The sequence below is a fragment of the Roseomonas mucosa ATCC BAA-692 genome, assembly GCF_000622225.1.
Lineage (GTDB): Bacteria > Pseudomonadota > Alphaproteobacteria > Acetobacterales > Acetobacteraceae > Roseomonas > Roseomonas mucosa.
Genome location: NZ_JHWD01000002.1, coordinates 113,429 through 224,282, shown reverse-complemented (window position 1 = coordinate 224,282; position 110,854 = coordinate 113,429). Strand labels below are relative to the sequence as shown.

Below are 110,854 nucleotides of genomic sequence, written 5' to 3'. Positions count from 1 at the left end.
CGGGGCCTGGGCCGGAGCGGAACCGGATCGGGGAAACCTCGCACGACGACGCCCTCCGCACAGGCTGGGGATGGCAACTCGCCATCCAGGCCGCGGCGCGGCAATCCCCTATCACGCGCCGGCTGTTAACGATCCCGTGGGGCGGCCGCCTTCCCCACGGAACCCGCGCGGGGCCGCCCCAGCCAGGCGAAGACCAGTGTGCAGAGCAGCACCACCAGCGCCAGGAAGAGCAGCGCCGCGCCCGTGCCCGCTCGGCTGGCTACCACGCCGGAGCCGGGCTGCAGCACGGCGGCGCCGAGGAAGAAGGACAGGTTCACCGCGGACAGCGCCTTGCCGGTCTGTTCCGGCGGCACGAGGGCTCGGGTGGCGGCGAAGATCAGCGGCTGCACTCCGATGCTCAGGCCGAAGAGGGTGAGCATGGCGAGGTCCCAGCCCACCGGCAGGGGTCCGAGCAGCCCGTCCGGCCCTCCGGCGACCAGCAGCCCGATGGCGGCGGCGGCGGCGAGGTGCCCGCCGATCAGCAACCGCCGGCGCCAGCCTTCGTGCCGGCGGTCCACCACCCCCCAGCCGACGGTGCCGAGGATGAGGGCCAGGGTCGCCAGCAACAGGACATGGCCCGTCTCCAGCCGGTCCAGGCCCTTTTCCAGCATCAGCCAGGGACCGCCCCAGAGGCCGCGCAGGCAGGCCACGATGGCGAAGGAGCAGAAGGCCAGCACCACCGCCCCGCGCAGGCGGCGCGAGACGACGAGGCGCAGCACCTCGGCCGCGTCGCCCAGCAGGGAGCGGCGGCTTTCGCTGCCGGGCACCGGCCGGTCCCGCACCAGCAGGGCGGTGCAGGCCAGGGCGAAGACACCGAAGCCCAGCGCCGCCCAGAAGCCGGCACGCCAGCCCTCCCGTTCCACCAGCCAGGCGAGGGGAGAGGCGGAGAGCAGCATGCCCGTGTTGCCGATGGCCTGGATCAGCCCGCTCCAGAGGCCGAAGCGGGCCGGGCTCATGCGCTTGGCGGCCAGGGTCATCGGGGCGATCAGCGCCCCGGCGCAGCCAAGGCCGAGGACGAGCTGGGCGACAAGGAACCCGGCCGGGCCGCCCGCCAGGGCGGCGAGCAGCGTGCCGATGCAGACGATGGTGAGCAGCGCCAGCGAGACCGGCCGCACGCCGAAGCGGTCCAGCGCCACGCCGACGGGGATCTGACCCAGGGCGAAGGCGATGTGATAGGAGCCGGTCAGGCTGGACAGGCCCTCCGCCGTCAGGCCGAGATCGAGCTGGATGCGGTCGGCGGCGATGGCCGGCAGGGTGCGCAGCCCGTTGGACAGCATGTGGCCGAGCGCCAGGGCCAGGACCGGCAGCACAAAGCCGGCGCTGGCCTCGGCAGGGGCGGCGGGCCGGGCGGTGTGGTCCCCGCCGGTCTGCGGGGCGGCCTGGGAGATTCCCCGAGGCTGCGGCTGGAGCCGTGACATGGCGAGCGTCTTCCTTCCCGTGATCGGCCCGGGGGCTTGTGCCGCCCCTCGGGCCCTCCGGCGCGCCGTGGATCGCGCCGGGCGGGACCGGCGCCCGCGGCAAGGGGCTGCCGGTCCGTTCTGGTCCTGTCGCGAAGCCTCCCCGGCGCGTCCTGGCACTCCGCGGAGGGAAGGGGCCTCAGTTCCGGAAGATCTTGCCCGGGTTCAGGATGCCCCTGGGGTCCAGCGCCGTCTTGACCGAACGCATCACCGCCAGGGCCTCGGGGCCGTGCTCGGCCTCCAGGAACTCGCGCTTGCCCAGGCCCACGCCATGCTCTCCGGAGCAGGTGCCGCCGAGGGAAAGGCCGCGGGCGACGATCTTCTTGTCCAGCTCCCAGGCCCGGTCCTGCGCCGTGGGGTCGTCCTGGTCCACCAGGATCGTCGTGTGGAAGTTGCCGTCGCCGACATGGCCGACGATGGGGGCGGTCATGCCGGAGGCCAGGATGTCCTCCTTCGCGCCGACGATGGCCTCGGCGAGACGGGAGATGGGCACGCAGACATCGGTGGCCATGCCGCGGCAGCCCGGCCTGAGGGCCACGCAGGCCCAGTAGGCGTCGTGCCGGGCCTTCCAGAGCCGGTTGCGCGTTTCCGCATCCGTGGCCCAGGCGAAGCCGCTGCCGCCGAAGCTGTCGGCCAGCTCCTGCACCGTCTCCGCCTGTTCCCGCACCCCGGCGGGGGAGCCATGGAATTCCAGGAAGAGGGTGGGCAGGGCCTGGTAGCCTTCCAGCTTCGAGTAGCGGATGCAGGCATCCATCTGGATCTCGTCCGCCAGCTCGATGCGGGCGACGGGGATGCCGGCCTGCATGGTGGCGATGACGCATTCCACCGCGCCGCGCAGCGTCCCGAACTGGCAGACCGCCGCCGAGGTGGCCTCGGGGATGCCGTGCAGGCGCAGGCGGATCTTCGTGATGATGCCGAGCGTGCCCTCGGAGCCGATCAGGAGGCGGGTCAGGTCGTAGCCGTTGGCCGCCTTGCGGGTGCGGGAGCCGGTGTTGATGACGCGGCCATCGGCGAGGACGAGCTCCAGCCCCATGACGTTCTCGCGGATCGTGCCGTAGCGCACCGCGTTGGTGCCGGAGGCGCGGGTCGCGCACATGCCGCCGATGGTGCAGTGGCTGCCAGGATCGACCGGGAAGAACAGGCCCTGGTCGCGCAGGTGGTCGTTGAGCTGGTGGCGGGTGACGCCCGGCTCGATCAGGCAGTCCATGTCCTCCTGGCTCACCTCCAGGATGCGGTCCATGCGCGACAGGTCGAGGCTGATGCCGGCGCGGACGGGATTGGCATGGCCCTCCAGCGAGGTGCCGGCGCCGAAGGCGGTGACCGGGACCTCGTGCCGATGGCAGAGGGCGAGGAGGCGCGAGACCTCCTCGGTGGTCAGGGGATAGGCGACGGCGTCGGGCAGGGTGGGGGTGGTGGTGTCCTCGCCCCGGCCGTGCTGCTCCCGCACCGCCTGGTTGGTGGAAAGCCGGTCGCCCAGGAATTCCCGGGCCTCGGCGATCACCTGCTCCACGGGCCTCGACGGGATGTTCATGGACGTTTCACTCCGCTTCGCGCGACAGGCGACAGAACGTCACGCTCCGCGTGACAGGTGATCAGGGCGTCACGCTTCGCGTGACAAGGGACAGGTCAGGCAGTGAGGGCCGCCGCCGCCGAGGGTGAAGAGTGTGATCTCCGGATCGAGCACCGTCAGCCCCTCCGCCCGCAGGGCAGCGTTGAGCGCGGTGCTGGCCCGGGCCGAGACCACCTGGCCGTCGCCCAGGGCGAGGATGTTGCAGCCGAGCGCCATGGCATCCCGGTAGGGAACGGGAATGCAGCGGATGCCGTGCCCCGCCAGCCAGTCCACGAAGCCTGGGTCCAGCACGTCGAGGCAGGCGACGGCGAGGCCGGGGGCGGCCATGCAGAAGATCACGTCGAGATGCAGGAAATGCTCGTCGAAGAGCTCGACCCGCACCTCCCAGCCCTCGGCGCGGAGCCATTCCGCGAGCTGCTCCGCCCCCGCCTCGTCGGTGCGGCCGCCGCTGGCGCCGATGCAGGCGAGGCCGGGGCGGATGATGTGGATGTCGCCGCCCTCCAGCGTGCCGGCGCTGGACTTGCGCCAGAAGGTGGAGCCATGGGCGGCGTGGAAGTCGGTCAGCGGCGCGTACTCGCCCCGGCGCTGCGGGCGTTCGAGCTGGCAGAGCACCGGGCCGGCATGGGTCACGACCACGCTGTCGCGGGTATAGACCATGTAGGGGAGGTGCGGCTCCGGCACCAGCCGGTGCACCCGCGCGCCGCCCTGCGCCAGGGCATGGCAGAGCTCGGCATGCTGCTGCCGCAGGTGATCGGCCGCCGGGCGCTGCCGCGTCTCGCTCAGCGTGCGGCGGACGATGCTGTTCAGCGGCATCCAGCGGTAGTGGTCTGGCGGGCAGACCAGCACGTCGTTCAGGCGGCCGGTCTCGTTGCTGACGCGCCAGGGCGCGCCGGGATGGGGGAGGGCGGACATGCGGAACAGCCTAGAGGGGCGGAGCCCAGGCCGGAAGCGAGCAGCCGCGTGCCATGATTGCCAGGGGCGCTGCTGCCGGGAGCACGGATGCCCGGACCCGGGGCGTCAGGATGCCGCGGGGCTGTCCGGCCATTCCTGCAGCTCCACGCCGCGCTGCGCGGCGAAGCCCGCGCCGCCCGTGGCCAGGCAGCGGAATTCCAGGCCGAAGGTCATCTCGCCCAGCACGAAGTCGAGCGAGGGGGCCTCGTCGCCGGCGCGGATCTCGCAGCGGGCCAGGGGTGCCTCCGTCTCCCGGGCCACCACCTCGCAGACGGCGATCACGCCGTCGGCCTGTTGCGGCAGGCGCAGCCGCCAGGAAACCCTGTAGCGCCCGGCACGCAGGGGCATGTAGGGACCGTAGAGCACGGCGCCCTGGCTGCCCGGCGCGGCGGTCACCCATTCGCCTTCCGCATCGGCCTCGACGGCATGGCCCGGCGCCGCCAGGAGGCGCTGCACACGTTCCGGCCAGTGCTGTCGGAAAAGATCCGACATCAGGGCCCGGACCGCCGGCGCATCGGGCGCCCGGTCGCTGCGGACCGCCTCGACCCACCAGATGAAGGAATCCTCTGGCCGGTCATGCGCGGCGATCAGGCGCTCGGGCACGGACCAGCCGGGATGGGGGGCGTTGGGGTCGAAGGGAAGGACTTCCCCGCTACGCGAATCGCGGCAGAGCCAGATCCCGCGTGTCACCGTCACGTCGAAGCCGGCGAGCCGGGCGAGTTCCTGCGCCTCGGTTTCGGTCAGCTCGATGGTGTGCTCCGAATGACTCCAGTTCAGCAGCCTGGTCACGTGACGGTTCGGGCTGTCCATCACGAGGTGGCCGCCCGGCTTCAGCACCCTGGCCGCTTCCAGCACGAAGCCCGCGACCTCCTCCGGCCAAAGGTGTTCCAGGTTCTGGCCCGAGAAGACGAGGTCGCAACTCGCATCCGGCACGTCGGACATGTCGGAGGCGGTGTTGGCGATCCAGGTGACATTGTCCGGCAACCCCTCCGGCCGGGGCGAATAGTACTCGATGCCGAGATGCTCGGGCACGCGGCCATAGGTCTGCTCGATCCACTCGAAGTACCAGAGGCCGGCGCAGCCCGCGCTGAGAAGGCGCTGGGCACCGGGCGGCATGGCGCGGAGGAAGGCGCCGCGCGACTGGTGCAGGAGGAGGTTCACGTTCAACGGGGCGGGGCGTTCCGCCGGCGGGGCGGGGGAAGGGGCGGGAAGCGGCGCGGTCCCGGCCGAAGGCGCCGCGGAGAAGGCGCCGTTCGGGCGGGACTGCGTGAGCAGGGCACCCTCCAGCACCGCGAGGCGGTCCGACAGGCCATTGGTGCCGATGATGGAGCGCACGGCGCGTGTCGCAGGCCGCAGGATATCTCGAATCAAGTCCATTCCCCCCGAGCCACCTGAAGGCTGGTTCCATCATCCTGCCGGTGGAACGGACCGCGGGGAATGACCTATTTCGTGCCGGGGCTGGCGGAAAGGCGCGCAAAAGGAAAGCGCCCCGGACGACTGGCCCAGGGCGCTTCGAAGCGGATGCCGAAGAGGGTGGCGGGGGAGGGGCCCGCCGGGCCGGGGCTCAGGCCCGGCCGTAATTGTCCTCGTAGCGGACGATGTCATCCTCGCCGAGATAGGAGCCCGACTGCACCTCGATCAGGGTCAGCGGGATCATGCCCGGGTTCTCCATGCGGTGGACGCAGCCCAGCGGCAGATAGACGCTCTCGTTCTCGCGGACGAGCAGGCGCTCGGAATCCCGCTCCACGATGGCGGTGCCGTTCACCACGACCCAGTGCTCGGCGCGGTGGTGGTGCTTCTGCAGGCTGAGCTTCTGGCCCGGGCGGACCTGGATCTTCTTCACCTGGAAGCGGTTGCCGAGGATCAGGCCCTCGTAGTGACCCCAGGGGCGATAGGCGCGGCGGTGCTCGGTCGCCTCCTTGATCCCGGCGGCCCTGAGCTTCTCCACCAGCTTCTTCACGTCCTGCGCCCTGTCGCGGGACATGGCGAGCACGGCGTCCTCGGTGACGACGATCACCGCGTCCTTGAGGCCGACCACGCCGGTCAGCATGCCCTCGGAACGGACGAGGCAGCCCTCGGCCTCCACCAGATGGACGGGACCGTGGGTGGCGTTGTCCTTCTCGTCCTTGGGCGAGACGGCCCAGAGGGCATCCCAGGAGCCGACATCGGACCAGCCGAGCGATGCGGGCACGACCACGGCATGCGGGGTCTTCTCCATCACCGCGTAGTCGATGGAGATGGAGGGCGCCTTGCAGAAGGCCTTGGCGTCGAGGCGCACGAAGTCGAGGTCGCGCTTGGCACCCTCCACCGAGGCGCGCACGGCCTCCATCAGCTCGGGCGCCAGGCGCTCCAGCTCCGCCAGCCAGGTCGCGGCGGAGGCCACGAACATGCCGGAATTCCAGAGATGGCGGCCGCCCTCCAGGAAGTGGCGGGCGGTGGCGGCGTCCGGCTTCTCGACGAAGCTCTTGATCTTGAAGAGCCCCTCTGCCCCTGGCAGCGGGTCGCCGGATTCGATGTAGCCGTAGCCGGTCTCGGGCGCCGTCGGCTTCATGCCAAAGGCCACGATGGAGCCTGCCTCGGCGGCCGCGGCGGCCAGCTTCACCGCTTCCAGCAGGGCGTCCTTGTCCTGGATCACGGCGTCGGCGGCCATGATCCAGAGGATGGCGCGCGGGTCCTGCTCGGCGGCGATCAGGGCAGCGGCGGCGATGGCGGGGGCGGAGTTACGGCCCTCCGGCTCCAGGACGATGCGCGCGCCCTCGATGCCGTCCTCGCGCAGCTGCTCGGCCACCAGGAAGCGGTGCGGTTCCGAGGCCACCAGGACGGGCGGCGCGAAGCCAGGGCCCTGGGCACGGCTCGCCGTGGCCTGGAGCATGGTCTTCTCGCCGACCAAGGGCCAGAACTGCTTCGGATAACCCTCGCGCGACAGGGGCCAGAGCCGGGTGCCGGTCCCTCCGCAGAGGACGACGGGAATGAGAGACGCAGCGGCAGCTGTCATCGATCGCGCGGGTCCTTACACTCGGTAGCCTCACGACCTAGCGGAGCGCTGCCTAAAAGGGAAGCGGGCCATAGGCCCGCTTCTAATTTAGAAACTTGTTACTTTTACAAGATCATTCCGCGATGGCCTCATCCTTCTTGCGACGCAGCGCGGGAAGCATCATCGAGCCGAGGACCAGGGCGCAGATCACCAGCAGGCAGGCGCTGATGGGGCGGTTGGCGAAGTCGATGAAGACATAGGCGTCGCCGCGCGAAAGCAGCATGGCGCGGCGCAGGTGCTCCTCCATCATCGGGCCGAGCACGAAACCGATCAGCAGCGGGGCGGCCGAGAGGTTCAGCTTGGTGAAGACATAGCCCAGGATGCCGAAGGCCAGCGTCTGGTAGACGTCGAAGACGCTGTTGTTGAGCGAGTACACGCCGATCATGCAGAACATGAGGATGGCGGGGTACATGTACTTGTAGGGCACGCTGAGCAGCTTCACCCACATGCCGATCAGCGGCAGGTTGATGACCAGCAGCATCAGGTTGCCGATCCACATGGAGCAGATCAGGCCCCAGAACAGGTCGGGCTGGGCCTCGACCATGCGCGGGCCGGGCTGGATGCCCTGGATGATCAGGGCACCCACCATCAGCGCCATCACGGCATTGGCCGGGATGCCCAGCGTGAGCAAGGGGATGAAGGAGGTCTGGGCGGCGGCGTTGTTGGCGCTCTCGGGGCCGGCCACGCCCTCGATGGCGCCATTACCGAACTCGTGGCGGTACTTGGAGACCTTGCGCTCCAGCATGTAGGAGCCGAAGGCCGACAGCGCCGCGCCGCCGCCGGGCAGGATGCCCAGCACCGAGCCCAGCACCGTGCCGCGCAGCACCGAGGGGGTGGCGCGGCGGAACTCCTCCCTGGTCAGCCAGAGGCTGCCGATCTTGGTCTTGAGCACCTCGCGCGCCTCGGGGCGCTCCAGGTTCAGGATGATCTCGGAGATGCCGAACATGCCCATGGCGATGGAGGCGAAGCCCAGGCCGTCGGAAAGCTCGGGGATGCCGAAGGTGAAGCGCTGCTGGCCGGTCTGCACGTCGGTGCCGACCAGGCCGAGGGCCACGCCCAGCACCACCATGGAGATGGACTTGAGCACCGAGCCCTGGGCCAGCACGGCCGAGATGATCAGGCCGAGCAGCATCAGCGAGAAGTAGTCCGCCGGGCCGAAGGAGAGCGCCACCTGGGTCAGCAGCGGGCCGGAGGCTGCCACCACCAGGGTCGCCACCGTGCCGGCGAAGAAGGAGCCCAGCGCGGCGATGGTCAGCGCCGCCCCCGCCCGCCCGTTGCGGGCCATCTTGTAGCCTTCGAGCGTGGTCACCACCGAGGAGACCTCGCCCGGCAGGTTCAGCAGGATGGCGGTGGTCGAGCCGCCATACTGCGCGCCGTAGTAGATGCCGGCGAGCATGATGATGGCGGTGGTGGCGGGCTGGCCGAAGGTGATGGGCAGCAGCAGGGAGATGGTGGCCACCGGGCCGATGCCCGGCAGCACGCCGATGGCGGTGCCGATCAGGGCGCCGAGCAGCGCGAAGAGGAGGTTGTCGAGGGAGAGCGCGACGCCGAAGCCGTGCGCGAGGTTCGCGAAGAGGTCCATGGTGCGTCCGCTCTCAGAAGGCCGTCGGCCAGACCGGCACCCGGATGTCGAGCTGCCAGATGAAGATGACCCAGGCCATCACGACCAGCGCCACGAGCATGCCCAGCACGCCCCGGGCCGTGTGGCTGCTGTCGGCGAAGACGCTGACGGTCAGGCTCAGCACCAAGGCCACCACCAGCCCGAGCGGCTCCAGTGCCAGGGCGAAGATCGCCATGCAGACGCTGACCAGCGCCAGCGGCCGCCAGCCCGGCGAGGCCGCCATGATGCCCAGCCCGACCACGAAGGCAAAGCCGACCTGGCGCCAGTTGCCCTCGCCCACTCCCATGCGCTCCAGCACCTGCCAGACCACCAGCCCCGCCGCGGTGCCGAGCAGCACCGTGGTCAGGTCCGTGTTCGTCCAGCGCTCCAGCGCGTCGGGGCCGCTGCGCAGGCTCACCAGCACAACCAGCGCCCCCAGGATCAGCAGCAGTACGAATACCAGCATGGGCATGTAGCCCGGCCCCATCCGCCGGGCATCGCCCAGCGTATGGTCCGTGTTAAGCCAGAGCCCGACCAGGGCCAGCAGTACCAGCAGCCCCCCCGAGATCAGGTCCTTCGTGTTGATCTTCACGCGTCTTGTCTCCGAATCGCGCTACGCGGCCGGTTCGGGCCGGGCATGGCCTCATCCTCAGCCACCCCGGATGGGGGAGAGGCAGTGTCCAGCAAAGGCATGGGGCGGGGGTGGCGGGCCGGCCGCGCCGGATATCCTGGCATCCGGCACCCGGCGCGCTGGCCGGTGGCGCCCTGGGCGAGCGGCATCCCATTATCCTCCCATGACTTTGAAGTTGACCAAGCGTAATGCGGGGAAACACACCGTCGCAAGGGATCGCCCTTGTGGGATGCCCCACCTTTTTTCATGCTGCTCTGCAGCAGGGGGCGGCTGCCCCTCCACTTTCCCATCCCGCGCGACCCTCCGGGCGATTTCCACCCGCCAGGGCACGCGTCCCGCGCCCTCCGGAGGCCCCCCGTGACGGAACCACGCCCCAATGACCCCACCGGCCGAATCGCCGGCATCGCCGAGGCCGCCGAGGCGCGGCTGATCGGCCTGCGCCGCGACATCCATGCGCATCCGGAGCTGGGCTTCGAGGAGGTGCGCACCGCCGGGATCGTGGCGGCGGAGCTGGCGCGGCTGGGCATCGCGCACCGGACCGGGGTGGGGCGGACCGGTGTGCTGGGGGTGATCGAGGGCGGCCGGCCGGGGCCGACCCTGGCGATCCGCGCCGACATGGACGCGCTGCCGATCCACGAGGAGACGGGACAGGGTTTCGCCAGCACCGTGCCGGGCAAGATGCATGCCTGCGGCCATGACATCCACACGGTGACGCTGCTCGGCGTGGCGGAGGTGCTGCGGGAGATCGCCCCGATGCTGGCGGGTCGCGTCGCGCTGGTCTTCCAGCCGGCGGAGGAGATCCTGGAGGGCGCCGCCGCCATGATCGCCGACGGGGCGGCGGAGGGCGTGGACATGGCGCTCGGCTTCCACAACGTGCCGGACAGGCCGGTCGGCAGCTTCGGCTATGTGCGGGGGACGGGACTGGCGGCCTCGGACCTGTTCGACCTCACCATCCGGGGGAAGTCGGGCCATGCGGCGCACCCTTACGCGGCGGTGGACCCGATCGTGGCGGCGGCGCAGTTCGTGTCGCAGGTGCAGACGGTGGTGAGCCGCGAGGTGCGGCCGCTGCACCCCGCCGTGGTGACGGTGGGCATGTTCCAGGGCGGCACGACCTACAACATCATCCCCGAGCGCGTGGCGCTGAAGGGCACGGTTCGGACGCTGCACCCGGAGGCGCGCGACACCGCCGAGGCCGCCATCCGCCGCCTGGTCGCCGGGCTGGAGCTGGGGATGCGCGTGACCTGCGAGCTGAACTATGCCCGCCGCGTGCCGCCGCTGGTGAATGACGACCGGGTGCTCGACCCCTCGGTGGCGGCGATCCGGGCGCAGCTCGGCGTCGAGCCGGAGGCGGGGGAGCCGAGCATGGGGTCGGAGGATTTCTCCGCCTTCTCCGAGCGGATGCCCGCCTTCCAGATGCTGATCGGCTCCGGCGCGCCGGGGCGGGACGACCGGCTGCACAATGCCTTCTACCAGCCCGACGAGCGCTGCATCGCGCTGGGCGTGCAGGCGCTGTCCCGCGCGGCACTCGAATTGCTGTCCTGAGCGTGACGGGTCCGACAGGGGACGAGATCGGCATGAAAGTCTGCGTTTTCGGCGCCGGGGCGATCGGCGGCCATCTGGCGATGCGCCTGGCGAAAGGCGGGGCGGAAGTGTCCGTGGTCGCGCGGGGCACGCAGCTCGCCGCCATCCGTGCACGCGGCCTGACGGTGCGGGCCTATGACGGCGAGCACCACGCACGCCTCGCCGCGTCGGAGGACCCGGCGGAGTTCGGGCCGCAGGACGTGGTGGTCGTCACCACCAAGTCGCCCGCCCTGCCACAGGTGGCCCGGGCGATCGGGCCTCTGCTGGGGCCGGAGACCGCCGTCGTCTTCGCGCTGAACGGCATTCCCTGGTGGTATCTCGACGGGGCCGGCGGGGTGCTGAAGGGGCAGCACATGCCGGAGCTCGATCCGGGCGGGGTGCTGCACGGCGCCATCGGCATCGGGCGCACGATCGGCGGGGTGGTCTATTCCTCCTGCACCGTGGTCGAGCCCGGCATGATCTCGGTGGAGGGCAAGGGCAGCCGCCTGATCCTGGGCGAGCCGGACGGGCGGGTGACGCCGCGCATCGAGGCGCTGGCCGGGCTGCTACGGGCCGGCGGGCTCACCGAGGTGCCGGTGACCACGGAGATCCGCAAGGAGGTCTGGGCCAAGCTGATGGGCAACATCTCCTATGGGCCGCTCTGCATCCTGACGCGGCGGAACCTGCGCGAGACCTATGCCGACCCCGCGATTGCCGCGGCCGCGGAGCGGATGATCCGCGAGGCGCAGACCATCGCCGCCGCGCTCGGCATCACGCTCGACACCGATCCGGTACAGCAACTCGCCGGTGTCGGGCGCAGCGCGCACAAGCCGTCGATCCTGCAGGACCTGGAGCTCGGCCGGCAGATGGAGGTGGAGTCGATCCTGCTGGCACCGCTGCGCATCGCCCGCATGGCCGGGGTGGCGACGCCGACCCTCGACCTCGTCGTGGCGCTGGCAAGGAGTGTCGCCGAGGGTGCTGGCCTCTACACGCCAGCGGGATAGGGCGGCGCGGCGGGCAGGCTGGTCTGGCCCAGCACCCAGCCTTCCCAGTGCCGCACCCAGGGATCGTCCGGCACGAAATCCGGCCGGATGCCGTCCAGCACCCCGATGAGGCCGAGCAGGCCGAGCAGGCTGTCGAAGCGGTCCTCCCCGGCGGCATCGGCGCCGAAGCCATCCGCCATGGCCTCCGCCAGAGGCGCGTCAGGCCGGACGCCCAGCCGGGCCATGGCCTCCCGCAGTTCCGGCAGCACCCGGAGGCGCACGGTGCGGTCGCGCTTGCTGCCGGACAGGCGCAGGCCGAGATGGCGCAGGCATTCGGCCGGATAGACCTCGGCCAGCACGGCCCGGCCCGGCGCCAGCAGGCCGTGCAGCCCGCCCTCGAAGGGCCAGAGGCGGTAGGGGGCGCCGGCGGAAAGGGCCGGGACCAGCCAGTCCCTCCAGGCGGAGATCGCCGCCTTGCCGGTCTGGTTCGCCCCCAGCGTCCAGAAGAGCGGCGCCCCGGCGGGGCGTTCCGCGGTGGCGAGGTCGCAGAGCCGGCACAGGCCCGACGCATCCGCCATGCCCAGCGCCAGGGCATGTTCCAGCCGGGTCATGCCGCGCATCCCGCGCGCCGGGTAGAAGGGACTGCCGGCCGAGACCTCGGCCACCGTCTCCGCGACGCGCCAGAAGCCGGGCTGCCGCGCGAGGCCGCGCAGGAAGGCGGGGAAGTCCGGTTCGGGGCGCGCCCGGGCATAGGCGCGCGGCAGGCCGAGCGGCAGGTCGAGCCCCAGCGCCACGGTGGGCCCCTCCGCCAGCAGGGCGGCGGCCCAGGCAGCGGGCTCGCCGACCGGGCGCGGGGCGGTGGCAAGCCAGCCACCCGGTCCCGTGCGCCGGGCGCCGGTGAACCAGCGCTTGCCCGGGTTCACCGACCAATCGGCATGGGCCGCGATCATCGCCCGCACCTTGCCGGGGCCGGTGCCGGGCTTCAGCCGATCGGCTTGTTGGCCTTTTCCATCAGCTTGCTGAAGAAGGCGCGCGCCTTGCCCGGCGGCTTGGGCGCCTCGGTCGCCGCGGCTTTCGCCGTCTCGCGCTCCCGCTCGCGGGATGCGAGCCACTTCTCCAGGCTCATGCCCGCCTTGGCCGCGCGCTTGGCCTCATAGGCGCGCTGGCCCTCCGTCAAACGGCGCTCCGGTGCAGCCATCTTTTCCCTGATCCCCTATGCCCTGTCGGCGGCGGGTGTTTCGCGCGGCGGCGCGGCGTCGGCAAGAGGCTGCGGCGGGGCTTGCGCCGCAGGCGCGGCGACGGCACCTCCAGAAGCATGGAAGCGCGCGTGAAAGCCGGTATCTGGGCCTCGATGGCCCTTCGCCTCGGGGACCAGGCCGGCCGCCCCGGCATGGTGCTGCGCAAGGGGGACCCCGACAGCGGCGGCATCCTCTGCGTCCTGCACGGACGGGAGGGCATGGTCGTGCTGTCCCAGGTGCGCGACGCCGAGGGCCGGCAGGCCTGGATGCGTGGCACCGGCACGGTGGCGGTGGACCAGGAGGCGGCCGATGCCTATGTCGCCCGGCAGGTGAAACGCGACCCGGACCTCTGGGTGCTGGAATTCGAGGCTCCGGACCTCCTGCCGCCCTTCGAGGCGAAGATCATCTGATCCGGCCCCCGGCCTGGGGCGTTGCTCTGCGTGGCCAGCCCCGGGCGGGGGCGGGGGAAAGGCAGCGCCTTGCCGCCAAGGAACGGGTTGCCGGACCAGGGGGCTGGCCGGCCTCAGCGGTCGGTCAGCCGCAGTTCGATGCGCCGGTTCCGCGCCAGGGCCTCGGGGCTGTCGCCCGGGTCGATCGGCTGGTTGTCGCCAAAGGCGGCGGCTGCCACCCGGTTGGCGGGCAGGCCCTCGCTGATCAGCAACTGCGCCACGGCGATGGCACGGGCGGCGCTGAGCTCCCAGTTCGAGGCGAAGCGTCCGCCGCCACGGAAGGGCGTGCGGTCGGCATGGCCATCGACGCGCAGGATCCAGGGCGTGCCGGGCGGGATACGGCCGGAGATCTCCTTGAGCACCCCGGCGATCTGGCGGATCTGCGCCTTGCCGCTGTCGGACAGGTCGGCGCTGCCCACGGGGAAGAGCACCTCGGACTGGAAGACGAAGCGGTCGCCGACGATGCGGATGTCGGGGCGGTCGCCCAGCACCTGGCGCAGCCGGCCGAAGAAGTCGCTGCGGTAGCGCTGCAGTTCCTCGACCTTGGCGGCGAGGGCGGCGTTCAGGCGGCTGCCGAGATCGGCGATCTGCGCGTCCTTCTCCTGCCCGGACTTCTGCTGCACGTCGAGCGCGGCGGCGAGGCGCTGGAGCTGTGCCTTCAGATCGTCGATCTGCCGGGCCAGCAGGGCGGCCTGGGCCTGGGCGCTTTCCGACAGGCGCACCGCCTCGCCATGGGCGCGCTGCTCCTCGCCGAGCTTCGCCTGGGCCTCCTGCGCCTGCTTCTCCAGCTGGTCGCGCAGCGCGGTCAGGGCGCGCACCTGGTCGGCGAGCTTCGCGGCCTCGGCCTGGAGCGAGGCGATCTGTGCCTGGGACTGGGCCTGGGCCTGGGCCAGCGACTGTTCCGCCTGCTGCCGCCCGGCCTGGGCGGCGCTCAGGGCGCGGGCGGCCTCGGCACGCTGGCGCACCGCCTCGGCGGTCTGGCCGCCCACCGCCTCGGCCCGGCCCAGCGCCTCGGTCAGGCGCGATTCCAGCGAGGCGATACGCTCGCCCGTGCCGCGCGCGGCGAGTTCGGCATCCGAAAGGCGGGCGGCGAGCTGGTCGCGGGCCTCGCGCAGGGTGTCGCGTTCGTCATGGAGCTGGTCGCGTTCCGTGCGCAGCCCGGTCAGCTCGCCCTGGGCCGCGTCGCGGGCGGCGGCGGCCCGGCGCGCCTCGTCCTGGGCACGGCCGAGGCTGGCGCGGAGTTCGTCTGTCTGGCTGCGTTCCAGGGAAAGCAGGTCGGCCAGTTCCGCCACCTGCCGGTTCAGCCGGTCCAGCGCCCGGTCGCGCGAGCTGAGCGTGACGGACAGGAAGCCCTGCGCCAGCACGAAAACCAGCAGCACGAAGATGATGACCATCAGCAGGGTGGACAGGGCGTCCACATAGCCGGGCCAGGCGTTGAGCCCCTCGCGCTGGGAACGCCGGATGCCGCGCGCCATGGGTCAGCGCCCTGCCTGCATGGCCGCCATCAGGGCGATTCCGCCAGGGCGGCGATGGTGCGGGCGAGCAGCTTGATCTCGCTGCGGATCTCCTGGGTGGACTGCGCGCGGCCCTGGCTCACCTCCTCGACGAGGCGGGCGAGGTAGAGCTCGATGTTGCGCAGATGGGCGTAGGAGGCCTCGCCATGCCCCTGCGCCTCGCCCAGCCGGTGGAGGACCGGGTTCAGCGATGCCTGCCCCTCGGCCATGCGCTGCATCAGCACCTGGCTGGCGCGCATCTGGTCGGTCAGCACGGACAGGCGCTCGGTCAGCGTGTTCAGCGCCTGCCCGGCATGGGCGGAGCGTTCCTCGCCGCGCGCCATGATGCGCTGGAGGCCTTCCAGGTTCTCGGCGGTCTGTTCCAGCAGGGCCTGCACATAGGCGGGGACGGAGCCGCCCTCGCCCTCGGCGCCCAGCACGCCGGAGGAGAGGCGGGTGGCGGAGGCGAGCCATTCCTCCAGCTCGTTGTAGAAGCGGTTCTGTGCCTGCCCGGCGGTCAGGTCGAGGAAGCCCAGCACCAGCGAGCCGCCGAGGCCCAGCATGGAGGAGGAGAAGGCGATCGACATGCCGCCGAGCGGCTGGGCGAGGCCCGACTTGAGCTGGTTGAACAGCGTGTTCAGGTCGCCGGAGCCGACCGACATGCTGTTGATCACCTCGCCCACCGCGCCGATGGTCTGGATCAGGCCCCAGAAGGTGCCGAGCAGGCCGAGGAAGATCAGCAGCCCGGTCATGTAGCGGGAGAGTTCCCGGCTCTCGTCGAGCCGCGCGGCGATGCCGTCCAGCACCGAGCGCATCGCCGGACCGGACAGGGAGAAGCCCTCGCCGCGCCGGCTGCCCAGCATGGAAGCCATGGGGGCGAGCAGGCTCGGCGGCGCCTGCGCCGTCTGGCCGGGGCCTTGGCGGCGGAACTCCTCCAGCCAGTCGGCCTCGCGCCGGATGGTGAGCACCTGGCGGAAGGTCCAGACGATGCCCAGCAGCAGCACGCCGAGGATCACCCCGTTCAGCACCGGGTTGGCCATGAAAGCCACCAGGAGCTGCGCCGAGAGCAGGGCCGCGATGGCCAGCACCACGGCCAGGAAGACCACCATCCGCAGCAGGTAGCGGGTGGGGCGGGTCATGGGATGGTTCATCCTCTGCGTGGGGCGGGCGCGGCCGCCGGTGGGGGGGAGGGTGAAGGGGCGGCGGGGGCCATGGCGCCGCGCAGCGGGGCGGGCGGGATCAGGTCGATGCTGTCGGTCGCCTCGATGGTCAGGCCGAGCGGGCGCAGGTCGATGCGCGTGCCGGGCAGGCCGCCGGATTCGAGGGTGCGCTTGATCTCCTGCGCCCGGGAAAGGCTGTCGCGGCGGGCGGTGGAAAGGTCGTCCGCCGGGCCGGAAACGCGGGCCAGCACGGTGACGCGGCCCCGGCTGCGCTCCGCCATGGCCTTGGCGAGCCTTTGCAGCGCCGCCTGTTGCGGCGGGGTGATGTCGCCCTGCAGGCGCCAGCCGCCCTCGGGCAGGACGGCGATGCCGTCGGCCAGCGGGATGTCGGCATAGGCGGCGGTGACGGGCGGCGCGGGCGGGCGCGGCATGGGGCCTGGGGCCAGCACGGCGGGCGGCGGCGGCGCCGGGGGTGGGGGCGGCGGCAGGGGCAGGTCGGATTGCGCCCACCCCGGACCGGGGAGGACGTCAAGCAGGCACGCCAGGATCAGGGCGGGCCGGAGAAATTTTGGGACCGGAGGCATCGGCCGCGCAGGCTAGAGCAGATCGGCGGGGGCCGGAACAGCCCCCTGTCGCGCTTTGCCGGGCCCCGGGGCCCGGTGGGGCGCATCACGCGGGCGGCGGAAGGGAGGCGGAAACGGCCGCGGCGATGCAACCCGGCCCGCCCCCGGGAGGCGTGCCGCTCAGCCCGCCGTGCCGCGGCTGGTGGCGACGCGGGCGATGCCCTCGGCCACCGCCTCGCGCAGCGGGCCGTGCAGGTTCGGGTTGCCGGCGACGATGTTGCCGTGCGGCCAGGGGTCGTTGCCGTCCGGATCGGTGACGTAGCCGCCGGCCTCCTTGATCAGCACGATCCCGGCGGCGCAGTCCCAGGGCTTCAGCCCCAGCTCCCAGAAGCCCTCGTAGCGGCCCGCCGCCACCCAGGCGAGATCGAGCGCCGCGGCGCCGAATCGCCGCACGCCGGCCACCTGCGGCATCAGCTTGGCCAGGGTGGCGGAGAACTCGGCTCGCTTCGGCGCGCTGGCGAAGGGGATGCCGGTGGCGAAGAGCGCCTCCTGCATGTTGCGGCGGCCGGACACGCGCAGGCGGCGGTCGTTGAGGAAGGCGCCCATGCCCTTCTCGGCCCAGAACAGCTCGTCCATCGCCGGGTTGTAGATGACGCCGGCCATGAGTTCGGAGCTGTTCTCGCCGGTGCGCTTCTCGATGCCGACGGAGACGCACCACTGCGGGATGCCGTGCAGGAAGTTGCTGGTGCCGTCGAGCGGGTCCACCACCCAGCGCCATTCCCAGTCCTTCTCGCCGCTCTCGCCGCTTTCCTCCATCAGGAAGGCGAAGCCCGGGCGGGCCTTGGAAAGATCGGCGCGCAGGCTTTCCTCGGCGCGCAGGTCGGCCTGGGACACGAAGTCGCCGGGTCCCTTCACGCTGACCTGGAGGTTCTCGACCTCGCCGAAGTCGCGCAGCAGGCGCTTGCCGGCCTTCTGCGCGGCCTGGATGACGACATTAAGCGCGGGGGAGAGTCGGGGGCTCGGGCGCATCGCGTGGATCCTCGCTGCGCCCGGGGCGTGGGGCCGGCCGGCTGCCCCCGGGGACGCTGGCGGGGGCCGCTGGCGGGATCCGGGGGGCGCGGCCCGGTCGGAAGCGCGCCGGGCGGGGAATGACGGGAAAGGGCAGGCCGCAGCCTGCCCGGATCGGGGCGCCCGGGGAAGGGCGCCGCCGGCTTCGGAAGAACCACCGCCACGGCGGCGGGGAGGGGCCGGGCCGGCGGGGCCCGGCGCGGGCCTCAGCCCTTGGCGCGCTCCACGTAGGAGGCGTCCTCGGTGCGGACCACGATCTTCTCGCCGGTGGCGATGAAGGGGGGCACCTGGGTCTTCACGCCGTTGGAGAGCATGGCGGGCTTGTAGGAGGAGGTCGCGGTCTGGTTCTTGATCACCGGATCGGCCTCGGTCACCTCCAGCACCACCGTGTCCGGCAGGTCCATGGAGACCGGGTCGCCCTCGATCAGGCGGACGTTGACGACCATGTTCTCGACCAGGAAGGGCAGGCGGTCGCCCAGGATCTCCTTGGGCACGCTATGCTGCTCGAAGGTCTCCGGGTCCATGAGGATCAGGCTCTCACCATCGGCGTAGGAGTAGGTGTACTCCTTGTCCTCGGTGGTCAGGCGCTCCACCGTGTCCTGGGTGCGCCAGCGCTGGTCCTTCTTGGTGCCGCTCTTCACGTCGCGCATCTCGACCTGGATCACGGCGGCGCCCTTGCCGGGGGTCATGATGTTGATCTTGAGCACGGACCAGCGGCGGCCCTCGAACTCGATCACCTGGCCAGGGCGCATCTGGTTGGCCTGCTGCTTCGCCATGGGGGCGGCTCGTCCTCGGTCTTTTGAAAAGGAGCGGGCGGGCGGCGGGCGCCCGCGCTGAAGGGCGGCGTTTAGCCCCGTAGGCGCTTTCGGGCAACCGGGACCGGCATGGGGCGGGCCGTGGGGCTGGGGCGCGGCGGACGCGGGTAGGGGCGGCGGTGCCCCGCCACGGGCCGGGAAGCGGAAGGAGACAGGGGTGCGCGTCGCCGTCTTCGGGGTTTCGGGGTCGGGCAAGTCCACCCTGGCGGGGCGCCTCGCCGCCGCACTGGGGGTGCCGCATGTCGAGCTGGACGCGATCAACTGGCAGGCGGGCTGGCGCGACCTGAACACTCATGACCTGCCGGAGTTCCGGCGGCGCGTGGCGTTGGCCGTGGCGGGGGAGGGATGGGTCAGCGACGGCAACTACGGCCGGGTGCAGGATCTTGTGCTGGACCGCGCGACGCATGTGGTCTGGCTCGACTATCCGCGCGGCCTGGTGATGCGGCGGGTCGCCTGGCGCTCCCTGCAGCGGGCGCTGACACGGCGGGAGATCTGGCCGGGCACCGGGAACCGGGAGGCGTTCCGGCAATGGCTCGACGCGGATCACCCGATCCGCTGGGCATGGCGCACCTATGCGGAGCAGCGCCGGGCCCATGCGGCGCTGCTGGCGGACCCGGCGCTGGCGCATCTGGAATGGCACCGGCTGCGGCGTCCGGGCGAGGTGGAGCCGCTGCTCCGGCGCCTGCGGGCGGAAAATGGCGGCGGGTCGGCCGGGATGTGACCATGGCCGCGTGCGGAGAGGGGCGATCCCTTTCCCAGGCCGTCCCGCTCTGGAACCGTCAAGGCAAGGGCCGGCCTGGGTCGCGTTCCGGCACGGCGTGGCGGTAGGGCACGCCGTCCAGCGGCCGTTCCACCACCCAGTCCATGCCTTCCGGCGTGGCGAATTCCGGCCCGATCGGCGCCTTGCCGCCACCGCCCGGCGTGTCGAGCGCATAGACCGGCCAGGCCAGGCCGGTGAGGCGGCCGCGCAGGGTGCGGAGCAGGCGGCGGCCTTCGGCGATCGGCACCTCGAAGCGGGCGGTGCCGGGCGCGCGGTCGAGCTGGTGCAGGTAGTAGGGCTTCACCCGGCTGGCCAGCATGGCGCGGAAGAGGTCCTCCAGCGCGGCCTCGCTGTCGTTCACTCCGCGCAGCAGCACCGACTGGCCGAGCAGGGCCACCCCGCCCCGCGCCAGGAGGCGCAGGGCGGAACGGGCCGGGGGGGAGAATTCGCGGGCATGGTTGGCATGCACGCAGAGGAAAAGCGCCTTCTCCGTGTCCAGCGCTCCGGCCAGCGCCTCCGTGACGCGGGCGGGATCGGCCACCGGCACGCGGGAATGGAGGCGGATGACCTCGATATGCGGGATGGCGGACAGGCGGGCGACAATGGTGCCGAGGCGGCGGGGCGAGAGCATCAGCGGGTCGCCGCCGGTCAGGATCGCCTCGCGCAGTTGCGGCATGCGGGCGAAGTAGTCCAGGGCCGCGTTCAGCTCCGCCTCCGACAGCAGCCCGCCGTCCGGGCCGACCTGTTCCCGCCGGAAGCAGAAGCGGCAATAGACCGGGCAGGCCAGCAGCGGCTTCAGCAGGGCACGGTCGGGATAGCGATGGACCACGCCCTTCACCGGGGAATGTGGATGGTCGGCGGTCGGGTCTTCCAGCTCCTGCGGGGAGGCGAGGAGTTCCGCCGCCTGCGGGATGTACTGCGCCGCGATAGGATCGGCCGGGTCGGCGCGGTCGATCAGCACCTCCACGGCGGGCGTGACGGAGATGGCATAGCGTTCCGACACGGCCCGCAGGCCGGGCAGGGCCGCCGCGGGAACGAGGCCAGCCTCCGCCAGCGCCTCCGGGCTGCGGAGGGTGCGGGCGGGGCTCGGCATGGCGGGGCGGGAAAGGCCATCGGGCATGGCGGCCAGCAGCTAGACCAGGATGCGCGGTGGTGGAAGCGGCAGGGCCGGGGGGACTGGGCCGCGCCTGCGGGGCAACTGGATGGCGCCCCGGGTGGGCGTGGCAAGGGGGCGAGATGGCGGAGGCCACAACGAAACAGGGGCATCCCGGCCGGGATGCCCCTGTTTCGTGGTCCAGCCGGGGGGGCCGGCCGCAAGGTCAGTTGTTGTTGCTGACGTCCAGCGGGGTGGAGCCCGTGGTGAAGTGGCTGGCCACCATGCTGCCGGTCGGGGCGCCGGTCACGGCCGAGGAACCCGCGTTGCTGCTGTTCCGCACGACGCTGCCCGGGGTGGCGTAGCTCCAGGCCATGTCGAAGCTGGGCGTGCCGCGGGTAGCGGAGGAGCCGGCGCTGCTGGTGTCACGGGGCGTGGAGCCGATGCTGTAGTGGCTGTAGCCACCGCCTTCCGCCGCATGGCTCACCACGGGGGCAGCCATCAGGGTGGTGGCCATCAGGGCGGCGAGGCCGATCTTCGAGAAGGTGCGCATGGTGTTCTCCGAACTCTTCTTGAGCGGGGCTTCATCGTCCCGTTCTCATGGTCATTAGATAGGACGCTAATCTAACCGGAAAATCACCGATGTTCAGGAATGTTTGTCACAGGAAACCGGACAATTCCTGTCCCCAATCCCATGGTTCTTGGTCCAGGGCGGGAAGCCTGCCTTCCGTAATCCGCCGTTCACGGCCGGCCCATGGGAGGGCTTCGGTGGGGCGTGGGCCCGGGCTCCCCAAAGCTTTCCGGTATGTGGGTTGAGGCGGAACAATGCACGCGGTCGTCATCGCCGTCGCGCCAGGATGGGGTGGAGGCGCTATAAGCCCGATGACATGCCGTCTCCCCGATCCCCCCTGTCCCGGCCGGACTGGCTTCCCGAACGCCTCGCGGCCCGGCTGCCGGCGCTGCGCCGCCGTGCCCTGCTCCTGGCGGATACCAGGGCCTTCTTCACCGCCCGTGGCTATACGGAGGTGGAAACCCCCGCGCTGGTGCCGGTTCCGGGCATGGAGGTACACCTGCAGGGCTTCCGCTCCCGCTTCCGCCCGCATCTGGGACCGGGGGAAGCGCGGGACCTCTGGCTGCGGACCTCGCCCGAACTGGCACTGAAGCGGCTGCTGGTCGCCGGAGCCGGGCCGGTCTTCGAGCTGGCGCGGGTCTGGCGGAACGGCGAGGTCTCGCCCCGCCACGCACCGGAGTTCACCATGCTGGAATGGTACGCGCCGGGCCTGCCGCTGGACGGGATGATGGACGAGGCCGAAGCGCTGCTGCGCGCCGTCCTGCCACCCCGCGTGGCGCAGCGCGGCGTTGAGACGGATCTCCGCCAACCTTTCGAGCGCATCCCGGTGGCGGAGGCCTTCCGGCGCTGGTGCGGCGGGCTGGACATCCTCGCCACGCTGGGGCCCGACGGGGAGGGGGACGGCGCGGCGCTGCGTGCCGCGGCGCGGGCGGCGGGGCTGGAGGCGCCGGAGGGCGAGGGCTGGGAGGAACTGTTCTTTCGCCTGATGCTGGACCATGTGGAGCCGCATCTCGGGCGCGAACGGGCGAGCTTCCTGACCCATTGGCCGGCCCCCCAGGCGGCGCTGGCCCGGCGCGACCCGTCGGCCCCCCGGGCGGCGCTGCGCTTCGAGCTTTTCGTGGCCGGGATCGAGCTGGCCAACGCCTTCGACGAACTGACCGACCCGGCGGAACAGCGCGGCCGCTTCGAGCGTGACGTGGCCGAGCGGCGGCGCCTCTATGGCGAGGAAGGCTGGGAGGTGGACGAGGATTTCCTGCGCGCGCTGGAGCACGGCATGCCCGGCGGCAGCGGGATCGCGCTGGGCTTCGACCGGCTGGCCATGCTCGCGGCGGGGGTGGAGGACATCGCCCTCACGCGATGGCTGGGGAACTGGCCCTATGGGTGAGGCGGCTGTCCTGGGAAGGAAGTGCGCTTCCGTGGGCTTTTGTCAGGGCACCCAGGCGCGCCAGGCCGGCCAGGCTTCGACGGCGGCGGCCAGAGCGGCATAGCCGCCTTGATTCGGGTGTGCCCCATCGCCGGAGCGGACTTCCGCCGCCCAGTCAGGGCAGTCCCGCACCACTGGATGTAAGGGCAGGAAGGGAATGCCAAGCCCGGCGCAGAGGGGCGCCAGGGCTTGGGCGAGGGTCTCCACCCCGGAATCCGCCAGGGAATCGCCGGCCGGAATGGGGCCCAGCATGAGCGTCGGGCGAGCGGTACCCTTCAGGATGGCGGCGGCGTTCTCCAGGCTGCGTGGCAGCGGCACGCGCGGTGCGCCATCCTCGATCACACAGTCGTTGGCACCAAAGGCGAAGAGCAGTCGGCCATCCTGTTCCGCCGGCAGGCGGCGGGCCGCTTCCTCCTGCCAGCGGCCGGCGATGTCGGTGCTGGTGTCACGGCGGATGCCAAGATTGTAGAGGGTGACGTCATGGCCGCGTTGCCGCGCGGTGGCGCAGACACGGCCCGCCCAGCCCAGCATCGTGTCATCGCCGGTGCCGTTGCTGAAGCTGTCGCCGAAAACACAGAGACGGAAACGGATCATCGGCCACGCCCCATCAGACCGCCTCGCGCGGCGCGGCCCTGCGGGTGACGAGGAGCTGGTTCACGCGGAAGCCCTCGACATCGACCACCTCGAAGGTGAAGCCGGCGATCTCCATCTTGTCGGCCTTGCGCGGCACACGGCGGAGGTGGTGCATGACGAAGCCGCCGGCGGTCTCGTAGGGGCCGGAATCCGGCGAGATCGGGATGCCCAGGACCTGCACCACGTCGGCCATGGGGGCGATGCCGTCCACCAGCCAGGAATTCTCGTCGCGCTGGACGATGACGCTTTCCTCGAAGGGATCGGCGAGGCCGCCGACCAGCACCGCCAGCACGTCCTTGTAGGTGATGACGCCGACCACCATGGCGTATTCGCTGACCACCACGGCGAAGCCGGCCTTCTGCGCCTCGAACTGGGACAGCACCTCCCAGAGGTCGAGCGTGTCCGGCACCACCGGGGCGTCGCGGCGCAGCCGGGCCGGGTCGATGCCGCCCGGTCCCTCGTTCAGCACGGCGGCCAGGACATCCTCGGCGCGGGTGAGGCCGAGCACGCGGTCCAGGCTGCCATCGCAGACCGGGTAGCGGGAATAGGGGTGACGGCGGACCTTCTCCTGCCAGATCTCGGGGGATTCCTTGATGTCCAGGTACACGATCTCGTCGCGCGAGGTCATGGCCGAGGCGGCGGTGCGCTCGCGCAGCGCCAGGACGTTCTCGATCAGCCGGTGCTCGCCCGCCTCCAGCGCGCCGGAGGTCACGCCGGCGGCCAGGGTGGCGCGGAGCTCCTCGGCCGTGACCAGCTCCGCCGCCGAGGTGGTGGGCATGCCCAGCATCCGCAGGACGGCGTCCGCCAGCCGGCTGAAGACGAAGACCAGCGGGCGCAGCAGGCGCACCGCCAGCGCGGGGAACCAGCCGACCGAGAGGGCCACCTTCTCCGGCGCCTGCATGGCGATGCGCTTGGGCACCAGGTCCGCCAGCAGCACGAAAAGCATCGTGACCAGCAGGAAGGAGAGGACCGAGCCGGCGGTGGCGGCGGTGGTGGGGCTCAGCCCCGCCTCCAGCAGTGCCGCGGAGAAGGGCGGGGAAAGCAGGCCCTCGCCGATCACGCCGCCGAGCACGCCGACGGCATTCAGGCAGATCTGGATGGCGGTGACGACGCTGGCCGTGTCGCGACGCAGCGCCAGGAAGCGGCTGGCGCGCAGGTCGCCTTCCTGCGCCAGGATGCGCAGGCGCGTCTCGCGCGCGGCGGCAAAGGAGATTTCCGCCAGGGAGATGACCACGCTGGCCACGACCAGCAGAAAGGTCAGGAAAAGTCCCAGGGCGATGTCCAAGCGGCGCTTCCTTTGTTGCGGCCCGGCCGGACCCGTTCAGCCTGCGGCTTGGGCGATGGCGGCGTTCATGGCCCGGACGCCCGCGGCCGGCCCTTCGGGGTGCTTCCATACCGCCCCGACGACGGCCAGGAAATCCGCCCCGGCCCGCACCAGGGGTGCGCAGTTCGTGGCGTCGATACCGCCGATGGCGACGGAGGGAACCTCCATCACCTCCGCCCACCAGGAAAGCAGCTCGGGTTCCGCCCGGTGGACCGTCTCCTTGGTGGCGGTCGGAAAGAAGGCGCCGAAGGCGACATAGTCGGCGCCGGTCTCCCCCGCCTGCATGGCGAGGTGGCGGGAGGCATGGCAGGTGATGCCCAGGATGCCGTCGCCCAGCAGCTCCCGCGCGGCCGCCTGGTCGCCGTCCTCCTGGCCCAGATGCGCGCCGTCGCAGCCGGTCTGCACGGCGAGGTCGGCACGGTCGTTCAGCAGGAAGGCGACGTCGCGCGCCTGCGCCACGGGGCGCAGCGCGTCGACGGCGCGGCGGATGGCGTCGTCATCCGCCTCCTTGAGCCGGAGCTGGACGCAGGCGACGTCGCCCGCATCCAGCGCCCGGGCGAGCTCCTCCGCGAAGCGGGCCGGCTCCAGCGCCGGCGGCGTCACCAGGTAGAGTCGGCAGCCGGGGGCCTCCCCGGACGCCTGCTTCGCGGAGGCGGCCATCAGAGCGGCGACTTGTACACGTCGATGATGGCGGAGAGCAGCTTCAGCGCCTCGGGCTTGGAGCGCTGGAAGCTGTTGCGGCCCACGATCGAGCCGTTGCCGCCGCCGGCATGGATGCCCCTGGCCATTTCCACCATCGCGTCATGGGTGCCGGCCTCGCCGCCGGAGAAGACCACGAGGCGGCGACCGCCGAAGCAGGCCTGCACCACGTGCCGGATGCGCCCGGCCAGGGTGGCGATGTCGGGGACCGGGAACTTCTCGTAGGTCTTCTTCGCGGCATCCAGCGAGATCGCCTCGGTCGGCGGCTTCACCTTGATGATATGGGCGCCGGTGAGCGCAGCCATGTGCGCGGCATAGGCGCAGATGTCGAGCGCGGTCTCGCCCACCTTGTCCAGCATCGGGCCGCGCGGATAGGACCAGACCACCACGGCGAGGCCGGCGGCCTTGGCTTCCTCGGCCAGCTCGCGCAGTTCCTCCATCATCTCGAACTGGTATTCCGAGCCCGGGTAGATGGTGAAGCCGATCGCCGAGCAGCCGAGGCGCAGCGCATCCGCCACCGTGCCCGTCACCGCCTGGTCCTTTGTGGTGGAAAGGGAGTTGGAGGAGTTGACCTTCAGGATGGTCGGCACCGTGCCGGCGAAGCTGGCGGCGCCCGCCTCGATCATGCCAAGCGGCGCGGCATAGGCGTTCAGCCCTGCCTCGATCGCCAGCTCGAAGTGGTAGCGCGGGTCATAGGCCGCCGGGTTGGGCGCGAAGGAGCGGGCCGGGCCGTGCTCGAAGCCCTGGTCCACCGGCAGGATCACCATCTTGCCGGTGCCGGCCAGCTTCCCGCTGTTCAGGATGCGGGCGATGTTGGTCTTGGTGCCGGGATTGTCGCTCTCGTACCAGGAGAGGATCTCCCGGACCTGCGGGGTGAGCTGCATCGCGTTTCCCTTTCCTTCTTGCGGCCCCGTGGGGCCCCCGTGGATGTTCCCCGACGCCGTGCCGCGTCGCATTTTCGGGAACGGGTGATAGATTCCCGGAAAGTGCCGCCCTGGAAAGTGCCGCCTGTCTAGCCGCCTCCGGCCTTCCCTGTCATCTCGCCGCCGGTTGGCGATGTCGTGAGCCAGCGGCGCAGGATCGCCATCCCGCCGGGGCGGCGCAGGTCGATGCCATCCAGCGACAGCGCCTCTGGCGCCCGTCCATGCAGCACCGCCCCCACCGCCTGGCCCGCCCCCGCCACCTGGGCGAAGGCGGGACAGGTTTCCGCCAGGATCAGCTCCCGCCAGCCCTCGCGCAGCGCCCGCAATGCCAGCCCCGGCATGGCGCCGCAATCCAGCAGGGTGCGGCAGGGCAGGGCGGGATGCCGCGCCCGCGCCAGGCGGATCACGGCGGCGAAGCCCGCGGGGCCGGGCCAGGTGGCGGCGCCGGGGGCGGAAAGCAGCACCGCGCCCCGTCCGCCGCCGGCCTCCGTCACGGCGCGCAGCACGGCCTCGGCCTCGCGCAGCCCGTGCACCGTGACTGCCGGCAGCCAGGAAAGGCCCGCCGGGGCCGGGCCGGGGGCTTCCCGGGCCACGTGCCGCGGGGCTGCGCCCGCTTCGTTCCCGGGCACGCCTTCCGGTCCGTCTCCGGGCCCTTTTCCGGGCCCATTTCCGGGATCGGTGCGGCTCGCGATCCGGCCCATGGCCTGGCTCCCTGTTTTGCCATCGGTTTTGCCGCCCGCGCGGCCAGCGTGGCGTTGACCCTCGCGCCATGCCATGCCTAATGCCCCAGGATATCACGCGTTCGGGGTTCTTGCTTGATGGCGGATCGTTTGGGCGAAGCCGCGGCGCGGCTGGAAGCGGCGGTGGAGCGTCTGGCTGCCGCGGCCTCGCGCCCCCGCTCGTCCATCTCGGAGGAAGAGGTGGCGGAGCTGGGCCGGCGCCTGGACTCGACCCTGGCCAGGCTGCGGCTTGCCCTGGCCCGGGAGGAGTCCGAAGGGGAGATGGAGGCCGAGCCGGAATCCGAGGACCTGTCCCTCGACGCGGCCGGGGACGAGGAAGGTGGCGAGGAGGCCGGGCAGGCCAAGGGCGCGGCCGGGCCGGAGCCGGAGGATGCTCCGCAGCGCCGGACGGAACCCCAGAACAGGCAGGAGGTCTAGGGCTTGGGTCAGGTCACCGTTCGCGTCGGCGGCTACAGCCACCCCGTTTCCTGCGAGGACGGGCAGGAGGCGCATCTCGTCGCCCTGGCGGCGGAGGTGGACCGCCGGGTCCATTCCGTGCGCGCCATGGGCGGCTCCTTCGGCGAGAACCGGCTGCTGCTGCTGGCCGCCCTGCTGCTGGCCGACGAGGTGCATGACCTGAAGGTCGAGCTCTCCCGGGCCCGGGCCGGGCAGCCCACCCTGGACAACCCCGCGATGGCCGAACGTCTGGTCCGCGTCGCGGAGAGGATCGAGGGCATTGCGGCGGGGCTCGAGCGCCCTTAACTAGGTCGGGCGGGGCTGCCTTTCGCGCCAGGTATCTCATCCCCGGGGCCAATGTGCATCCTCCGGGAACTGGCTCTGTCCGGACCGTGGTCCGGGTATCTGGTGCCCACCTGCTTCAGCAGGCCTTGGGAGGATGAATCGCCAGCGGTCATGGTGGCTCCGCACTTCGTTTCCGATCCCGGTGAACTCGCCGCCGCCAAGGCGCGGCTGCGGCACGAGATGCTGGCGCAGCGCGCTGGCATCGCCACGCCGGAGGCCGCCGAAGCCGTGGCGCGGGTGGTCCTGGATGGGATGCCGCCGCCGCCGGGCGCCGTGGTGTCCGGCTACTGGCCCATGGGGGATGAACTGGACCCGCGGCCGCTTCTGGCGGCGCTGGCCTCGCGTGGCCACGCCGTTGCCTTGCCGGTGACAACGCGGCGCGGCCAGCCCCTGCGCTTCCGGCAATGGCGGCCGGGCGAGCCTCTGCTGCCCGTCCGCTTCGGCCTGTCGGAGCCGTCGCCCGAGGCGCCGGAACTGCGTCCCGACTGGCTGCTGGTGCCGCTGCTGGCCTTCGACCGGCGCGGGCAGCGGCTGGGCTATGGCGCGGGCTATTACGACCGCACGCTGGAGGTTTTGCCGGGTGCCGTGGCGCTCGGCTTCGCCTATGCCGGGCAGGAGGTGCCGCGCGTCCCCACCGGGCCGGGCGACCGGCCGCTGCGGGCCGTGGCGACGGAGCGCGGCGTAATCCATTGCGAACCGCCGCCCTGCGGAGAGGGTTCCGAGGAGAAGGCTTGAGAATACTGTTCCTGGGCGACGTGGTGGGGCGCAGCGGGCGCGATGCCCTGGTTTCCCGCCTGCCCGCGCTGCGGCGCGAACTCGCCACCGACCTCGTCGTGGTGAATGCGGAGAATGCCAGCCACGGCTTCGGCCTCGCCCCCGACATGGCGCGGGCCTTCCTGGAGGCCGGGGTGGACGTGCTGACGCTGGGCAACCATGCCTGGGACCGCAAGGAGATCATCCCCTTCATGGAAGGGGAGCCGCGCATCATCCGCCCGATCAACTTCCCGCCCGGCACGCCGGGGCGCGGCGCCACGGTGGTCGAGATCTCCGGCGGGCGGCGGGCGCTGGTGGTCAACGTCATGGGCAGGCTGTTCATGGAGCCGCTGGACGACCCCTTCCGCGGCGTGCAGGCGGAACTGGCGAGGCACGTCCTGGGCGGGCCGGTGGGCACGCCCGGCACGATCCAGGCGGCGGTGGTGGACATCCATGCCGAGGCGACCAGCGAGAAGCTGGCCTTCGGGCATTCCTTCGACGGGCGCGCCTCGCTGGTGATCGGCACGCACACGCATGTGCCGACGGCGGATCACCAGGTGCTGGAAGGCGGCACCGCCTACATGACCGATGCCGGGATGTGCGGCGACTACGACAGCGTGATCGGCATGAGCAAGGGCGCCTCGGCGCTGCGCTTCTGGCGCCGGATGCCGGGCGAACGGCTTTCCCCGGCCGAGGGCGAGGCGACGCTCTGCGGCGCGCTGGTGGAGACGGACGACGCCACGGGTCTCGCCAAGCGCATTGGCCCGCTGCGGGTCGGCGGGCGGCTGGCGGCGGTCAAGCCGGGCTTCTGAGCCAGGGTTCCGGTGCCGGGTGGCGGAGACCGCGGACAAGTCTGAGAACTGCTCGCAACGCTGCCGTTCCCATGCCAGGATGACTCGCATGGACAGCCTGCCGCCCGACCCCCACGCCATCACCACGCCGGAACAACTGGCTGAGTACTACGCCCCGCCCGGGCCGGTGGTGCTGCGCAAGGTCAGCCCGGTGGTGGATGCCACCGCCGCCGCCTTTATCGCCCACAGTCCCTTCTGCGTACTCTCCACCGTGGGGAAACGCGGCGCGCATGGCACGCCGCGCGGCGATGCGCCGGGCTTCGTGGCGGTGCTGGACGAGCGCACCCTGGCGCTGCCGGACCGGCGCGGCAACAACCGGATCGACGCGCTGCGCGACGTGCTGGACGACCCGCGCGTGGCGCTGCTCTTCCTGGTGCCCGGCTCGGGCGAGACCCTGCGCGTTTCCGGGCTGGCGCGGCTGACCACCGACCCGGCGCTGCGCGCGCGGCTGGCCATGGAAGGGCGCGAGCCCGCCACGGTGATGCTGGTCGCGGTGCGGGAGGTCTTCATGCAGTGCCGCCGGGCGGTGGCACGGGCGAAGCTCTGGCCCTGCGACGCACGCCCGGCGGGGACGCCGACGCCGGGGCAGATGATCGCCGCCCATACCGGCGGGATGGTCGATGCGGCCGAGGTCGATGCGCGCTCGCCGGATCTGGAAAAGCACCTCTACTGAGGCCGGCGGCGGGGCGGGCGCCGGGCGTCATGCTGGCCGTCCGCCGCGCCCGGGGCTATAGGTGCCGCCAAACCCTTCCTATTCCTGACGTTACGGGCACAGACGACCATGGCCGGCCATTCGCACGCCAAGAACATCATGCACCGCAAGGCGGGGCAGAGCGCCAAGAAGGCCCAGGCCTTCGGCAAGCTGATCCGCGAGATCACCGTCTCCGCCAAGGCGGGGATGCCCGACCCGGCGCACAACCCGCGCCTGCGCGCCGCGGTGAAGGCCGCGCTGACGGCGAACATGCCGCGCGACACGGTGGACCGCGCCATCAAGCGCGTCGCCGCCGGGACGGACACGGACAACTACGACGAGGTCCGCTACGAGGGCTATGGCCCGGCGGGCGTGGCCATCATCGTCGAGGCGCTGACCGACAACCGCAACCGCACCGCCTCCGACCTGCGCTCGGCCTTTTCCAAGTTCGGCGGGGCGATGGGCGAGACGGGCTCGGTGAGCTTCCAATTCGAGCGTGGCGGCGTCATCACCTACAAGGAGGGCGTGGCCTCCGAGGAGGCGATGATGGAGGCGGCGATCGAGGCGGGCGCCAGCGACGTGGAGACCTATGACGGCGTCCACGAGGTCACCACCTCGGTCGAGGACTTCACCGCGGTGCGCGATGCGCTGGAGGAGAAGTTCGGCGCGGCGGAAAGCGCGAAGCTCGAATGGTGGCCGAACGTGTCCGTGGACCTGAACGAGGAGCAGGCGCAGTCCGTGCTCAGGCTCGTGGAGGTGCTGGACGACCATGACGACGTGCAGAACGTCTATGCCAATTTCGAGGTCTCGGACGAGATCGCCAACAAGCTCTCGGCCTGAGGGACCGGCCTGGGTTCCCGGATGGCGGGCTTCGGGGGGAGCCGGCCGCCGGCGCGGAACACGTATGGCCTGTGGGGGGGAATGGCATGTCGGGCAGCGTCCGCATCCTGGGGCTGGACCCCGGGCTGCAACACACGGGCTGGGGGCTGATCGAGAGCAGCGGCTCCCGCCTGCGGCACCTGGCGGACGGGGTGATCAGCACCACCGCCGACCTGCCGCTCGCGGAGCGGCTGTCGCAGATCTACCGCGCCCTGCGCGCGATCCTGGACCTGCACCAGGCCGACGAGGCGGCGGTGGAGCACACCTATGTCAACAAGAACCCCGGCGCCGCGCTGAAGCTGGGCCAGGCGCGCGGCGTGGTGCTGCTGGCACCCTCGCTCGCGGGGATCGAGGTGGCCGAGTACCAGGCCATGGAAGTCAAGCGTGCCGTGGTCGGCACGGGCCATGCCGACAAGGTGCAGGTGACGGACATGGTGCGGCGGCTGCTGCCCGGTGCCGTGATCCGGCGCGCGGATGCGGCGGATGCGCTGGCGGTCGCGATCTGCCACGCGCATCACCGGGGCAGCCGCATGGCGCTGGCGCGGATGGCGAACCTCGCCGTCAGCCAGCCGCGATAGGAAGAGAGCGATGATCGGCAAGCTGCGCGGCGTGCTGGATTCGGTGCATGAGGGCGGCTGCATCCTGGACGTGAACGGGGTGGGCTATGTCGTCGCCGCCTCCTCCCGCGCCGTGGCCGCGCTGCCGCCGCCGCCGGCCCAGGGTACGCTCTGGATCGAGACGGTGGTGCGCGAGGACGCGATCACCCTCTATGGCTTCGCCGATGCGGCGGAGCGGGACTGGTACCGGCTGCTGACCGCGATCCAGGGCGTGGGGCCAAAGGTGGCGCTGGCGCTGCTGTCCACGCTGAGCCCGGCGGACCTCGCCGCCGCGCTGATGGCGGGGGACCGGGGCGCACTGGGCCGCGCGCCGGGTGTGGGGCCGAAGCTGGCGGCGCGGCTGGTGGCGGAGCTGCGCGACCGGGTGGGGGCGATGCCGACCGGCAGCTTCAGCGTGACGATCCCGCCGCCGGTGCCGGCGGGCGCGGCGGAGGAGACGGTTTCCGCACTGCTGAACCTCGGCTGGAAGCGGGCCGAAGCGGCGGCGGCGGTGAACCGGGTGCGCGAGCGGCTGGGTGACGGGGCAGGGCTGAGCGAGATGATCCGCGAGAGCCTGAAGGAGCTGGCGCCGCGTTGAGGTGGCGGAGGGCGCCTCCTGGGGGCGCCCTCCGCTGTCCATCGCCCCTGTGAGGCCCCTTGTCAGGCGGCCTTGCGCTGGTCGACCACCACCGTGTCCACCGGATCGGCGGGTTCGTAGAGCATCCGGGTCACGGCGCCGGCCACCATGGCGCCCAGGATCGGCGCGACCCAGAACAGCCAGAGCTGGCCGACATATTCGGCACCCGCGAACAGGGCGGGGCCAGTGCTGCGGGCCGGGTTCACCGAGGTGTTGGTGACGGGGATCGAGACCAGGTGGATCAGCGTCAGCGCCAGGCCGATGGGGATGCCGGCGAAGCCCGTGGCGGCGCCCTTCGAGGTCGTGCCGATGATGATCAGCAGGAAGAAGAAGGTCAGCAGTAGTTCGGTCAGGAAGGCCGAGCCCAGGCCGTACTTGCCCGGGCTGAGCGCGCCATAGCCGTTGGCCGCGAAGCCGCCCGGCACCCAGCCCGGCTGTCCGGAGGCGATGATCCAGAGCGCCGCCGCGGCGATGATCGCGCCGGCGACCTGGGCCACGATATAGGGCACCACATGCCGGTTGGCGCAGCGGCCCGCCGCCCAGAGGCCGAGCGTGACGGCGGGGTTGAAGTGGCCGCCCGAGATGTGCCCGACCGCATAGGCCATGGTGAGCACGGTCAGCCCGAAGGCGAAGGCGACGCCCAGGAAGCCGATGCCCAGCGCATCCGGGAACTTGGCCGCCAGCACGGCGGCGCCGCAGCCGCCGAAGGTGAGCCAGAAGGTCCCGAAGAATTCGGCGACGACGCGCCGTCCGGTGTCGTTGTGCATGCGAGACTCTCGATCGTTGATGGAGTCGATCAGTCGCGACCCGGAAATGAGTATTTGCCGCTTCTCAAATCTGCGGAAGCGATTCTTTTTTTGCACTGCAATGGCCTGGGGAGGCGGGCCTCCGGGGTGGGGCGGCCGCCGTCTCGCCGGAACCGGCGCGGGACCCCGCGACTTGGCGGCCTGATCCCTCTATGTTCCCGCCATGAGCGATCATGATGCCCGCCTGACCAGCGGGGCGCGGCTGGAGGAGGACGGCAACGACGCCGCCCTCCGCCCACAGACCCTGGCCGACTTCACCGGGCAGCCCGCGCTGCGCGAGAACCTTTCCGTCTTCGTCCAGGCCGCGCGCGAGCGCGGCGAGGCGATGGACCACGTGCTGCTCTTCGGGCCGCCGGGCCTGGGCAAGACCACGCTGGCCCAGATCGTGGCGCGGGAACTGGGGGTGGGGTTCCGCGCCACCTCCGGCCCGGTGCTGCAGCGGGCGGGGGACCTGGCGGCGATCCTGACCAACCTGCAGCCGCGCGACGTGCTCTTCGTGGACGAGATCCACCGCCTGCAGCCGGCGATCGAGGAGACGCTCTATCCGGCGATGGAGGATTTCCAGCTCGACCTGATCATCGGGGAGGGGCCGGCGGCGCGGACGGTGCGGATCGACCTGCCGCCCTTCACGCTGGTCGGCGCCACCACCCGGGCCGGCCTGCTGGCCACCCCGCTGCGCGACCGATTCGGGATTCCCCTGCGGCTCCAGTTCTACTCGGCGGAGGAGCTGGAACGGATCGTGGCACGTGGTGCGGGAAAGCTGGGCTTCGAGCTCACGCCGGACGGGGCGCGGGAGATCGCCACCCGGTCCCGCGGCACGCCCCGCATCGCCGGGCGGCTGCTGCGCCGGGTGCGGGACTTCGCGGCCGTGGCCGGGCGGCCGGCGGACCGGGCGCTGGCCGACGACGCCCTGCGGCGGCTGGAGGTGGACGTGCTGGGCCTGGATGCGATGGACCGGCGCTACCTCCGGCGGCTGGCGGAGCATCATGGTGGCGGGCCGGTGGGGGTGGAGACGCTGGCGGCCGCGCTGGCGGAAAGCCGGGACACGCTGGAGGAGGTGATCGAGCCCTTCCTGATTCAGGAGGGACTGATCCTGCGCACCCAGCGGGGCCGCGTGCTGGGCCTGCCGGGCTGGCGGCATCTCGGCCTCGCCCCGCCGCGCAACGCGGTGGCGGCACAAGGCGACCTGCTGATGGACGAGGGCTGATGAGCGCCCATCGCTACCCTGTCCGCGTCTATTTCGAGGACACCGACGCCGGCGGCGTCGTCTATCACGCCAACTATCTGAGATGGGCCGAAAGAGCCCGGACCGAATCCTTGCGCGACATGGGCTTGCCGCACGGTCTTCTCGTGGAACGTCACAATTTGTTCCTCGTGGTGCGGCGCGCCGAAGTGGAGTATCTGCGGCCGGCCAGGCTGGATGAGGCCCTGATCGTGGAGACCCGCGTGCTGCGGGTCGGCGGGGCCTCGGTCGAGCTGGCGCAGGATGTGGTGGATGAGGCCGGCGCCTACCGGGCGCGCCTCAAGGTGACCCTGGTCTGTGTGTCGCGCGACGAGCTTCGCGCCGCGCGCATCCCGGAGCCCTGGTCCAGCGCCCTGCGGGATGTGGTGTCTCCCCCGGCAGGCTGAGGGGCCGCGCGGGGGAGGATGAACAGGGCGGGGGCCCGGTAATGGAGGATGCCCGTGGGTGAGGGCGTGACGGCGACCAATCTGGCGCCGATGGCACATGACCTGTCGCTCTGGAACTTGTTCCTCCAGGCCGACTGGGTCGTGAAGCTGGTGATGCTCGGACTGCTGTTCGCCAGCATCTGGGTCTGGGCGATCGTCTTCGAGAAGGTGACCTCGGTGCGCCGCGCGAACCGCGCCGCCGATGCCTTCGAGGAGAAGTTCTGGTCCGGCGGATCGCTGGAGGAGCTCTACCGCAGCGAGGGCGAGCGCCCGAACCATCCGATGGCGGCCGTCTTCGGCTCCGGGATGCGGGAATGGCAGGCCAGCGCCCAGGCCTCGGTCGGCTCCGCCATCTCGCTGATGGGCGTCAAGGAACGCGCCGACCGCGCCATGGGCGTGACCGTCGGGCGCGAGATGGAGCGCATGGAGCGCTGGATGGTGTTCCTGGCCTCGGTCGGCTCGGTGGCGCCCTTCATCGGGCTGTTCGGCACGGTCTGGGGCATCATGAATTCCTTCGCCGCCATCGCCGGCAACAACAACACCAACCTCGCCGTGGTGGCGCCGGGCATCGCGGAGGCGCTCTTCGCCACGGCGATCGGCCTCGTGGCCGCGATTCCGGCGGTGCTGGCCTACAACAAGATCAACACCGACCTGTCGCGCTACGCGGCGCGGCTGGAGGCCTTCGCGTCGGAATTCGGCACGATCCTCTCGCGCCAGGCCGACGAGACGCCGGCGGGGCGCTGAAGCATGGGCATGTCCACAGGCGGCCCCAATGGGGGCAAGGGACGCTCCCGCTACCGCCCCATGGCCGAGATCAACGTCACGCCGCTGGTGGATGTGATGCTCGTGCTGCTGATCATCTTCATGGTGGCGGCGCCGCTGATGACCTCCGGCGTGCCGGTGGACCTGCCCAAGACGGCGGCGGCGCCGCTGAACCAGGAGACGGAGCCGCTCACCGTCTCGGTGAACCCGGAGGGGCGGATCTTCCTCCAGGACACCGAGGTGCAGATGGAGAACCTGGTGCCGCAGCTCCAGGCCATCATGCAGAACCAGCCACCGGGCGCGCCGGAGCGGCGCATCTTCGTGCGCGGCGACCGCACCAACAGCTATGGCCGCATCATGGAGGTCATGGGCGCCATCGTGTCCTCCGGCTTCACCCGTGTCGCCCTTCTCGCGGAACAGCCTTCCGGCGCGGCCCCGGCGGGCCGCGGCGCGGCGTCCGGGCAGGCTCCGGGCCAGGGCGCGGCGCGCGCGCCGGCGCGCTGAGGCCGGGGAAGGAACGAACCCACGATGCGCTGGCCGCGCGGATTGCGGGAATGGGCGTACGTCTCGGCGGCGCTCCATCTGCTCGCCTTCCTGGTGATCCTGATCCAGCTCCCCGCCCGCAAGGTCGATGAGCCGATGGAGCAGGGCATTCCTATCGAGGTGATCACGCCCGAGGCGGCGCAGCTCGCCCAGGCGGACAAGCCCTCGCCATCCCCGAGCAGGACGGCCGCCGCGAAGGACGAGCCCCTGCCGCTGCCGCCGCCGGTCGAGCCGCCGCTGCCGGAGCCCGTCTCGGCCCCGCCGCCGCCGCCCCCGCCGCCACCGGCTCCGGCCCTGGCACCGACCTCGGCCGCGCCCTCCACCGCCGACAGGCCGGCCCCGCCGCAGCAGCAGGCCGAGGCCGCGCCGCCCTTGCCACCGCCCCCGGCCCCGCCGCCGCCCGCGCCCACGCCGCCGCAGCAACAGGCGGAGGCGACCCCGCCACCGCCTGCCGCCGATGCCATGCTGCCCCTGCCGCCGCCGCCGGCCCCTGCGCCGCCGAAGCCGCAGCAGCATGCCGAGGCAAAGCCCGAGCCCAAGCCGGAACCGCCCAAGCCGCAGCCGCCGGTGCAGCAGCCCAAGCCCAGCAACCAGCAGGGCACGGGCAAGGTGCTGCCGCCGCCGAATCCCTCGGACAAGCCGGGCACCGGGCGTACGCCGCCGGCCAAGAACACGGACGAACGCTCTCAGAGCGTGCTGAGCACGCTGGAGAAGCTGCGGGCGATGCAGGCGCAGAACGAGGCGCCGAAGTCGCGCGCCAATCCGGCGCCCTCGGGCTCCACCCAGGCGGGCGGGGCGCCGACCGGGACCGCCGCGCTCAGCTCGGGCGAGAAGACGGCGCTGGCCAATACCATCAGCGAATGCTGGTCGGTGGATGGCGGCGCGCTGAACATCCGCTCGGTGATCGTGGAGATGCGGGTGGAGGTGGATTCCGGCGGCACGGTGCGGAACGTGCGCCCGAACGGCAGCGTGCCCGCCGACCCGCAGGCGCGCTCGGTCTATGAGGCGGCCCGGCGCGCGCTGCTGAACCCACAGTGTAACCCGCTGCCACTGCCGAAGGACCGGCTGGAGGCGCTGCGCAACACGGTCTTCCGCTTCAACCCGCGGGACCTGGGGCTGCGCTGAGGCGCGTCCCCCGGCATCCGCCGGCATTGCCGCAGCGGAACGATACGGCCCGCCACGCTTCGTGACGGGACAGGGGCTTGATTTGACGGCAGGACCGGGGCTTCTCCCGGTCCGAACCGGTTTTCAGGGGAAGAGACACGACGATGGACGGCCGCTTTACCCGACGTGCCGCGCTTCTGGGGGTGACCGCCGCCGCTGGCGCCATTCCGCCGCTGCGCTCGGTGCTGGCCCAGCCGGCCGCGGCCGAGAGCCGCGTGGACATCACCCGCGCCCGCACCGATCCGATCCCGATCGCGGTGCCCGCGCTGCCGGGCACACGCGGGGCGGAGATCGCCCAGGTAATCCAGAACGACCTGAAGAATTCCGGCCTGTTCCGCCCGGTGCAGAACGCTGCCTTCATCCAGAGCGCCGAGGCCGCGGCGGCGCAGCCGAACTTCCAGGACTGGCGGGTGATCGGGGCCAATGCGCTGGTGACCGGCCGCGTGGCCGACCAGGGTGGGCAGCTCCGCGTCGAGTTCCGCCTGTGGGACGTGCTGCCGGGCCAGCAGATCGAGGGCACGGCCTTCACTGCTCCGGCTGCCCAGTGGCGGCGGATCGCGCATCTGATCGCGGATGCCATCTATTCCCGCCTGCTGGGCGAGAAGGGCTATTTCGACACCCGGATCGTCTATGTCGCCGAATCGGGGCCGCGCGACCGGCGCACCCGGCGGCTCGCGATCATGGACCAGGACGGGGAGAACAACCGCTTCCTGACCGACGGGTCCTTCCAGGTGCTCAGCCCGCGCTTCCATCCGAATGCGCGGCAGATCGCCTTCATGAGCTATTACCAGAACCAGCCGCGGGTCTATCTGTTCAACCTGGACACCGGGCGGCAGGAGGTTCTGGGCCAGTTCTCCGGCATGACGCTGTCGCCGCGCTTCTCGCCGGACGGGCGGTCGGTGATCCTGAGCTATGCCAAGGGCAGCGATTCCAACATCTACGTGGTGGACCTCGCCTCGCGGCGGGAGCGGCAGCTCACCTCGGGCAACGGGCTCGACGTCTCGCCCTGCTACAGCCCCGACGGGTCGCAGATCGTCTTCAACTCCGACCGGGGCGGCGACCAGCAGCTCTATGTCATGGATGCCGGCGGCGGTGGGGTGCGGCGCATCTCCTTCGGCCGTGGCCGCTATGCCACACCCGTGTGGTCTCCGCGTGGCGACCTGATCGCCTTCACCCGCTTCGGCGGCGGCAGCTTCGCCATCGGCGTGATGCAGCCGGACGGGCGCGGGGAACGCATCCTGACCGAGGGCTGGGGCATGGAGGGGCCGACTTTCGCCCCGAACGGCCGCGTCCTTGCCTATTACCGGGAGACCCCGGCGCGGGACTCGCGCGGCAATGGCTATGGTGCACGCATGGCGATGATCGACATCGCCGGTTTCAACGAGAGGCAGATTGTGACGCCGACCGATGCAACCGATCCGAATTGGTCCCCTTTGTTGTCCTGACACGGGAGAGGCGCGGTTTGTTCGGCTTGACCGTATCGAACGGCAGCCGTAACGCCGCGATCGCGTGTTTTGTGCCCCCCGCACAGCACGAGGAAAACGGATCGATGCAAACGAAGCTGCTGGGCGCGCTGGGCGCCCTCGCTCTGCTGGCCGCCTGTTCGAACAGCAACGACCAGGCCGGGGCCGCCACGGGCGCTGGCGCCTCCGCCGGCGCCGGTGCCGGCGGGCTGGGCTCCGTCCGCCCGGGCTCGCAGGAAGACCTCGTCGCCAATGTCGGCGACCGCGTCTTCTTCGAATTCGACTCCAGCTCCGTCCGCGGCGACCAGCGCGACGTGCTGGTGCGCCAGGCCGGCTGGCTGAACCAGTATCCCCAGGTGCAGGCCACGATCGAGGGCCACACCGACGAGCGTGGCACGCGCGAGTACAACCTGGCGCTCGGCCAGCGCCGCGCCAATTCCGCTCGCGACGTGCTGGTGGCCTCCGGCGTGGCCGGCAGCCGCCTGTCCACCATCTCCTACGGCAAGGACCGCCCGGCCGCCCTGGGTTCCGACGAGTCGGCCTGGGCGCAGAACCGCCGCGCGGTCACGGTCGTCCGCTAAGGCAGGGTCCATGATGCGCCACGCGCTGCTCGCCTCCGTTTTCCTGGCTTCCCTGGCATCCGGGCCCTCCGCCCGGGCGCAGGTGGAGAGCCGGGAAGGCATCACGCTGCAGAACCAGATCCTGCAGCTTCGCCAGGAGATGGAGCAGTTGCGGGCGCGCGGGGGCGGGGGCTACGCGGCGCCCGCCCTGCCGCCTCCTTCCCGTGGCGGTGCCGCCGGGGGCGGGAGCGAACTGGTCGGGCAGCTGCTCGACCGGGTGAGTGCGCTGGAGGATGAGACCAAGCGCCTGCGCGGCCGCGTGGACCAGCTCGAATTCCAGAACCGGAACCTGCAACAGCAGATGGAGAAGCTGCAGGGCGACACGGACTATCGCCTGCAGCAGGTGGAGCAGGGTGGCGGGGCGGCGCGCCGTTCCCAGGCCCCCGCGACGCCTGCGCCGGGCCCTGCGGCCGCCCCTCCGGCCAGTGCCCCGGCCGCTGCCGCCCCGCGCACGCCGGAACGCGCCCTGTCCGATGGGCAGGCCGCCCTGGCCCGTCGCGACTATACCGCCGCCGAGGCCGCAGCGCGGGAGGTCGTCGGTGCCCGCAGCGCGCCCCGGCAGCAGGATGCGCAGATCCTCCTGGGCGATGCGCTGCTCGGGCGGCGGGACTACCAGAACGCGGCACTGGCCTATGACGACGCCTATCGCCGCAACCGCAAGTCCGGCCGCGCCCCGGAGGCGCTGCTCGGTCTCGCTAATGCCTTCAACGGTTTCGGGGCGAAGCGCGAGGCCTGCCAGACGCTGGACCAGCTGAACAGCGAATTCCCCAAGCCGCCCGGCAGCATCGCCAGCCAGGCGGCGCAGGCGCGGCAGCGCGCCGGCTGCCGCTGATCCCCTGACGGGCATCGCCCGGGGCGCCGCTCCCATGCCAGCCGGCGAACCGGTGGGAGAGGAGGAGTTCGCGGCCCTGATGGCACCGCTGGGGCCCTTCGCTCCGTCCCCGCGCCTCGCGGTCGGCGTGTCGGGCGGGCCCGACAGCCTCGCCACCTTCCTTCTCGCGCATCGCTGGGCCATGGCACGTGGCGGGTCCGCGCTGGCCCTGGTGGCCGATCACGGCCTGCGCCCGGACAGCGCCGCAGAGGCCGAAGCTGGGGCGGGCCGGTTGCAGGCGCGGGGGCACGAGGTCAGCATTCTTTCCCTTGGCCTGCCTTCCGGCCCGGCCCTGCACGAAAGGGCGCGGCGGGCGCGGCTGGCGGCGCTGGAGGCGGCCGCGGCGGAAGCGGGCGCGCCCTGGCTGCTGCTGGGTCATCACCGCCGGGACCAGGCGGAGACGCTGCTGTTCCGGCTGCTACGTGGCTCGGGCGAGACCGGGCTAGCTGCCATGGCGCCCGCGCGGGCCCTGCCAAACGTGATGGTGCTGCGGCCCCTGCTGGACATGCCGGTGGCGCGGTTGGAGGCGACCGTGGCCGCGGCCGGACTGCAGCCGGTGCGCGACCCCTCCAATGACGATCCCCGCTTCGCCCGGGTGCGGCTGCGCGCGGCGCTCGCCGATCCGTCCGGGGATACGCCGGGGACGCAGGCGCTGGCCCTGGCGGCGGATGCCTTCGCGCGCCGCCGCGCGCGGGGCGAGGCGGCGGTGGCGGAACGGCTGGCCTTGGCTGCCGTGTTCCGGCCCGAGGGTTGGGTGCGGCTGGATGCCGTGTCGCTGGGGCAGGATGCCGTGGCGCGGCTTGCCCTGTCGCATCTGGTGCGGGCCGTGTCCGGCCAGCCTCATCCGCCGCCGCGCGAGGGGGTGGAGCGGCTGCTGGCGCAGGGGGGCGGAACGCTGGGAGGGGCGCTCTGGCGGGGTCGTGTCCTGTGTCGGGAGCCCGCCGCCTGCGCGCCGCCCGTCGAGGCCCGGCGCGGCGCATCCTGGGACGGGCGCTGGCATCTGGACCGGGACGTGCCGGGTGCCACCCTCGGAGCGCCGGGGGCCGATCTGGCCCGGCTGGAGCCGGCCGCGCGGCGGGACCTGCCGGCCGTGGTGCTGCGGGGCTGTCCGGCGCTGCGCCATGGGGATGGGCGGGTGGAATTCCTGCCCGGCGGGGTCTCCTTCCAGCCCGCCGGTGGCCCGCCGGCCTGATGCCGCCTGCCCCCCCCCCGGCCCCCGGTGTCGCGTGCGGGCTGGTGGGCCGATATGAGAAGCCCGCGAGAATCTTGCGATTTTGTGAGGTTGAGGTTCCAGAAAGCGCCGGCCCTCCCTATGTTGTGCAGGACGGGAGAAAACCGGTGCGTGACCCCGCATTTCCCCTGGCCTGCCCCCTCGGGCTTCCAGGGAAATTCGGCGTGGCGTGCCGGGGACAACCTGTCGGTCAGGACGGAAACAGCTTCAGTGAATAATTTCGGCCGGAACCTCGCGCTCTGGGTCATCGTGGCGCTGCTGCTCGTGGCGCTCTTCAACCTGTTCCAACCCTCCAGCACCAACCAGGCGCGGGGGCAACAGGTTGCCTATTCGGACTTCCTGAACGAGGTTCAGGCCGGCCGGGTCCGTGACGCGCGCATCCAGGGGCGGGTCGTCTCCGGCCAGCTGACGGACGGGCGCACCTACAGCACCTATGTGCCGGACGATCCCGCCCTGGTCGGCAAGCTGACCGAGAAGGGCGTGCGGGTAGAGGCGCGGCCGGAGGAGAGCGACGTCAACCCGCTCTTCCACTACCTGCTGAGCTGGTTCCCGATGCTGCTGCTGATCGGCGTCTGGGTCTTCTTCATGCGCCAGATGCAGGGCGGCGGCGGCCGCGCCATGGGCTTCGGCAAGAGCCGGGCGAAGCTGCTGACGGAAAAGCAGGGGCGCGTGACCTTCGACGACGTGGCCGGCATCGACGAGGCCAAGGCGGAGCTGGAGGAGATCGTCGAGTTCCTGCGCGATCCGCAGAAGTTCCAGCGCCTGGGCGGCAAGATCCCCAAGGGCGTGCTGCTGGTGGGCCCGCCGGGCACCGGCAAGACGCTGCTGGCGCGCTCGATCGCCGGCGAGGCGAACGTACCCTTCTTCACCATCTCCGGCTCCGACTTCGTGGAGATGTTCGTGGGCGTCGGCGCCAGCCGCGTGCGCGACATGTTCGAGCAGGGCAAGAAGAACGCTCCCTGCATCATCTTCATCGACGAGATCGACGCGGTGGGCCGCCATCGCGGCGCCGGGCTGGGCGGCGGCAATGACGAGCGCGAGCAGACGCTGAACCAGATGCTCGTGGAGATGGACGGCTTCGAGAGCAACGAGGGCGTCATCCTGATCGCGGCCACCAACCGGCCGGACGTGCTGGACCCGGCGCTGCTGCGCCCCGGCCGCTTCGACCGTCAGGTGGTGGTGCCGAACCCGGACGTGAACGGGCGCGAGAAGATCCTGCGCGTCCACATGCGCAAGGTGCCGCTGGCCTCCGACGTCGATCCCAAGGTGATCGCGCGCGGCACGCCGGGCTTCTCGGGCGCCGACCTCGCCAACCTCGTGAACGAGGCGGCGCTGCTGGCCGCCCGCATCGGGCGCCGCACCGTGGGCATGCTGGAGTTCGAGCAGGCCAAGGACAAGGTGCTGATGGGCGCCGAGCGCCGCTCGCTCGTGATGAGCGAGGCGGAGAAGCGCATGACCGCCTATCACGAGGCGGGCCATGCCCTGGTGGCACTGAGCGAGGAGGAGTGCGACCCCGTCCACAAGGCGACAATCATCCCGCGCGGCCGCGCGCTGGGGCTGGTGATGTCGCTGCCGGAAGGCGACCGCTATTCCAAGCACAAGAGCAAGCTGAAGGCCGAATTGGCCATGGCCATGGGTGGCCGCGTGGCGGAGGAGATCATCTTCGGCCCGGACAAGGTTTCCAACGGCGCCTCGGGCGACATCAAGATGGCGACCGATCAGGCGCGGCGGATGGTCATGGAATGGGGCATGTCCGACAGGCTCGGCATGATCGCCTATGGCTCGAACGACCAGGAGGTCTTCCTCGGCCACAGCGTGACCCAGACCAAGAACATCTCCGAGGCCACGGCGCGGGAGATCGATGCGGAGATCCGGGGGATCATCGACGCGGCCTATGCCCGGGCGACCAAGATCCTGACGGAGAACATCGAGAGCCTGCACGCGCTGGCGAAGGGGCTGCTGGAATACGAGACGCTTTCGGGCGACGAGATCCGCACCCTGCTGCGCGGCGAGCCGGTGATCCGCAACCGTCCGGACGAGCCGGTGAACCAGGGCCGCGGCAGCGTGCCGAGCTCGGGGCGTTCCACGCCGCCGCGTCCGGCGGGCCCGTGGCAGAACCCGGCGCCTTCCGGGGCCTGATCCGCGGCGTCCCTCTCGGGGGGGGGCGTGGATGGCATGGAATGCGACGGGGGCCTTCGGGCCCCCGTTTCCGTTTCGGCGCTGGGGAGGACTGGGATGGTGGAACGCTGGCTGGAGCCCCTGGGTCTGCTGCATGGGGACACCGCGCGGGTGGCCCTGGTGGCGGGCCATGCCGCCACGCTGCGGGGGGAGGGGCGGGCCTTCACCCTGGCCCGGCTGATCGAGGCGGGCCGGGAGGTCGGCCTTGTCCCGGTCGCGGCTTTGCCGGAGGCGTGGCGGCCGCTGCTGGCGGATCTGGCGCAGCCCCTGCCCGGTTTCGCGGGGCTGGAGCGGCGGGAGGGACGCCTGCTGGTGATGGGTATCCTCAACGTGACGCCGGACAGTTTCTCCGATGGCGGGCGCTATCTCGACCATCGCGCCGCCGTTGTGGCGGGCCATGCCATGCTGGAGGCAGGGGCGGACCTCCTGGACCTGGGCGGCGAGAGCACGCGGCCCGGCGCCACTCCGGTCGATCCGGAGGCGGAGATCGCCCGCGTGGTGCCGGTGATCCGGGAACTGGCACCCCATGCCACGATCTCCATCGACACCCGCCACGCGGCCACGATGCGGGCCGCCATCGCCGCCGGGGCACGCGTGGTGAACGACGTTGCCGCGCTTCGCGAGGCGGGGGCGCTGGAGGCGGTGGCTGATTCCGACTGTTCCGTGGTGCTGATGCACATGCCGGGGCTCGACCCCGCCACCATGCAGTCGCGCGCCGATTATCCGGACGTGGCGCTGGCGGTACAGCGCTTCCTTGCGGAACGGATCGCGGCCTGCGAGGCGGCGGGGATCGCGCGCGCGCGCATCTGCGTCGATCCGGGGATCGGCTTCGGCAAGACCCTGGCGCACAACCTGGCGCTGATCGACCGCCTGCCGCTGCTGCACGGGCTGGGCTGCCGGGTGCTGATGGCGGCCTCGCGCAAGGGCTTCATCGGCCGTCTGGGGCGGGAGCCGGTGGCGGAGCGGCGGGCGCCGGGCAGCCTCGCGGTGGCCCTCGCCGCGGCGGAACGTGGCGCCGACATGCTGCGGGTCCATGACGTGGGGGAGACGGTGCAGGCCCTGCGCGTCGGCGCAGCCATCCTGGCGCCGCCCGGGGAAGGTGCCTGAAGTGGGAGGCGGGGTTTCGCGTCGCGATCATGGCGGAACCCTGTTTCCAGAGGGCCGCGGCACACGGGACATGGGGGCGGAGTGTCTTGCCCAACCGGGGCGGATATGGGAGTCCGGAGGGCAGACAGGACGGCCGGTCGCCGTTCTGCGTAGGCGTTAACGTCAATCAACGCATCCCCGTACGACGCAAGGCCGCGTACCGATGCCCGAACCACATCCCGCCCGATCCCTCCCGCCCCTGTCCGGCAAGGCCGGGGAGCGGGTCCAGGCCGCCATCTTCCAGCTTCGCCGTGGCGGCGGCGTCATCGTCGTCGATGACGAGGACCGCGAGAACGAGGGCGACATGATCTTCGCCGCCCAGGGCCTGACCGTGGCGCAGATGGCGCTGATGATCCGCGAGGGCTCGGGCATCGTCTGCCTCGTGCTCACCGAGGAACATGCCGATGCGCTTGACCTGCCGCCCATGGTGGGGCGCAACAGCAGCCGCTTCGGCACCGGCTTCACCGTCAGCATCGAGGCGCGGGACGGGGTCTCCTCCGGCGTCTCGGCGGCGGACCGGGTGACGACGATCCAGGCCGCCATGAAGCCGGGCGCACGGCCGGAGGACCTAGCCCGTCCCGGCCATGTCTTTCCGCTGCGCGCGCATTCCCGGGGCCTTGCCGGGCGGCGAGGTCATACCGAGGCGACCATCGCGCTGATGGAACTGGCCGGGCTCCACCGGGCCGGGGTGCTGTGCGAGGTCACCAACCCCGACGGCAGCATGGCGCGCCTGCCGGAACTGGTCCGCTTCGCGGAGCGGGAGGGCATGCCGCTCGTGACCGTCGAGGACCTTCTGGCGGCGGTCGCCGGCCGCGACACCGTATCACCCGCCGCCCTGCCGTCGCAGGGCCGCAGCAAGGAGAATGAACATGCCTGAGATCATGGTCTTCGCCGCCGAGGGGCGGACGGTCGAGCAGAAGCGTGGGCTGGTGAAGGATCTCACCGAGGCCATGGTGAAGAATTTCGGCGTTCCGGCCGAGGTCGTGACGGTGCAGATCGTGGAGGCACCGAAGACCGACAAGGCCAAGGGCGGCGTACTGTTCTGCGACCGCTGAGCTGGCGCTGAGCTGGCGCCGAGGAGGCGCCGGGAACCTGCCCGGTCCTCCACCCCGGCCTGCCTGGAGGGGCGCTATTCCCCGGCCGCCATCGCCATTGGCTGACGCGGCGCCCGCATCGCCACCAGGGCCAGAAGCAGGGCCAGGACGGCCAGCCCGGCGCCCAGCCAGGGAAGCTGGCCATAGCCCATGCCGTGCAGCAGGGCCTGCCCGCCGATCCAGGCACCGGCGGCATTACCCAGGTTGAAGGTGCCCTGGTTGACCGTGGAGGCGAGGTTCGGCGCTTCCCGCGCCTGGTCCACCACCCGCATCTGCAGGGGCGAGACCAGGGCGAAGACCAGCACACCCCAGACCATCATGGTGGCGATGGCCGGCACGGGCGAGGCCAGCGTGGCGGTGAAGACCGCCAGCACCAGGGCCAGCACCACGAGGATGCCGGCCACGGAGGGCATCAGCCGCCAGTCGGCGAGGCGGCCGCCGAGGAAGTTCCCGAAGGTGAGGCCGAGGCCGAAGAGCAGCAGGGCCAGGGTGACCATGTGCTCGCCCAGGCCGGTCCGGGTCTGCAGCATCGGCGCGATATAGGTGAAGACGCTGAACAGGCTGGCCGAGGCGAGGCAGCTCATCCCCATCGCCAGAAGCACCTGCCGGCTGGCCAGGGCGCGCAGTTCCTGCCGTAGCCGGGCCGGCTGGCCGCGCAGGCCGGTGGGCATCCACAGCGCCAGGGCGGCGGCGGCGGCGAGGCCGATCAGCACCACGGCCCAGAAGGTGGAGCGCCAGCCCAGCGCATGGCCCAGCGCGGTACCCAGCGGCACGCCCAGCACGTTGGCGAGCGTCAGGCCGGAGAAGACCATGGCGACGGCGGAGGCGCGGCGGTGCTTCGGCACCAGGTCCGCCGCCACCACCGAGGCGGTGCCGAAGAAGGCGCCGTGGCAGAGGGCGGTGACGACGCGGGCGGCCATCAGCGTCCCGTAGCCGGGAGCGATGGCGCAGAGCGCGTTGCCCAGGATGAAGATCAGCATCAGCCCGATCAGCGCCGACTTGCGCGGCAGCCGCCCGGTGGCCAGCGCCAGGAGCGGGGAGCCGAAGGTCACGCTCAGCGCATAGCCGCTGACCAGCAGCCCGGCGGAGGGGATGTCCACACCGAGATCCCGGGCGAGGTCGGGCAGCAGGCCCATGATGACGAATTCGGTCGTGCCGATCCCGAAGGACGCGACGGCCAGGGCCAGGAGCGGAAGGGGCATGCGGATGTCCGGCAGGAAGTGTCCCGGTGGCATGGCGGAACGCCGCGAGTTTGGCTGCAGGCTTGTGCGCCGCACAACTGCGAAAAACGCGGGGGACGGTGTTGTTCACGCGCCGCAATGCATCGGCCGGGGCGTTCTCCGGTCCCCGCGGAAGGGTTGCGGCGAGACCTTGTCACGCTCCGCGCCCGAAGCCGTGTCCGACAGACGCTTCCGGGGTTGTTCCCCGGCAGGCCAATCCGCTCTAGAGCTTTCGGCCTTTCCGCCCGGTTGGCCGGGCCGTCTTCGCGAGCATGGTGCATGAGCAAACCCGCCCCGTCTTCCCAGCGCCGCCTCTTCGGGACGGATGGCATCCGCGGCGTGGCGAACCAGGCGCCGATGGATGCGGCGACGGCGCTGCGGCTGGGGCAGGCGGCGGGCCGCTACTTCAACCGTGGCGGTCACCGGCACCGGGTGGTGATCGGCAAGGACACGCGGCTCTCGGGCTATCTGCTGGAACCGGCGCTGACCGCGGGCTTTGTCAGCGCCGGGATGGACGTGGTGCTGCTCGGCCCGCTGCCGACGCCGGCCATCGCCATGCTGACGCGCAGCCTGCGGGCCGATCTCGGCGTGATGATCTCGGCCAGCCACAATCCCTTCGAGGACAATGGCATCAAGCTCTTCGGGCCGGACGGGCTGAAGCTGTCGGACGCGCAGGAGAACGAGATCGGGGCGCTGATGGCGGGCGACCTCTCCGCCGCGCTGGCGGCGCCGGGGCGGCTGGGGCGGACCTCGCGGCTGGAGGATGCGGCGGGGCGCTACATCGAGGCGGCGAAGTCGGCCTTTCCCAAGGGGCTGACCCTGGCGGGGATGCGGATCGTGGTGGATTGCGCCAACGGCGCGGCCTATCGCGTCGCGCCGACCGTGCTGTGGGAACTGGGGGCCGAGGTCGTGTCACTCGGGGTCCATCCGGACGGGTTCAACATCAATGCCGGCTGCGGCTCCACCGCGCCGGGGCGGATGGCGGAGCTGGTGCGCGAGCGGCGGGCCGACCTGGGCATCGCGCTGGACGGCGATGCCGACCGGCTGGTGATGTGCGACGAGACGGGGGCCATCGTCGATGGCGACCAGATCCTGGCGCTGGTGGCAGAAACCTGGGCCTCGCAGGGGCGGCTGCGCGGCGGCGCGGTGGTGGCCACGGTGATGTCCAACCTGGGGCTGGAGCGCCGGCTGAAGGCGCAGGGCATCGGGCTGGAGCGGACGCGGGTGGGCGACCGCTATGTCGGGGAGCGGATGCGGGAGCTGGGCTGCAACCTGGGCGGCGAGCAGTCGGGGCACCTGATCCTGGCGGATCACGGCACCACGGGGGACGGGCTGGTGGCGGCCTTGCAGGTGCTGGCGGCGATCGTCGAGGAGAAGCGGCCGGCGAGCGCGGTCTGCCGCCGCTTCGAGCCGCTGCCGCAGAAGCTGGTGAACCTGCGGCATTCCGGCGGCGACCCGCTGACGAACCCGCTGGTGATCGAGGCGATCCGGGCCGCCGAGGCGGATCTGGGCGCGCGCGGGCGGCTGCTGATCCGCCCGAGCGGCACGGAGCCGCTGATCCGGGTGATGGTGGAGGCGGAGGAGGCCTCGATGGTCGAGAGGCTGACGTCGGAGCTGGCCGAGACCATCCGGGCCGTGGCGGCCACGCCGGAGCGCAAGCCCGGTACGAAATCCAGCCGGCAGGAGGCCGCGGAATGAAGGGTCGGGTCCTGATCGTCGCCGGATCGGATTCCGGCGGCGGCGCCGGAATCCAGGCGGACATCAAGGCGGTCACCGCGCTCGGCGGCTATGCCGCCACGGCGATCACCGCGCTGACGGCGCAGGACACGCTGGGCGTCCATGCGGTGCATCCGGTGCCGCAGGATTTCATCGCACGGCAGATCGCGCTCAGCCTCGCCGACATCGGCGCCGATGCGGTGAAGACCGGCATGCTGGGCGACAGCGCCACCATCGGAACGGTCGCGGCGGAACTGGAGCGTGACGGGCGCGGCATCCCGCTGGTGCTGGACCCGGTGATGGTGGCCAAGGGCGGCTCGCGCCTGCTGGCGGAGGAAGCGGTGGCGGCACTGAAGCGGCGGCTGCTGCCGCTCGCCACGGTGGTCACGCCGAACGTCCCGGAGGCCGAGGTGCTGGCCGGTGCCAAGGTTCGCGACCTGGAGGGGATGCGGGCGGCGGCGGCGGCGATCCTGGCGCTGGGCGTGCCGGCGGTGCTGCTCAAGGGCGGGCACCTGCCGGGCGAGCGGCTCTACGACCTGCTGGCCACGCCGGCGGGGATGGAGGTCTTCGAGAGCGCACATATCGACACGGTGCATACCCATGGCACCGGCTGCACCCTGGCCAGCGCCATCGCGACCGGGCTGGCGCAGGGGCTGGCGTTGCGGGAGGCGGTGGCGCGGGGCCGCGCCTATGTGCAGGCGGCGATCCGCAACGCGCCCGGCTTCGGCAAGGGGCACGGGCCGCTGGACCACGGGGTGACGGTGGACCCGGCGCGGGTCGAGGCCCTGGGCCGATGAGGCGCCGGCTGGGGGGAGCGGGCTGATGGCGCTGCATGTCTTCTTCGTGGACGCCTTCGCCGAGCGGGTCTTCGAGGGCAATCCGGCGGCGGTGGTGCCGCTGGAGACCTGGCTGCCGGACACGGCGATGCAGGCCATGGCGGCAGAGCACAACCTGAGCGAGACGGCCTTCCTGGTGCCGGACGGGGCGGGTCAGTGGCACCTGCGCTGGTTCACCCCGGCGACGGAGGTGGAGCTCTGCGGCCATGCCACGCTGGCCACGGCGCATGTGCTGGCCACGGAGTTCGGCATCGCCGGGCCGCTGCGCTTCCGCACCCTGTCGGGGATGCTGAGGGTGGAGCAGGAAGGGGATCTCTACATGCTGGACTTCCCGGCCCGCGGCGCGGTCCGGGCGGAGCCGCCTGCCGGGCTGTCCGAGGCCCTGGGCGCCACGCCGCGCGAGGTCTGGCGTTCGCGCGACTGGCTCTGCGTCCTCGACACGGCGGAGGAAGTGCGGCGCCTGCGGCCGGATCACGGGCGCATCGCCGCGCTGGCCGGCGGGGATGCCGATGCCGCACCGGCGCGGGTGATCGTCACCGCCCCCGGGGATGACGGGGTGCATGACGTGGTCTCCCGTTTCTTCGCGGCCAGCGTGGGCGTGCCGGAGGACCCGGTGACGGGCGTGGCGCATACCCAGCTCCTGCCCTTCTGGGCGGCGCGGCTGGGGCGGCGGAAGCTGGTCTGCCGGCAGGCCAGCCGGCGCGGCGGCACCCTGTGGTGCGAGCTGCGCGGCGGGCCCGATGCGGATGGCATCCCGGCGGAGGACACAGGCGGGGCCCGTGCCCTCATGGGCGGGAAGGCGGTGCTCTACGGCCGGATGGAGCTGGCGCTGCCGGGCTGAGCCCGGCCCTCGGCCTGCACCGTTTCCGCATCCTCCCCATCCTCCAGGCGGAGCCTGATGTAGGAGGCCTGCACCACCGTCATCGCCACGGCCAGGATCGGGGCGGCCAGCACCACGCCGAGCAGCCCCGCCACGGTGCCCATGACCGTCTGCGACAGCAGCAGCAGGGCGGGCGGCAGGTCGGCCGTCTGCTTCTGCACGATGGGGGTCAGGACATTGCCCTCCAGCATCTGCACCACGAAATAGACGCCGAGCGCCCAGGGCACGAGGGAGGGGTCCTTGCCCAGCGCCATCAGGGCCGCCGGCAGGGCCGCCGCGATGGCGCCGATGTAGGGCACGAAGCTGGTCAGCCCGGCGATGGCGCCGAGCAGCGGGGAAAGCGGCACGCCCAGCGCCCAGAGGCCCAGCCAGATCAGCACGCCGTTGAAGACCATGGCGCAGAGGGCGCCCAGCAGCCAGCCGCGCAGCGCACCCCCGGTGGCGTCGAGTACGTGCATCCCGTCCGGCCGCAGGTCGGGCGAGAGCAGGGCGGCGAAGCCGCGGCGGTAGAGCGATGGCTCCGAGGCGAGGTAGAGCGCCAGCAGCACGATCAGCACGATGTTGGCGAGGCCGCCCAGCGTGCCGCTGATGCCCATGGCCGCCATGCCCGCCGCCTGGTCGCCGACCGCGGAGATCACCCGTTCCGGCTGGAAGTGGTTGATCTGCTGCTGGACCCAGGGGAAGTCGGAAAGGTAGTCCTGCAGCGAGCGCAGCGCCTGGGGGGCGGATTGGGCGAAGAGCTGGATCTGGGCGGAAAGCGGCTTGACCGAGGCCCAGACGCCCAGGCCGAGCACCAGGGCGACGAGCACCGCCACCAGCAGCACGGCCCAGCCGCCGCCGAGGCCGGTCTTCACCACGATCGGAGCGGCCAGGGCGCGCAGCCCAACCGCGAGAATGGCCCCGGCGAAGCCGATCAGCAGGGCATTGGGCACCAGCCAGCACATCAGCGCGAAGGCGATGAGCAGGACGGTGAGCGAGAGGGTCGAGCGGGTCATGCGGCTGGGTGGATTCCATGCAACTGCCTGTCTATGCGGTGCCGGCCGGGGGCCGGGCAAGCCGCGCGCCGATCACCGAAGGCGGCGCAACCAGTCCCGCACATAGCTGCGCTTGACCACCGTGATGGTGACCGCCGCCAGCGGCGCGGCGACGGCCAGGGCGAGCAGGCCGAGCAGGCCGAACAGCGCCCGGGAAGAGCTGGGACATGAGCAGCATGCCGGGCGGCAGGTCCACCGCCCTGGACTGGATGAGGGGGGTGTTCCGGTTGCGGCGGACCGGAGCGCGTGGGGGCCATTGTGCCCCTGACGCCCTGCAGGACCCCTTATGGCCGATCGGCGGGAGCTGACCAGCGGGCAGCATGCCTTGCCCGCCAAGTGAGGCAGGGCGTAACCCTCGCTTCTCTAACCCTCGCTTCTCTCCGGGCCGCCCCGCCCGGGCTCCGAGCGAGCCGAGGGCTCGTCACCTGGGAAGACCGCACGCCGATGCCCGTCGCGACCGAAAAGCCGAATCTCCGCCCGAGCAATCCCTGCTTCTCCTCCGGCCCCTGTGCCAAGCGGCCGGGCTGGTCGCCGGAAGTGTTGGCCGCGGCCCTGGTCGGGCGCAGCCACCGGGCCAAGGATGCCAAGGCGCGGCTGGGCGAGGTGATCGAGCGGTCGCGCGCCATGCTGGGCATGCCGGAGGGCTGGCGCCTGGGCATCGTGCCGGCCTCCGACACCGGGGCGGTGGAGATGGCGCTCTGGTCGCTTCTGGGGGTGCGGGGCGTCGATGTGCTGAGCTGGGAGTCCTTCTCCGGCGAATGGGCCAGCGACATCGTCACGCAGCTCCGCCTGCCGGATGCGCGGGTGCTGAAGGCGCCCTATGGGCAACTGCCCGACCTCGCCGCCGTGGACTGGGCGCGGGACGTGGTCTTCGTGTGGAACGGCACGACCTCGGGCGTGCGGGTGCCGGACGGGGGCTGGATCGCGCCGGACCGGGAAGGACTGGCGATCTGCGATGCCACCTCGGCGGCCTTCGCCATGGACCTGCCCTGGGACCGGCTCGATGTGGTGACCTGGTCCTGGCAGAAGGTACTGGGGGGCGAGGCCGGGCATGGGATGCTGGCGCTCTCGCCCCGCGCTGTGGAGCGGCTGTCCTCCTTCACCCCCGACCGGCCGCTGCCGAAGGTCTTCCGCCTCGCCAAGGGCGGCAGGCCGATCGAGGGCATCTTCGCCGGGGACACGATCAACACGCCCTCTATGCTCTGCGTCGAGGATGCGCTGGATGGGCTGCGCTGGGCAGAATCCATGGGCGGGCTCGCGGGGCTGAAGGGGCGGTCGCAGGCGAACCTCGCCGCCGTCGCGCGCTGGGTGGAACGCCGCGACTGGGTGGAGTTCCTGGCGGAGGACCCGGCCACGCGCTCCTCGACCTCGATCTGCCTACGCATCGTGGCGCCCTGGTTCATCGCGCTGGATGCCGAGGCGCAGGGCAAGGCGGCGAAGATGCTGACCGGGCTGGTCGAAGCGGAAAGGGCAGGGTTCGACCTCGCCCCCTATCGCGACGCGCCGCCGGGGGTGCGGATCTGGGGCGGCGCGACGGTGGAGACCGCGGATATCGAGGCGCTGCTGCCCTGGCTCGACTGGGCCTATGCGGAAACCAGGGCGCGTTTCGCGGGCTGAGGCCCGGCTGGCCTGCCGTCAGAAGGGCAGGCCGGAATTGCTGCTGGGCCCCGGGCTGCCGGCGATGAGGGCGGTGCGGGCGGCGGCCTGATCCACCAGCGGCAGGCGGGGCAGGTGCTGCAGCCTTTGCAGCGTGGCGGCACCGCCGAGCGGGAAGGCCGGGCCGCTCAGCGCCGCCTGAGCCTGCGCCATGTCCCCGGCCTGGGCGACGCGCAGGGCGCGGTAGAGGCCGGCCTGGACCGGGCGAGGGGGCGCCGCCTCGGCGATGCCCGCCGCCTGCCGCATCTGGCGGCGGGCCATCAGGAGCTGCGGCTGCAAGGTCGAGATGCGCCCCGTCTGCCAGAGCGGGTCGGTCTGCGCCGCCTCGGCCAGCTGCTCCACCCGCAGCGCGGCGAAGAGCGACTTGTCCAGACGTCCCTCCATCCCGGCGGTATGGCCGAAGTCCTCCAGCGCATCCTGGGCGCCGAGGGTGAAGGGATCGCCCCAGCCGGACACGTCCGGGCCGGGCTGCCGCGTGGTGCAGGCAGCGAGCAGGAGGGGAGCGAGAAGGAGAAGAGCGGCAGGCCTTTTCATGGCAGACCCTCGTGGATACGGGATGTGAACGGTTCTCCGGCCTTGCCGTTCCCCGTGCAGGCTGCCACACAGCCGCGCGCGCTTTTCATGCCGTTCGAGACCACGAGACGAGATGCCCTCCGACAGTCCCAACCCCGCCCTGTTGCCGGCGGGCCTGTCCGACCTGCTCCCCCCCGACGCCGCGCGCGAGGCCGCGCTGGTGGAGGCGATGCTCGCCGTCTTCGCGGCCCATGGCTATGAGCGGGTGAAGCCGCCGCTGCTGGAGTTCGAGGAAGGGCTGCTGGCCGGGTCCGGCGCCGCCGTGGCGGAGCAGACCTTCCGCCTGATGGACCCGGTGAGCCAGCGCATGATGGGGCTGCGCGCCGACATGACGCCGCAGGTGGCGCGGCTGGCCGCAACCCGGCTGCGCGGGGTGGAACGGCCGCTGCGGCTTTCCTATTCCGGTCAGGTGCTGCGGGTCCGCGGCTCGCAGATCGCGCCGGAGCGGCAGTTGCCGCAAGCGGGGATCGAGCTGATCGGCATCGACTGCGCCGCCGCCGATGCCGAGGTGGCGTTGGTGGGTGTCGAGGCGCTGGCGCGGGTGGGGGTGGAGAATGTCGCCCTCGACATCACCCTGCCCGCCATGTCCCCGGCGCTGCTGGATGCCGCCGGGCTGGCAGGCGAGGCACGGAACGCCCTGGCGCGGGCGCTGGACCGCAAGGATGCCGCCGCCGTCGCCGCGCTGGCCGAACAGGCCGGGCCGCCGGCGGTGTTCCTGCCCGGGCTGCTGGCCGCCGCCGGCCCCGCCGATGCCGCGCTGGCGGCGCTGGAAGCCGTCGCCCTGCCGCCACGGGCGCGGGCCATCGCCGACAATGCCCAGGCGGTGATCGCCGCCATCCGCGCCCGCGCACCCGACCTGCGCATCACGCTGGACCCGGTGGAGTTCCGCGGCCTGCGCTACCACACCGGCGTGGCCTATACGATCTTCGGCCCGGGCCGCACCGGGGAGATGGCGCGGGGCGGGCGGTACATGTCGGGCGAGGAGCCCGCCACCGGTCTGACGCTCTATCCCGATGCCGTGCTGCGCGCCGCGCCGCGGTGGGCCGGGCCGGCGCGGGTCTTCCTGCCGGCGGGCGCCGATCCCGCCGCCGGGGCCGCGCTGCGGGCGCGGGGCTTCGTCACCGTGCAGGCGCTGTCGCGGGACGACGATCCGCGTCGCCTGCGTTGTTCCCATATCCTGCATGGCCGGGAGGCCGTGCCATTCGACGGCGCCGCCGCGCCGGTTTCCGGAAAGGACTGAACATGGCCAATGTCGCCGTGATCGGCGCCCAGTGGGGCGACGAGGGCAAGGGCAAGGTCGTGGACTGGCTGGCCAGCCGCGCCGATATCGTCGTCCGCTTCCAGGGTGGCCACAATGCGGGCCACACGCTGGTGGTGGGCAACCAGACCTACAAGCTGAGCCTGCTGCCCTCCGGCGTGGTGCGCGGCAAGCTGGGCATCATCGGCAATGGCGTGGTGCTGGACCCGGTGGCGCTGCTGAGCGAGATCGAGAAGGTCGGCAAGCAGGGGCTGGAGGTCGGCCCGCACAACCTGCGCATCGCCGAGAACGTGCCGCTGATCCTGCCGCTGCACCCGGCGCTGGACAAGGCGCGCGAGGCGGCACGGGGCGAGAACAAGATCGGCACCACGGGCCGCGGCATCGGCCCGGCCTATGAGGACAAGGTGGCGCGCCGCGCCATCCGCCTCTGCGACCTGGCGGACGAGGCGATCCTCTCGGCCAAGCTGGACGAACTGCTGCTGCACCACAACACGCTGCTGCGCGGCCTGGGCGCCGAGGAGTTCCGCAAGGAGGACCTGCTCAAGGACCTGCTGGCGCTGGCGCCGAAGCTGCTGCCCTTCGCCGAGCCGGCCTGGGAGCGCCTGGACGCCGCCCGCACCGAGAACAAGCGCGTGCTGTTCGAGGGCGCGCAGGCGGTGATGCTGGACGTGGACCACGGCACCTATCCCTTCGTCACCTCCTCCAACACCGTGGCGGGCAATGCCGCGGCGGGGGCGGGCGTCGGGCCGCACGCGGTCGGCATGGTCCTGGGCATCGCCAAGGCCTACACCACCCGCGTCGGCTCCGGGCCGTTTCCGACGGAGCTGCATGACGAGATCGGCAAGCGCCTGGGCGAGCGGGGCCGCGAGTTCGGCACCGTCACCGGGCGTCCGCGCCGCTGCGGCTGGTTCGACGCCACGCTGGTTCGGCAGGCGGTGAAGGTCGGCGGCGTGCAGGGTTTGGTGCTGACCAAGCTGGACGTGCTGGACGGGCTCAAGGAGATCAAGGTCTGCACCGGCTACCGGCTGGATGGGGAGGTGGTGAAGCGCCTGCCGGCCTCCGCCGCCGCCCAGGCCAAGGTCGAGCCGGTCTACGAGACCATGGAAGGCTGGAGCGAGAGCACCAAGGGCGCGCGCTCCTGGGCCGAGCTGCCGGCGACGGCGGTGAAATATGTCCGCCGCATCGAGGAACTGGTCGAGGCGCCGGTGACGATGCTCTCCACCAGCCCGGAGCGCGACGACATCATCCTGATGAGCGATCCCTTCGCGGGCTGAGCCGTCAGGCTCCATCAGCCCCGGGGCGGCGGGTCACGGCCCGCCGCCATCCCCGGCATAGACGAAGACCACCTCCGCCACGGCGAGCGAGAGTTCCCGCGTGTCGTCGCCCCGGCCCTCGCGCGCCGGGCTGCCATGGGTGAGGCTGTCGAGGCGCAGCACGTCGAAGGCCAGCGCCTCCTCGGGCACGATCAGCACCTCCGTCCCACCCTCCACCGGTTGCAGGCGCAGCGGTGCGTGGCGGGCATCGAGGCTGGCCAGCAGGCGCGGCCGGTCGCTGCCATAGACCTGCGCGACCCGCAGCCGCACCGCGCGCACCGGGCGCCAGGGGTCCGGATTCTCGACCATGCCGCTCGGTCCCATCCAGCGGAAGGCTTCCTCCGGCGGGTGCCAGCCCAGGGTGAAGGCGCCGTCGCCGGGGCCGAGGCGCCGTTCCGCCGGCAGCACGGCCGGGGGCGGCATGGCCTCGTCGAGCAGGGCACGCAGGGGGGTGAGCAGGCCTTCGATCCTGTCATCGGGCGCGGCGATCCGGCCGCCTTCCGGGCCGCCGCCGGCGATCAGTCCGACCACATGCTCCACGAAAGCCTCGAAGCGGGCGTCGCGCGTGGCGAAGCCGTGGTCGAGGTCCAGGCGCAGCCGTGCATCCCGCAGAGTGCTGGCCTGTTCCAGGCGGCGCAGCCTTGCCGCGAGCCCGGCCAGGGTCTCGGCCTCCTGCAACACGACCGGCGCGAGGGCCCAGCGGGCGAGGGGTGCCTCCACCCCTTCCGCGCGGATCTCCACGCTCAGCCCCGCCTCGCCGATCTCCTCTGGCCGCAGCGACAGGGCGAAGCGGATCACCGAGGCGCCGTCGGGCCGGGGGCGGGGCGGTTCCGCCACGATGGCGCGCGGCAGGGCGCCGTTCACCCGCGCGGAGAGGGGCGGGGCGAAGAGCCCGTTCACCGCGTTCACCAGCCGGCCGTGCAGCACGCCCTGGCGGGCCTCCAGAGCCTCCACCGTCGGCTCGCCTGGGCCGAGCAGCGCCCAGGCCACGCGCCCGTCCGCCAGGGCGAGGGGCGGCACCAGGTCCCCGCCGCCGCCGGGGCAAGCGAAGCGCAGCATCTCGCCGGGCGCGGCGCAGGGCAGGCGGCCGATGCGGAGCGTGAGCGGGTCACCGGGCTGGAACTCTACGGAGCCTTCCGGCAGTCCGGCGCGGCCGGCCTCCATGCCGCCCAGCCAGGCGATCAGGGGCGCCTCCAGCCGGCCCGGCGTCACGCAGCGCAGGCGAAGGAGGCCCGTCTCCAGTCCCGCATGCTCGAAGGCGGGAGGCCTCGGCCCAGCATCCGTCAAACCGTGTTCCTCTCCTGCTCCGGCATGGCGCCCTGCTACCTGAGCGGGATGGGCCCAGATGGACATGACGCAATCATCCTGAGAGGTTAATCAATCATCAACCATTGGGCGAGAGTGCCCTCCCTTCAGGCCGGAGATCAGGCTTCTGCGACCCAGGCTGCACGTCTTTTCCCCGATGCCGCCGATCCGGAACGGGATCGCCGATTACGCCCGGGCCCTGACTGACGCGCTTTCCGGCGCCTATGACTGCGACATCCGCGAATCGGAGGAGGCCGCCGGGGCTGCCATTCCCCCGGGGGCGAGGGCGCTGCACCAGATCGGCAACAATCCCGGCCATGCCTTCGTGCTGCGCGCGCTGCGGCGGGTGCCGGGGGTGGTGACGCTGCATGACATGACCCTCGCCGTGCCGGCGCGCCTCGCCCTGCCGCCCGGAGAGATCCAGGCGGCCCGGCCGGCGCTGTGGGAAGGGCTGGGGAAGCCGTGGCTGGAGGGGGGGCGCCTACCCGGCGCGGCGGCCTCGGCGCTGGACCTGCTGCGGCCCGCCCTGCGCGGGGCGAGGGCCGTGGTGGTGCATTCGCGCCATGCCGAGGGGCTGTTGCGGCAGCGCTGTCCGGAACTGGCCCTGCGCTGCGCGGTCATCCCGCATCTGGCCCTGCCGGGCCCGTACGACCGGGAAGCGGCGCGCGTGGCGCTGGGCCTGCCGAGGGATGCCTTCGTGATCCTCACCGCAGGCTTCGCCTCGCGCGCCAAGCGCCTCGGCTGGGTGGCGGAGGCCGTGGCCGCGTTGGCGCCGCGCCGGCCGGGCCTGCTCTGGCTCCATGCCGGGGAATGGGACGAGGCGGTGACAGGACCGCCCGGCCCGGTGGTGGAGCGCCTGCGGGCGGAGGGCCGGCTGCGCGTGACGGGCTTCCTGGAGGAATCGGCGCTCGGCCTCCACATCGCCGCCTGCGACGTCCTGGCCAATCTGCGCGCGCCCTCGGTGGGGGAGAGCTCCGGCACCCTGGCACGTGCCCTGGCGGCGGGGCGCTGCGCGCTGGTCTCCGACACGGGAGCCTATGCCGAGTTGCCGCGCGATGCGGTGCTGGCGCTGCCCGCCCTGGCGCCGCAGCGCGCGATGGTGGCGGCCCTGGCGGCACTGAGCCGCGATCCCGGGCTGTGCGACGCGATCGGGGAGCGGGCGCGGCTCTTCGCCCGGACGGTGCTCTCGCCGGATTCGGTGGCGCGAGCCTATCGCGCCGTGATCGAGGACTTCCGCGCCGCGCCGCCGCCGCTCGCGGTGCCGCCGGGTCCCGCCCATCCGGTGCCGCTACGGGGCGCCCGCCCGCGCATCCTGCTGGTCTCGCCGCTCTCGCCCCTGCCGGTACGGGCGGGCAATGCGGCCCGTATCCACCGGTTGGCCGGGGCCCTGGCCAGCCGTGGCCTGCCGATGGAACTGGCGGCGCCGCCCCGCAAGGCGTCGGGCGGAGACGATGCCTCGCCCTGGCTGGCACGGCATCCCATCCCCTGGCGCCCGGCGCGCTTTCCCGCCCATGCCGACCGTTGGGCGTTGGACGACTGGTGCCCGCCGGAGACGGTGGAGGCGGTCGCGGCGCTGCACCGGCAGGGGCGCTACGACGTGGTGATCGCCTCCTACACCTGGATGTCGGCGGTGCTGGAGGCGGTGCCGGGGGCCTTCCGCGTGCTGGACACCCACGATCTGGTCGGCGGGCGCGCCGCGGAGGCGGCGCGGCTCGGCCTCGCGCCATCCTGGTTCTGGACCGGGCTGGCGGAGGAAGCGGCGGGGCTGGCGCGGGCCGAGCTGGTCCTGGGCATCCAGCCGGAGGAAAGCGAAGTGCTGCGCCGGCGCGGCGCGCGGGCGGTGCTGACGGTGGGCCATGCGGCCGGGCCAGGGGCTGTGCCGCCCCGCGCCAGGGGACCGGCGGCCTGGGATTTCGGGCTGCTAGCCAGCGCCAATGTCTGGAACCTCCATGGGGTGGCGGCGCTGGACCGGGCCCTGGCCCCGCACCCGGGAATTCCCTGGCTCCTGGCCGGGGAGGCCGGGGTGGCGGGCGGATTCCGCTCCGCTGGCATGGCCATCGGACCGGTGGCGGAGGCGGGCGCCTTTTACCGGCTGGTGGATTGCGTCGTGAACCCGGTCGAGGGCGGCACCGGGCTGAAGATCAAGACCGTGGAGGCCCTGGGTCTCGGGCATCCGGTGATCGGTACGCGCCACGCCTTTGCCGGACTCGGAGCGCGGCATCCGGCGCAGCAGGCCGGGGATGCGGCGGCGGTGGCGGGCTGGATGGCGGAACACCGTGCCAGCCCCGCCCTGCGCACGGAGCTCCTGGCCGCCTCGCGGGAACTGGCCGGACGGTGGCATGCATCGGTGGAGGAAGGGCTGGACCGCCTCGCCGCGCTTCTGCGGGCGGGGCGGGTCAACCCGGCGCCTGGAACCGGCGCGCCGGGTTGAAGCGCGGCTGCGTCCAGTTCCGCGACCAGACGGGCAGCACTTCCGCCGGCATGGGGCGGCCGACCGCATAGCCCTGGGCGTGCGAGACCCCGGCGGCGGCGGCGGCACGCCAGAGGCCCAGATCGGAAATGCCCTCCGCGACCACACGCATCCCGGCCGAATCGGCCTGCCGTACCACGCGCCGGACCATGTTCCGCGCGCGGTGGCTGTGGCGCATGGCGGCGGTGACGCTGCGGTCCAGCTTCACGCCGCCGAAAGGCAGGTCCAGCAGCGATTCGCGGGGATCGTCGAGGCAAAGGTCGTCCAACAGCACCTCGTGGCCGGCCCGGCGTAGCCGCAGCAGGGCGCGCCGCAGCAGGCTGCGGTCCTCGACCGGCGTTGTCTCCGTCAGTTCCAGCGCCAAGGCATGGGCGGGCAGGCCGGCTTTGGCCAGGATCAGGCCGAGCCAGGCGGCGGTGTCGTCCTGCAGCAGCACCGCAAGCGGCAGGTTCACCGAGACACGGCAGTTCCTTCCCCGGCGGCGGCTGCGGCGCACCATGGCGAATTCCTGCGCGGCACGGCGCGCCACGGCGATGGACAGGTCCAGCCCGAGTCCGGCGCTTTCCACGATTGGCACGAAGCTTTCGGGCGAATAGCGTTCGGTCGGGGCCTCCCAGCGCGCCAGGGCTTCGGCGCCGGTCGGCTGGCCGTCGCGGATGCGGACGATGGGCTGGTAGCGCACCGAGACCTGGCCTTGCAGCAGGCCGAGGCGGATCGCCTCCGTGTCCTCCGCCAGGGGCGTGGCGGCGGGAAGGGACCGCATGGCGGCGCGAATCGCCCGGGGCGAAAGGGCGGCGGCGTGGTCGCGGCTCAGCACCATGCTGCGGGTGGCGCCAAAGGCATCGGCCGTCGCGACGCGGAGCTCGTCGATTCCGTTACCGCTGGCACCATCCTCCAGGATCAGGAGGCGGGGCGGCTCATCCGCTGCCAGGACGGCATTCAAGGCTTCCTGCGGGGAAAAGGCGTGTTGCAGCGCGGAGGCCGGCTGGCCGAGCGCGCTCACCGCGCTGCGCGCGGCCCGGAGCACGCCCTGGTCCTGGGTCAGAACCATGATGGGTGCCTGCGCGTCCTCCGCCCTGTCGCCGGAATTGATCATGGGCCCCGCAAAGCGTTCCTCCCGTTGATCGGCAGCATATGGGCATGAACTGGTCACGGGGAAAGAAGTTACCTTAGTATCAAAAAATAGACAATACAGAAGTGTGAACATTGCGGAAATCTTCATGCTTTCCGTAAGCTCCCGAAGGGAACTACAGCTTCAGCGACGCCAGTTGCCGACGGACCAGCCGTGTCCAGTCGGCCTCACTCAGAAAGGCGGGAAGTATGCCCGCGGCATTCGACTGCGCCACGTATTCCGGGTCCGCCACCACCTTGGCCAGCGCCGTGGCCAACGGAATGGCCAGGGCATCTGGCGTACCGGCGGGCAGCACGAAGCCGCGCCGGGCGGAGGCCACCAGGGGAATGCCCCGCTCACTCAGGATGGGTGTTTCCGGCAGAAGGGCGCAGCGCTCCGCCAGGGCCAGCCCCAGCACCGTGAGCCGGCCTTCCTGCAACGCGGCGATGGCATCGGAGAGCCGGACCAGAGCGGCAGAGACATTGCCTGAGAGGGTCGCTTGCCGGGCGGCGGCGGCGGAGGGGAAGTGCAGCGGCACCAGCGGCAGGTGTTCCTGCAGCATTGGCGCGGCAAGGGCGGCGGTGGAACCCTCCGGTGGCAGAGCCAGGGTTTGCGGCTCCCGCTCACGTTGCAGGCCGGCAAGGCTCGTTTCCGGCGGCGCGACGAGCGCGAGGGGATCCTCCGCCACCGCGCCGAGGAGGCGCAGCCGCCTGAGCAGGCCCGGGGCGCGGCCCTTTCCGGGTTCCACGAAGATGTCGGGCGTGACCGCATAGCCCAGGCTGCGGCCATTGACGGGGGCGGCGGCGATGCCGGCGAGCAGTTGCGCGCGGGTGGCATCCGGGCGGTTCACCACGGAAACGGCGTAGCGCGGCAGGTGGCGTTCCAGAAAGGGGGCGAAGGCCCGGAGCCAGAGGTCGCTCGGCCCGCCCTCCGCCCCTCCGGTCAGCAGGGTGACCTCCCCCGCGGCCCCGGCGGGATGGGCCCGCGCCGGGAAAGGCGCCGCCAGCCCCGCCGCCAGGCTCAGCAACAGGCGCCTGCCCGGTGCCGCCGCTGGCCTCACCGGCGAAGCCACGGGCCGGGTCTCCACAGGGCTCCGGCCGGCATCTCCTCGGCCCGGCCCCATCGGCCCGCCGTCATCGTTGCGGCTGGGCCTCCGGCTTCTTTGCGGGTGTCTGGGCAGGTTTCTGCGAGGGCTTCGCCGGAGTCTTCATGCCGGTTGCCGAAGGCGCTGCGGGGCGCGCCTCGCCACGGCGCAGCCGGTGTTCGCCCAGGAAGAGCAGCAGCGGCGCCGCGATGAAGATGGAGGAGGAGGTCGCCACCACGATGCCGAAGATCACCGTCCAGGCGAAGCCGGACAGGGTGTCGCCGCCGAAGATGGCCAGTGGCAGGGCGGACAGCAGCAGCGTGACCGAGGTGCCGACGGTGCGGTTCAGCGTCTGGTTGATCGACAGGTCGATCACCTCCCGCAACGGCGTGGTCTTGAACTTGCGCAGGTTCTCGCGGACGCGGTCATAGACCACGACCTTGTCGTTCACGCCGAAGCCGATGATCGTCAGGATCGCGGCGACGGTGGTCAGGTTGAACTCGATCTGCGTGACGGCCAGGAAGCCCACCGCCTTGGTGGTGTCGAGGATCAGCGTCGTCACCGCGCCCACGGCGAACTGCCATTCGAAGCGGACCCAGATGTAGACCAGCATCGCCAGCAGCGAGAAGCCGAGGGCGTAGAGCCCGTTGCGGAACAGCTCGTCCGAGACGCGGTTGCCCACGGCGTCGGTACGCAGGATGCGGCTGCCGGGGGCGACCTGGTCCAGCGCGCCGCGCACGCGGTTGACGACCTGCTGCGTCGCCGCCTCGTCGCCCTGCACGGGCAGGCGGATCAGCACGCTGTCGGGGCTGCCGAATTCCTGCACGCCAGCCTCGCCCACGCCCAGTGCGTCGAGCGCGGAGCGGGTGCGGGCCAGGTCGGCGGGCCCCGGGGTGCGCACCTCCATGAGGATGCCGCCCTTGAAGTCGATGCCCTTCTCCAGCCCCGGATGGAAGGCGAGCACCACCGAGGCCAGCGACAGGATCGCCGAGACCAGGATGCCCATGTAGCGGCCGCGCATGAAGGGGATGCGCGTGCCGTCCGGGACGACGCGGAAGAGGGGATGGGTCAGGAGTCGAAGCATGGTTTGCCCCCTTCAGACCGGCAGGCTGCGCGGCCGGCGCGAGCGGAACCAGTACGAGATCATCAGGCGGACCAGCGTGGTGGCGGTGAAGAGGTGCACGACGGTGCCCAGCGCCACGGTCACCGCGAAGCCCTTCACCGGGCCGGAGCCGAAGAGGTAGAGCGCGGCCATGGCCAGCAGGTTGGTGACGTTGCTGTCCAGGATGGTGCCATAGGCCTTGCTGAAGCCTGCCTCCAGCGCGGAGGCGGGCGCGCGCCCGGCCTGCACCTCCTCGCGGATGCGCTCGTTGATCAGGATGTTGGCATCCACCGCCGTGCCGAGGGTGAGCACGACGCCGGCGATTCCGGGCAGGGTGAGCGTGGCGCCGAGCAGCGAAAGCGCGGCGCCGGTGAGCACGAGGTTCACCAGCAGGGCGAGGTTGGCGAACCAGCCGAAGAGCCCGTAGGCGGTGCCCATGTAGAGCAGCACGAAGAGCGTGCCGGTGCCGAGCGCGATCAGCCCGGCGCGGATGGCGTCGGCGCCGAGCTCGGGGCCGACCGTGCGCTCCTCCACCACCGTCAGCGGCGCAGGCAGGGCGCCGGCGCGCAGGAGGGCGGCGAGGTCGCTGGCCGACTGGGCGTTGAAGGAGCCGCTGATCTGACCGCGCCCGCCCGTGATGGGCTCGCGGATCACCGGGGCGGTCAGCACCTTGTCGTCCAGCACGATGGCGAAGGGGCGGCCGACATTGGCGCGGGTGATGTCGGCGAAGCGGCGGGAGCCGACCGAATCGAAGGTGAAGCTCACCACCCATTCGCGCGTCTGCGGGTCCTGCGAGGCGCGGGCGTCGGACAGGTTGGCGCCGTCCACCGCCACCTGCCGGCGCACGGCATAGCGCTGGCCGTCGCGCTCCCCGGTCAGGAACATGGTGCCGGGCGGCGGCACGGTGGCCTGCGGGTTCGCGTTCTCGTCCAGCAGGTGGAAGGTCATCTTGGCGGTGCGGCCGAGGAGCTGTTTGATCCGGTTCGGATCGTCCACGCCGGGGAGCTGCACCAGCACGCGGTCCTGGCCCTGGCGGGCGACAAGGGCCTCGGCCACGCCGGTTTCGTCCACGCGGCGGCGGACGATCTCGACCGACTGGTCCACCGCGCCGCTGGCCCGGGCCTGGAGCCCGGCCTGGGTGACGGTCACGTTCAGTGCGCCGTCACCGGTGGCGGCGACCTCGATGTCCGGGCTGGTGGCGCCGGTGGAGGCGGTGACCGGGTTCGCCAGGTCGCGAAGCTGGGCCGCCGCCGTGTCGGCCTGGGCCGGGTCGCGCAGGCGCACGGTCACGCGGCGGTTCGGCTCGTCCGTCGCGATGGCGGTGTAGCCGATATTGGCCTGCCGCAGCTGGGTGCGGGCGCCGTCGGCGATGGCCTCCAGCCGGTCATGCGCCACGCGGTTCAGGTCCACCTCCAGCAGCAGGTAGGAACCGCCGCGCAGGTCGAGGCCGAGGGAGATCTGCCGCTGCGCCCAGGAGGGCAGGGCGGAGCTGGGGAGGAAGTTGGGAAGGCAGAGCAGGATGCCGAGCGCGATGACACCGAGGATCGCGGCGACCTTCCATCGCGCGAAGTACAACATGGTCCTTGAGATCAGCCCCTGGTTGAGGGGGCGGAACATGAAGTTTGCGCCGGTTTCATGCAAGACGCTGGCGTGATGCGGATGGTGACAGGGATGCCGCGCCGCCCCGGGCGTGGTTTTCCCGCCCGCTTTCCCGCCCGTCCTCTCCGCTGGCCACCGCCTCCCGGGGGCCTTGCGCGCTTCAACCCGGCGCCCGGATGATCTAGAGCCGGCGGCGGAGTGCATGGGTGATGCACGCGATCGGTGCCGGAGAAGACGGATGCGGCTGAAGCTGGGCGTGCTCGGAGCAGGGCATTTCGGACGGTTCCACGTGCTGAAGGCGGCCGCGGGCCCACGGGTGGAGCTGGTGGGGCTGCACGACCATGACCCGGAGCGCGCCGCCACCGTGGCCGGGGAGGTGGGGGTGCCGGCGCTGCCCGCCGCCGAGGTGATCGCGCGGGCCGATGCGGTGATCGTGGCGACGCCGACCGCCTTCCACCACGGGCTGGCGTGGCAGGCACTGGAGGCCGGGCGGCATGTGCTGGTGGAGAAGCCCATTGCCGCGACGCTGGCCGAGGCGGACGAGCTGATCGCCCTGGCGGCGGCGAAGGGGCTCGTGCTGCAGGTCGGGCATCTGGAGCGCTTCTCGGCCGGCTTCGCCGCGCTGATGGGCGGGGAGGGCGGGGTCGCGGCCCGGATCGGGCGGCCGCTCTACATGGAGGCCGTGCGGATCGCACCCTTCCGCCCCCGCTCACTGGATGTGCCGGTGGTGCTGGACCTGATGGTGCACGACATCGACCTGGCCTTCGCGCTGTTCGGCGCGCCATTGGTCGGCGTCGATGCGGTGGGCGGGCCGATCGCCTCGGCGCAGACGGACATCGCCAATGCCCGGCTGCGCTTCGGCAATGGCGGGGTGGCGACGCTGACGGCGAGCCGGGTCAGCCTGAAGATGGAGCGGCGGCTGCGCCTCTTCGGCACCGAGGGCTATCTGCAGATGGATTTCCTGGCCCGCACCATGCACGTGGTGCGCAAGGGCGAGGGCGCGGCGCTGGAGCAGCTTCCGGGCTTCGGCGCGGAACAGTCCTCCTGGCAGGACCGCGACAGCCTGGAGGCCGAACATGCGGGCTTCGTGGCGGCCTGCCTGGATGGCGCGCCGGTGCGGGTGGATGGCGCGGCCGGGCGTGCGGCGCTGGATGCCGCGCTGCGGGTGGAGGAGGCGCTGGCCGCCTCGCGTCTCGCCGCCGGAGTCTGAGTGGAGGTCCCGGCTTTCTCTTCGGTCTCAACATTGCCGGGATGATGAACGCCAACATGCTGAACAGCCGGTTTGGGGCTGCGCCTCGGCGATGACCGGCTGTTCCACGCCGGCACGGTGATCGCGACCGTGTCCGGACTGGTGCGGCCAGTTTCATGACCGGTGCCATGGCGGCCTCCGCACAAGGCCGGGGCCGCCTCGGCGCCCACCGGGGAACGCAATCGGACTGGCGGCGCTGGGGAACGCGGCGGTGGGCTGGCTTTCCGACGGCACCCCCTGGTCCACGGCGCTGGTGACGAACCTGCTGATGTTGGGGGCAACGGCGAGGCGGGGTAAACCCGTTCGTCTGTGTGATTTGGCTGCCGGGGAAAGTAAAAGGCTTACTTGGTCCAGTTGCTATCCGAGAATTCCTGAAAATTCTGTATTCCTGGGTTCGTTCAAGACAAAGCGCCGCCAGGAACCCGGATTGGAATATGCAACCGATTTTCTTTCCCCTGAGGAGGGGACGGTCCCGTTTTTTCCACCTAACAAGGACCCATTCCGAAAGCATGATGGCCCAAGCTATTGCTGAGTGTATTTTGTGGGACCGTCACCGAGCCTGACACGACATAGCCGTGTCGGTAACGGCTGTATGAAGATCAGCTCGATGGATCCGGCGAAAAAGGAACTGAACTGAAGCGTTCGCGCAGGCGCTGCAGGTCACGTCGCACCCAGTCCTGGTCGTGCCGGAAGGCTTCCTCTGACATGCCAGGCTGGCGGTAGAGGGTGAGCATCACCTCGGCACCTTCGCCATTGGCGACGACTCGCATTGGTACATGGACCATCTTTCCGTCCTGGAGCTCCACCCAGTGGTCCATGACGCCGAAGGCATTGTGACCGGTGAAGCGGATCCGGATTGGGCCTTCGGAGCCCAGGGCTTCCCAGGCATCGCCATCCGGTTCCAACGAGGAGGCGCTGAGTCCGGTGGCCCAGAGCGGAAAGCTCTCTGGATGCCAGAGCGCCTCGTAGAGCGACCGCCAGTTGCGCGCGACGCTGATGCTGAGCGTCTGGGCCTCCAACATGGTGTCTCCTTTTCCTCCCATGCCACAGATTCTGACAGGGTCTTGACATGTCAATGCGTGTTCAGCGTCAACCTGCGAGTCCGGCCGCGATATTGACCGTCCCGGCGATGACGGCGGCATTGAAGATGAAGGACAGGATGCCGTGCAGCAGCACCAGCCGCCGCATCCCGGGAGAGGAGGTGGTGACGTCCGAGACCTGGGCGGTCATGCCCACGGTGAAGGAGAAATAGAGGAATTCCAGCAGGTCCGGATGCTTCTCGCCGCCGGGGAACTCGATGCCGCCGCGCAGCGCTGCCTCGTGCATGTAGTGCGTCGCGAAGAGTACCTGCACGAAGACCCAGGACAGCAGGACCGTGGCCATGGCGAGGGCGGAGGTCCAGGGCGAATCCCCCTTGGCCCCGGCCATGTCGAGCGCCACTCCGATCAGGGACACCAGCACCGCCGTCACCGTGCCGCCCAGCACGCCCCAGCGCGTCTCGTCCAGGGCCTCGGCGCGTTTCTTGGCCAGCCTCGGATCGGCGGTCAGGGCGCCATGGAGCAGCATCAGGAGATAGACCAGCATCGCCGCGTTCCAGCCGATGAGCAGGGCGGCGGAATGGCGCAGCGGGGTGAAGCGGGCCAGGGCGCCCCAGCAGCCCAGCCCGACCAGCAGGCCCAGGGAGAGGCCGGGGCGAAGGCGCAGGCTTCTCGTGGCGAAGCGCAGCGACGGGATCAGCATGGTGCGGGCGGGGCCCTCCGGCTCAGGCGCCGGCGGCCGGGAGGGAGGGCTCCGATTCGGCGGGCGGCGGGAGGGATGATGGCGCCCGGGCCGCGATTTCCGCCAGCACCGCCCGGGCGGCGGCCTGGCTGGGCAGCAGGCCCGGGCCGGGGCGGAGCTGTTCCAGCAGGCGGGCGAAGCCTTCCTCCTGCCCCTGCCGGGCGCCGGGTTCGGCGAGGAGCCGGACCAGCTCGGCGGACAGCTTCTCCGGCGTGCAGTTCTCCTGGATGTATTCCGGGATCACCTCGGCGTCGGCCAGCAGGTTCACGATGCTGGCGAAGCGCACCTTGATGATGCGACGGACGATTTCCGCCGTGACCGGGTTCACGCGATAGGCCACGGCCATCGGCACCCGGGCGAGTGCCACCTCCAGCGAGGAGGTGCCGGACTTGATCAGCCCCACCCCGCCGCTTTCCCGCGCGGCGGCGAAGGCGTCGTATTTCTCCGCCACGTCGCGCACCAGGATCGGGGCGGGGGACCAGGAGGCGGTGCCGGCGCGGACGGCCTCCTCCACCGGCCCGGCCAGCGGCACCACGGGGCGCAGGCCGGGCACCCGTGCCTCGGTCCGGCGCAGAGCCTCGCCGAAGATGGGCAGGAGGCGGGCGACCTCGGTGCGGCGGCTGCCGGGCATGACCAGCACCACGCGCTCCTCCGGCGACAGGCCGTGGCGGGCACGGAAGCAGGCGGCGTCGCCCCGGTCGGCGCCGCTTTCCAGCACCGGATGGCCGACGAAGCTGACGGGGATGCCTGCCTTCTCGAAGAAGGGCGCCTCGAAGGGCAGCAGGGCCAGGATGCGGTCCACCTGCCGGGCGATCTTCTTCACGCGCCAAGGCTTCCAGGCCCAGACCTGCGGGGCGACGTAGTGCACCACCGACAGGCCAGTGGGGCGCACCCGGGCCGCGACGCGCAGGGCGAAGCTGGGCGCGTCGATGGTCACCAGCACAGCCGGGCGGCAGGCAGTGATGTCAGCCACCGTCTCGTCCAGCCGCCGGGCGAGGCGGCGGAGGTTCGGCAGCACCTCCAGCAGTCCCATCAGGGCGAGTTCCCGCATGGGGAAGAGGCTCTGGACCCCCTGTTCCGCCATGCGCTCCCCGCCCACTCCGGCGAAGCGGAGATCGGGGCGCATCGCACGCAGCGCGGCGATCAGCCGGGCGCCGAGCACGTCGCCGGAGGCTTCCCCGGCGACCAGATAGACCAGCGGCGCCTCCGTCATGCGAAGCGTCCCGGCAATGGAATGGGGAAGGGGGCGGCGGGCCAGTCGCGGTGGTTGCGCACCCCGCCATCGGCCCGCACCGCCTCGATCCGGGCGGGATCGAGCGTGGCCAGCACCCAGCCGGGCTCGTCCAGCGCGCCGCGGGCCAGGACGCCATCCTCCGGGAAGCCGCGATCGACCGGGCCGAAGACCGCCGCGAAGCCCCGGTTCACGTCCAGCGCCGCCGACCAGGGGGCAAGGCCCACGGTGGGGGTGACGGCGACGTAGCACTGGCTTTCCAGCGCCCGGGCGGCGGCGGAGAAGCGCACGCGGTTGAAGCCGTGCATCGTGTCCGTGCAGGAGGGGGCGAGGACCAGCCAAGCCCCGGCCTCGACCTGGGCGCGGACATGGGCCGGGAACTCCACGTCGTAGCAGATGGAGATGCCGATCCGGCCCCAGGGCGTGTCGAAGACCTGCGGCGCGGCACCAGGGGAGACGATCCAGCGCTCGGCCTCGAAGCGGGTCATGAAGCGCTTGTCCTGGAAGGCGAGGCGGCCTTCCGGGTCGATCAGCGGGGCGCGGTTGCGCACCAGCCCGTCCGGGCCGCGCATGGGCAGGGTGCCGGGGAGCAGCCAGAGCCCGGCGCGGCGGGCAGCCTCCTGCATGGCCGCCAGGATGGCGGGGGCGGCATCGGTCATGGCACGCAGCTCGCCGGCCTCGTCCACGGCGAGGCCGTCGCCCGTGCTGCCGGCCCATGCATTGCCGGAAAGAGCGGCGCCGAGTTCCACGGCGGCGTATTCCGGCAGGACGGCGAGGTCGGCCTGCCCGGCGATGCGGGCCAGCCAGGTGTCGAGCTTCGCCGCGAAGGCCGCCACGTCGCGCGGGCGCTCCACCGGGTATTGCAGCAGCGCGAGGCGGAGCGGGGCGGGCGGGGTCATGTCAGGTCCTTCAGCCAGGCGGTGAGCTCGTGCGCCACCTCGCCGCCGTCGCTCCCGATCTCCGGCCAGTCCATGCGCACCACGATTTCCGGATGGTGGCGGTAGCCGCGCCTTGCCCAGAACCCGTCCAGCGGCACATGCCCCGCCGGGCGGCGCGGATCCGCCGGGTCGCGCCGCACGCCCACGAAGGCGGCGTGCCTCAGGCCCAGGGCGCGGGCATGGGCCTCGCGCCCCTCGAAGAAGCGGAGGCCGATGCCCTGGCCGCGCCAGGGGGCGAGAAGGACCGATTCGCCGAAATAGCAGAAGGCCGCCGGGTCGAGCCCGGCCCGGGAGAAGGTCTCGCGCACCGCGTCATGGGTTTCCGCCATGGGCTGGCAGGTGGCGGCGCCGACGACCTCGCGGCCCCCTTCTTCCCCGGCAAAGGCCAGGACGGCGGCGGCATCGGGGCGGTCGGCATAGGCGGCGAGGTAGTCCTCCTCCCAGCGCGGATCGCCCTCGTAGAGATAGGGCCAGTCGCGGAACACCGCGACGCGCAGGCGAGACAGGGCCGGCAGCCAGGGGCGCAGCGCGGCGCCGCGCAGGGTCTCCGTGCGCAGGGGCGAGACGGGGTCGGACATTGGGTAGGGCATAGAGCAGTTCCACCCCACCGGGCTATGGGGCGGCTCAACCCCGTCCGAGCAGGCGCGACAGGAAGCCGCCGCCCTGGGCGGCTGTTGTGGGAGGCGGCGGCTCCGGCCGTGTGGGCGGCGCCGCGGCGAGGCTGGCGAGGAGACGGCGGGCGGCCTCGCTATCCGAGTGCCGCGCCAGCAGGCCCTGGCAGGCCAGCAGGGCTTCCTCGGCCGCCCCGGTGTCGCGCAGCAGGGTTGCCAGGGCCAGGGCATGGGACTCGGCCTGCGGGTCCAGCGCGACGGCCCGGCGCAGCGCGGCGACGGCCTCGGCCTCGCGGCCCTGGCCCGCCAGGGCGCGGCCGAGGCCGGCCTGGGCGCGGGCCCGTTCCACGGCGCGGGGACCGGTGGCGGAATCGACTTCCTCGGGGGCCAGGGCAGCGCGGAAATGCGGCTCGGCCAGGGCTGGCTCGCCGGCCTCCAGCAGAGCCTCGCCCGCCAGCACCGCCAGGGCGGCATCGCCCGGCACCCAGCCGCGTCCGGCCAGGGCGGCATCCACGGCCTCCCGCAGGCGGCCCTGGGCGGACAGGGCGACGGAAAGCCCGCCATGGACATGCGCGACGTCGCGGCGGACATCCAGGGCGGCCCGGAAGAAGGGCTCGGCCAGGGCGCCACGCCCGGCGGCGGTCAGCATGTGGCCGACCTCCTGCAACGGATCGAAGGCGCCCGACAGCACCGCGCCGTAGCGGGACCAGGCGGCGTCCAGCCGGTGCCAGCTCCCGTCCTCGAAGAAGCGGCGCAGCATCATGGGCACGAGCTCACGCTGATCGTCGCGAAGCAGGGCGGGATCGCAGCCATGGCGCAGGGCGCCCTCACGGAGGTGGGTGGCCCGGTCCTCATGCCCGCGCCGCAACGCCTCCCGCGCCACGACCCGATGCCAGACATGGGTCTGGCGGCGGCGGCGGAGCAGTTGGCGCAGCGCCAGCGGGTCGTTCGCCAGCACCGTGTCCAGCGCCTCCCCCAGCACCTGGCTGCTGCGGAACAGGTGGATTGCCCAGTGCTCCATGAAGGGTGCGGGCACCCAGTGCGCCAGCCCGGCCGCCATGATGGCGCGGGCCTGGGCACCGTCCTCGCGGTGATAGGGGTCGGCCACGATCACCGGCACCGGCGGCAGCTCGTCCGCGTCGATGTGCAGGCCGGCATGCAGCTTCCTGCGGAAATAGCCCGCGTAGCGGTTGTCCTCCGGCACCACGGCCGGGTCGATCGAGTATTGCGGCGAGATCGCCAGGGCATGGTTCACGCCCAGGCGCCGGGCATGCTTCAGCGCCGCATGTGCCCCCATGCTGTAGCCATAGGCGACGGTGCGCGCATCGACGAAGGGGCGGACCGCGCGGGCGGCGGCCTCGACGGAGCGGGCGGGATACCAGTCTGGCGCGTGGCTGACGATGCCGATCAGGTCGAGGCCGAGCCTGCGCGCCGGGACCATGCCCCAGGCGCGCGTTCCATCGGGGCGGAAGGTCAGGTCGGCGAAGGTCAGCAGCGTGCCACGGCCACCGGCCTTCCCCTCGGCGGGCTGGAGGACGACGCGCAGGTGGCCGTCGTCGAACAGGATCCGGGCGGCGGGTTCGGTCATGGGTGCGAACGGGTGGGGTGTCGGGCGGCCCGGCCCGTGCGGCGTCTCATTCCGCCGCCATTAGTGCCCGTGGGATGGATGCAACGCAAGGTGGAAGGGGAGCCTGGAGGACCTCCCTCCAGGTTGCCGGTGCCATGTTATCCGGAATGGCCGTGGGCGGGCGCGGCCGTGCCGTACAGCGTGGCCGGGTCTTCCAGGGGTTCGGCGATGGCGGCCAGTGCCTCCCCGCGCAGCGCCCAGGAGAAGCAGGAGCGCCGGCCGGTGTGGCAGGCCACGCCCACCTGGTCCACCAGCGCCAGCACAGCATCCCCGTCGCAGTCCAGGCGCAGCTCGCGCAGGTGCTGCACCTGGCCGGAGGTGTCGCCCTTGCGCCAGAGGCCCTGGCGGGAGCGGCTGTAATAGGTGACCCGGCCGGTCCGCAGGGTCTCGGCCACGGCCTCGCGGTTCATCCAGGCGAGCATCAGCACCTCGCCCGTGTCGTGCTGCTGCGCCACGGCGGCGACGAGGCCCTGGGCGTCGAAGCGCAGCCCGCCGAGGAACCGCGCGATCGCCGCCTCGCCGGGCGGCTGCGGGGCAGTTCCGGCATCAGGGCCGGGGTTGGTGCCAGGGGCGGCGATTGGGTGGCTCTGCATGCGATACTATATAACGCATCATGGACCGGATGGGAGCAGGGGCATGGCGCAGGGGCTTGAGGCGGCACTGGATCGGGCGGCGACATCCTGCCTGAAGCGCGGGGCGCAACTCACCCCGCTGCGGCGGCAGGTGCTGGGGCTGGTGCTGGGGGCGGACCAGCCACTGGGCGCCTATGCGCTGCTGGACCTGCTGAAGGCCGAGCGGCCGGGCGCGGCGCCCCCCACCGTGTACCGGGCGCTGGACTTCCTGCTGGAGCAGGGGCTGATCCACAAGGTCGAGCGGCTGAACGCCTTTGTCGGCTGCATGGAGGCTGATCATGGCCACGCCCACGGCCATCCGCACCAGTTCCTGATCTGCCGGCAGTGCGGCACCACCCAGGAGATGGCCGACCCGGCGGTGATGCAGGCGGTGGAGGCCGCCGCCCGGCGGGTCGGGTTCCGGCCGGACCATGCCACGGTGGAGGTGGAGGGGACCTGCGCCCGCTGCGCCGCAGCCTAGGCGGCCTATCGCCGGGGATGCGGGCCGCTCGCCCTTTGGTGATGGCGGGGACTTGATCCAGGTCAGAACGGGCCGCGCGAAGAAGGTGAAACTGGGCGGAGAACCGGATTCGGAACTTCGCCATGTCCAAGCGTGGATGGGTCGCCCCCGTCCTTCCCCTGGTGATCGGGGTCGGCATCGCCCTTCTGCCCCATCCTCCTGGCCTGCAGCAGCATGCCTGGTATTTCCTGGCCATCTTCGCGGCGGTCATCGCGGGGCTGATCACGGAGCCCATCCCCTCTCCGGCGGTGGGCTTCGTGGGCGTGGTGCTGGCGGGGCTCGCGGCGCAATGGGTGCTGTTCTCGCCGGAGCAGCTGGCGCAGCCGGGATTCAACCCGACCGCCGCTGCCGTGTCCTGGGCGCTGTCGGGCTTCTCCAACGGCACGGTCTGGCTGATCTTCGCAGCCTTCATCTTCTCGCTCGGTTATGAGCGGACCGGGCTGGGGCGGCGGCTGGCGCTGCTGCTGGTTTCCCGGCTCGGCGGGCGCACCCTGACGCTCGGCTATGCGGTGATGATCGCCGACGGCGTGCTGGCGCCCTTCACCCCGTCCAACACCGCGCGCAGCGGCGGCACCATCTTCCCGATCGTGAAGAACCTGCCGCCCCTTTATGATTCCAGGCCGAACGACCCCTCGGCGCGGCGGATCGGCAGCTACCTGATGTGGACGGCCATCGCCTCCACCTGCGTCACCAGCTCGCTCTTCCTCACCGCCCTGCGCCGAACCTGCTGGCGGTGGAGCTGGTGCGGCGGACCGCGCATATCTCGCTGGACTGGACCTCCTGGTTCGTCGGCTTCCTGCCGGTCGGCGCGATCCTGCTGCTGGCCACTCCCTGGCTCGCCTACAGGCTCTATCCGCCCGAGGTGCAGCGCAGCCCCGAGGTACAGGCCTGGGCCCAGGCGGAACTGAAGAACCTCGGCCCGCTCACGGGACGGGAGATCATGCTCGCGGCGCTGGTGGTGCTGGCGCTGGCGCTGTGGATCTTCGGCACCGGGATCATGGACCCGACCATGGCGGCGCTGCTGGTCGTGGCGCTGCTGGTGCTGACCGGCACCATCACCTGGAACGACGTGGTGACCGACAAGCCGGCCTGGAACACGCTGGTCTGGTTCGGCACGCTGGTGACCCTGGCCGGCGGGCTGGCCCAGGTTGGCGTGGTGCGCTGGATCGCCGCGCTGCTCGGCGGCGCGCTGGAGGGGCTGCCGGTGGTGCCGGCGATGGCGGCGCTGGTGCTGGCCTTCTTCCTGCTGCACTACCTCTTCGCCAGCGTGACCGCGCATGTCACCGCGCTGCTGCCGGTGATGCTGACCGTGGCGGCCGCCATCCCCGGGATGCCGATGGAGCGGATGGCGCTGATGCTGTGCCTGAGCCTGGGCATCATGGGCATCATCTCGCCCTATGGCACCGGGCCGAGCCCGATCTATGCCGGCAGCGGCTTCCTGCCGGTCAAGGATTTCTGGCGGCTGGGCACGATCTTCGGGGCGATCAACCTGATCGTCTTCCTGGCAGTGGGGCTGCCCTGGCTGATGCTGGTGAAGTAGGGCCCTGCCGGACGTTTTTCTTTCCATCGGGGAAAGCCGCACGGCTCCTCACCACCAAATGAGCGGGGGCGGGCACCGGAAAATTTCTGATTCGTATCGAATGGGGCGAGGATGCGACGGAAGTCGGAGGGCATGTCCCATGAGGATGGTTTGGGTTCTGGCGGTGCTCGGCCTGTTCCTGTTCGCTGGTGCCGGGCCTGCCGCGGCGGGCAATGACTGCCGGCAGTACAAGCCGACCGTGAGCATCGTCGTGGGGCCGGGCACCATTCCGCCGAGCAAGCGGCAGGCCGAGATCCATTATTTCTTCAGGGGAGCGCCCGCCTGCTGGGATGCGGTGCATCTCCGCTTCGGGATCGCGGGACGGGAGCCCTACATCATCCAGGAGATCAAGTCCGGCCGGAACTGCGGGATCTACAAGGACGGGCGGTCGCTGCCGGCCTGTGCCCACAAGGTGGGGACCGTCGAGTTCGGCACGACCTATGTGGTCGGGTTGCAGGAGTGCGACAAGCACGCCCTGTCGAGCGACGAGTGCTCGTCCTGGGCCTCCCAGACCGTGACCACGCCGAGGAACTGAGGACGGCGACGGCGGGCGCTGACCCGCCAGCGCCCATCGCCTTCCCTGGGCGGAGGTTCCGGCGCCTCCGGTTGCCTTCGCGGAGCCGGCCCTCCAGCCCAGTGTCCCCCCAGACGGACAGGACCGAAGCCATGCGGATCAGGACGGAGGTGCTCATCGATGCGCCGTTGGACGTGGTCTGGCGCGCCTTCAACGATCCCGCCGAGATCACGCAGTGGGACGCCTCCGATGACTGGCGCACCACCTGGGCGTCGAACGACCTTCGGGTCGGTGGCCTGCTCAGGCTCCGCATCGAACCCAGGCATGGCGAGGCAGGCTTCGACTTCGCCGCCACCTACACGTGGGTCGAGCCGATGCGGCGGATCGACTGGCGCATGGAGGATGGCCGCCATGTTCGTGTCGATTTCAGGGAGACGGGCGCGGGCGTGATGGTCAACCAGGCCTTCGACGCCGAAGCCGTGCCCTCCATCGAGGAGCAGTACCGGGACTGGCAGGACGTGCTCGAGAGTTTCGCCTGCCATGCCGCCGCGATCGCGGAACGGGCAGGAACTGGCGGGAGGGGCGGGGCCCCTCCCGCGAGGACACCGCCCCGGGGCATCTAGCGCGGCAGGGCGTCCAGCCCCGCCGCGAGGTCCGCGATCAGGTCCGCCGGGTCCTCCAGCCCGATATGCAGGCGGAAGGCCTGGCCGCCCAGGGCCAGGGGCGTGGCGGTGCGGGTAACGGCGGTGGGAAGGGCCAGGCTCTCATAGCCGCCCCAGGAGGCGCCGATGCCGAAATGGTGCAGCCCATCCACCAGGGCGCACATCTCCTCGCGGGAATAGCGCGGCTGCAGCACCACGCCGAAGAGAGAGCAGGTGCCGGTGAAGTCGCGCTTCCAGATCGCGTGCTGCGGGTGGGAGGGCAGGGCCGGGTGGAGGACGCGGGCGACCTCCGGCCGGCCTTCCAGCCAGCGGGCGACCTCCAGCCCGTTCTCCGCCTGATGCTTCAGCCGCACCGGCAGGGTACGGAGGCCACGCAGGGCAAGCCAGCAGTCGTCCGGGCTGGCGAACTGGCCCAGCGCCACATAGGCGTTGCGGACGGTCTGCCAGTCCTCGGGCGTATTCACGGTGACGCTGCCGAGCAGGATGTCGGAATGGCCGCCGACATACTTGGTCAGCGCCTGGATCGAGACATCGACGCCATGCTCGAAGGGCTGGAAGTGGTGGATGCCCCAGGTGTTGTCCATCAGCACCTTGGCGCCGTGGCGGTGCGCGGCGCGGACGATGGCGGGGATGTCCTGCACCTCGAAAGTATGGCTGCCGGGGCTTTCGGTCATCACCACGCGGGTGTTGGGGCGGAGCAGTGCCTCCATGCCCGCCTCGTCCACCAGCGGGTCGTAATACTCGACCTCGATCCCCCAGCCCCGGATCAGCCCGTCCGCGAGGCGCCGGGTGGGGCCGTAGATGCTGTCGGCGATCAGGCAGTGGTCGCCCGCCTTGAGATAGGCGAGCAGCGGCACGGCGATGGCGGCCAGGCCGGTGCCGACGATCAGGCAGCGCGTGCCACCCTCGACCTCGGCGATGGCATCCTCCAGCGCATGATGCGTCGGGCCGCCGGCGGTGCCGTAGGTAAGGACCTGCTCGAAGCTGCGCCTGTGGACGGCATCCATGGCCTCACAGGAGGCATGGAGCACGGTGGAGCCACGCTGCACTGGCGGGTTGACGAAGCCGTGCCGGCGCAGCGGCGCGCGGCCCGCCTGGGTCATGCGGGTCTCGAAGGAAAGCTCCGGGCGGGAAGCGGGCGGGCGGGGCAGCGTATCGGGCATCACTTGACCTTCGGGGTTTCGGGCCGGGCCGCCCATTCGGTCCAGGAGCCGTCATAGACGGCGGCCTCGGGCAGCCCGGCGCGATGCAAGCCGAAGGCCAGGACGCAGGCGGTGATGCCGGTGCCGCAGCTGGTCACCACCGGGCGCGTGCCGTCCACCCCGGCGGCGGCGAACTTCTCGCGCAGCGCCTCGGGCGGCAGGAAGGTGCCGCCGGGGGCGATGAGCTCGGTGGCGGGCAGGTTGCTGGCGCCGGGCATGTGGCCGGAGGGCAGGCCGGGGCGCGGTTCCGCCGCCGTGCCGTCGAAGCGGCCCCGGGCGCGGGCGTCGAGGATCAGCGCCGCGCCGCCTTCCGCATCCGGTGCCGTGGCGAAGGGGCTGGTCTGTCGTACGATCCGCTTCACGTCGCCGATGCCGGCCAGGAAGGCGGCGATGAAGTCGGGCTGGTAGGCGGCGGGTGTCGCGGGGGCGGGCTCGCCGCCTTCCACCGGGCGGCCTTCCGCCTGCCACTTCGGCAACCCGCCATCGAGCACGGCGACCTTGGTGTGGCCGAAGAGGCGCATCAGCCACCAGCCGCGCGGGGCGGAGAAGATGCCCTTCTGGTCGTAGAACACCACGCGCGTGTCGTTGCCGATGCCGAGCGTCCCGACGAGGCGCGCGAAGCGGCCCGCCGTGGGCACCATGTGCGGCAGGTCCGTCTCGGGGTCCGCGATCTCGTCCACGTCGAGGAAGCGGGCGCCGGGGATATGGGCCCGGGCGAACTCGGCGCGGCCGGTCCTGCCCTCGGGCGGCAGGTAGTAGGTGATGTCCAGGACCACGAGGTCCGGTTTGCCGAGCTCGGCGGCGAGCCATTCGGTGGTGACGAGCGAATCCATCCCGGTTCAGTCCTTCAGCACGATATGGACGCGGCGGTTCTGCTTGCCCTTGCTTTCCAGCTTGGTCACCTCCACCGCGCCGATCTCCCTGGTGGAGCGGACATGCGTGCCGCCGCAGGGCTGCAGGTCCACCGGCGATTCCTCGGAGCCGATGCGGACGAGGCGGATCTGGCCGGCGCCGCGCGGCGGCTGCACCGAGAGGGTGCGGACCAGGCCGGGATTGCGGTCCAGCTCGGCCTCCTCGATCCAGCGCTCCCCCACAGGATGGTCGGCGGCGATCAGCGCGTTGAGCTGCATGGTCAGCCATTCCTTCGGCGGCGGCTCGGGCAGGTCGAAGTCGAGGCGCGACTTCTCGGCCCCGATCTGGTTTCCGGTGGCGTAGATGCCCGGCATCACGGCGCAGAGCAGGTGCAGGGTGGTGTGCATCCGCATGTGGCGGTGGCGGCGCTCCCAGTCGATCGAGGCGACCACATGCGTGCCGGGCTCGGGGCGCGGCGCGTCCTCGGGCAGCGTGTGGAGGACGGTGTTGTCCGGCCCCTTCAGCGCCTCGGCGACCTTGGCCTCGGCGTAGCTCCCGTCCGGCTTCGCCCAGCGCAGCGTGCCGGAATCCCCGGGCTGGCCGCCGGCGCGGGCATAGAAGAGGGTGCGGTCCAGCACCACGCCCTCGGGGCCGGAGGAGACGACGGTCGCGCCCGCGTCGCGTCCATAGGGGTCGAGGCGGTACAGCAGCTCGGTCATCGTCGTTCCACTCCGCAAACGCGTTCCACGGTTCCGCCCGGGCCGGCGGGGCGCCGCGCCGGGACGGCGACCGGACACGGAACACGGAACAGGCCGCCGGGCGGGCGCCGCCGGGCCGGGCGCCCTGGTCATCCCATGCGGTGGACCCTAGCCTCGGGGCGATACGCCGTCCACACGAGCACCTCCTCCATGCAAGACCCGGCCAGCGCCGTGCGCAGGCGCGCCATCCTCCTCGTCCTCGGGGAGGCCCTGGCCTTCTCGCTGGTCGCCGCGATGATCAAGCTGCTGGGCGGCGCGATCCCGCTGGCGGAGGTGATGCTCTTCCGCAACCTCTTCGCCCTGCCGGCCCTGATGCCGCAGGCCATGGCGCATGGCGGCTGGCGGGCGCTGCGGACCCGGGCGCCGCTCGGCCACCTGCAACGCAGCGGCTGGGGGCTGCTGGCCATGGGCGGTTCCTTCTACGGCTATGCCCATCTGCCGCTCGCCCTGGCCAGCGCGCTTACCTTCACCATGCCGCTCTTCCTTACGGTCCTGTCTGTGCCGCTGCTGGGCGACCGGGTGGGGCCGCGGCGGGTCTCGGCGGTGCTGGTGGGCTTCAGCGGGGTGCTGGTGATGCTCTCGCCTGGTCTGCTGCCCGGCACGGGGGCAGCCGTGCCCGATCCCGCCGCGGTCTGCGTGGTGCTGCTGTCCGCCATCGGCTGGGCACTGGCGATGATCTCGATCCGCCGCATGGGCACGGGCGGGGAGCCGGGCGTGACCATCGTGCTCTGGTACGCGCTCTCGGGCGTGGTCGCCTGCTCCATTGCCGCGCTGCCCGTCTGGGTCTGGCCCACGGCGGGGCAATGGGCGTTGCTGGCCGGGATCGGGATGGTCTCGGGCGTCGGCCAGCTCCTGCTGACGGCAGCCTATCGCAGCGGCGAGGCGGCGATGCTGGCACCGTTCGAGTATTCCGGCCTGATCTGGGCCACCCTGTTGGGCAGCCTGCTCTGGGGCGAGTTCCCGGGCCTCGCCGACCTGGCCGGCTTCCTGATCCTGGTCTCGGCGGGGCTGTTCATCTGGCGCACCGAGGTGACGCGGCGGGCCTGATGCCGGGGCGCGAAAGGTCCCGGCTTTCGCGGCCGGGTGCTGTGCGCGGGGCTGGCGGAGCGGCTGCGCGCCGGGGAGGCAAGGCGCCATCGGCGGTCTTTTCCCTTGATCCAGATCATGGCGGCGTTTTCATCTGTCGTGGGATGAAGCCCTCGTGCCGGACGGCTCCGCCGCGCTGGCTTCGTCAGGGACAGAACCAAGGAGGACGCTGTGAAAGTTCGCGAGATCATGACCAGCCAGGTGATGACGGTCGGCCCGGATACGCCGGTGCCCGCCCTGGCCAGCCTTTTCGCCTCGCGCGGGATTTCCGGCGTGCCGGTGGTGGACGCGACGGGCCAGCTCGTCGGCCTCGTGACCGAGGGCGACCTGCTGCGCCAGATCACGGGCGAGGAGGAGGCGCAGTCCTGGTTCCGCCGCCTGATCGAATCCGCGCCGAGCCAGGCTCTCCAGTACGTGCAGTCGCATGGGCGCGTGGCGCGCGACCTGATGACGACCAGCCTGGAAACGGTGGGCGAGGATGACAGCATCCAGAAGGCCGCGGGGATCATGGCGAAGCGCAACATCCGCCGCCTGCCGGTGGTGCGCGACGGCAAGCTGGTCGGCATCCTGTCCCGCGCCGACCTGATGAAGGCCATCGTCGCCCCTCCGGCGCAGGCGCCCGGCGAGACCAGCGATGCCGAGATCGAGCGGAAGCTGGTGGCCGAGATGCGCCGGCACAGCTGGGCCGATGCCTATTACATCTTCCCGCATGTGGAGAAGGGCACGGTGCAGTTCCACGGCTTCTGCAACTCCGACGATGTGGAGCGTGGGCTGCGGGTGCTGGCGGAGGGCATCCCGGGTGTGAAGGGCGTGACCTTCGACCTGTCCCCCGTGCCGCCGCCGATGCTGGCCTGACGGGCCCGGGGGCCGTTCGGTCCGGGGAAGGCGCCGCCTTCCCCCTCGCTTGTGTGTCAGGAAGGGCATTCCGGCCCGACGACGCGCCCGGCGCCATGGAAGACCGTCACGGAATCCCGCCGCGCCACGGCCAGCAGCGTCATGTCGAGCGCCCGGGCGCGCTCCAGCGCCAGGGAGGTCGGCGCCGAGACCGCCACGAGGCTGCGCGCCCCGAAGGCCGCCGCCTTCTCCACCATCTCGAAGGAGCAGCGGCTGGTGATCAGCAGGAAGCCTTCCGCCGCCGATCCCCCCCGGCGCAGGGCGGCGCCGATCAGCTTGTCCAGCGCGTTGTGCCGGCCGACATCCTCGCGCAGCAGGCGCAGCCCGCCATCCGGCCCCGCCCAGGCGGCGGCATGGACGGCGCGGGTCTCCTGGTTCAGCACCTGCGCCGCCTCCATCGCGTCCAGCGCGGCGCGGATCGCCCCGGTCTCGAGCACCGGCGCGGGGGTGGCGGGCGCGGGCGCGGCGGGCAGGGCCTCCAGCTCTTCGATCCCGCAGAGGCCGCAGCCGGTCCGGCCGGGCAGGCTGCGCTCCCGCGCCCGGCGCTGCGCCAGGTGACGGCGCAGAGCGCCGGCCTCCAGCGTGATGTCGAGGGCGAGGCCCCGGTCCTCCCCGCGCAGCGCCACCCCGCGGATCTCGTCAGGGGAGGCGACGATCCCCTCGGTCAGGCTGAAGCCGTAGGCGAAATCCTCCAGATCCGCCGGCGTGGCCATCATCACCGCGAAGGGGACGGAGGAATAGGCCAGGGCCACGGGCGTTTCCGCCGCCACCATCAGCGCCTGCGGGCGGGCTGGGCCGGAGGCGAAGGGCAGGCGGCTGGCCTCGGCGGCGACGGCGGTGGGAAGCGGTTCGGGCGAAGTCGTCATCGGCGGGTCCTGGGGCCGGTCCGGCCCGCAGCATCAATGGCGCCGGGCCGGACGGGAGACAACCGGCCGCATCCGGCCGTGGGGATGCCGATCCCGTGACCGGCCACGCGGCGGAGGATTCCCGTGTTGACCCCGGAATGGGACGGTTCGTCCGCCGGACGTTATGAGCCTGGTGCAGGCCACGGCATGGACCTGCGGGGGGGCTGCGCGGCGGGGCCTGGTCTATGATCCGCGCCAGAAAAAGGGGGTCACTCCATGAGCTTCACCATTCCGACGGCCCGCCTCGAGTTCCTGTTGCAGGAGGACTCTCCCTACGGTGACCTGACCACCCAGGGCCTGGGTATCGGCGAGTTGCATGGCCGCCTGTCGATGACGGCCGGGGCGCTGATGACCGTGTGCTGCGCCGAGGAGGCGGAGACGCTGTTCCGCCTCGCCGGCTGCGATGAGGTGCAGAGCTTCTGCCGCTCCGGCGCGCAGGTCGAGGAAGGCAGCCCGATCCTCCAGGCGCGCGGCCCGGCCAGCGCGCTGCACCGCGCCACCAAGACGGCGCAGACGCTGGTGGAGCTGACCTCCGGCATCGCCACCGCCGCCGCCCGGCTGCGGGCGGCCGCACGGCAGATACGCCCGGAGATCGCCGTGGCCTGCACGCGCAAGCACCTGCCCGGGGCAAAGGACCTGATGCTGCGCGCCATCACGGCGGGCGGCTGCGTGCCGCACCGGCTCGGCCTGTCCGACAGCGTGCTGGTCTTCGCGCAGCACCGGGGCTTCCTCGGGCGGCAGCCGCCGCATCTCTGGCTGGCGCAGCTCCGCGCCGCGCAGCCGGAGCGCAAGATCGCCGTCGAGGCCGGCAATGTGGACGAGGCGGTGCAGTTCGCCCATTCCGGGGCGGACATCGTGCAGTGCGACAAGTTCTCGCCGGAACAGGTGGGCGAGGTGGTGCGCGCGCTGAACGGCCACCAGCAGCGGCCGGTGCTGATCGCCACCGGCGGCATCGGCGACCGCAACATCGCCGACTATGCCCGGACCGGGGTGGATGTGATCGTGACCTCCGCCCCCTACACGGCGCCGCCGCTCGACGTGCGGGTGTCGATCGAGCGCAACGGACGCTGAGCGCCGGCAGGGGCCGCGGCCGCCATGCCGCCAACCCCGGCGGGCGGCCTCAATGGAGCCGCTGGAGCTGCTCACCGACCAGCCGGGTGAAGGTGGGGACGCCCGGCCAGCCGGTGATCCTGCCCCGGGGGCGCCGCCCGGCGAAGATCAGGAAGGCCGGGATGCCGAGCAGCCCGAAGCGTGTCGCCAGGCGGAGATCGTCGCGCAGGTCGCTTTCGAGCCAGCGGACGCCGGGCCAGCGGAAGCTTTCCGGCTTGCTGCGCAGGGCTGTGCGGACAGCGTCGCAATCGGCGCAGCGGCTGCCCCAGAGATAGAGGATGCTCACCTCGCCCGGTGCGCTTTCGGCGAGGACGGAATCCAGTTCGGGATCGGTGACGGGGCGCATGGGCAGGCGCCCGAAGGCGCTGAAAGCGATGATGCTGGCCAAGGGCTCTTCCTCCTGAACGCGGGGGGTGGCCATGTCCTGGCTCTGCTGCGTCCCCGCCGGCCGCCGCAGCTTAAACGCCGCAGGGGCCGGCGCGTGACAAAAGGAAGACAGCCGGGATCACAGGATGGCGGGCCGTCGGCCCCGGGGACAGCCGCCCCGGGACGGCCGCGCCGGGTTGCCGCGTCAGGGTGCCGCCTCGCGCCGCAGGGCCGCGGCCAGGGCGCGGGCCTCCTGGGCGGCCAGGCCGCGCGGCGCGTCCTCCACCGCGCCGAGGCCGCGTCCGAAGGCGGCGGCGAAGGCGGTGCGGTTGCCGAGCGTGGCGGACAGGACCGGCAGGTCGCGCTTGCGCAGATGGGCCCGCACCTCGTCGCGCAGCCGCCCCTGGGAGGGGACGCGGTTCAGCAGCAGGGCGACGGGGCGCTTCTCGTCGGCGGCGACCGAGAGGGTGGCGTCGATGGCCCAGACATCGGGCATCGAGGGCTGCAGGGGGATGAGCACGAGATCGGCCGCGCGGATGGCGCGGCGGGCATCGGCATCGGCATGGGGCGGCGTGTCGAGGATCAGGAAGCCGGGAGCCTTGCGGCGCTTCTCCACCATCTGCGACACGCGCCAGCCCGCCGGGGCGTCGAAATCCAGCGCCGGGGCATCCTCCGGCCGTTCCTGGTGCCAGCGGCTGAGCGTGCCCTGCGGGTCGGTGTCGAGCAGGGCGACGGGAATGCCCTCGGCCAGCAGGGCGGTCGCCAGGTTCGCCGCCACCGTGGACTTGCCCGCGCCGCCCTTCTGGCTCGCCACCGCCACCACGAATGCCATTGCCGTCCTCTTTCCTGGGGCTGCCGGGTGCCCCCGGAGCCAGGGGCTGCGGGGGCCGGCGCGAATCCGTCTGCGGTGACAGACTGGGGCTTTTCATCCGGTTTGGCGAACGACCCCGCGAGGGGCGGCGCCCACCGGGCCGGTGTCAGGCGACGCCGTGGTCGCGGAACCAGGCGAGCATGCGGCGCCAGCCATCCTCGGCGGCTTCGCGGCGGTAGCTGGGGCGGTAGTCGGCGTGGAAGCCGTGCGGCGCGTCCGGGAGGACCACGATCTCCACCTGCCGGCCGGCGGCGCGGGCCTTTTCCGCCGCCGCCTGCACCTGGGCCACCGGGATGCCCTGGTCGGCGCCGCCATAGAGGCCGAGCAACGGGCATTTCAGCTCGGCGGCCACATCGGTGGGGGTGCGCGGCTGGATGTCGCTGGTGCCGCCGCCGACCGGCCCGTACCAGGCCACGGCGGCCTTCAGGGCGGGGTTCCGGGCGGCGTAGAGCCATGTGTTGCGGCCGCCGCGGCAGAAGCCGGTGACGCCGAGCCGTGTGGTGTCGCCGCGCCCCTCGGCCCTGGCCCAGGCCACGGTGGCATCGAGGTCCGACAGCATGGTGTCGTCGGGCGCCTTGCTGATCACGTCGCGCACGATCTGCTGCACGTCGGTCATCTTCGAGAGATCGGCGAGGCGGGCATAGAGTTCCGGCGCCACGGCGAGGTAGCCGGCCTTGGCGAGGCGGCGACAGATGTCCTTGATGTAGTCGTGGACCCCGAAGATCTCCTCGATCACCAGCACGGTGGGGAAGGGGCCTTCGCCGGCCGGACGGGCGGCATAGGCGGGGATCTGGGCGCCGCCGGTGGGGATCTGCACCTCGCTGGCCCAGAGGCCGACATTGTCCGTCTGGATCACCTGGGCCGCCGCGCCATGGGCGGTGGCCAGGGTCAGGCCGGTCATCAGCGAGGTCATGACGATGGTGCGCCGGTGCAGGCCGCGGCCGTCCGGGGCATCCCCCTGGTTGGCGGTGGACCGTGGGCTGGCAGGTTGGATCAGGCCGTCGAGGCCGTGCAAATCCGTCATCGTCATATCCTTCCGTCCGGCTGGCACCGGAAAGGGTGGGGACCCCGGCGCATCCGGGGGCGGGGCGCGGCGTTGGCAGGGTGACATGGGGGTGGGGGCGCGGGAAGCTCCCGTCCCCGGTGCTCACGGGCTTCCTATCGTCCGCCGCACCGTTCGACCGGCCGCCCGTCCGCTGTCCCCCCCTGGTCCCCCTGATCCCTCCTGAGGGGCGGCCGGCCTTCGCGAGGAACCTGGCTTGATCCGCAAGACGCACCCCATCCCACCGGAACTGCTGACCCCCGCCGAGATGGCCCGCGCCGATGCGCTGGCCGCCGTCGCCGGGCACCCGACGGCGGCGTTGATGGCGGCCGCCGGGCGGGCGGTGGCGCGGGCGGTGCGCCGGCGCTGGCGACCCCGGCGGGTCGTGGTGCTGTGCGGCCCCGGCGACAACGGGGGCGACGGCTGGGTGGCGGCGCGGCTGCTGGCGCAGGAGGGCTGGCCCGTCGCGGTGGCGGCCCTGGCGGAGCCGCGTCCGGGCGGGGCGGCGGCGGAGGCCGCGGCGCGCTGGCGGGGACCGAGGCTGGGCTGGGACCCGGTGGCGGTGTCGCGGGCGGAGGTGGTGGTGGATGCGGTCTTCGGCGCCGGCCTGTCGCGGCCGGTGGAAGGGACGGTCGCGGATGTGCTGCGTGCCATAGCGGCGCCGGTCCTCGCCGTGGATGTGCCGAGCGGGGTGGATGGCGGCACGGGACAGGTGCGGGGCCAGGCGGCCCGAGCCGTGGCGACCGTGACCTTCGCGCGGCTGAAGCCGGGCCATCTGCTGCTGCCCGGGCGCGAGTTCTGCGGCGAGGTGGAGCTGGCGGAGATCGGCCTGCCGGATTCCGTCATCGCCGAGGTGGCGCCGCGTGCCTTCCGCAACGGGCCCTGGCTGTGGCGCCTGCCGCACCCGTCGGCGGCGATGCACAAGCACGAGCGTGGCCATGTGGTGGTGGCCGCCGGGGCGACCATGCCCGGGGCGGCGCGGCTGGCGGCGGCGGCGGCGCGCCGGGCGGGGGCGGGGATGCTGACGGTTGCCGCGACCTCGCCGGGGGCCGCCTTCATCCTGCGCGGCGTCGCCATGCCCGGCGACATCATCGCCGACCCGCCGCCGGATGCGCTGATTGGCGGCAAGGGGCGGGTCTGGGTCCTGGGGCCAGGCCTGCCGCCGGACGAGCGGGCGGGCGCGTTGCTGGACAAGGTGCTCGCGGCGGGGCAGCCGGTGGTGGCGGATGCCGGGGCGCTGACCCTCTGCGCCGGGAATCCGGAGCGCCTGCGCGGCGCCACCATCGTCACGCCCCATGCCGGGGAGTTCGCGCGGGTCTTCGGCGCGGTGGGGGAGGACCGGCTGGCCTCGGCGCGCGCGGCGGCGGCGCGGACCGGGGCGGTGGTGGTGCTGAAGGGCAGCGACACGGTGGTCGCCGCGCCGGACGGGCGGGTGGCGATCAACGACAACGCCCCGCCGGGCCTGGCCACCGCCGGGACGGGAGATGTGCTCTCCGGGATCTGCGGTGCCTTCCTGGCGCAGGGGATGCCGCCCTTCGAGGCCGCGGCGGCGGCGGTCTGGGTGCATGGCGCCGCTGCCTCGCCGGGGCGGGGGCTGATCGCCGAGGATGTCGTGGCGGGGATTCCCGCCGCGCTGGCCCGGACGGAGGAAGCGCGCCCCGGCGGGTGACGGTGTCCCGCAATCAACGGATGGGGTGGGGGCCGGTTGGCGCCTCCTGGCCGGGCAGACCCATCGGCCTCTCGGGGAGGATGACTTTCGCGAGCGTCAAGGGGAGGATTTTCCCGCGAAAGTGGTCGTCCGTGCGCCGCACCCGTGTTAGCCATGCCGGGGTCAAGGATGGGAGGCGGATCATGCTTGCCGATCGCCAGCCCCGTGAAGACGGGAAACGCGCGGAAGGGCGCGACGCGGCCCCGGCGGAAGGCGACACCCTGGTGGCGCCGGCCCCACGGCGGGCGCGGGCGGACGTGACGGCCGAGGATGTGCGGGCAGCCTATCGCCTCATCCTGGGGCGGGAGCCGCATCCGGACGAGAGCGCCGCGATGCCGTCCCGCGCGGCAATGACGCCGGACCTTGCCACGCTGCGGCGGGAATTCCTGGGTTCGGACGAGTTCCGGGCGAAGCTCGACGGGCTCGGGCTGGCGGTCACCCCGCCGCCGCCCTTCGCGCCGCTGGACGCGCCCTTGCAGGAGATCGAGGCCGAGGCGCCGCCGGAGGCGCTGGCGCGGCTGCTGGAACGGCTGGCCGCCTGCTGGACGGCGCTGGGCGAGGAGGCGCCGCACTGGTCGGTGCTGCCCCTGCCGCAGCACCGGCCGGAGAATCTGGAGGCGCACCGGGAGGGTTTCTACCAGACCGGGCTCTTCGACCTCGGGCTGATCCTGTCGATCTTTCGCCGTGCCGGCCTCGCCACCGCGGACCTGCCGGTGATGCTGGAATATGGCTGCGGGGTGGGGCGGGTGACGGGCCAGGTGGCGCCCTGGTTCCGCGAGGTCATCGCCTGCGACATCTCCCAGCCGCACCTGGACGTGGCGGCGGCGCGGATGGAGGAGGCGGGGATCGGCAACGTCCGATTCCACCCGGTCACCGCGGGGAACCTCGTCCCGTCCAAGGCCTATGACCTGTTCTACAGCCGGCTGACCCTGTGGCACGACCCGCCGCCGATGGTCGCGGCGGTGCTGGACGAGGCCTTCGCCTCGCTGCGCAACGGGGGGATGGCGATCTTCTCGGTGCCCGGCTGGGCCGAGGGCTATCGCTTCTCCACCGAGGAATACCTGGCGCGGGAGCCGGTGACGGAGCGGGAGTTCCATGTCTTCCCGCAGCGGGCGGTCTTCGCCCTGGCGAACCGGCATGGCTGCGTGCCGGTGGAGCTGCGCGAGGATACGGGCCTGCTGGACCTGCCGACCGGGCGCTGGACCTCCTTCCTCTATGCCTTCCGCAAGATCGGGCAGAAGCCGCGCCCGCAGCCGCGCATCCGGCGGGGGTGACGCGGCCGGGGGCCGCCAAGGGCGCCATCCGGTGCGGGGAAGGGCGGATTCGAGGCGGAAGCGGCGCGAAAGCCCGGCTGCCGGCTTGGAAATGCCCGCCCTATGGGTTACACGCCGGCGCTTCGACGGCACGGCGCAGGCGGGCGTGGTGGAATTGGTAGACACGCTGGATTTAGGTTCCAGTGGCGCAAGTCGTGGGGGTTCAAGTCCCTCCGCCCGCACCAGCCACCGCCCCGCCGCGGGCAGTGCCGCACTGAGATTTTGGAACTGGGACCGAACGACATGCAGGTGACCGAGGTCGCGACGGAGGGGCTGAAGCGCTCCTTTGACGTGGTGGTGCAGGCGGCCGAGGTGGACGCGGCGCGGAACAAGCGCCTGGCGGCCGTGGCCAGGGATCTCCGGCTGCCGGGCTTCCGCCCGGGCAAGGTGCCGATGTCGGTGGTCAAGAACCGCTACGGCACGGCCATCAACGGGGAGGTGCTGGAGGAGGCGGTGCAGACCGCGACCCGTGACCTGCTCTCCGAGCGCGGGCTGAAGCCGGCGCAGCAGCCCAAGGTGGAGCTGAAGAGCGAGGATATCGGCGAGGGCAAGGACGTCGCCTTCCATATCGAGATGGAGGTCCTGCCGGAGATCCCGATGCCGGAATTCGCCTCGATCGAGGTGGAGCGGCTGAAGGCCGAGCCTTCCGAGGAGGAGGTGACCAAGGCCCTGGAAGGTCTGGCTGCCCGCGCCGCCTCGCTGGAGGACGTGACCGAGGGCCGCCCGGCCGAGGCCGGCGACACGGTGATCGTGGACTTCGTAGGCCGTGCCCGCCCGAAGGACAATCCCGAGGGCGAGCTGGAGGAGTTCCAGGGCGGCAGCGGCAGCGACATGCCGGTGGAACTGGGCGGCGAGGGGTTCATCCCGGGCTTCGCGGACGGGCTGGTCGGCATCAAGGTCGGCGAGACCCGGCATGTCGACGTGACCTTCCCCGAGGAATACCACGCCCCTGACCTCGCCGGCCGCCCCGCGGTCTTCGAGATGACGGCCAAGGCGCTGAAGAAGGCGGTGAAGCCGGCGCTGGACGACGAGTTCGCCAGTAAGGTCGGCGTGCCGGGCGGCATCGAGGATCTCCGGAACCAGATGAAGGAGATCATCCAGAGCCAGTACGACCAGGCCTCCCGCCTGAAGGTCAAGCGCCAGCTCCTGGACGCCCTGGCCGAGCGTGCCGACTTCCCGGTGCCGCAGGGCCTGGTGGATGCCGAGTTCGAGGGCATCTGGCAGCGCGTCGAGGCCGACCTGAAGGCAGGGCGCCTGGACGAGGAGGACAAGGGCAAGGACGAGGAGACCTTGCGGGCCGAGTACCGCAAGATCGCCGAGCGCCGCATCCGCCTGGGCCTGCTGGTCAGCGAGATCGGCCGCACCAACGGCGTGCAGGTCGGGCAGGAGGAGATCCTGCGGGCCATGCGCGCCGAGGCCGGCCGCTATCCCGGCCAGGAGAAGCAGGTGATGGAGTACTTCCAGCGCAACCCGCAGGCCCTGGACAGCATCCGCGCCCCGCTCTTCGAGGAGAAGGTGGTGGACTTCATGCTGGAACTGGCCAAGGTCAACGAGCGTAGCGTGACGCCCGAGGAACTGCAGGCCCCCGAGGACGGGAAGGCCAAGGACACCGCCGCGGCCTGATCCGGCATCATTGACCTTGTGGCGCGGCCGCCGGCCACGCCACGCCTGCCGCCGGGTCCGTCCCGGCGGCTTCCCACCCGCCAGGACGGCGCCGGGGCGACGACGCGCCCCGGTCATCGATCTGTCTCCCGCCCCCTTCCATCGGTGGGCGGGGCGGGCCATCTTGGTTTCGCCGAGGCGCGCGACGTGCCGGGGCGGGCCGGTTCGCCGCATGTTTCGTCAATCCTTGCCGGGTCCATTCCCGGGGGAGGGCCGGAACTGGGGACCGGACGGGCCAGGGAGGTAGTTGCCTCCGCGCCCTTCCGCCACCAGCATCGGTTCTGGGCCCGGTGGCGAAAGGAAGTGACATGCGTGACCGCGATCCGGTTGAAATCTATAACAATACGCTCGTTCCCATGGTCATCGAGCAGACCGCTCGCGGGGAGCGTTCCTTTGACATCTATTCGCGCCTGCTGAAGGAGCGGATCATCTTCATGACGGGGCAGGTCTATGACGGCATGGCCTCACTGATCTGCGCCCAGCTCCTGTTCCTGGAGAGCGAGAACCCGAACAAGGAGATCTCGTTCTACATCAACTCCCCGGGCGGCGTGGTGTCGGCGGGCCTCGCGATCTACGACACGATGCAGTATGTCCGCGCCCCGGTGAGCACGGTCTGCATGGGCATGGCCGCCTCCATGGGCTCCCTGCTGCTGACCGCCGGCGAGAAGGGCAAGCGCTTCTCCCTGCCGAACGGGCGGATCATGGTGCACCAGCCCTCTGGTGGCGCCCAGGGCCAGGCGACCGACATCGAGATCCAGGCACGCGAGATCCTGAGCCTGCGCAAGCGGCTCAATGAGATCTATGTGAAGCATACGGGCCAGCCGGTCGAGGCGATCGAGGCGAAGCTGGAGCGCGACACCTACATGTCGGCCGAGGAGGCCCGGGATTTCGGGCTGATCGACCAGGTGGTGGAGCAGCGCCCCGTCAGCGCGACGCCCGACGGTGCCGCGCCCAAGCCCGTCTGAGCCGCGCAAGAGATGCCCGGCGGGCAACCCGGAGATGTGTTCTTTGGGGGCTCGCCGGCGCCCGAGGCTTCCCCCATTTGTCATACGGTGTCTAGACTACCCTTTGCCCTTCGGGCGAACCCCCGGTGCCTCGCGCCCCGGGGACCGTAACCGGGGTCAGGAGCGAGCATGAGCAAGTCCGGCGACTCGAAGAATACACTGTACTGCTCCTTCTGCGGCAAGTCGCAGCATGAGGTGCGCAAGCTCATCGCCGGTCCGACCGTGTTCATCTGCGATGAATGCGTCGAGCTGTGCATGGATATCATTCGCGAGGAGCATAAGACGCACCTCGTGAAGTCTCGCGACGGGGTGCCGACCCCGAAGGAGATCTGCAAGGTTCTCGACGATTACGTGATCGGCCAGGAGCACGCCAAGAAGGTGCTCTCGGTGGCGGTCCATAATCATTACAAGCGGCTGGCCGCGGGCGGGAAGTCCGGCGACGTCGAGATCGCCAAGAGCAACATCATGCTGATCGGGCCGACCGGCTCGGGCAAGACGCTGCTCGCCCAGACGCTGGCCCGCATCCTCGACGTGCCCTTCACCATGGCCGATGCCACGACCCTGACCGAGGCGGGCTATGTCGGCGAGGATGTCGAGAACATCATCCTGAAGCTGCTGCAGTCGGCCGACTACAATGTCGAGCGGGCGCAGCGCGGCATCGTCTATATCGACGAGGTCGACAAGATCAGCCGCAAGTCGGACAACCCTTCGATCACGCGCGACGTGAGCGGTGAGGGCGTCCAGCAGGCGCTGCTGAAGATCATGGAGGGCACGGTCGCCTCCGTCCCGCCCCAGGGCGGCCGGAAGCACCCGCAGCAGGAATTCCTGCAGGTCGATACTTCCAACATCCTCTTCATCGTGGGCGGCGCCTTCGCCGGCCTCGACCGGATCATCGCCGCCAAGGGCAAGGGGTCGGGCATAGGCTTCGGCGCCGAGGTCCGGGGCCCGGACGAGCGCCGCCAGGGCGCCATCCTGCGCGAGGTGGAACCCGAGGATCTGCTGAAGTTCGGCCTGATCCCCGAGTTCATCGGCCGCCTGCCGGTGGTCGCGACGCTGGAGGATCTGGACGAGAAGGCCCTCATCGAGATCCTGACCAAGCCCAAGAATGCCCTGCTGAAGCAGTACCAGCGCCTGTTCGAGATGGAGGCCACCAAGCTGACCTTCACCGAGGACGCGCTGCGTTCGGTGGCGACGAGGGCGATCCAGCGCAAGACGGGTGCCCGCGGGCTGCGTTCGATCATGGAGAGCATCCTGCTCGGCACCATGTTCGAGCTGCCCGGCCTGGATCAGGTCGAGGAGGTCGTGGTGAACAAGGAGGTGGCCGAGGGACGGGCCACGCCATTGTTCATCTATGGCGAGCGTCCGGCGGAACAGACCTCCGCCTGACGCCGATGGGAGCCGCGCCCGCCCGCACTGCCGAGAGGGTTCTGACCTACACGGTTGTATGCAAGGGCGCGGCGCACCATCTGTCATCCCATCCCCGTGGCGCCGGGGCCGTGCCGTTCGATGGAAGTCCGAGGTCGGGTCTTCCTGTGGGCGGCCCCGGGCCGACTGTCCATAGTGAGGTCCCATGACGGAAACTGTCAGCGGCGAATTGCTTCCCGTCCTGCCGCTTCGGGACATCGTCGTCTTCCCGCATATGATCGTGCCGCTCTTCGTGGGGCGCGAGAAATCCGTGCGTGCCCTGGAAGCGGTGATGCGGGAGGACAAGCAGATCCTCCTCCTGGCGCAGCGCAACGCGTCCCAGGACGACCCCCAGGCTTCCGATCTCTATGAGATTGGCACCGTTTCCACGATCCTCCAGCTGCTGAAGCTGCCGGACGGCACCGTGAAGGTGCTGGTCGAGGGTGGCCGGCGTGCCCAGGTGGTCGGCTGGAAGGAGACGGATTCCTATTTCGAGGCCTTTTCGGCCCCGGTGGAGGAGGCCAAGCCGGCCGAGCCGCGCGAGGTCGAGGCGCTGGCCCGCTCCGTGGTCACGCAGTTCGAGCAGTACATCAAGCTCAACAAGAAGATCGCGCCCGAGGTGCTGGTCTCGATCAACCAGATCGAGGACACGGCCAAGCTCGCCGATACGGTGGCGAGCCACCTGAACCTCAAGATCTCCGAGAAGCAGGAGCTGCTGGAGACGGTGGGCGTGGGCGCCCGGCTGGAGCGGGTCTTCGCCCATATGGAGAGCGAGATCGGCGTCCTTCAGGTGGAGAAGCGCATCCGGAACCGCGTCAAGCGGCAGATGGAGAAGACGCAGCGCGAGTACTACCTGAACGAGCAGCTCAAGGCGATCCAGAAGGAGCTGGGCGAGGGCGAGGAAGGCAAGGACGAGACCGCCGAGCTGGAGGCCAAGATCAAGGCCACCAAGTTCACCCCCGAGGCGCGCGAGAAGGCGATGGGTGAGCTGAAGAAGCTCAAGACCATGTCGCCGATGAGCGCCGAGGCGACGGTGGTGCGCAACTACCTCGACTGGATGCTCTCGATCCCCTGGAAGAAGAAGAGCAAGGTCCGCAACGACCTGAAGGCCGCGGAGGAGGTGCTGGACGCCGACCACTACGGTCTGGAGAAGGTCAAGGAGCGGATCCTCGAATACCTGGCGGTGCAGTCGCGCTCGCAGAAGATCAAGGGACCGATCCTGTGCCTCGTCGGTCCTCCGGGCGTGGGCAAGACTTCGCTGGGCAAGAGCATCGCCAAGGCGACGAACCGCAACTTCGTCCGGATGTCGCTGGGCGGCGTGCGGGACGAGGCGGAGGTGCGCGGCCACCGGCGGACCTATATCGGCTCCATGCCGGGCAAGGTCATCCAGGGCATGAAGAAGGCCAAGACCTCCAACCCGCTCTTCCTGCTGGACGAGATCGATAAGCTCGGCGCCGACTGGCGCGGCGATCCGTCCTCGGCCCTGCTGGAGGTGCTGGACCCGGAGCAGAACAGCAGCTTCGCGGACCACTACCTGGAGGTGGACTACGACCTGTCGGACGTGATGTTCATCACGACCGCCAACTCGCTGCGCATGCCCCAGCCGCTGCTTGACCGCATGGAGATCATCCGCATCCCCGGCTACACGGAGGATGAGAAGATCCAGATTGCCAAGCGCCACCTGATCGCCAAGGTCACCGAGGCGAACGGGCTGAAGGCGGGCGAGTGGACGATCACCGACGAGGCCCTGCTGGACCTGGCGCGGTACTATACCCGGGAGGCTGGCGTGCGGTCCTACGAGCGCGAGCTCGGTGGCGTGGCGCGCAAGGCGGTGCGGGAGATCGTGTCCGGTAAGGCCAAGAAGGTCGCGGTCACCCGCAAGAACCTCGAGAAGTACGCGGGCATCAAGAAGTACCGCTACGGCGAGGCGGAGCTGGAGGACCAGGTGGGTGCCGTCACCGGCCTCGCCTGGACCGAGGTGGGCGGGGAGATCCTGACCATCGAGGCGGTGCTGCTGCCGGGCAAGGGCGCGGTGAAGCACACGGGCAAGCTGGGCGACGTGATGCAGGAGAGCGTCTCCGCGGCGCTGTCCTATGTCCGCAGCCGCTCCATCGCCTTCGGCATCAAGCCGAACTTCCTGGAGAAGCGGGACATCCACGTCCACGTACCGGAAGGGGCAACGCCGAAGGACGGGCCGAGCGCCGGCATCGCCATGGCCACCGCCATGGTGTCGATCATGACGGGCATCCCCGTCCGCAAGGACGTGGCGATGACCGGCGAGATCACGCTGCGCGGCCGGGTGCTGCCGATCGGCGGGCTGAAGGAGAAGCTCCTCGCGGCGATGCGGGCCGGTGTCACCACCGTCTTCATCCCGCAGGAGAACGAGAAGGACCTCGCCGAGATCCCCGATTCGGTGAAGAAGTTCCTGAAGATCATCCCCGTCTCCCATGTGGACGAGGTGATCGCCCAGGCTCTGGTCCGGAAGCCCGAGGCCATCGAGTGGGACGAGGCAGCCGAGGCACCGCCGGCCAAGCCGGCTGCCGCCACGCCGGCCGCGCCCAGCCTGCCGCACTGATCCATGCGAGGCCGCGTGAGCCTCGCGGCTTTTGCACTCCAGGGTTGCGGGATGGCCATCGTGGCCGTCCTGCCGCTTCTCCCGGGGAAGTGCGCGAACCGCGGCTCCTGCGCAGTTTCGGGCCGTTGACGGCCCGAAACCGCGCTGCCTAGTGTCCCGGCCAGGAGGGGGAAGTTCCGCTCGGGGCTTCCCCCGTTTTGTTGGTGATCACCGGAGGGATATCGCAGGTGAACAAGCAGGATCTCGTGGCCGTGGTGGCCGAGACGGGCGAACTGACCCGGGCCAAGGCCACCGAGGTGGTGGACGCGATGTTCAAGGCGATCGAAGCGTCCCTCAAGGAGAACCAGGAGGTTCGACTGGTCGGGTTCGGGACCTTCTCCATCTCCACCCGCAAGGCTGGCACCGGGCGGAACCCGCGCACCGGCGAGGAGATCAAGATCGAGGCCTCCACCTCCGTGCGCTTCAAGCCCGGCAAGGGGCTCAAGGATGCCCTGAACTCCTGATTGCGAAAACTGGCGGGAGCGGTGACATGGGTCCTGCTTCCGCCCTATCTTCCGCCGGCCCGACCCATGCTGCCATGGGCACTGTGGCCGGGTTTCGTGGGCGCTTAGCTCAGCGGTAGAGCGCCTCGTTTACACCGAGGATGCCGGGGGTTCGAATCCCTCAGCGCCCATTCCGCCGCCCGTCCGCGGGCCATCATAGCCTTCCCCGTCTTGTCCGGGCTTTTTCCCTGGGCCGCCCCGCACCGGCCGCTCGCCAGGAACGGCGGGCCACGATTCGAGCCCGTCCGGCGGAAAGTCCGGGGCAGGGTAGCGGCTGCCGGAAGGGGCGGGAGAGGGTGGCAAGGATGCTTCGGTGGCCTGCTTGACACCTTCCTCGTCACCCCATAAACCCCGCCCCACGAGCCGCACCGGAGGGTGCGGCGCTCTTCCCGCCCCAGGGCGGCAGGGGCATGCATCGTGTGCGGGTGTAGCTCAGTTGGTTAGAGCGCCGGCCTGTCACGCCGGAGGTCGCGGGTTCGAGCCCCGTCACTCGCGCCACCCGATGCATCGTCGTTCCTGGGCTTGGCAAGTCCGGCGGATTGTTGCCGGCCTTTGCCCATGCATTGCGCGGGTGTAGCTCAGTTGGTTAGAGCGCCGGCCTGTCACGCCGGAGGTCGCGGGTTCGAGCCCCGTCACTCGCGCCATTCGTCACATTCCCCCGTCTTCGATATGCGGTTCCGGCGCTCTTTTTCTGGCAAGAACGCCTCATGTATCCGGACTGAATTCGTCCGGATTTATTATCGACCAGCCGTGTCGTCCTGACCCCTTGTCTTTGGGTCACATGGCGGTATTGCTGCCCGCGCGCTATGGCAGTGGGCTGCGGGTCGCAGTATGTTCGCGCTGCATCGCACACGCCCTCGTGGCGCTGTTTGCATTGGATAACGAAACGATGACGCAGCCGCTCCTCGCCGAGTACTTCCCGATCCTCGTCTTCCTGGCCATCGCGGTGGTGATCTCCATCGCCATGGTGGGCGGCTCGTTCCTGGCCGGGCACCAGAAGCCGGATCCGGAGAAGCTCTCGACCTATGAGTGCGGCTTCGAACCCTTCGAGGACACGCGGCACCGTTTCGACGTGCGTTTCTACCTCGTGGCCATCCTCTTCATCATTTTCGACCTCGAAGTGGCCTTCCTGTTCCCCTGGGCGATCTCGCTGGGCACCCTCGGCTGGGTGGGCTTCCTCTCCATGATGGGCTTCCTGACCGTGCTGACGGTGGGCTTCGTCTACGAGTGGCGGAAGGGCGCGCTGGACTGGGAGTGAGGGCGGCCGGCGAGGCAGGGCAGGAGCCGCCTTGCCGGTGCGGGGCCCCGCGGTGGGGCCCCTGGAAGGAATGTGTTGCGTGACCGTGCTGAGTGACCGGCGGGTGGGAGAGTTGAATGTCTGATCAAGCCGTTGCCTGGAACAAGGACGCGCTTCCGCCCGGCCCGGGACAGGATGCGGTGATCCATGGCGTGACCGGGGAGATCCAGGAGAAGGGCTTCGTGATCGCCAACCTGGACAAGGTGGTGAACTGGGCCCGCACCGGCAGCCTCTGGCCGATGACCTTCGGCCTCGCCTGCTGCGCTGTGCCGATGATCCATGCCTACATGGCGCGCTACGACCTCGACCGCTTCGGCACCATCCCGCGCGGCTCGCCGCGCCAGTCCGACGTGATGATCGTGGCCGGCACGCTGACCAACAAGATGGCCCCGGCCCTGCGCAAGGTCTACGACCAGATGTCGGAGCCGCGCTGGGTGATCTCCATGGGGTCCTGTGCCAATGGTGGCGGGTACTACCATTATTCCTACAGCGTGGTACGCGGCTGCGACCGCATCGTGCCGGTCGATATCTACGTGCCCGGCTGCCCGCCGACGGCCGAGGCGCTGGTCTATGGCGTGTTGCAGCTCCAGAAGAAGATCCGGCGGACGGGGACCATCCTTCGTGGCTGATACCGACTCCACTCCCACCACGCCGCTGTCGCCGCTGGCGGCGCTCGGCCAGGCGATCACCGCGGCGGCGCCCCAGGGTGCCGTGCTTGACGCGCGGGTGACGCGACGGGCCGAGACCGCACCGGGCGAGCTGGTGGTGCGGCTGCGCCGCGAGGCGGTGCTGCCGGTGATGCTGATGCTGCGCGACGATCCGCGCTTCTCCTTCGAGCAGTGCATGGACATCTGCGGCGTGGACTGGCCCGACCGGGCCGAGCGCTTCGAGGTGGTCTGGAACCTGCTGAGCCTGCGGCACAACCAGCGCGTCCGCGTGATCACCGGCACGGACGAAAACACGCCGGTGGCGAGCGTGTCGGCGATCTGGCCGACGGCGACCTGGTTCGAGCGGGAGGCCTGGGACATGTACGGCATCCTCTTTGCCGGACAGACGGACCTGCGTCGCCTACTCACGGATTACGGTTTCGAAGGGCACCCGCTGCGCAAGGACTTCCCACTGACCGGCCATGTCGAGGTCCGTTACGACTCCGAGCGGCGCGAGGTGGTCTACGAGCCGGTGAAGCTGACCCAGGAATTCCGCCGGTTCGACTTCCTTTCTCCCTGGGAGGGCATGACCACGCTGCCCGGTGACGAGAAGGTGCATCTGAACCGCCTGCCGCCGCCCGAGGAAGGGCCGTCTGGCGAGCAGAAGGAGGCGCAGAAGTGAGTCACCTCCTCACCGGAGATGTCGGCCCCGTCGAGGGCGATGCCGACCAGGGCAATGGCCGCACCACCATCGAGGTGGACAGCCACACCATCAATTTCGGCCCGCAGCATCCCGCCGCTCACGGCGTGCTGCGCCTCATCCTGGAGATGAAGGGCGAGCAGGTCGAGCGGGCCGACCCGCATATCGGCCTGCTGCACCGCGGCACCGAGAAGCTGATCGAGTACAAGACCTACGTCCAGGCAAACCCGTACTTCGACCGGCTCGATTATGTGAGCCCGATGTGCATGGAGCACGCCTTCGCGCTGGCGACGGAGCGGCTGCTGGGCATCGAGGCACCGGAGCGGGCGCAGTACATCCGCGTGCTGTTCAGCGAGGTCACGCGGCTGCTGAACCACCTGCTGAACGTCACCACCTTCGCGCTGGACCTCGGCGCCACGACACCGCCGCTCTGGGGCTTCGAGCAGCGCGACCGCGGGCTGGAGTTCTACGAGGCGGTGAGCGGCAGCCACTATCACGCGAACTACTTCCGCGCGGGCGGCGTGGCGAAGGACCTGCCGGCCGGGCTGGAGGAGCGGATCGCCGCCTGGGCCGACGGGCTGCCGAAGTTCATCGATGAACTGGACACGCTGGTGACGGGCAACCGCATCATCAAGCAGCGCACCGTCGACATCGGCATCGTTTCGCCGGAGGATGCGATGGCCTGGGGCTTTACCGGGCCCTGCCTGCGCGCCTCGGGCTGCGCCTGGGACCTGCGCAAGCAGCAGCCCTACGACGTCTATGACCGGATGGACTTCGACATCCCGGTCGGGCGCAACGGCGACTGCTACGACCGCTACCTCGTCCGCATCGCCGAGATGCGGGAGAGCGTGAAGATCATCAAGCAGTGCCTGGCGCAGATGAAGCCGGGGCCGATCAAGGTGCAGGACAACAAGATCGCGCCGCCGAAGCGGTCGGAGATGAAGCGCTCGATGGAGGCGCTGATCCACCACTTCAAGCTCTACACCGAGGGCTATCACGTGCCGGAGGGCGCGACCTACACCGCCGTCGAGGCGCCGAAGGGCGAGTTCGCGGTCTATCTGGTCGCCGACGGCACCAACAAGCCGTACCGCTGCAAGATCCGCTCGCCGGGCTATGCCCACCTGCAGGCGACGGAGCTCATGTCCAAGGGACACATGCTGGCCGACGCCGTGGCGATCATCGGCAGCATCGATGTCGTGTTCGGAGAGATCGACCGGTGAGCGACCACGCGCACGAGGGTCCGACCCATGCTGACGGCAAGGCCGAGGCGCATCACGAGCCTGCCTCCTTCGCCTTCGATGCGGAGAGCGAGGCGCAGATCGAGAAGATCCTGAAGCGCTATCCGGCGGGGAAGGAAGCCAGCGCCATCATCCCGCTGCTCTATGTCGTGCAGCGGCAGATGGGGCGGCAGACCGGCAGTGCCTGGGTGCCGCGCGTGGCGATGGACCAGACAGCCCGGCGGCTCGGCATGGCCCCGATCCGCGTCTATGAGGTCGCCAACTTCTATACCATGTTCAACACCAAGCCGATCGGGCGCTACCACCTGCAGGTTTGCGGCACGACGCCCTGCTGGCTGCGCGGTTCCGATGATGTGCTGCGCGCCTGCAAGGATGCGGGGCACCTGAAGGGCTATGGCGACACCAGCACCGACGGGCTCTTCACCCTGACCGAGGTGGAATGCCTGGGCGGCTGCGTCAACGCGCCGGTGCTGCAGGTGGACGACGACTACTACGAGGACCTGGACTACGAGAGCACCGTGAAGCTCATCGAGTCCCTGAAGCGCGGCGAGCGGCCGCCGGCGGGCAGCGTCATCGGGCGCGTGTGCAGCGCGCCGGTGGGCGGGGCGGAGACCCTGCTCGACATCCCGATGGTGGATGCCGATGGCCGTGACTTTCCGGTGAAGGAGTGAGACCATGGCGCTGAGCGACAAGGACCGCATCTTCACCAACCTCTATGGGCTGCATTCCTGGCAGCTCAAGGAAGCGCAGCGCCGCGGCAACTGGGACGGCACGGCAGGCATCATCGCCAAGGGGCGGGATTGGATCATCGAGGAGATGAAGCAGTCCGGCCTGCGCGGCCGTGGCGGCGCGGGCTTCCCGACCGGCATGAAGTGGAGCTTCATGCCCAAGTCCTCGCCGGATGGGCGTCCCTCCTATCTCATGGTGAACTGCGACGAGTCCGAGCCGGGCACCTGCAAGGACCGCGACATCGTCCGAAACGACCCGCAGACGCTGATCGAGGGCAGCCTGCTCGCGGGCTTCGCGATGGGTGCGCATGCGGCCTATATCTACATCCGCGGCGAGTACTACAACGAGGCCGTCATCCTGCAGGCGGCGATCGACGAGGCCTACGAGGCCGGGCTGCTCGGGCCGAACGCGGCCGGGTCGGGCTGGGACTTCGACCTCTACCTCCATCGCGGCGCCGGTGCGTATATCTGCGGCGAAGAGACGGCGCTCATCGAATCCCTCGAGGGCAAGAAGGGGATGCCGCGGCTGAAGCCGCCCTTCCCGGCGGCGGTCGGCCTCTACGGCTGCCCCACCACGGTGAACAACGTCGAGACCATCGCGGTGGTTCCGACCATCCTGCGCCGTGGCGCCACTTGGTTTGCCGGCTTCGGCCGGCCGAAGAACTCGGGCACCAAGGTCTTCTGCATCCAGGGACACGTGAACAAGCCCTGCAACGTGGAAGCCGAGATGAGCATCCCGCTGCGGGAGCTGATCGAACGCTATGCCGGCGGCGTGCGTGGCGGCTGGGACAACCTGCTCTGCGTGATCCCCGGCGGTTCCTCCACGCCGCTGCTGCCCAAGCATATCTGCGATGACGTGCTGATGGATTTCGACGCGCTGCGCGAGCACAAGTCGGGCCTCGGCACGGCGGGCGTGATCGTAATGGACAAGTCCACCGATATCATCAAGGCGATCGCCCGCCTGTCGCAGTTCTACAAGCATGAGAGCTGCGGCCAGTGCACCCCCTGCCGAGAGGGCATGGGCTGGGTGAACCGGGTGATGTGGCGGATGGTCCAGGGCCGCGCGGAGATCGACGAGATCGACGTGCTGGAGCAGGTAACGAAGCAGATCGAGGGGCACACGATCTGTGCGTTCGCCGATGGCGGCGTCTGGCCGGTGCAAGGCCTGATCCGGCACTATCGCCCACTGATGGAAGCGCGCATCGCCGAGTACAAGCAGCGCCATGCGGCGCCTTCCATGCCTCCCTCCATTCCCCTGGCGGCGGAGTGATCCGATGAGCGAGATCAAGACCGTCAAGGTCACGGTGGACGGCCAGCAGGTGGAGGTGCCGGCGGGCGCCACCGCGCTGCAGGCCTGTGAGGCCGCTGGCAAGGAGATCCCGCGCTTCTGCTACCACGAGCGCCTCTCCATCGCCGGCAATTGCCGCATGTGCCTGGTGGAGGTGGAGAAGTCGCCGAAGCCGCAGGCCTCCTGCGCCTTCCCGGTGATGGACGGGATGGTGATCAAGACCGACAGCCCGGTGGTGCGCCAGGCCCGCCGGAGCGTCATGGAATTCCTGCTGATCAACCATCCGCTGGACTGCCCGATCTGCGACCAGGGCGGCGAGTGCGACCTGCAGGACCAGGCCGTGGCCTATGGCATGGACCACAGCCGCTACCGCGAGGCGAAGCGAGCGGTGAAGGACAAGTATGTCGGGCCGCTGATCAAGACGATCATGAACCGCTGCATCCTGTGTAGCCGTTGCGTCCGCTTCTCGGCGGAAGTGGCGGGGGTGCAGGAGATGGGTGCCACCGGCCGCGGCGAGAGCATGCAGATCGGCACATATGTCGAGAAGGCGCTGACCACCGAGCTGGCCGGCAACCTGATCGACATCTGCCCGGTCGGTGCGCTGACCAGCCGGCCCTATGCCTTCACGGCGCGGCCCTGGGAGCTGACCAAGACCGACAGCGTGGACGTGATGGACGCGCTGGGCGCCGCCATCCGCGTCGATGCGCGCGGGCCTGACATCCTGCGCATCCTGCCGCGCATCAACGACGACGTGAACGAGGAATGGCTGGGCGACCGGTCGCGCTTCTCGCACGACGCCCTGAAGCGGAAGCGGCTGGACCGTCCGTGGGTGAAGCGCGACGGGCGCCTGCAGCCGGCGAGCTGGCACGAGGCCTTCGAGGTCATCGCCGACCGGCTGAAGGGCGTCCCGGGCGACCGGGTCGGCGCCGTGGCGGGCGACATGGCGGATGCCGAGAGCCTGCTGGCGCTGCGTGACCTGATGGAGCGGCTGGGCTCGCGGAATCTCGATTGCCGCCAGGACGGCGCGGCAATCGACGCCTCGCGCCGGGCCTTCTACCTGTTCAACTCGACCATCGCCGGGATCGACGAGGCCGATGCCATCCTGATCGTGGGCAGCAACCCGCGGCTGGAGGCGCCGGTGCTCAACGCCCGCATCCTGAAGCGCTGGAACCAGACGGCCCTGCCGGTGGCCTATGTCGGGCCGGAGGTGCTGGACCTGACCTATCCGGCCGAGCATCTGGGCGACGGGCCGAACCTTCTCTCCGGCATCGAGGTGGGCGAGGGGGCCTTCGCCCAGGCGCTGCGCGGGGCGAAGAAGCCGATGGTCATCCTGGGCCGGGGCGCGCTGGCGCGGCCGGATGGCGCGGCGGTGCTGGCCGCGGCCTGGGCGCTGGCGGGCCGCGTCGGCGCGCTGCGCGAGGACTGGAACGGCTTCAACCTGCTGCACCAGTTCGGCGGCCAAGTGGGCGCTCTCGACCTCGGCTTCCTGCCGGGCGAGGGCGGCAAGGACCTGGGCGCCATGCTCGGCGGCGGGGTGGACGTCCTCTGGCTGCTGGGCGCCGACAGCTTCGACCCGGCGCTGATCGGCGACGGTACCTTCGTGGTCTATCAGGGCCATCACGGCGACCGGGCGGCGGCACGGGCCGACGTGATCCTGCCGGGCGTGACCTATCTGGAAAAGAACGGCACCTACGTGAACACGGAGGGCCGGGTGCAGCGCGCCCGCCGCGCGGTCTTCGCCCCGGGCGAGGCGCGCGAGGACTGGCGCATCATCCGCGCGGCCAGCGAGATCATCGGCAGGCCGCTGCCCTATGACGACGAGGACGCGATCCGCGCCGCCCTGGTGCGGGCGAACCCGGTCTTCGGGCGGCTGGACGCGGTGGACGCACCGTCCTGCCGCGAGGGCAGCGGGCCGCGGGCCGGCGGGCAGCCGCTGGGCGGGGCGGGCTTCACGCTGCCGATCACGGACTACTACCGCGTCGATCCGATCAGCCGGGCGAGCGAGGTGATGGCCGAGTGCAGCCGGGTCCGGGCCTCCGCGGCCGAACCTCGCCTGGCGGCGGAGTGAACGCGATGGACAGCTTCCTTTCCTCCCCGGTCGGCATCCTGGCGCTGACGCTGGCGCAGACCCTGGCGCTGCTGGTGCCGCTGCTGATCGCGGTCGCCTACCTCACCTATGCGGAACGCAAGGTGCTGGCCGCCATGCAGTACCGCCGGGGGCCGAACGTGGTCGGCCCCTTCGGCCTGCTGCAGCCCTTCGCCGATGCGCTGAAGATGATGACCAAGGAGACCATCATCCCGACCGGCGCGTCGCGTGTGCTGTTCATCATGGCGCCGATGATCACCTTCGTCCTGGCCATGCTGGCCTGGGCGGTGATCCCGGTGAACGACGGCTGGGCGATCGCCAACATCAATGTCGGCGTGCTCTATCTCTTCGCCATCTCCTCGCTCGGCGTCTATGGCATCATCATCGCCGGCTGGGCGTCGAACTCGAAATACGCCTTCCTGGGCGCGCTGCGCTCGGCGGCGCAGATGGTGTCCTACGAGGTCTCGATGGGCCTCATCATCGTGACCGTGCTGATGTGCGTGGGGTCGCTGAACCTGACGGACATCGTGCGGGCGCAGGAGCATGTGTGGTTCGCCATACCGCTCTTCCCGATGTTCATCATCTTCTTCATCTCGATCCTGGCGGAGACGAACCGCGCCCCCTTCGACCTGCCGGAAGGCGAGAGCGAGCTGGTGGCGGGCTTCTTCGTCGAATACAGCTCGATGACCTTCGGGCTCTTCTTCCTCGGCGAGTACGCGAACATGATCCTCATGTCCGCGCTGACCACCATCCTCTTCCTGGGTGGCTGGTACCCGCCGATGGACGTGGCGCCGCTGAACTGGGTGCCGGGGCCGCTCTGGTTCATCCTGAAGATCCTGATCTGCCTCTTCGTCTTCCTTTGGGTCCGCGCGACCTTCCCGCGCTACCGCTACGACCAGCTGATGCGGCTGGGCTGGAAGGTCTTCCTGCCCTTCACCCTGGGCTGGCTGGTGCTGACCGCGGTGGCGCTGAAGGCCTTCGGGTGGCTGCCGGCATGACGCGGGCTCTGGACGACATGCGCCTCCTCTCTTTCACCCTTCATCTCGCCCTGGCCGGAAAGGCATAGCATCATGGCGACGCTCGACAGCCTGGCGCGCGGCTACCTGCTCGTGGATATCGCGCAGGGCATGTGGCTGACGCTGAAGGCCTTCTTCAAGCCCAAGGTCACGCTGAACTACCCGTTCGAGCGGCAGCCGCTTTCGCCCCGCTTCAAGGGCGAGCACGCGCTGCGCCGCTATCCGAACGGGGAGGAGCGCTGCATCGCCTGCAAGCTCTGCGAGGCGATCTGCCCGGCGCTGGCCATCACCATCGAGGCCGAGCCGCGCGAGGACGGGTCCCGCCGCACCACGCGCTACGACATCGACATGGTGAAGTGCATCTATTGCGGTCTCTGCGAGGAGGCCTGCCCGGTGGATGCGATCGTCGAGGGGCCGAACCTCGAATTCGCCACGGAAACGCGGGAGGAGCTTCTCTATGACAAGAACAAGCTGCTCGCGAACGGAGACCGGTGGGAACCGCTGCTCGCCGCGAGGCTCGAGCTCGACGCTCCCTACCGCTGAGAACGCATCCGGGGGCGCCGCAAAGCGCCCCCGGTTCACGAAGATGGAACGCCCCATGGACTGCCTGGCCCGATGATCGCAGCTCTCGCCTTCTACGCCTTCGCGGCGGTGCTGATCGCCTCCGCCGTGATGGTGGTGACCAGCCGCAATCCCGTCTACAGCGTGCTGTACCTCATCCTCGGCTTCTTCAATGCCGCCGGGCTCTTCCTCCTCGCGGGGGCGGAGTTCCTCGCGATGATCCTGGTCATCGTCTATGTCGGCGCGGTCGCGGTGCTGTTCCTCTTCGTCGTGATGATGCTGGATGTGGACTTCACCCGGCTGCGGGAGGGCTTCCAGCGCTACGCCCCGATCGGGGCGATCGTGGGCGGCATCCTCTTCCTGGAGCTGCTTCTGGTCCTGGCCGGCTGGCAATTCAGCTCGGAGGCGGTGACGCTGCGCATGAACGCGGCGCCGGCCGACATGACCAACACCCACGCGCTCGGGCACCTGATCTACACAGACTATATCTTCCTGTTCCAGGCGGCGGGCATGGTCCTGCTGGTGGCGATGATCGGGGCCATCGTGCTGACGCACCGCGAAAAGACGGGGCCGTCGCGGCGGCAGAACATCGCCCAGCAGATCGCACGCGCGGGCAAGGTGGAGATGCAGAAGGTGCCGAGCGGCGCCGGGCTGGGCGAGATCGGCATCCTGCGGCCGCTGCCGCCGGAGCCGAAGGACAAGCCCAAGGCGATCCACCACGCAGATCATGGCCACGGGGGGGGCCACCACTGATGCTCACCATCGGGCTTGGCCACTACCTGGCGGTAGGGGCGATCCTTTTCCTGCTCGGCATCTTCGGGATCTTCATGAACCGGAAGAATGTCATCGTGCTGCTGATGTCGATCGAGCTGATCCTGCTTTCGGTCAACACCAACATGGTGGCCTTCTCCTCGGCGCTAGGCGACCTGACCGGGCAGGTCTTCGCCCTGTTCATCCTGACGGTGGCGGCGGCCGAGGCCGCGATCGGCCTCGCGATCCTCGTCATCTATTTCCGCAACCGTGGCAGCATCGAGGTGGAAGACGTGTCCACCCTGAAGGGTTGAGCGGCATGTTCGTCGGCGCTGTCTTCTTCCCCCTGCTGGGCTCCGCCATCTCGGGCTTCCTGGGCCGCTGGATCGGCGACAAGGCCGCCCAGTGGTCCACCGTGATCTGCATGGCGCTGGCCGCGGTCTGCGGGCTCTCCGCCTTCTGGCAGGTCGGGCTGCACAGCCAGCCCGCCACGGTGGTGGTCACCAACTTCATCGAGGCCGGCTCGCTCAGCGTGGACTGGGCGCTCCGCTACGACACGCTCTCGGCCATGATGGTCGGGATGATCACGCTGATCTCCACGCTGATCCATCTCTACAGCGTGGGCTACATGTCCCATGACGAGACGCCGTCGCGGTACTTCGCCTATCTCTCGCTCTTCACCTTCGCCATGCTGATGCTGGTGACGGCGGACAACCTCGTCCAGCTCTTCTTCGGCTGGGAGGGCGTGGGCCTCGCGAGCTACCTGCTGATCGGCTACTACTACGAGCGCGAGAGCGCGAACCGCGCGGCGATGAAGGCCTTCATCGTCAACCGCGTGGGTGACCTGTTCTTCATGATGGGCATGGCACTCACCTTCTGGACCTTTGGCGAGCTCGGCTTCAACGAGATCTTCGCCGCGCTGCCGGAGGCGCAGGGCCAGACCATCTTCGGCTTCTCCTCCATCGAGGTGATCGGCGTGCTGCTCTTCGCCGGCGCCTGCGGCAAGTCGGCGCAGCTCGTGCTGCACACCTGGCTGCCGGACGCCATGGAGGGCCCGACCCCCGTTTCCGCGCTGATCCACGCGGCGACCATGGTGACGGCCGGCGTCTTCCTGATGGCCCGCATGTCGCCGCTGATGGAGATGGCGCCGCACGCGCTGACGCTGGTGACCTTCATCGGCGCCACCACCGCCTTCTTCGCGGCGACGGTGGGCTGCGTGCAGAACGACATCAAGCGGGTGATCGCCTTCTCCACCTGCTCGCAGCTCGGCTACATGTTCGTGGCGGTGGGCGTGGGCGCCTATCAGGCGGCGGTGTTCCATCTCTTCACCCATGCCTTCTTCAAGGCGCTGCTCTTCCTGAGCGCGGGCTCGGTGATCCACGCCATGTCCGACGAGCAGGACATCCGCCGCATGGGCGGGATCTGGACCAAGATCCCGGTCACCTACGTGGTGTTCTGGATCGGCAACCTGGCGCTGGCCGGCATCCCCTTCTTCGCCGGCTACTACTCCAAGGACGCGATCATGGAGGCGGCCTTCGCCTCGGGCAGCGCAGTCGGCATGTACGGCTTCGTCATGACCATGATCGCGGCCTTCCTGACGGCCTTCTACTCCTGGCGCCTGACGATCCTGACCTTCCACGGCAAGCCGCGGGCGGACCATCATGTAATGGAGCACGTGCATGAGAGCCCGCCGGTGATGCTGATCCCGCTGGTGCTGCTGGCGATCGGCGCGGTCTTCACCGGCTATGCCTTCTTCGACCTGATGGTCGGGCATCACTGGGAGGAGTTCTGGAACGGCTCCATCGTGAACGCCGAGACCAACCACATCATGCATGCGATGCACGAGGTGCCCGAATGGGTGCCGCTGGCGCCGACCGTGATGGGCCTGTCCGGCATCGCGCTGGCCTACATCATGTACATGTTCGTGCCGTCGCTGCCGGGCAAGCTGGCCAGCGCCTTCCACCCGATCTACCTGTTCCTGCTGAACAAGTGGTACTTCGACGAGCTGTACGACTTCCTCTTCGTGCGCCCCTGCCAGCGCCTGGCCCGCACCCTGTGGAAGGTGGGCGACGCGCAGATCATCGACGGCATGCCCAACGGGGCGGCCAGCCTGACGGTCGAGGCGTCCCGCGGCGCGGTGAAGCTCCAGACCGGCAAGCTCGCCAACTATGCCTTCGCGATGATCATCGGGCTCGCGCTCTTCGTGTCCATCTTCCTGCTGGGAGTCATGCGGTGAACGCGGCCGGGTTCCCCCTTCTTTCCCTGCTGACCTTCCTGCCGCTGGCAGGGGCGGCGGTCATCATGTCCGTGCGAGGCGACGACGCGGTCGTCGCGTCCAATGCCCGTTGGACGGCGCTCTGGACCAGCCTGATCGTGCTGGCCCTGTCGCTGCTGCTCTGGTTCCGCTTCGACACCTCCTCGGCCGCCTACCAGTTCGAGGAGCAGGTCCGCTGGCTGCCGGAAGTCGGCCTTGGCTACCACATGGGGGTGGACGGCATCTCCGTCCTCTTCGTGCTGCTGTCCACCGTGCTGACGCCGCTCTGCATCCTGGCTTCCTGGGAGTCGGTGCAGAACCGGGTGCGCGAGTACATGGTCGCCTTCCTGCTGCTGGAAACCATGATGGTGGGCATGTTCAGCGCGCTGGACATCGTCCTCTTCTATGTCTTCTTCGAGGGCGTGCTGATCCCGATGTTCCTGATCATCGGGGTCTGGGGCGGGCCGCGGCGCGTCTATGCGGCCTTCAAGCTCTTCCTCTACACGCTGCTCGGCTCGGTGCTGATGCTGCTGGCCATCCTCGCGCTCTGGTACAATGCCGGCAGCAGCGACATCGGCGCGGTCATGCAGCTGAACCTGCCGCGCTCGACGCAGATCTGGATGTTCCTGGCCTTCTTCGCCGCCTTCGCGGTGAAGGTGCCGATGTGGCCGGTCCATACCTGGCTGCCGGACGCGCATGTGGAGGCGCCGACGGCGGGCTCGGTGATCCTGGCGGGCGTGCTGCTGAAGATGGGGGCCTACGGCTTCATTCGCTTCTCCATCCCGCTCTTCCCCGAGGCCGCGGCGCTCTTCGCGCCGGTGATCTTCGTGCTGTCGGTGGTGGCGGTGGTCTACACCAGCCTCGTCGCCATGGCGCAGGAGGACATGAAGAAGCTGATCGCCTATTCCTCCGTCGCGCATATGGGCATCGTCACGCTGGGGCTCTTCACCTTCAACCAGCAGGGAATCTCCGGCGCGCTGCTGCAGATGATCTCGCACGGCGTGGTTTCGGGGGCGCTCTTCCTCTGCGTCGGCGTGCTCTACGACCGGGTGCATTCGCGCGAGATCGCCCGCTATGGCGGCGTGGCGAAGATCATGCCGGCCTATGCGCTGGTCTTCATGTTCTTCACCATGGGCTCGGTGGCGCTACCCGGCCTGGCCGGCTTCCCGGGCGAGTTCCTGGTGCTGGTCGGCGCCTGGAAGGCGAATCCCTGGGCCGCCTTCGGCGGCGCCCTCGGCATGATCCTGGGCGCGGGCTACATGCTCTACCTGTACCGCAGGGTGATCTTCAGCCGCATCACGCGCGAGGACCTGCGCGCGCTGCTCGACCTGAGCCCGCGCGAGTACGTGACCTTCGCGCCGCTGATCCTGCTGACGATCTGGCTCGGCGTGTACCCGTCCTCCTTCCTTCAGTTCTTCGAGGCCAGCGTGGCGGCGCTGATCGAGCGGCACGAGGCCGCTCTGGCTCTGCCGCGCCTGGCCGGGATGTGACAGCATGAACCCGATCAACTGGACCCTCTCGCTGCCGGAGATCGTGCTGGCGGTCTCGGTTCTGGTGCTGCTGGTCTGCGGCGTGCTGCCGAAGCGCGACACCAGCTTCGGCGTGACCATGGGCGGCGTCGGTGTCCTGCTGGTGACGGCGGCGCTGGTGATCGCGCAGGCGGACGGGACGGGCTTCTTCGGCCAGTACGTCTCCGACGCCTTTGCGCGCTTCACCAAGCTGCTGGTGCTGCTGGGCAGCCTGGCGACCATGATCCTGGCGCTGAACTGGAACGAGAGGGAGGGCATTGCCCGCTTCGAGTTCCCGATCCTGATCCTGACCGCGACCCTGGGCATGCTGGTCATGCTCGCGGCCAACGACCTGATGATGCTCTACCTGGGGCTGGAGCTCTTCTCGCTCTCGCTCTACGTCGTGGCCTCCTTCGATCGCGACAACGTCCGCTCGGCGGAGGCGGGGCTGAAGTACTTCGTGCTGGGCGCGCTCGCCTCCGGCCTGCTGCTGTACGGCGCGAGCCTGATCTACGGCTTCACCGGCACCACGAACTTCACCCGCATCGCCACCGCGATGGGCAGCCCTGGCGGTGTCTCGGCCGGCGTGGTGATCGGCCTGATCTTCGTGATTGCCGCCCTGGCCTTCAAGGTCTCGGCCGTGCCCTTCCACATGTGGACACCGGATGTCTACGAGGGCGCGCCGACGCCGGTGACGGCCTTCTTCGCCTCGGCACCGAAGGTGGCGGCGCTGGCGCTGCTCACCCGCGTGGTGGTCGGTCCCTTCGGCGAACTGGTGGCGCAGTGGGGGCAGGTGATGGTGGTGGTCTCCATCCTGTCCATGCTGCTGGGCTCGCTCGCCGCGATCGGGCAGCGCAACATCAAGCGGCTGATGGCCTATTCCTCCATCGGCCATGTCGGCTACGCGCTGATGGGCCTGGCGGTGGGCACGGGCACGGGCGTGCGCGGCCTGCTCTTCTACCTGGCCATCTACCTGGTGATGAACATCGGCGTCTTCGCCGTGCTGGTCTCCATGCGCCGCAACGGCCGCTCGGTGGAAGGGATCGGCGACCTCGCCGGCCTGGGCAAGACGGACCCGGCGATGGCGCTCGCCATGGCGATCTTCATGTTCTCCATGGCCGGCATCCCGCCGCTGGCCGGCTTCTTCTCGAAGCTCTACGTCTTCCTGGCTGCGGTGCAGGCGGGTTACTGGACGCTGGCGGTGATCGGCGTGCTGACCTCGGTGGTCTCGGCCTACTACTACCTCCGCATCGTCAAGGTGATGTATTTCGACGAGGCGGCCGGGGCGCTGGAACCGCGTGCGACGGGCGTCTCGGTGCTGCTGGCCAGCGCCGGCATCCTGAACGTGGTGCTGGTCTTCTTCGCCGCGCCGCTGCTCGCGGCGGCGCAGGCCGCCGTGGCTGCCCTGGCCGGGTGAGCGTACCGGTGACACCGGGAGCCGCCGGCTTCGGCTGGCGGCTTCAGGTGCATGAAAGCCTTTCCAGCACGCAGGACCATCT

106 protein-coding genes, 4 tRNA genes, 1 other RNA gene and 1 pseudogene (1 of these 112 only partly in view) are annotated in these 110,854 nt (G+C 71.0%); 68 read left to right on the top strand and 44 right to left on the bottom strand.

The features are described 5' to 3' along the window. Window positions 1-125: 125 nt before the first annotated feature. The 7 genes from BT98_RS0103625 to BT98_RS0103595 form a co-directional block, all read right to left on the bottom strand. A complete protein-coding gene (locus tag BT98_RS0103625) occupies window positions 126-1,457 on the bottom strand; it encodes an MFS transporter (protein WP_019461552.1) in 1,332 nt (443 codons plus the stop codon). Between the two features lie 178 nt (window positions 1,458-1,635). After that, the gene (locus BT98_RS0103620; protein WP_051004870.1) at window positions 1,636-3,027 is read right to left on the bottom strand and encodes an FAD-binding oxidoreductase; all 1,392 of its coding nucleotides are present in this window, start codon (window positions 3,025-3,027) and stop codon (window positions 1,636-1,638) included. Window positions 3,028-3,096: 69 nt separating this feature from the next. After that, window positions 3,097-3,978: a dimethylarginine dimethylaminohydrolase family protein gene (locus BT98_RS0103615; RefSeq protein ID WP_019461550.1), complete on the bottom strand. Its 882-nt coding sequence runs from the start codon at window positions 3,976-3,978 to the stop codon at window positions 3,097-3,099. Between the two features lie 105 nt (window positions 3,979-4,083). Next, window positions 4,084-5,388, bottom strand: a complete 1,305-nt coding sequence (locus BT98_RS25905) for a class I SAM-dependent methyltransferase (protein WP_155985193.1) — start codon at window positions 5,386-5,388, stop codon at window positions 4,084-4,086. Between the two features lie 193 nt (window positions 5,389-5,581). After that, window positions 5,582-7,012: a mannose-1-phosphate guanylyltransferase/mannose-6-phosphate isomerase gene (locus BT98_RS0103605; protein ID WP_026033269.1), complete on the bottom strand. Its 1,431-nt coding sequence runs from the start codon at window positions 7,010-7,012 to the stop codon at window positions 5,582-5,584. Window positions 7,013-7,124: 112 nt separating this feature from the next. After that, window positions 7,125-8,633, bottom strand: coding sequence for a tripartite tricarboxylate transporter permease (locus BT98_RS0103600; RefSeq protein WP_019461547.1), 1,509 nt, complete (start codon window positions 8,631-8,633; stop codon window positions 7,125-7,127). 13 nt (window positions 8,634-8,646) lie between these two features. Continuing rightward, window positions 8,647-9,243, bottom strand: coding sequence for a tripartite tricarboxylate transporter TctB family protein (locus BT98_RS0103595; RefSeq protein WP_019461546.1), 597 nt, complete (start codon window positions 9,241-9,243; stop codon window positions 8,647-8,649). Between the two features lie 396 nt (window positions 9,244-9,639). Between BT98_RS0103595 and BT98_RS0103590 the strand changes: the two genes are divergently transcribed. Together BT98_RS0103590 and BT98_RS0103585 are read left to right on the top strand one after the other, a co-directional pair. Next, window positions 9,640-10,824 carry a M20 metallopeptidase family protein gene (locus tag BT98_RS0103590; RefSeq protein WP_019461545.1) on the top strand — a complete coding sequence of 395 codons (1,185 nt, stop codon included), beginning with the start codon at window positions 9,640-9,642 and terminating at the stop codon, window positions 10,822-10,824. 32 nt (window positions 10,825-10,856) lie between these two features. Further along, on the top strand, window positions 10,857-11,846 hold the full coding sequence (locus BT98_RS0103585) for a ketopantoate reductase family protein (protein WP_027297152.1): 990 nt from the start codon (window positions 10,857-10,859) through the stop codon (window positions 11,844-11,846). Here the strand turns inward: BT98_RS0103585 and BT98_RS23120 are convergent. Together BT98_RS23120 and BT98_RS0103575 are read right to left on the bottom strand one after the other, a co-directional pair. Next, window positions 11,828-12,775, bottom strand: coding sequence for a hypothetical protein (locus BT98_RS23120; protein ID WP_019461542.1), 948 nt, complete (start codon window positions 12,773-12,775; stop codon window positions 11,828-11,830). The two genes, BT98_RS0103585 and BT98_RS23120, sit on opposite strands and share 19 nt — an antisense overlap. A gap of 32 nt (window positions 12,776-12,807) precedes the next feature. Further along, on the bottom strand, window positions 12,808-13,023 hold the full coding sequence (locus BT98_RS0103575; protein WP_037249763.1) for a hypothetical protein: 216 nt from the start codon (window positions 13,021-13,023) through the stop codon (window positions 12,808-12,810). 117 nt (window positions 13,024-13,140) lie between these two features. Between BT98_RS0103575 and BT98_RS0103570 the strand changes: the two genes are divergently transcribed. Further along, window positions 13,141-13,473 carry a DUF1491 family protein gene (locus BT98_RS0103570; RefSeq protein ID WP_019461540.1) on the top strand — a complete coding sequence of 111 codons (333 nt, stop codon included), beginning with the start codon at window positions 13,141-13,143 and terminating at the stop codon, window positions 13,471-13,473. A 113-nt stretch (window positions 13,474-13,586) separates the two neighbouring features. Here the strand turns inward: BT98_RS0103570 and BT98_RS0103565 are convergent, their stop codons facing one another. The 5 genes from BT98_RS0103565 to efp form a co-directional block, all read right to left on the bottom strand. Continuing rightward, complete coding sequence (locus BT98_RS0103565; protein ID WP_019461539.1) at window positions 13,587-14,987, bottom strand: peptidoglycan -binding protein; 1,401 nt, start codon at window positions 14,985-14,987, stop codon at window positions 13,587-13,589. 29 nt (window positions 14,988-15,016) lie between these two features. Then, window positions 15,017-16,144 carry a hypothetical protein gene (locus tag BT98_RS0103560; protein WP_019461538.1) on the bottom strand — a complete coding sequence of 376 codons (1,128 nt, stop codon included), beginning with the start codon at window positions 16,142-16,144 and terminating at the stop codon, window positions 15,017-15,019. Window positions 16,145-16,152: 8 nt separating this feature from the next. Beyond that, complete coding sequence (locus BT98_RS27110) at window positions 16,153-16,596, bottom strand: OmpA family protein (protein WP_027297151.1); 444 nt, start codon at window positions 16,594-16,596, stop codon at window positions 16,153-16,155. A 312-nt stretch (window positions 16,597-16,908) separates the two neighbouring features. Continuing rightward, window positions 16,909-17,757: an inositol monophosphatase family protein gene (locus BT98_RS0103550; RefSeq protein ID WP_019459532.1), complete on the bottom strand. Its 849-nt coding sequence runs from the start codon at window positions 17,755-17,757 to the stop codon at window positions 16,909-16,911. Between the two features lie 245 nt (window positions 17,758-18,002). After that, window positions 18,003-18,572 carry an elongation factor P gene (gene efp / locus BT98_RS0103545; protein WP_019459533.1) on the bottom strand — a complete coding sequence of 190 codons (570 nt, stop codon included), beginning with the start codon at window positions 18,570-18,572 and terminating at the stop codon, window positions 18,003-18,005. Window positions 18,573-18,768: 196 nt separating this feature from the next. Between efp and BT98_RS0103540 the strand changes: the two genes are divergently transcribed. Continuing rightward, on the top strand, window positions 18,769-19,332 hold the full coding sequence (locus BT98_RS0103540; protein WP_019459534.1) for a P-loop NTPase family protein: 564 nt from the start codon (window positions 18,769-18,771) through the stop codon (window positions 19,330-19,332). 58 nt (window positions 19,333-19,390) lie between these two features. Here BT98_RS0103540 and BT98_RS0103535 read toward each other — a convergent pair whose 3' ends face one another. After that, complete coding sequence (locus BT98_RS0103535) at window positions 19,391-20,491, bottom strand: lysine-2,3-aminomutase-like protein (protein WP_019459535.1); 1,101 nt, start codon at window positions 20,489-20,491, stop codon at window positions 19,391-19,393. Between the two features lie 199 nt (window positions 20,492-20,690). Continuing rightward, window positions 20,691-21,017, bottom strand: a complete 327-nt coding sequence (locus BT98_RS0103530) for a hypothetical protein (protein ID WP_019459536.1) — start codon at window positions 21,015-21,017, stop codon at window positions 20,691-20,693. A gap of 334 nt (window positions 21,018-21,351) precedes the next feature. On the opposite strand from BT98_RS0103530, the gene epmA reads away from it, so the two are divergent. After that, complete coding sequence (gene epmA, locus BT98_RS0103525) at window positions 21,352-22,419, top strand: EF-P lysine aminoacylase EpmA (protein ID WP_019459537.1); 1,068 nt, start codon at window positions 21,352-21,354, stop codon at window positions 22,417-22,419. A gap of 42 nt (window positions 22,420-22,461) precedes the next feature. Here the strand turns inward: epmA and BT98_RS0103520 are convergent, their stop codons facing one another. From BT98_RS0103520 to BT98_RS25900, 5 genes are all read right to left on the bottom strand, one after another. Beyond that, window positions 22,462-23,052, bottom strand: coding sequence for a GDSL-type esterase/lipase family protein (locus BT98_RS0103520; RefSeq protein WP_019459538.1), 591 nt, complete (start codon window positions 23,050-23,052; stop codon window positions 22,462-22,464). A gap of 13 nt (window positions 23,053-23,065) precedes the next feature. After that, window positions 23,066-24,376, bottom strand: coding sequence for a hemolysin family protein (locus BT98_RS0103515; protein ID WP_019459539.1), 1,311 nt, complete (start codon window positions 24,374-24,376; stop codon window positions 23,066-23,068). Window positions 24,377-24,412: 36 nt separating this feature from the next. Continuing rightward, entirely contained in the window at window positions 24,413-25,075 is a 663-nt protein-coding gene (thiE, locus tag BT98_RS0103510; protein WP_019459540.1) for a thiamine phosphate synthase, read from the bottom strand. Next, window positions 25,075-25,998 (bottom strand): class I fructose-bisphosphate aldolase, encoded by a 924-nt coding sequence (locus tag BT98_RS0103505; protein WP_019459541.1) that lies wholly within the window; start codon window positions 25,996-25,998, stop codon window positions 25,075-25,077. Before BT98_RS0103505 ends, thiE begins: the two co-directional genes overlap by 1 nt. A 128-nt stretch (window positions 25,999-26,126) precedes the next feature. Next, window positions 26,127-26,666, bottom strand: coding sequence for a hypothetical protein (locus tag BT98_RS25900; RefSeq protein ID WP_051544245.1), 540 nt, complete (start codon window positions 26,664-26,666; stop codon window positions 26,127-26,129). Window positions 26,667-26,855: 189 nt separating this feature from the next. On the opposite strand from BT98_RS25900, the gene BT98_RS28365 reads away from it, so the two are divergent. The 9 genes from BT98_RS28365 (at window position 26,856) to ruvA (ending at window position 31,925) form a co-directional block, all read left to right on the top strand. After that, window positions 26,856-27,194: a hypothetical protein gene (locus BT98_RS28365; RefSeq protein WP_019459543.1), complete on the top strand. Its 339-nt coding sequence runs from the start codon at window positions 26,856-26,858 to the stop codon at window positions 27,192-27,194. A 3-nt stretch (window positions 27,195-27,197) separates the two neighbouring features. Next, window positions 27,198-27,518, top strand: coding sequence for a cell division protein ZapA (locus tag BT98_RS0103490; RefSeq protein ID WP_019459544.1), 321 nt, complete (start codon window positions 27,198-27,200; stop codon window positions 27,516-27,518). 9 nt (window positions 27,519-27,527) lie between these two features. Further along, window positions 27,528-27,682, top strand: a non-coding RNA gene (ssrS, locus tag BT98_RS26470) — 6S RNA. Then, window positions 27,669-28,292, top strand: coding sequence for a 5-formyltetrahydrofolate cyclo-ligase (locus tag BT98_RS0103485; protein ID WP_019459545.1), 624 nt, complete (start codon window positions 27,669-27,671; stop codon window positions 28,290-28,292). Before ssrS ends, BT98_RS0103485 begins: the two co-directional genes overlap by 14 nt. After that, a complete protein-coding gene (locus BT98_RS0103480; protein WP_026032931.1) occupies window positions 28,289-29,122 on the top strand; it encodes a TIGR00282 family metallophosphoesterase in 834 nt (277 codons plus the stop codon). The genes BT98_RS0103485 and BT98_RS0103480 overlap by 4 nt, the downstream gene beginning before the upstream one ends. A gap of 88 nt (window positions 29,123-29,210) precedes the next feature. After that, window positions 29,211-29,834 carry an MSMEG_1061 family FMN-dependent PPOX-type flavoprotein gene (locus BT98_RS0103475; RefSeq protein ID WP_019459547.1) on the top strand — a complete coding sequence of 208 codons (624 nt, stop codon included), beginning with the start codon at window positions 29,211-29,213 and terminating at the stop codon, window positions 29,832-29,834. 108 nt (window positions 29,835-29,942) lie between these two features. Then, window positions 29,943-30,692, top strand: a complete 750-nt coding sequence (locus BT98_RS0103470; RefSeq protein ID WP_019459548.1) for a YebC/PmpR family DNA-binding transcriptional regulator — start codon at window positions 29,943-29,945, stop codon at window positions 30,690-30,692. A gap of 86 nt (window positions 30,693-30,778) precedes the next feature. Continuing rightward, a complete protein-coding gene (gene ruvC / locus BT98_RS0103465) occupies window positions 30,779-31,309 on the top strand; it encodes a crossover junction endodeoxyribonuclease RuvC (RefSeq protein WP_019459549.1) in 531 nt (176 codons plus the stop codon). Window positions 31,310-31,319: 10 nt separating this feature from the next. After that, entirely contained in the window at window positions 31,320-31,925 is a 606-nt protein-coding gene (ruvA, locus tag BT98_RS0103460) for a Holliday junction branch migration protein RuvA (RefSeq protein ID WP_019459550.1), read from the top strand. Between the two features lie 62 nt (window positions 31,926-31,987). Here ruvA and aqpZ read toward each other — a convergent pair whose 3' ends face one another. Next, window positions 31,988-32,731: an aquaporin Z gene (gene aqpZ / locus BT98_RS0103455; RefSeq protein ID WP_019459551.1), complete on the bottom strand. Its 744-nt coding sequence runs from the start codon at window positions 32,729-32,731 to the stop codon at window positions 31,988-31,990. A gap of 202 nt (window positions 32,732-32,933) precedes the next feature. Here aqpZ and ruvB point away from each other — a divergent pair, with 202 nt between their 5' ends. The 13 genes from ruvB (at window position 32,934) to BT98_RS0103390 (ending at window position 45,471) form a co-directional block, all read left to right on the top strand. Further along, window positions 32,934-33,977, top strand: coding sequence for a Holliday junction branch migration DNA helicase RuvB (gene ruvB / locus BT98_RS0103450; RefSeq protein WP_019459552.1), 1,044 nt, complete (start codon window positions 32,934-32,936; stop codon window positions 33,975-33,977). Further along, the gene (gene ybgC / locus BT98_RS0103445) at window positions 33,977-34,399 is read left to right on the top strand and encodes a tol-pal system-associated acyl-CoA thioesterase (RefSeq protein WP_019459553.1); all 423 of its coding nucleotides are present in this window, start codon (window positions 33,977-33,979) and stop codon (window positions 34,397-34,399) included. Before ruvB ends, ybgC begins: the two co-directional genes overlap by 1 nt. A gap of 48 nt (window positions 34,400-34,447) precedes the next feature. Continuing rightward, the gene (tolQ, locus tag BT98_RS0103440; RefSeq protein ID WP_019459554.1) at window positions 34,448-35,182 is read left to right on the top strand and encodes a protein TolQ; all 735 of its coding nucleotides are present in this window, start codon (window positions 34,448-34,450) and stop codon (window positions 35,180-35,182) included. A 3-nt stretch (window positions 35,183-35,185) separates the two neighbouring features. Beyond that, window positions 35,186-35,704 (top strand): protein TolR, encoded by a 519-nt coding sequence (gene tolR, locus BT98_RS0103435; RefSeq protein ID WP_037249762.1) that lies wholly within the window; start codon window positions 35,186-35,188, stop codon window positions 35,702-35,704. A 24-nt stretch (window positions 35,705-35,728) separates the two neighbouring features. Continuing rightward, window positions 35,729-36,868 (top strand): hypothetical protein, encoded by a 1,140-nt coding sequence (locus BT98_RS0103430; RefSeq protein WP_027297149.1) that lies wholly within the window; start codon window positions 35,729-35,731, stop codon window positions 36,866-36,868. Window positions 36,869-37,011: 143 nt separating this feature from the next. Next, a complete protein-coding gene (tolB, locus tag BT98_RS0103425; RefSeq protein WP_019459973.1) occupies window positions 37,012-38,352 on the top strand; it encodes a Tol-Pal system beta propeller repeat protein TolB in 1,341 nt (446 codons plus the stop codon). 104 nt (window positions 38,353-38,456) lie between these two features. Next, window positions 38,457-38,951 carry a peptidoglycan-associated lipoprotein Pal gene (pal, locus tag BT98_RS0103420; protein WP_019459974.1) on the top strand — a complete coding sequence of 165 codons (495 nt, stop codon included), beginning with the start codon at window positions 38,457-38,459 and terminating at the stop codon, window positions 38,949-38,951. 10 nt (window positions 38,952-38,961) lie between these two features. Continuing rightward, window positions 38,962-39,822 carry a tetratricopeptide repeat protein gene (locus BT98_RS0103415; RefSeq protein ID WP_019459975.1) on the top strand — a complete coding sequence of 287 codons (861 nt, stop codon included), beginning with the start codon at window positions 38,962-38,964 and terminating at the stop codon, window positions 39,820-39,822. A 34-nt stretch (window positions 39,823-39,856) separates the two neighbouring features. Beyond that, a complete protein-coding gene (tilS, locus tag BT98_RS23110) occupies window positions 39,857-41,053 on the top strand; it encodes a tRNA lysidine(34) synthetase TilS (protein ID WP_019459976.1) in 1,197 nt (398 codons plus the stop codon). A gap of 249 nt (window positions 41,054-41,302) precedes the next feature. Next, on the top strand, window positions 41,303-43,231 hold the full coding sequence (ftsH, locus tag BT98_RS0103405) for an ATP-dependent zinc metalloprotease FtsH (protein ID WP_019459977.1): 1,929 nt from the start codon (window positions 41,303-41,305) through the stop codon (window positions 43,229-43,231). Between the two features lie 96 nt (window positions 43,232-43,327). Beyond that, window positions 43,328-44,377 (top strand): dihydropteroate synthase, encoded by a 1,050-nt coding sequence (gene folP / locus BT98_RS0103400; RefSeq protein ID WP_019459978.1) that lies wholly within the window; start codon window positions 43,328-43,330, stop codon window positions 44,375-44,377. Window positions 44,378-44,579: 202 nt separating this feature from the next. Beyond that, window positions 44,580-45,293, top strand: coding sequence for a 3,4-dihydroxy-2-butanone-4-phosphate synthase (gene ribB / locus BT98_RS0103395; protein ID WP_019459979.1), 714 nt, complete (start codon window positions 44,580-44,582; stop codon window positions 45,291-45,293). Continuing rightward, window positions 45,286-45,471, top strand: coding sequence for a tautomerase family protein (locus BT98_RS0103390; RefSeq protein ID WP_019459980.1), 186 nt, complete (start codon window positions 45,286-45,288; stop codon window positions 45,469-45,471). Before ribB ends, BT98_RS0103390 begins: the two co-directional genes overlap by 8 nt. A 74-nt stretch (window positions 45,472-45,545) precedes the next feature. On the opposite strand, the gene BT98_RS0103385 is transcribed toward BT98_RS0103390, so the two are convergent. After that, the gene (locus BT98_RS0103385; RefSeq protein ID WP_037249761.1) at window positions 45,546-46,712 is read right to left on the bottom strand and encodes an MFS transporter; all 1,167 of its coding nucleotides are present in this window, start codon (window positions 46,710-46,712) and stop codon (window positions 45,546-45,548) included. 297 nt (window positions 46,713-47,009) lie between these two features. Between BT98_RS0103385 and glmM the strand changes: the two genes are divergently transcribed. The 3 genes from glmM to BT98_RS0103370 are packed head-to-tail and all read left to right on the top strand — an operon-like array spanning window position 47,010 to window position 50,123. Then, the gene (gene glmM / locus BT98_RS23105; protein WP_051004740.1) at window positions 47,010-48,428 is read left to right on the top strand and encodes a phosphoglucosamine mutase; all 1,419 of its coding nucleotides are present in this window, start codon (window positions 47,010-47,012) and stop codon (window positions 48,426-48,428) included. Continuing rightward, window positions 48,425-49,243, top strand: a complete 819-nt coding sequence (gene thiD, locus BT98_RS0103375; protein WP_019459983.1) for a bifunctional hydroxymethylpyrimidine kinase/phosphomethylpyrimidine kinase — start codon at window positions 48,425-48,427, stop codon at window positions 49,241-49,243. The genes glmM and thiD overlap by 4 nt, the downstream gene beginning before the upstream one ends. A gap of 25 nt (window positions 49,244-49,268) precedes the next feature. After that, window positions 49,269-50,123, top strand: coding sequence for a PhzF family phenazine biosynthesis protein (locus BT98_RS0103370; protein WP_019459984.1), 855 nt, complete (start codon window positions 49,269-49,271; stop codon window positions 50,121-50,123). Here the strand turns inward: BT98_RS0103370 and BT98_RS23100 are convergent. After that, the gene (locus BT98_RS23100; protein WP_019459985.1) at window positions 50,090-51,157 is read right to left on the bottom strand and encodes an AI-2E family transporter; all 1,068 of its coding nucleotides are present in this window, start codon (window positions 51,155-51,157) and stop codon (window positions 50,090-50,092) included. The genes BT98_RS0103370 and BT98_RS23100 overlap by 34 nt on opposite strands. 483 nt (window positions 51,158-51,640) lie before the next feature. Between BT98_RS23100 and BT98_RS0103360 the strand changes: the two genes are divergently transcribed. Next, window positions 51,641-52,813: a phosphoserine transaminase gene (locus tag BT98_RS0103360; protein ID WP_019459987.1), complete on the top strand. Its 1,173-nt coding sequence runs from the start codon at window positions 51,641-51,643 to the stop codon at window positions 52,811-52,813. Between the two features lie 18 nt (window positions 52,814-52,831). Here the strand turns inward: BT98_RS0103360 and BT98_RS0103355 are convergent, their stop codons facing one another. After that, entirely contained in the window at window positions 52,832-53,386 is a 555-nt protein-coding gene (locus tag BT98_RS0103355) for a hypothetical protein (RefSeq protein WP_027297148.1), read from the bottom strand. Window positions 53,387-53,498: 112 nt separating this feature from the next. Between BT98_RS0103355 and BT98_RS0103350 the strand changes: the two genes are divergently transcribed. Both BT98_RS0103350 and BT98_RS0103345 read left to right on the top strand, forming a co-directional pair. Continuing rightward, window positions 53,499-54,665: an ATP phosphoribosyltransferase regulatory subunit gene (locus BT98_RS0103350; protein WP_019459989.1), complete on the top strand. Its 1,167-nt coding sequence runs from the start codon at window positions 53,499-53,501 to the stop codon at window positions 54,663-54,665. Between the two features lie 2 nt (window positions 54,666-54,667). Continuing rightward, window positions 54,668-55,957, top strand: coding sequence for an adenylosuccinate synthase (locus BT98_RS0103345; RefSeq protein ID WP_019459990.1), 1,290 nt, complete (start codon window positions 54,668-54,670; stop codon window positions 55,955-55,957). A gap of 33 nt (window positions 55,958-55,990) precedes the next feature. On the opposite strand, the gene BT98_RS0103340 is transcribed toward BT98_RS0103345, so the two are convergent. After that, window positions 55,991-57,283 carry a serine/threonine-protein kinase gene (locus BT98_RS0103340; RefSeq protein WP_019459991.1) on the bottom strand — a complete coding sequence of 431 codons (1,293 nt, stop codon included), beginning with the start codon at window positions 57,281-57,283 and terminating at the stop codon, window positions 55,991-55,993. Between the two features lie 175 nt (window positions 57,284-57,458). Between BT98_RS0103340 and BT98_RS25895 the strand changes: the two genes are divergently transcribed. Next, complete coding sequence (locus BT98_RS25895) at window positions 57,459-59,732, top strand: glycosyltransferase family 4 protein (RefSeq protein ID WP_019459992.1); 2,274 nt, start codon at window positions 57,459-57,461, stop codon at window positions 59,730-59,732. On the opposite strand, the gene BT98_RS0103330 is transcribed toward BT98_RS25895, so the two are convergent. The 4 genes from BT98_RS0103330 to secD form a co-directional block, all read right to left on the bottom strand. Further along, window positions 59,698-60,867, bottom strand: coding sequence for an EAL domain-containing protein (locus BT98_RS0103330; protein WP_019459993.1), 1,170 nt, complete (start codon window positions 60,865-60,867; stop codon window positions 59,698-59,700). The two genes, BT98_RS25895 and BT98_RS0103330, sit on opposite strands and share 35 nt — an antisense overlap. Window positions 60,868-61,018: 151 nt before the next feature. Next, window positions 61,019-61,954 (bottom strand): tripartite tricarboxylate transporter substrate-binding protein, encoded by a 936-nt coding sequence (locus tag BT98_RS0103325; protein WP_157223091.1) that lies wholly within the window; start codon window positions 61,952-61,954, stop codon window positions 61,019-61,021. Between the two features lie 61 nt (window positions 61,955-62,015). Continuing rightward, on the bottom strand, window positions 62,016-63,050 hold the full coding sequence (gene secF / locus BT98_RS0103320; protein WP_019459995.1) for a protein translocase subunit SecF: 1,035 nt from the start codon (window positions 63,048-63,050) through the stop codon (window positions 62,016-62,018). A 12-nt stretch (window positions 63,051-63,062) separates the two neighbouring features. After that, window positions 63,063-64,646, bottom strand: coding sequence for a protein translocase subunit SecD (gene secD, locus BT98_RS0103315; protein WP_026032996.1), 1,584 nt, complete (start codon window positions 64,644-64,646; stop codon window positions 63,063-63,065). Between the two features lie 259 nt (window positions 64,647-64,905). On the opposite strand from secD, the gene BT98_RS0103310 reads away from it, so the two are divergent. Next, window positions 64,906-65,877 carry a Gfo/Idh/MocA family protein gene (locus BT98_RS0103310; protein ID WP_019459997.1) on the top strand — a complete coding sequence of 324 codons (972 nt, stop codon included), beginning with the start codon at window positions 64,906-64,908 and terminating at the stop codon, window positions 65,875-65,877. Between the two features lie 638 nt (window positions 65,878-66,515). On the opposite strand, the gene BT98_RS0103305 is transcribed toward BT98_RS0103310, so the two are convergent. From BT98_RS0103305 to hisI, 7 genes are all read right to left on the bottom strand, one after another. Beyond that, the gene (locus BT98_RS0103305) at window positions 66,516-66,938 is read right to left on the bottom strand and encodes a hypothetical protein (RefSeq protein WP_019459998.1); all 423 of its coding nucleotides are present in this window, start codon (window positions 66,936-66,938) and stop codon (window positions 66,516-66,518) included. Between the two features lie 67 nt (window positions 66,939-67,005). After that, window positions 67,006-67,656, bottom strand: coding sequence for a DUF1345 domain-containing protein (locus tag BT98_RS23090; RefSeq protein WP_019459999.1), 651 nt, complete (start codon window positions 67,654-67,656; stop codon window positions 67,006-67,008). A 22-nt stretch (window positions 67,657-67,678) separates the two neighbouring features. Continuing rightward, window positions 67,679-68,908 carry a lipid-A-disaccharide synthase gene (lpxB, locus tag BT98_RS23085; protein ID WP_019460000.1) on the bottom strand — a complete coding sequence of 410 codons (1,230 nt, stop codon included), beginning with the start codon at window positions 68,906-68,908 and terminating at the stop codon, window positions 67,679-67,681. Continuing rightward, window positions 68,905-69,825: a carbon-nitrogen hydrolase family protein gene (locus BT98_RS0103290; RefSeq protein WP_019460001.1), complete on the bottom strand. Its 921-nt coding sequence runs from the start codon at window positions 69,823-69,825 to the stop codon at window positions 68,905-68,907. Before BT98_RS0103290 ends, lpxB begins: the two co-directional genes overlap by 4 nt. Continuing rightward, window positions 69,822-70,454, bottom strand: coding sequence for an acetyltransferase (locus BT98_RS0103285; RefSeq protein ID WP_026032997.1), 633 nt, complete (start codon window positions 70,452-70,454; stop codon window positions 69,822-69,824). The genes BT98_RS0103290 and BT98_RS0103285 overlap by 4 nt, the downstream gene beginning before the upstream one ends. 34 nt (window positions 70,455-70,488) lie before the next feature. Next, window positions 70,489-72,063 (bottom strand): tetratricopeptide repeat protein, encoded by a 1,575-nt coding sequence (locus tag BT98_RS0103280; protein WP_019460003.1) that lies wholly within the window; start codon window positions 72,061-72,063, stop codon window positions 70,489-70,491. Window positions 72,064-72,200: 137 nt separating this feature from the next. Then, a complete protein-coding gene (gene hisI, locus BT98_RS0103275) occupies window positions 72,201-72,695 on the bottom strand; it encodes a phosphoribosyl-AMP cyclohydrolase (RefSeq protein ID WP_019460004.1) in 495 nt (164 codons plus the stop codon). A 43-nt stretch (window positions 72,696-72,738) separates the two neighbouring features. On the opposite strand from hisI, the gene BT98_RS0103270 reads away from it, so the two are divergent. The 4 genes and pseudogenes from BT98_RS0103270 to BT98_RS23075 all read left to right on the top strand — a co-directional run bounded on the left by BT98_RS0103270 (window position 72,739) and on the right by BT98_RS23075 (window position 75,949). Next, the gene (locus BT98_RS0103270; RefSeq protein ID WP_019460005.1) at window positions 72,739-73,194 is read left to right on the top strand and encodes a Fur family transcriptional regulator; all 456 of its coding nucleotides are present in this window, start codon (window positions 72,739-72,741) and stop codon (window positions 73,192-73,194) included. Window positions 73,195-73,316: 122 nt separating this feature from the next. Then, window positions 73,317-74,773, top strand: a pseudogene (locus BT98_RS28535) (anion permease). 139 nt (window positions 74,774-74,912) lie between these two features. Next, the gene (locus tag BT98_RS0103260) at window positions 74,913-75,347 is read left to right on the top strand and encodes a hypothetical protein (protein ID WP_026032999.1); all 435 of its coding nucleotides are present in this window, start codon (window positions 74,913-74,915) and stop codon (window positions 75,345-75,347) included. 131 nt (window positions 75,348-75,478) lie between these two features. Then, complete coding sequence (locus BT98_RS23075) at window positions 75,479-75,949, top strand: SRPBCC domain-containing protein (protein WP_019460008.1); 471 nt, start codon at window positions 75,479-75,481, stop codon at window positions 75,947-75,949. Here BT98_RS23075 and metC read toward each other — a convergent pair. The 3 genes from metC to BT98_RS0103240 are packed head-to-tail and all read right to left on the bottom strand — an operon-like array spanning window position 75,946 to window position 78,761. Next, complete coding sequence (gene metC / locus BT98_RS0103250; RefSeq protein WP_019460009.1) at window positions 75,946-77,151, bottom strand: cystathionine beta-lyase; 1,206 nt, start codon at window positions 77,149-77,151, stop codon at window positions 75,946-75,948. The two genes, BT98_RS23075 and metC, sit on opposite strands and share 4 nt — an antisense overlap. Further along, entirely contained in the window at window positions 77,151-78,023 is an 873-nt protein-coding gene (locus tag BT98_RS0103245) for a sulfurtransferase (protein WP_027297147.1), read from the bottom strand. The genes metC and BT98_RS0103245 overlap by 1 nt, the downstream gene beginning before the upstream one ends. Before the next feature lie 6 nt (window positions 78,024-78,029). Further along, on the bottom strand, window positions 78,030-78,761 hold the full coding sequence (locus BT98_RS0103240) for an alanyl-tRNA editing protein (protein ID WP_019460011.1): 732 nt from the start codon (window positions 78,759-78,761) through the stop codon (window positions 78,030-78,032). 189 nt (window positions 78,762-78,950) lie between these two features. On the opposite strand from BT98_RS0103240, the gene BT98_RS0103235 reads away from it, so the two are divergent. Continuing rightward, window positions 78,951-79,847 carry a DMT family transporter gene (locus BT98_RS0103235; RefSeq protein WP_037249757.1) on the top strand — a complete coding sequence of 299 codons (897 nt, stop codon included), beginning with the start codon at window positions 78,951-78,953 and terminating at the stop codon, window positions 79,845-79,847. Between the two features lie 210 nt (window positions 79,848-80,057). Continuing rightward, the gene (locus tag BT98_RS0103230) at window positions 80,058-80,741 is read left to right on the top strand and encodes a CBS domain-containing protein (RefSeq protein ID WP_026033002.1); all 684 of its coding nucleotides are present in this window, start codon (window positions 80,058-80,060) and stop codon (window positions 80,739-80,741) included. 56 nt (window positions 80,742-80,797) lie between these two features. Here BT98_RS0103230 and fdhD read toward each other — a convergent pair whose 3' ends face one another. Further along, window positions 80,798-81,646, bottom strand: a complete 849-nt coding sequence (gene fdhD / locus BT98_RS0103225; protein WP_019460015.1) for a formate dehydrogenase accessory sulfurtransferase FdhD — start codon at window positions 81,644-81,646, stop codon at window positions 80,798-80,800. Between the two features lie 255 nt (window positions 81,647-81,901). On the opposite strand from fdhD, the gene modD reads away from it, so the two are divergent. Further along, the gene (gene modD / locus BT98_RS0103220; RefSeq protein ID WP_019460016.1) at window positions 81,902-82,756 is read left to right on the top strand and encodes a ModD protein; all 855 of its coding nucleotides are present in this window, start codon (window positions 81,902-81,904) and stop codon (window positions 82,754-82,756) included. Window positions 82,757-82,805: 49 nt separating this feature from the next. Here the strand turns inward: modD and BT98_RS23070 are convergent, their stop codons facing one another. The 3 genes from BT98_RS23070 to BT98_RS0103205 all read right to left on the bottom strand — a co-directional run bounded on the left by BT98_RS23070 (window position 82,806) and on the right by BT98_RS0103205 (window position 85,056). After that, a complete protein-coding gene (locus BT98_RS23070) occupies window positions 82,806-83,183 on the bottom strand; it encodes a YbbN family protein (RefSeq protein ID WP_019460017.1) in 378 nt (125 codons plus the stop codon). Between the two features lie 183 nt (window positions 83,184-83,366). Next, complete coding sequence (gene parA, locus BT98_RS0103210) at window positions 83,367-83,993, bottom strand: ParA family partition ATPase (protein ID WP_019460018.1); 627 nt, start codon at window positions 83,991-83,993, stop codon at window positions 83,367-83,369. A 145-nt stretch (window positions 83,994-84,138) separates the two neighbouring features. After that, window positions 84,139-85,056, bottom strand: a complete 918-nt coding sequence (locus BT98_RS0103205) for a dienelactone hydrolase family protein (RefSeq protein WP_019460019.1) — start codon at window positions 85,054-85,056, stop codon at window positions 84,139-84,141. A gap of 235 nt (window positions 85,057-85,291) precedes the next feature. Between BT98_RS0103205 and BT98_RS0103200 the strand changes: the two genes are divergently transcribed. From BT98_RS0103200 to BT98_RS0103075, 26 genes are all read left to right on the top strand, one after another. Further along, complete coding sequence (locus BT98_RS0103200) at window positions 85,292-86,743, top strand: bifunctional ADP-dependent NAD(P)H-hydrate dehydratase/NAD(P)H-hydrate epimerase (protein ID WP_019460020.1); 1,452 nt, start codon at window positions 85,292-85,294, stop codon at window positions 86,741-86,743. A 182-nt stretch (window positions 86,744-86,925) separates the two neighbouring features. Then, window positions 86,926-88,056 carry a class I SAM-dependent methyltransferase gene (locus BT98_RS0103195; RefSeq protein WP_019460021.1) on the top strand — a complete coding sequence of 377 codons (1,131 nt, stop codon included), beginning with the start codon at window positions 86,926-86,928 and terminating at the stop codon, window positions 88,054-88,056. 139 nt (window positions 88,057-88,195) lie between these two features. Next, window positions 88,196-88,280, top strand: a tRNA-Leu gene (locus BT98_RS0103190). A 58-nt stretch (window positions 88,281-88,338) separates the two neighbouring features. After that, entirely contained in the window at window positions 88,339-89,718 is a 1,380-nt protein-coding gene (gene tig / locus BT98_RS0103185) for a trigger factor (RefSeq protein ID WP_019460022.1), read from the top strand. Window positions 89,719-90,065: 347 nt separating this feature from the next. Next, complete coding sequence (clpP, locus tag BT98_RS0103180; protein WP_019460023.1) at window positions 90,066-90,722, top strand: ATP-dependent Clp endopeptidase proteolytic subunit ClpP; 657 nt, start codon at window positions 90,066-90,068, stop codon at window positions 90,720-90,722. A 168-nt stretch (window positions 90,723-90,890) separates the two neighbouring features. Next, window positions 90,891-92,147 carry an ATP-dependent Clp protease ATP-binding subunit ClpX gene (clpX, locus tag BT98_RS0103175; protein WP_019460024.1) on the top strand — a complete coding sequence of 419 codons (1,257 nt, stop codon included), beginning with the start codon at window positions 90,891-90,893 and terminating at the stop codon, window positions 92,145-92,147. 184 nt (window positions 92,148-92,331) lie between these two features. After that, window positions 92,332-94,740 carry an endopeptidase La gene (gene lon / locus BT98_RS0103170; RefSeq protein WP_026033004.1) on the top strand — a complete coding sequence of 803 codons (2,409 nt, stop codon included), beginning with the start codon at window positions 92,332-92,334 and terminating at the stop codon, window positions 94,738-94,740. Between the two features lie 227 nt (window positions 94,741-94,967). After that, window positions 94,968-95,243, top strand: coding sequence for an HU family DNA-binding protein (locus tag BT98_RS0103165; RefSeq protein WP_026033005.1), 276 nt, complete (start codon window positions 94,968-94,970; stop codon window positions 95,241-95,243). Window positions 95,244-95,341: 98 nt separating this feature from the next. After that, window positions 95,342-95,413: transfer RNA gene (locus BT98_RS0103160), tRNA-Val, on the top strand. A gap of 290 nt (window positions 95,414-95,703) precedes the next feature. Then, window positions 95,704-95,780 (top strand) — tRNA-Asp (locus BT98_RS0103155). A gap of 69 nt (window positions 95,781-95,849) precedes the next feature. After that, window positions 95,850-95,926: transfer RNA gene (locus BT98_RS0103150), tRNA-Asp, on the top strand. A 245-nt stretch (window positions 95,927-96,171) separates the two neighbouring features. Continuing rightward, a complete protein-coding gene (locus tag BT98_RS0103145) occupies window positions 96,172-96,540 on the top strand; it encodes an NADH-quinone oxidoreductase subunit A (protein WP_019460027.1) in 369 nt (122 codons plus the stop codon). A gap of 116 nt (window positions 96,541-96,656) precedes the next feature. After that, window positions 96,657-97,208: a NuoB/complex I 20 kDa subunit family protein gene (locus tag BT98_RS0103140; RefSeq protein ID WP_026033006.1), complete on the top strand. Its 552-nt coding sequence runs from the start codon at window positions 96,657-96,659 to the stop codon at window positions 97,206-97,208. Further along, on the top strand, window positions 97,201-97,908 hold the full coding sequence (locus BT98_RS0103135) for an NADH-quinone oxidoreductase subunit C (RefSeq protein ID WP_019460029.1): 708 nt from the start codon (window positions 97,201-97,203) through the stop codon (window positions 97,906-97,908). The genes BT98_RS0103140 and BT98_RS0103135 overlap by 8 nt, the downstream gene beginning before the upstream one ends. 68 nt (window positions 97,909-97,976) lie before the next feature. Further along, on the top strand, window positions 97,977-99,146 hold the full coding sequence (locus BT98_RS0103130; protein ID WP_026033007.1) for an NADH-quinone oxidoreductase subunit D: 1,170 nt from the start codon (window positions 97,977-97,979) through the stop codon (window positions 99,144-99,146). Further along, window positions 99,143-99,835 carry a complex I 24 kDa subunit family protein gene (locus BT98_RS0103125; protein ID WP_019460031.1) on the top strand — a complete coding sequence of 231 codons (693 nt, stop codon included), beginning with the start codon at window positions 99,143-99,145 and terminating at the stop codon, window positions 99,833-99,835. Before BT98_RS0103130 ends, BT98_RS0103125 begins: the two co-directional genes overlap by 4 nt. A gap of 4 nt (window positions 99,836-99,839) precedes the next feature. Then, window positions 99,840-101,162 carry an NADH-quinone oxidoreductase subunit NuoF gene (gene nuoF / locus BT98_RS0103120; protein WP_019460032.1) on the top strand — a complete coding sequence of 441 codons (1,323 nt, stop codon included), beginning with the start codon at window positions 99,840-99,842 and terminating at the stop codon, window positions 101,160-101,162. A gap of 4 nt (window positions 101,163-101,166) precedes the next feature. Next, entirely contained in the window at window positions 101,167-103,248 is a 2,082-nt protein-coding gene (gene nuoG, locus BT98_RS0103115) for an NADH-quinone oxidoreductase subunit NuoG (protein WP_019460033.1), read from the top strand. A 5-nt stretch (window positions 103,249-103,253) separates the two neighbouring features. Next, window positions 103,254-104,264 (top strand): NADH-quinone oxidoreductase subunit NuoH, encoded by a 1,011-nt coding sequence (nuoH, locus tag BT98_RS0103110; RefSeq protein WP_019460034.1) that lies wholly within the window; start codon window positions 103,254-103,256, stop codon window positions 104,262-104,264. 72 nt (window positions 104,265-104,336) lie between these two features. Next, the gene (gene nuoI / locus BT98_RS0103105) at window positions 104,337-104,825 is read left to right on the top strand and encodes an NADH-quinone oxidoreductase subunit NuoI (RefSeq protein ID WP_019460035.1); all 489 of its coding nucleotides are present in this window, start codon (window positions 104,337-104,339) and stop codon (window positions 104,823-104,825) included. A gap of 72 nt (window positions 104,826-104,897) precedes the next feature. Next, window positions 104,898-105,596, top strand: a complete 699-nt coding sequence (locus BT98_RS0103100) for an NADH-quinone oxidoreductase subunit J (RefSeq protein ID WP_019460036.1) — start codon at window positions 104,898-104,900, stop codon at window positions 105,594-105,596. After that, a complete protein-coding gene (gene nuoK / locus BT98_RS0103095) occupies window positions 105,596-105,907 on the top strand; it encodes an NADH-quinone oxidoreductase subunit NuoK (RefSeq protein WP_019460037.1) in 312 nt (103 codons plus the stop codon). Before BT98_RS0103100 ends, nuoK begins: the two co-directional genes overlap by 1 nt. Window positions 105,908-105,912: 5 nt before the next feature. After that, window positions 105,913-107,829 carry an NADH-quinone oxidoreductase subunit L gene (nuoL, locus tag BT98_RS0103090; RefSeq protein WP_019460038.1) on the top strand — a complete coding sequence of 639 codons (1,917 nt, stop codon included), beginning with the start codon at window positions 105,913-105,915 and terminating at the stop codon, window positions 107,827-107,829. Further along, a complete protein-coding gene (locus tag BT98_RS0103085; RefSeq protein WP_019460039.1) occupies window positions 107,826-109,337 on the top strand; it encodes an NADH-quinone oxidoreductase subunit M in 1,512 nt (503 codons plus the stop codon). Before nuoL ends, BT98_RS0103085 begins: the two co-directional genes overlap by 4 nt. A 13-nt stretch (window positions 109,338-109,350) precedes the next feature. Further along, window positions 109,351-110,772 (top strand): NADH-quinone oxidoreductase subunit NuoN, encoded by a 1,422-nt coding sequence (gene nuoN / locus BT98_RS0103080; protein ID WP_026033008.1) that lies wholly within the window; start codon window positions 109,351-109,353, stop codon window positions 110,770-110,772. After that, window positions 110,769-110,854, top strand: the beginning of a protein-coding gene (locus BT98_RS0103075; protein ID WP_314233781.1) for a biotin--[acetyl-CoA-carboxylase] ligase. The gene runs 670 nt beyond the window's last position; the window shows 86 of its 756 coding nt (coding positions 1-86); its start codon is at window positions 110,769-110,771; its stop codon lies off the right edge, out of view. Before nuoN ends, BT98_RS0103075 begins: the two co-directional genes overlap by 4 nt.

What these genes read in the sequence shown, in the direction of transcription:
- BT98_RS0103565 (WP_019461539.1), bottom strand. Translation starts at nt 14,987, where the DNA reads ATGGCGCGCGGCATCCGGCGTTCCCAGCGCGAGGGGCTCAACGCCTGG.
- nuoG (WP_019460033.1), top strand. Translation starts at nt 101,167, where the DNA reads ATGAGCGAGATCAAGACCGTCAAGGTCACGGTGGACGGCCAGCAGGTG.
- folP (WP_019459978.1), top strand. Translation starts at nt 43,328, where the DNA reads ATGGTGGAACGCTGGCTGGAGCCCCTGGGTCTGCTGCATGGGGACACC.
- glmM (WP_051004740.1), top strand. Translation starts at nt 47,010, where the DNA reads ATGAGCAAACCCGCCCCGTCTTCCCAGCGCCGCCTCTTCGGGACGGAT.
- tig (WP_019460022.1), top strand. Translation starts at nt 88,339, where the DNA reads ATGCAGGTGACCGAGGTCGCGACGGAGGGGCTGAAGCGCTCCTTTGAC.
- tilS (WP_019459976.1), top strand. Translation starts at nt 39,857, where the DNA reads ATGCCAGCCGGCGAACCGGTGGGAGAGGAGGAGTTCGCGGCCCTGATG.
- BT98_RS0103570 (WP_019461540.1), top strand. Translation starts at nt 13,141, where the DNA reads ATGGAAGCGCGCGTGAAAGCCGGTATCTGGGCCTCGATGGCCCTTCGC.
- clpP (WP_019460023.1), top strand. Translation starts at nt 90,066, where the DNA reads ATGCGTGACCGCGATCCGGTTGAAATCTATAACAATACGCTCGTTCCC.
- lon (WP_026033004.1), top strand. Translation starts at nt 92,332, where the DNA reads ATGACGGAAACTGTCAGCGGCGAATTGCTTCCCGTCCTGCCGCTTCGG.
- metC (WP_019460009.1), bottom strand. Translation starts at nt 77,151, where the DNA reads ATGCCCGATACGCTGCCCCGCCCGCCCGCTTCCCGCCCGGAGCTTTCC.
- BT98_RS0103475 (WP_019459547.1), top strand. Translation starts at nt 29,211, where the DNA reads ATGGACAGCCTGCCGCCCGACCCCCACGCCATCACCACGCCGGAACAA.
- BT98_RS28365 (WP_019459543.1), top strand. Translation starts at nt 26,856, where the DNA reads ATGGCGGATCGTTTGGGCGAAGCCGCGGCGCGGCTGGAAGCGGCGGTG.
- BT98_RS23120 (WP_019461542.1), bottom strand. Translation starts at nt 12,775, where the DNA reads ATGATCGCGGCCCATGCCGATTGGTCGGTGAACCCGGGCAAGCGCTGG.
- ribB (WP_019459979.1), top strand. Translation starts at nt 44,580, where the DNA reads ATGCCCGAACCACATCCCGCCCGATCCCTCCCGCCCCTGTCCGGCAAG.
- BT98_RS0103285 (WP_026032997.1), bottom strand. Translation starts at nt 70,454, where the DNA reads ATGCCCTACCCAATGTCCGACCCCGTCTCGCCCCTGCGCACGGAGACC.
- BT98_RS0103345 (WP_019459990.1), top strand. Translation starts at nt 54,668, where the DNA reads ATGGCCAATGTCGCCGTGATCGGCGCCCAGTGGGGCGACGAGGGCAAG.
- BT98_RS0103415 (WP_019459975.1), top strand. Translation starts at nt 38,962, where the DNA reads ATGATGCGCCACGCGCTGCTCGCCTCCGTTTTCCTGGCTTCCCTGGCA.
- BT98_RS0103360 (WP_019459987.1), top strand. Translation starts at nt 51,641, where the DNA reads ATGCCCGTCGCGACCGAAAAGCCGAATCTCCGCCCGAGCAATCCCTGC.
- BT98_RS0103385 (WP_037249761.1), bottom strand. Translation starts at nt 46,712, where the DNA reads ATGCCCCTTCCGCTCCTGGCCCTGGCCGTCGCGTCCTTCGGGATCGGC.
- BT98_RS23075 (WP_019460008.1), top strand. Translation starts at nt 75,479, where the DNA reads ATGCGGATCAGGACGGAGGTGCTCATCGATGCGCCGTTGGACGTGGTC.
- BT98_RS0103245 (WP_027297147.1), bottom strand. Translation starts at nt 78,023, where the DNA reads ATGGATTCGCTCGTCACCACCGAATGGCTCGCCGCCGAGCTCGGCAAA.
- BT98_RS0103305 (WP_019459998.1), bottom strand. Translation starts at nt 66,938, where the DNA reads ATGTTGGAGGCCCAGACGCTCAGCATCAGCGTCGCGCGCAACTGGCGG.
- secF (WP_019459995.1), bottom strand. Translation starts at nt 63,050, where the DNA reads ATGCTTCGACTCCTGACCCATCCCCTCTTCCGCGTCGTCCCGGACGGC.
- BT98_RS27110 (WP_027297151.1), bottom strand. Translation starts at nt 16,596, where the DNA reads ATGCCGCGCCCGCCCGCGCCGCCCGTCACCGCCGCCTATGCCGACATC.
- BT98_RS0103260 (WP_026032999.1), top strand. Translation starts at nt 74,913, where the DNA reads ATGAGGATGGTTTGGGTTCTGGCGGTGCTCGGCCTGTTCCTGTTCGCT.
- BT98_RS0103330 (WP_019459993.1), bottom strand. Translation starts at nt 60,867, where the DNA reads ATGATCAATTCCGGCGACAGGGCGGAGGACGCGCAGGCACCCATCATG.
- tolR (WP_037249762.1), top strand. Translation starts at nt 35,186, where the DNA reads ATGGGCATGTCCACAGGCGGCCCCAATGGGGGCAAGGGACGCTCCCGC.
- tolQ (WP_019459554.1), top strand. Translation starts at nt 34,448, where the DNA reads ATGCCCGTGGGTGAGGGCGTGACGGCGACCAATCTGGCGCCGATGGCA.
- ruvB (WP_019459552.1), top strand. Translation starts at nt 32,934, where the DNA reads ATGAGCGATCATGATGCCCGCCTGACCAGCGGGGCGCGGCTGGAGGAG.
- BT98_RS0103145 (WP_019460027.1), top strand. Translation starts at nt 96,172, where the DNA reads ATGACGCAGCCGCTCCTCGCCGAGTACTTCCCGATCCTCGTCTTCCTG.
- BT98_RS0103355 (WP_027297148.1), bottom strand. Translation starts at nt 53,386, where the DNA reads ATGAAAAGGCCTGCCGCTCTTCTCCTTCTCGCTCCCCTCCTGCTCGCT.
- BT98_RS0103485 (WP_019459545.1), top strand. Translation starts at nt 27,669, where the DNA reads ATGGTGGCTCCGCACTTCGTTTCCGATCCCGGTGAACTCGCCGCCGCC.
- nuoK (WP_019460037.1), top strand. Translation starts at nt 105,596, where the DNA reads ATGCTCACCATCGGGCTTGGCCACTACCTGGCGGTAGGGGCGATCCTT.
- BT98_RS0103615 (WP_019461550.1), bottom strand. Translation starts at nt 3,978, where the DNA reads ATGTCCGCCCTCCCCCATCCCGGCGCGCCCTGGCGCGTCAGCAACGAG.
- BT98_RS0103390 (WP_019459980.1), top strand. Translation starts at nt 45,286, where the DNA reads ATGCCTGAGATCATGGTCTTCGCCGCCGAGGGGCGGACGGTCGAGCAG.
- BT98_RS0103530 (WP_019459536.1), bottom strand. Translation starts at nt 21,017, where the DNA reads ATGCGCACCTTCTCGAAGATCGGCCTCGCCGCCCTGATGGCCACCACC.
- hisI (WP_019460004.1), bottom strand. Translation starts at nt 72,695, where the DNA reads ATGCAGAGCCACCCAATCGCCGCCCCTGGCACCAACCCCGGCCCTGAT.
- nuoH (WP_019460034.1), top strand. Translation starts at nt 103,254, where the DNA reads ATGGACAGCTTCCTTTCCTCCCCGGTCGGCATCCTGGCGCTGACGCTG.
- BT98_RS0103605 (WP_026033269.1), bottom strand. Translation starts at nt 7,012, where the DNA reads ATGACAGCTGCCGCTGCGTCTCTCATTCCCGTCGTCCTCTGCGGAGGG.
- BT98_RS0103575 (WP_037249763.1), bottom strand. Translation starts at nt 13,023, where the DNA reads ATGGCTGCACCGGAGCGCCGTTTGACGGAGGGCCAGCGCGCCTATGAG.
- BT98_RS0103550 (WP_019459532.1), bottom strand. Translation starts at nt 17,757, where the DNA reads ATGCGCCCGAGCCCCCGACTCTCCCCCGCGCTTAATGTCGTCATCCAG.
- BT98_RS25895 (WP_019459992.1), top strand. Translation starts at nt 57,459, where the DNA reads ATGCCGCCGATCCGGAACGGGATCGCCGATTACGCCCGGGCCCTGACT.
- pal (WP_019459974.1), top strand. Translation starts at nt 38,457, where the DNA reads ATGCAAACGAAGCTGCTGGGCGCGCTGGGCGCCCTCGCTCTGCTGGCC.
- BT98_RS0103205 (WP_019460019.1), bottom strand. Translation starts at nt 85,056, where the DNA reads ATGACGGATTTGCACGGCCTCGACGGCCTGATCCAACCTGCCAGCCCA.
- BT98_RS0103310 (WP_019459997.1), top strand. Translation starts at nt 64,906, where the DNA reads ATGCGGCTGAAGCTGGGCGTGCTCGGAGCAGGGCATTTCGGACGGTTC.
- ybgC (WP_019459553.1), top strand. Translation starts at nt 33,977, where the DNA reads ATGAGCGCCCATCGCTACCCTGTCCGCGTCTATTTCGAGGACACCGAC.
- BT98_RS0103430 (WP_027297149.1), top strand. Translation starts at nt 35,729, where the DNA reads ATGCGCTGGCCGCGCGGATTGCGGGAATGGGCGTACGTCTCGGCGGCG.
- secD (WP_026032996.1), bottom strand. Translation starts at nt 64,646, where the DNA reads ATGTTGTACTTCGCGCGATGGAAGGTCGCCGCGATCCTCGGTGTCATC.
- epmA (WP_019459537.1), top strand. Translation starts at nt 21,352, where the DNA reads ATGCCGTCTCCCCGATCCCCCCTGTCCCGGCCGGACTGGCTTCCCGAA.
- BT98_RS0103585 (WP_027297152.1), top strand. Translation starts at nt 10,857, where the DNA reads ATGAAAGTCTGCGTTTTCGGCGCCGGGGCGATCGGCGGCCATCTGGCG.
- BT98_RS0103195 (WP_019460021.1), top strand. Translation starts at nt 86,926, where the DNA reads ATGCTTGCCGATCGCCAGCCCCGTGAAGACGGGAAACGCGCGGAAGGG.
- aqpZ (WP_019459551.1), bottom strand. Translation starts at nt 32,731, where the DNA reads ATGCACAACGACACCGGACGGCGCGTCGTCGCCGAATTCTTCGGGACC.
- efp (WP_019459533.1), bottom strand. Translation starts at nt 18,572, where the DNA reads ATGGCGAAGCAGCAGGCCAACCAGATGCGCCCTGGCCAGGTGATCGAG.
- BT98_RS0103625 (WP_019461552.1), bottom strand. Translation starts at nt 1,457, where the DNA reads ATGTCACGGCTCCAGCCGCAGCCTCGGGGAATCTCCCAGGCCGCCCCG.
- BT98_RS0103140 (WP_026033006.1), top strand. Translation starts at nt 96,657, where the DNA reads ATGTCTGATCAAGCCGTTGCCTGGAACAAGGACGCGCTTCCGCCCGGC.
- BT98_RS0103370 (WP_019459984.1), top strand. Translation starts at nt 49,269, where the DNA reads ATGGCGCTGCATGTCTTCTTCGTGGACGCCTTCGCCGAGCGGGTCTTC.
- lpxB (WP_019460000.1), bottom strand. Translation starts at nt 68,908, where the DNA reads ATGACGGAGGCGCCGCTGGTCTATCTGGTCGCCGGGGAAGCCTCCGGC.
- parA (WP_019460018.1), bottom strand. Translation starts at nt 83,993, where the DNA reads ATGGCATTCGTGGTGGCGGTGGCGAGCCAGAAGGGCGGCGCGGGCAAG.
- ruvA (WP_019459550.1), top strand. Translation starts at nt 31,320, where the DNA reads ATGATCGGCAAGCTGCGCGGCGTGCTGGATTCGGTGCATGAGGGCGGC.
- nuoI (WP_019460035.1), top strand. Translation starts at nt 104,337, where the DNA reads ATGGCGACGCTCGACAGCCTGGCGCGCGGCTACCTGCTCGTGGATATC.
- modD (WP_019460016.1), top strand. Translation starts at nt 81,902, where the DNA reads ATGAGCTTCACCATTCCGACGGCCCGCCTCGAGTTCCTGTTGCAGGAG.
- nuoF (WP_019460032.1), top strand. Translation starts at nt 99,840, where the DNA reads ATGGCGCTGAGCGACAAGGACCGCATCTTCACCAACCTCTATGGGCTG.
- BT98_RS0103620 (WP_051004870.1), bottom strand. Translation starts at nt 3,027, where the DNA reads ATGAACATCCCGTCGAGGCCCGTGGAGCAGGTGATCGCCGAGGCCCGG.
- BT98_RS0103235 (WP_037249757.1), top strand. Translation starts at nt 78,951, where the DNA reads ATGCAAGACCCGGCCAGCGCCGTGCGCAGGCGCGCCATCCTCCTCGTC.
- tolB (WP_019459973.1), top strand. Translation starts at nt 37,012, where the DNA reads ATGGACGGCCGCTTTACCCGACGTGCCGCGCTTCTGGGGGTGACCGCC.
- BT98_RS0103270 (WP_019460005.1), top strand. Translation starts at nt 72,739, where the DNA reads ATGGCGCAGGGGCTTGAGGCGGCACTGGATCGGGCGGCGACATCCTGC.
- BT98_RS23100 (WP_019459985.1), bottom strand. Translation starts at nt 51,157, where the DNA reads ATGACCCGCTCGACCCTCTCGCTCACCGTCCTGCTCATCGCCTTCGCG.
- BT98_RS23090 (WP_019459999.1), bottom strand. Translation starts at nt 67,656, where the DNA reads ATGCTGATCCCGTCGCTGCGCTTCGCCACGAGAAGCCTGCGCCTTCGC.
- BT98_RS0103100 (WP_019460036.1), top strand. Translation starts at nt 104,898, where the DNA reads ATGATCGCAGCTCTCGCCTTCTACGCCTTCGCGGCGGTGCTGATCGCC.
- BT98_RS0103505 (WP_019459541.1), bottom strand. Translation starts at nt 25,998, where the DNA reads ATGCAGCTCACCCCGCAGGTCCGGGAGATCCTCTCCTGGTACGAGAGC.
- clpX (WP_019460024.1), top strand. Translation starts at nt 90,891, where the DNA reads ATGAGCAAGTCCGGCGACTCGAAGAATACACTGTACTGCTCCTTCTGC.
- BT98_RS0103560 (WP_019461538.1), bottom strand. Translation starts at nt 16,144, where the DNA reads ATGACCCGCCCCACCCGCTACCTGCTGCGGATGGTGGTCTTCCTGGCC.
- nuoL (WP_019460038.1), top strand. Translation starts at nt 105,913, where the DNA reads ATGTTCGTCGGCGCTGTCTTCTTCCCCCTGCTGGGCTCCGCCATCTCG.
- BT98_RS0103280 (WP_019460003.1), bottom strand. Translation starts at nt 72,063, where the DNA reads ATGACCGAACCCGCCGCCCGGATCCTGTTCGACGACGGCCACCTGCGC.
- thiE (WP_019459540.1), bottom strand. Translation starts at nt 25,075, where the DNA reads ATGGCCGCCTCCGCGAAGCAGGCGTCCGGGGAGGCCCCCGGCTGCCGA.
- BT98_RS0103520 (WP_019459538.1), bottom strand. Translation starts at nt 23,052, where the DNA reads ATGATCCGTTTCCGTCTCTGTGTTTTCGGCGACAGCTTCAGCAACGGC.
- thiD (WP_019459983.1), top strand. Translation starts at nt 48,425, where the DNA reads ATGAAGGGTCGGGTCCTGATCGTCGCCGGATCGGATTCCGGCGGCGGC.
- BT98_RS0103350 (WP_019459989.1), top strand. Translation starts at nt 53,499, where the DNA reads ATGCCCTCCGACAGTCCCAACCCCGCCCTGTTGCCGGCGGGCCTGTCC.
- fdhD (WP_019460015.1), bottom strand. Translation starts at nt 81,646, where the DNA reads ATGACGACTTCGCCCGAACCGCTTCCCACCGCCGTCGCCGCCGAGGCC.
- BT98_RS0103290 (WP_019460001.1), bottom strand. Translation starts at nt 69,825, where the DNA reads ATGACCCCGCCCGCCCCGCTCCGCCTCGCGCTGCTGCAATACCCGGTG.
- ruvC (WP_019459549.1), top strand. Translation starts at nt 30,779, where the DNA reads ATGTCGGGCAGCGTCCGCATCCTGGGGCTGGACCCCGGGCTGCAACAC.
- BT98_RS0103535 (WP_019459535.1), bottom strand. Translation starts at nt 20,491, where the DNA reads ATGCCCGATGGCCTTTCCCGCCCCGCCATGCCGAGCCCCGCCCGCACC.
- BT98_RS0103600 (WP_019461547.1), bottom strand. Translation starts at nt 8,633, where the DNA reads ATGGACCTCTTCGCGAACCTCGCGCACGGCTTCGGCGTCGCGCTCTCC.
- BT98_RS0103240 (WP_019460011.1), bottom strand. Translation starts at nt 78,761, where the DNA reads ATGACCGAGCTGCTGTACCGCCTCGACCCCTATGGACGCGACGCGGGC.
- BT98_RS0103470 (WP_019459548.1), top strand. Translation starts at nt 29,943, where the DNA reads ATGGCCGGCCATTCGCACGCCAAGAACATCATGCACCGCAAGGCGGGG.